92 protein-coding genes and 1 riboswitch (1 of these 93 running past the window's edge) are annotated in these 105645 nt (G+C 68.0%); of the genes, 65 read left to right on the top strand and 27 right to left on the bottom strand.

Translation table 11 applies throughout. The features are described 5' to 3' along the window. Positions 1 to 71: 71 nt before the first annotated feature. The 6 genes from KRR55_RS14275 to KRR55_RS14250 all read right to left on the bottom strand — a co-directional run bounded on the left by KRR55_RS14275 (position 72) and on the right by KRR55_RS14250 (position 9057). Positions 72 to 608 (bottom strand): DinB family protein, encoded by a 537-nt coding sequence (locus KRR55_RS14275; protein WP_217389768.1) that lies wholly within the window; start codon positions 606 to 608, stop codon positions 72 to 74. A 142-nt stretch (positions 609 to 750) separates the two neighbouring features. Continuing rightward, entirely contained in the window at positions 751 to 2523 is a 1773-nt protein-coding gene (locus KRR55_RS14270; RefSeq protein WP_217389767.1) for an acetyl/propionyl/methylcrotonyl-CoA carboxylase subunit alpha, read from the bottom strand. 129 nt (positions 2524 to 2652) lie between these two features. Further along, a complete protein-coding gene (locus tag KRR55_RS14265) occupies positions 2653 to 3294 on the bottom strand; it encodes a Maf family protein (RefSeq protein ID WP_254456245.1) in 642 nt (213 codons plus the stop codon). Between the two features lie 71 nt (positions 3295 to 3365). Continuing rightward, complete coding sequence (locus tag KRR55_RS14260; RefSeq protein WP_217389765.1) at positions 3366 to 6830, bottom strand: MMPL family transporter; 3465 nt, start codon at positions 6828 to 6830, stop codon at positions 3366 to 3368. Between the two features lie 6 nt (positions 6831 to 6836). Beyond that, on the bottom strand, positions 6837 to 7496 hold the full coding sequence (locus KRR55_RS14255; RefSeq protein ID WP_217389764.1) for a TetR/AcrR family transcriptional regulator: 660 nt from the start codon (positions 7494 to 7496) through the stop codon (positions 6837 to 6839). A 154-nt stretch (positions 7497 to 7650) separates the two neighbouring features. Further along, entirely contained in the window at positions 7651 to 9057 is a 1407-nt protein-coding gene (locus KRR55_RS14250) for a dicarboxylate/amino acid:cation symporter (protein ID WP_217389763.1), read from the bottom strand. Between the two features lie 231 nt (positions 9058 to 9288). Here KRR55_RS14250 and KRR55_RS14245 point away from each other — a divergent pair, with 231 nt between their 5' ends. After that, positions 9289 to 11862 carry a response regulator transcription factor gene (locus tag KRR55_RS14245; RefSeq protein ID WP_217389762.1) on the top strand — a complete coding sequence of 858 codons (2574 nt, stop codon included), beginning with the start codon at positions 9289 to 9291 and terminating at the stop codon, positions 11860 to 11862. 460 nt (positions 11863 to 12322) lie between these two features. On the opposite strand, the gene KRR55_RS14240 is transcribed toward KRR55_RS14245, so the two are convergent. The 3 genes from KRR55_RS14240 to KRR55_RS14230 form a co-directional block, all read right to left on the bottom strand. Continuing rightward, positions 12323 to 13990: a DUF885 domain-containing protein gene (locus KRR55_RS14240; RefSeq protein ID WP_217389761.1), complete on the bottom strand. Its 1668-nt coding sequence runs from the start codon at positions 13988 to 13990 to the stop codon at positions 12323 to 12325. A 163-nt stretch (positions 13991 to 14153) separates the two neighbouring features. Next, positions 14154 to 14390 (bottom strand): acyl-CoA carboxylase epsilon subunit, encoded by a 237-nt coding sequence (locus KRR55_RS14235; RefSeq protein ID WP_217389760.1) that lies wholly within the window; start codon positions 14388 to 14390, stop codon positions 14154 to 14156. After that, positions 14387 to 16000: an acyl-CoA carboxylase subunit beta gene (locus tag KRR55_RS14230; protein WP_217389759.1), complete on the bottom strand. Its 1614-nt coding sequence runs from the start codon at positions 15998 to 16000 to the stop codon at positions 14387 to 14389. The genes KRR55_RS14235 and KRR55_RS14230 overlap by 4 nt, the downstream gene beginning before the upstream one ends. 195 nt (positions 16001 to 16195) lie before the next feature. Here KRR55_RS14230 and KRR55_RS14225 point away from each other — a divergent pair, with 195 nt between their 5' ends. The 7 genes from KRR55_RS14225 to KRR55_RS14195 all read left to right on the top strand — a co-directional run bounded on the left by KRR55_RS14225 (position 16196) and on the right by KRR55_RS14195 (position 24757). After that, a complete protein-coding gene (locus KRR55_RS14225; RefSeq protein ID WP_217389758.1) occupies positions 16196 to 17056 on the top strand; it encodes an SDR family oxidoreductase in 861 nt (286 codons plus the stop codon). Between the two features lie 42 nt (positions 17057 to 17098). Next, positions 17099 to 18046, top strand: a complete 948-nt coding sequence (locus tag KRR55_RS14220) for a biotin--[acetyl-CoA-carboxylase] ligase (RefSeq protein ID WP_217389757.1) — start codon at positions 17099 to 17101, stop codon at positions 18044 to 18046. 155 nt (positions 18047 to 18201) lie between these two features. Next, complete coding sequence (locus KRR55_RS14215; protein ID WP_217389756.1) at positions 18202 to 18810, top strand: hypothetical protein; 609 nt, start codon at positions 18202 to 18204, stop codon at positions 18808 to 18810. Continuing rightward, a complete protein-coding gene (locus KRR55_RS14210) occupies positions 18803 to 20086 on the top strand; it encodes an adenylate/guanylate cyclase domain-containing protein (protein WP_217389755.1) in 1284 nt (427 codons plus the stop codon). Before KRR55_RS14215 ends, KRR55_RS14210 begins: the two co-directional genes overlap by 8 nt. After that, a complete protein-coding gene (locus KRR55_RS14205; protein WP_217389754.1) occupies positions 20087 to 21208 on the top strand; it encodes a PP2C family protein-serine/threonine phosphatase in 1122 nt (373 codons plus the stop codon). Positions 21209 to 21294: 86 nt separating this feature from the next. Then, positions 21295 to 23652: an NAD-dependent DNA ligase LigA gene (ligA, locus tag KRR55_RS14200; protein ID WP_217389753.1), complete on the top strand. Its 2358-nt coding sequence runs from the start codon at positions 21295 to 21297 to the stop codon at positions 23650 to 23652. Between the two features lie 100 nt (positions 23653 to 23752). Beyond that, positions 23753 to 24757, top strand: a complete 1005-nt coding sequence (locus tag KRR55_RS14195; RefSeq protein ID WP_217389752.1) for an inositol monophosphatase family protein — start codon at positions 23753 to 23755, stop codon at positions 24755 to 24757. A gap of 114 nt (positions 24758 to 24871) precedes the next feature. Here KRR55_RS14195 and KRR55_RS14190 read toward each other — a convergent pair whose 3' ends face one another. Further along, complete coding sequence (locus KRR55_RS14190; protein WP_217389751.1) at positions 24872 to 25660, bottom strand: glucosamine-6-phosphate deaminase; 789 nt, start codon at positions 25658 to 25660, stop codon at positions 24872 to 24874. Between the two features lie 280 nt (positions 25661 to 25940). Between KRR55_RS14190 and KRR55_RS14185 the strand changes: the two genes are divergently transcribed. From KRR55_RS14185 to gatB, 5 genes are all read left to right on the top strand, one after another. Further along, positions 25941 to 26465 (top strand): GNAT family N-acetyltransferase, encoded by a 525-nt coding sequence (locus tag KRR55_RS14185; protein WP_217389750.1) that lies wholly within the window; start codon positions 25941 to 25943, stop codon positions 26463 to 26465. Positions 26466 to 26723: 258 nt separating this feature from the next. Continuing rightward, on the top strand, positions 26724 to 27311 hold the full coding sequence (locus KRR55_RS14180; RefSeq protein ID WP_217389749.1) for a maltokinase N-terminal cap-like domain-containing protein: 588 nt from the start codon (positions 26724 to 26726) through the stop codon (positions 27309 to 27311). 131 nt (positions 27312 to 27442) lie between these two features. Continuing rightward, positions 27443 to 27739 carry an Asp-tRNA(Asn)/Glu-tRNA(Gln) amidotransferase subunit GatC gene (gene gatC, locus KRR55_RS14175; protein WP_217389748.1) on the top strand — a complete coding sequence of 99 codons (297 nt, stop codon included), beginning with the start codon at positions 27443 to 27445 and terminating at the stop codon, positions 27737 to 27739. A gap of 3 nt (positions 27740 to 27742) precedes the next feature. Beyond that, on the top strand, positions 27743 to 29290 hold the full coding sequence (gene gatA, locus KRR55_RS14170) for an Asp-tRNA(Asn)/Glu-tRNA(Gln) amidotransferase subunit GatA (RefSeq protein ID WP_217389747.1): 1548 nt from the start codon (positions 27743 to 27745) through the stop codon (positions 29288 to 29290). A 1-nt stretch (position 29291) separates the two neighbouring features. Beyond that, positions 29292 to 30806 carry an Asp-tRNA(Asn)/Glu-tRNA(Gln) amidotransferase subunit GatB gene (gatB, locus tag KRR55_RS14165; protein WP_217389746.1) on the top strand — a complete coding sequence of 505 codons (1515 nt, stop codon included), beginning with the start codon at positions 29292 to 29294 and terminating at the stop codon, positions 30804 to 30806. A gap of 108 nt (positions 30807 to 30914) precedes the next feature. On the opposite strand, the gene KRR55_RS14160 is transcribed toward gatB, so the two are convergent. After that, positions 30915 to 32687: an HNH endonuclease signature motif containing protein gene (locus tag KRR55_RS14160; RefSeq protein ID WP_217389745.1), complete on the bottom strand. Its 1773-nt coding sequence runs from the start codon at positions 32685 to 32687 to the stop codon at positions 30915 to 30917. A gap of 118 nt (positions 32688 to 32805) precedes the next feature. On the opposite strand from KRR55_RS14160, the gene KRR55_RS14155 reads away from it, so the two are divergent. The 10 genes from KRR55_RS14155 to KRR55_RS14110 all read left to right on the top strand — a co-directional run bounded on the left by KRR55_RS14155 (position 32806) and on the right by KRR55_RS14110 (position 43110). Further along, complete coding sequence (locus KRR55_RS14155; RefSeq protein WP_217389744.1) at positions 32806 to 33219, top strand: ArsR/SmtB family transcription factor; 414 nt, start codon at positions 32806 to 32808, stop codon at positions 33217 to 33219. Further along, the gene (locus KRR55_RS14150; RefSeq protein WP_217389743.1) at positions 33216 to 33611 is read left to right on the top strand and encodes a VOC family protein; all 396 of its coding nucleotides are present in this window, start codon (positions 33216 to 33218) and stop codon (positions 33609 to 33611) included. The genes KRR55_RS14155 and KRR55_RS14150 overlap by 4 nt, the downstream gene beginning before the upstream one ends. Beyond that, positions 33608 to 34528, top strand: coding sequence for an aminoglycoside phosphotransferase family protein (locus KRR55_RS14145; RefSeq protein ID WP_217389742.1), 921 nt, complete (start codon positions 33608 to 33610; stop codon positions 34526 to 34528). Before KRR55_RS14150 ends, KRR55_RS14145 begins: the two co-directional genes overlap by 4 nt. Before the next feature lie 183 nt (positions 34529 to 34711). Next, on the top strand, positions 34712 to 35941 hold the full coding sequence (locus KRR55_RS14140; protein WP_217389741.1) for an ROK family protein: 1230 nt from the start codon (positions 34712 to 34714) through the stop codon (positions 35939 to 35941). A gap of 193 nt (positions 35942 to 36134) precedes the next feature. Then, complete coding sequence (locus KRR55_RS14135) at positions 36135 to 37727, top strand: peptide ABC transporter substrate-binding protein (RefSeq protein WP_217389740.1); 1593 nt, start codon at positions 36135 to 36137, stop codon at positions 37725 to 37727. A 109-nt stretch (positions 37728 to 37836) separates the two neighbouring features. Further along, positions 37837 to 38760: an ABC transporter permease gene (locus tag KRR55_RS14130; protein ID WP_217389739.1), complete on the top strand. Its 924-nt coding sequence runs from the start codon at positions 37837 to 37839 to the stop codon at positions 38758 to 38760. Further along, positions 38757 to 39731 (top strand): ABC transporter permease, encoded by a 975-nt coding sequence (locus KRR55_RS14125; RefSeq protein WP_217389738.1) that lies wholly within the window; start codon positions 38757 to 38759, stop codon positions 39729 to 39731. Before KRR55_RS14130 ends, KRR55_RS14125 begins: the two co-directional genes overlap by 4 nt. Continuing rightward, positions 39732 to 40763, top strand: a complete 1032-nt coding sequence (locus KRR55_RS14120) for an ABC transporter ATP-binding protein (RefSeq protein WP_336245125.1) — start codon at positions 39732 to 39734, stop codon at positions 40761 to 40763. After that, complete coding sequence (locus KRR55_RS14115) at positions 40750 to 41796, top strand: ABC transporter ATP-binding protein (RefSeq protein WP_336245124.1); 1047 nt, start codon at positions 40750 to 40752, stop codon at positions 41794 to 41796. Before KRR55_RS14120 ends, KRR55_RS14115 begins: the two co-directional genes overlap by 14 nt. 135 nt (positions 41797 to 41931) lie before the next feature. After that, complete coding sequence (locus KRR55_RS14110; protein WP_217389737.1) at positions 41932 to 43110, top strand: Gfo/Idh/MocA family protein; 1179 nt, start codon at positions 41932 to 41934, stop codon at positions 43108 to 43110. A gap of 78 nt (positions 43111 to 43188) precedes the next feature. Here KRR55_RS14110 and KRR55_RS14105 read toward each other — a convergent pair whose 3' ends face one another. Then, positions 43189 to 44103, bottom strand: a complete 915-nt coding sequence (locus KRR55_RS14105) for a LysR family transcriptional regulator (RefSeq protein WP_217389736.1) — start codon at positions 44101 to 44103, stop codon at positions 43189 to 43191. Positions 44104 to 44233: 130 nt separating this feature from the next. On the opposite strand from KRR55_RS14105, the gene tdh reads away from it, so the two are divergent. Together tdh and KRR55_RS14095 are read left to right on the top strand one after the other, a co-directional pair. Continuing rightward, positions 44234 to 45280, top strand: coding sequence for an L-threonine 3-dehydrogenase (gene tdh / locus KRR55_RS14100; protein WP_217389735.1), 1047 nt, complete (start codon positions 44234 to 44236; stop codon positions 45278 to 45280). Positions 45281 to 45330: 50 nt separating this feature from the next. Further along, positions 45331 to 46530 (top strand): glycine C-acetyltransferase, encoded by a 1200-nt coding sequence (locus KRR55_RS14095; RefSeq protein ID WP_217389734.1) that lies wholly within the window; start codon positions 45331 to 45333, stop codon positions 46528 to 46530. A 130-nt stretch (positions 46531 to 46660) separates the two neighbouring features. On the opposite strand, the gene KRR55_RS14090 is transcribed toward KRR55_RS14095, so the two are convergent. Continuing rightward, positions 46661 to 47434: an SDR family NAD(P)-dependent oxidoreductase gene (locus KRR55_RS14090; RefSeq protein WP_217389733.1), complete on the bottom strand. Its 774-nt coding sequence runs from the start codon at positions 47432 to 47434 to the stop codon at positions 46661 to 46663. Between the two features lie 228 nt (positions 47435 to 47662). On the opposite strand from KRR55_RS14090, the gene KRR55_RS14085 reads away from it, so the two are divergent. From KRR55_RS14085 to KRR55_RS14070, 4 genes are all read left to right on the top strand, one after another. Continuing rightward, positions 47663 to 49003, top strand: coding sequence for an MFS transporter (locus KRR55_RS14085; protein WP_217389732.1), 1341 nt, complete (start codon positions 47663 to 47665; stop codon positions 49001 to 49003). Between the two features lie 92 nt (positions 49004 to 49095). Continuing rightward, on the top strand, positions 49096 to 49926 hold the full coding sequence (locus tag KRR55_RS14080) for a transketolase (RefSeq protein ID WP_254456236.1): 831 nt from the start codon (positions 49096 to 49098) through the stop codon (positions 49924 to 49926). After that, complete coding sequence (locus KRR55_RS14075) at positions 49923 to 50915, top strand: transketolase family protein (RefSeq protein WP_217389730.1); 993 nt, start codon at positions 49923 to 49925, stop codon at positions 50913 to 50915. The genes KRR55_RS14080 and KRR55_RS14075 overlap by 4 nt, the downstream gene beginning before the upstream one ends. Before the next feature lie 105 nt (positions 50916 to 51020). Continuing rightward, the gene (locus tag KRR55_RS14070) at positions 51021 to 51683 is read left to right on the top strand and encodes a GntR family transcriptional regulator (protein ID WP_217389729.1); all 663 of its coding nucleotides are present in this window, start codon (positions 51021 to 51023) and stop codon (positions 51681 to 51683) included. A 175-nt stretch (positions 51684 to 51858) separates the two neighbouring features. Here KRR55_RS14070 and KRR55_RS14065 read toward each other — a convergent pair whose 3' ends face one another. Further along, positions 51859 to 53274: a glycerophosphodiester phosphodiesterase family protein gene (locus KRR55_RS14065; protein WP_217389728.1), complete on the bottom strand. Its 1416-nt coding sequence runs from the start codon at positions 53272 to 53274 to the stop codon at positions 51859 to 51861. Between the two features lie 276 nt (positions 53275 to 53550). Between KRR55_RS14065 and KRR55_RS14060 the strand changes: the two genes are divergently transcribed. The 5 genes from KRR55_RS14060 to KRR55_RS14040 all read left to right on the top strand — a co-directional run bounded on the left by KRR55_RS14060 (position 53551) and on the right by KRR55_RS14040 (position 59603). Then, positions 53551 to 54630: an extracellular solute-binding protein gene (locus KRR55_RS14060; RefSeq protein ID WP_217389727.1), complete on the top strand. Its 1080-nt coding sequence runs from the start codon at positions 53551 to 53553 to the stop codon at positions 54628 to 54630. A 63-nt stretch (positions 54631 to 54693) separates the two neighbouring features. Continuing rightward, positions 54694 to 55821 (top strand): ABC transporter ATP-binding protein, encoded by a 1128-nt coding sequence (locus KRR55_RS14055; RefSeq protein ID WP_217389726.1) that lies wholly within the window; start codon positions 54694 to 54696, stop codon positions 55819 to 55821. Continuing rightward, positions 55818 to 57596 carry an ABC transporter permease gene (locus KRR55_RS14050; RefSeq protein WP_217389725.1) on the top strand — a complete coding sequence of 593 codons (1779 nt, stop codon included), beginning with the start codon at positions 55818 to 55820 and terminating at the stop codon, positions 57594 to 57596. The genes KRR55_RS14055 and KRR55_RS14050 overlap by 4 nt, the downstream gene beginning before the upstream one ends. A gap of 1 nt (position 57597) precedes the next feature. Then, positions 57598 to 58485, top strand: a complete 888-nt coding sequence (locus KRR55_RS14045) for a glycerophosphodiester phosphodiesterase family protein (protein WP_217389724.1) — start codon at positions 57598 to 57600, stop codon at positions 58483 to 58485. A 38-nt stretch (positions 58486 to 58523) separates the two neighbouring features. Next, on the top strand, positions 58524 to 59603 hold the full coding sequence (locus tag KRR55_RS14040; protein WP_217389723.1) for a LacI family DNA-binding transcriptional regulator: 1080 nt from the start codon (positions 58524 to 58526) through the stop codon (positions 59601 to 59603). 125 nt (positions 59604 to 59728) lie between these two features. Here the strand turns inward: KRR55_RS14040 and KRR55_RS14035 are convergent, their stop codons facing one another. Beyond that, complete coding sequence (locus KRR55_RS14035) at positions 59729 to 59989, bottom strand: GlsB/YeaQ/YmgE family stress response membrane protein (RefSeq protein ID WP_217389722.1); 261 nt, start codon at positions 59987 to 59989, stop codon at positions 59729 to 59731. A 274-nt stretch (positions 59990 to 60263) separates the two neighbouring features. On the opposite strand from KRR55_RS14035, the gene KRR55_RS14030 reads away from it, so the two are divergent. Then, positions 60264 to 61505, top strand: a complete 1242-nt coding sequence (locus tag KRR55_RS14030) for a serine hydrolase domain-containing protein (RefSeq protein ID WP_217389721.1) — start codon at positions 60264 to 60266, stop codon at positions 61503 to 61505. 46 nt (positions 61506 to 61551) lie between these two features. On the opposite strand, the gene KRR55_RS14025 is transcribed toward KRR55_RS14030, so the two are convergent. Beyond that, a complete protein-coding gene (locus tag KRR55_RS14025; RefSeq protein WP_217389720.1) occupies positions 61552 to 62934 on the bottom strand; it encodes an NAD(P)-binding protein in 1383 nt (460 codons plus the stop codon). A 292-nt stretch (positions 62935 to 63226) separates the two neighbouring features. Between KRR55_RS14025 and KRR55_RS14020 the strand changes: the two genes are divergently transcribed. The 5 genes from KRR55_RS14020 to KRR55_RS14000 all read left to right on the top strand — a co-directional run bounded on the left by KRR55_RS14020 (position 63227) and on the right by KRR55_RS14000 (position 67238). After that, positions 63227 to 63451, top strand: coding sequence for a helix-turn-helix domain-containing protein (locus tag KRR55_RS14020; protein ID WP_217389719.1), 225 nt, complete (start codon positions 63227 to 63229; stop codon positions 63449 to 63451). Positions 63452 to 63650: 199 nt separating this feature from the next. Beyond that, a complete protein-coding gene (locus KRR55_RS14015) occupies positions 63651 to 64493 on the top strand; it encodes an alpha/beta fold hydrolase (RefSeq protein ID WP_217389718.1) in 843 nt (280 codons plus the stop codon). A gap of 207 nt (positions 64494 to 64700) precedes the next feature. Further along, complete coding sequence (locus KRR55_RS14010) at positions 64701 to 65234, top strand: ferritin (protein ID WP_217389717.1); 534 nt, start codon at positions 64701 to 64703, stop codon at positions 65232 to 65234. A gap of 261 nt (positions 65235 to 65495) precedes the next feature. Next, a complete protein-coding gene (locus KRR55_RS14005; protein WP_217389716.1) occupies positions 65496 to 66677 on the top strand; it encodes a TerC family protein in 1182 nt (393 codons plus the stop codon). Positions 66678 to 66737: 60 nt separating this feature from the next. Continuing rightward, positions 66738 to 67238 (top strand): universal stress protein, encoded by a 501-nt coding sequence (locus KRR55_RS14000; RefSeq protein WP_217389715.1) that lies wholly within the window; start codon positions 66738 to 66740, stop codon positions 67236 to 67238. 56 nt (positions 67239 to 67294) lie between these two features. Here KRR55_RS14000 and KRR55_RS13995 read toward each other — a convergent pair whose 3' ends face one another. The 3 genes from KRR55_RS13995 to KRR55_RS13985 form a co-directional block, all read right to left on the bottom strand. Further along, positions 67295 to 70045, bottom strand: a complete 2751-nt coding sequence (locus KRR55_RS13995; RefSeq protein WP_217389714.1) for an aminotransferase class I/II-fold pyridoxal phosphate-dependent enzyme — start codon at positions 70043 to 70045, stop codon at positions 67295 to 67297. A gap of 49 nt (positions 70046 to 70094) precedes the next feature. Beyond that, positions 70095 to 71375, bottom strand: a complete 1281-nt coding sequence (locus tag KRR55_RS13990; protein WP_254456205.1) for a serine hydrolase domain-containing protein — start codon at positions 71373 to 71375, stop codon at positions 70095 to 70097. A 125-nt stretch (positions 71376 to 71500) separates the two neighbouring features. After that, the gene (locus tag KRR55_RS13985; RefSeq protein ID WP_254456204.1) at positions 71501 to 73288 is read right to left on the bottom strand and encodes a biotin carboxylase; all 1788 of its coding nucleotides are present in this window, start codon (positions 73286 to 73288) and stop codon (positions 71501 to 71503) included. Here KRR55_RS13985 and KRR55_RS13980 point away from each other — a divergent pair. Continuing rightward, positions 73266 to 74111, top strand: a complete 846-nt coding sequence (locus KRR55_RS13980) for a hypothetical protein (RefSeq protein WP_217389713.1) — start codon at positions 73266 to 73268, stop codon at positions 74109 to 74111. The genes KRR55_RS13985 and KRR55_RS13980 overlap by 23 nt on opposite strands. 869 nt (positions 74112 to 74980) lie before the next feature. Here KRR55_RS13980 and KRR55_RS13975 read toward each other — a convergent pair. Next, positions 74981 to 75508, bottom strand: coding sequence for a peroxiredoxin (locus KRR55_RS13975; protein ID WP_217389712.1), 528 nt, complete (start codon positions 75506 to 75508; stop codon positions 74981 to 74983). Between the two features lie 269 nt (positions 75509 to 75777). Here KRR55_RS13975 and KRR55_RS13970 point away from each other — a divergent pair, with 269 nt between their 5' ends. Genes KRR55_RS13970 through KRR55_RS13960 form a run of 3 tightly spaced genes read left to right on the top strand, consistent with a single transcriptional unit; the run spans position 75778 to position 79795 of the window. Next, complete coding sequence (locus KRR55_RS13970; RefSeq protein WP_217389711.1) at positions 75778 to 76770, top strand: pyridoxal-phosphate dependent enzyme; 993 nt, start codon at positions 75778 to 75780, stop codon at positions 76768 to 76770. Then, positions 76767 to 78389: an FAD/NAD(P)-binding protein gene (locus KRR55_RS13965; RefSeq protein WP_217389710.1), complete on the top strand. Its 1623-nt coding sequence runs from the start codon at positions 76767 to 76769 to the stop codon at positions 78387 to 78389. The genes KRR55_RS13970 and KRR55_RS13965 overlap by 4 nt, the downstream gene beginning before the upstream one ends. Further along, complete coding sequence (locus KRR55_RS13960; protein ID WP_217389709.1) at positions 78386 to 79795, top strand: alanine racemase; 1410 nt, start codon at positions 78386 to 78388, stop codon at positions 79793 to 79795. The genes KRR55_RS13965 and KRR55_RS13960 overlap by 4 nt, the downstream gene beginning before the upstream one ends. A gap of 19 nt (positions 79796 to 79814) precedes the next feature. On the opposite strand, the gene KRR55_RS13955 is transcribed toward KRR55_RS13960, so the two are convergent. Then, positions 79815 to 80198, bottom strand: a complete 384-nt coding sequence (locus KRR55_RS13955; protein ID WP_217389708.1) for a hypothetical protein — start codon at positions 80196 to 80198, stop codon at positions 79815 to 79817. Positions 80199 to 80461: 263 nt separating this feature from the next. On the opposite strand from KRR55_RS13955, the gene KRR55_RS13950 reads away from it, so the two are divergent. After that, positions 80462 to 80728 carry a hypothetical protein gene (locus KRR55_RS13950; protein ID WP_217389707.1) on the top strand — a complete coding sequence of 89 codons (267 nt, stop codon included), beginning with the start codon at positions 80462 to 80464 and terminating at the stop codon, positions 80726 to 80728. A gap of 32 nt (positions 80729 to 80760) precedes the next feature. Here the strand turns inward: KRR55_RS13950 and KRR55_RS13945 are convergent, their stop codons facing one another. The 4 genes from KRR55_RS13945 to hutH form a co-directional block, all read right to left on the bottom strand. Continuing rightward, entirely contained in the window at positions 80761 to 81366 is a 606-nt protein-coding gene (locus tag KRR55_RS13945) for a HutD/Ves family protein (protein WP_254456203.1), read from the bottom strand. Between the two features lie 56 nt (positions 81367 to 81422). Next, on the bottom strand, positions 81423 to 82079 hold the full coding sequence (locus KRR55_RS13940; RefSeq protein WP_217389706.1) for a LysE family translocator: 657 nt from the start codon (positions 82077 to 82079) through the stop codon (positions 81423 to 81425). Positions 82080 to 82253: 174 nt separating this feature from the next. Next, on the bottom strand, positions 82254 to 82904 hold the full coding sequence (locus KRR55_RS13935; RefSeq protein ID WP_336245123.1) for a HutD/Ves family protein: 651 nt from the start codon (positions 82902 to 82904) through the stop codon (positions 82254 to 82256). Then, positions 82904 to 84466: a histidine ammonia-lyase gene (gene hutH / locus KRR55_RS13930; protein WP_217389705.1), complete on the bottom strand. Its 1563-nt coding sequence runs from the start codon at positions 84464 to 84466 to the stop codon at positions 82904 to 82906. The genes KRR55_RS13935 and hutH overlap by 1 nt, the downstream gene beginning before the upstream one ends. Before the next feature lie 213 nt (positions 84467 to 84679). Here hutH and KRR55_RS13925 point away from each other — a divergent pair, with 213 nt between their 5' ends. The 16 genes from KRR55_RS13925 (at position 84680) to KRR55_RS13850 (ending at position 101725) form a co-directional block, all read left to right on the top strand. Beyond that, positions 84680 to 85366 (top strand): IclR family transcriptional regulator, encoded by a 687-nt coding sequence (locus KRR55_RS13925; protein ID WP_217389704.1) that lies wholly within the window; start codon positions 84680 to 84682, stop codon positions 85364 to 85366. 105 nt (positions 85367 to 85471) lie between these two features. Then, positions 85472 to 87151, top strand: a complete 1680-nt coding sequence (gene hutU, locus KRR55_RS13920) for a urocanate hydratase (RefSeq protein ID WP_217389703.1) — start codon at positions 85472 to 85474, stop codon at positions 87149 to 87151. Positions 87152 to 87185: 34 nt separating this feature from the next. Continuing rightward, positions 87186 to 88529 carry a YjiH family protein gene (locus KRR55_RS13915; RefSeq protein ID WP_217389702.1) on the top strand — a complete coding sequence of 448 codons (1344 nt, stop codon included), beginning with the start codon at positions 87186 to 87188 and terminating at the stop codon, positions 88527 to 88529. Between the two features lie 5 nt (positions 88530 to 88534). Continuing rightward, positions 88535 to 89818, top strand: a complete 1284-nt coding sequence (locus KRR55_RS13910) for an allantoate amidohydrolase (RefSeq protein ID WP_217389701.1) — start codon at positions 88535 to 88537, stop codon at positions 89816 to 89818. Then, positions 89815 to 91074, top strand: coding sequence for a formimidoylglutamate deiminase (locus KRR55_RS13905; protein ID WP_217389700.1), 1260 nt, complete (start codon positions 89815 to 89817; stop codon positions 91072 to 91074). Before KRR55_RS13910 ends, KRR55_RS13905 begins: the two co-directional genes overlap by 4 nt. After that, a complete protein-coding gene (hutI, locus tag KRR55_RS13900; protein WP_217389699.1) occupies positions 91071 to 92270 on the top strand; it encodes an imidazolonepropionase in 1200 nt (399 codons plus the stop codon). Before KRR55_RS13905 ends, hutI begins: the two co-directional genes overlap by 4 nt. Positions 92271 to 92315: 45 nt before the next feature. After that, complete coding sequence (gene tpx, locus KRR55_RS13895) at positions 92316 to 92816, top strand: thiol peroxidase (protein WP_217389698.1); 501 nt, start codon at positions 92316 to 92318, stop codon at positions 92814 to 92816. A gap of 295 nt (positions 92817 to 93111) precedes the next feature. Beyond that, positions 93112 to 93990 carry an SIS domain-containing protein gene (locus KRR55_RS13890; RefSeq protein ID WP_217389784.1) on the top strand — a complete coding sequence of 293 codons (879 nt, stop codon included), beginning with the start codon at positions 93112 to 93114 and terminating at the stop codon, positions 93988 to 93990. A 26-nt stretch (positions 93991 to 94016) separates the two neighbouring features. Continuing rightward, positions 94017 to 94946 (top strand): ROK family protein, encoded by a 930-nt coding sequence (locus tag KRR55_RS13885; protein WP_217389697.1) that lies wholly within the window; start codon positions 94017 to 94019, stop codon positions 94944 to 94946. Further along, a complete protein-coding gene (locus KRR55_RS13880) occupies positions 94943 to 95878 on the top strand; it encodes a 1-phosphofructokinase family hexose kinase (RefSeq protein ID WP_217389696.1) in 936 nt (311 codons plus the stop codon). Before KRR55_RS13885 ends, KRR55_RS13880 begins: the two co-directional genes overlap by 4 nt. A gap of 50 nt (positions 95879 to 95928) precedes the next feature. Beyond that, positions 95929 to 96771 carry a class II fructose-bisphosphate aldolase gene (locus KRR55_RS13875; protein ID WP_217389695.1) on the top strand — a complete coding sequence of 281 codons (843 nt, stop codon included), beginning with the start codon at positions 95929 to 95931 and terminating at the stop codon, positions 96769 to 96771. A 79-nt stretch (positions 96772 to 96850) separates the two neighbouring features. Then, positions 96851 to 97273, top strand: coding sequence for an alternative ribosome rescue aminoacyl-tRNA hydrolase ArfB (gene arfB, locus KRR55_RS13870; protein WP_217389694.1), 423 nt, complete (start codon positions 96851 to 96853; stop codon positions 97271 to 97273). A 299-nt stretch (positions 97274 to 97572) separates the two neighbouring features. Further along, the gene (locus tag KRR55_RS13865; RefSeq protein ID WP_217389693.1) at positions 97573 to 98835 is read left to right on the top strand and encodes an extracellular solute-binding protein; all 1263 of its coding nucleotides are present in this window, start codon (positions 97573 to 97575) and stop codon (positions 98833 to 98835) included. Positions 98836 to 98942: 107 nt separating this feature from the next. Next, complete coding sequence (locus tag KRR55_RS13860; protein WP_217389692.1) at positions 98943 to 99866, top strand: carbohydrate ABC transporter permease; 924 nt, start codon at positions 98943 to 98945, stop codon at positions 99864 to 99866. 7 nt (positions 99867 to 99873) lie between these two features. Next, complete coding sequence (locus tag KRR55_RS13855; protein WP_217389691.1) at positions 99874 to 100731, top strand: carbohydrate ABC transporter permease; 858 nt, start codon at positions 99874 to 99876, stop codon at positions 100729 to 100731. 187 nt (positions 100732 to 100918) lie between these two features. Next, positions 100919 to 101725 carry a DeoR/GlpR family DNA-binding transcription regulator gene (locus KRR55_RS13850; protein WP_217389690.1) on the top strand — a complete coding sequence of 269 codons (807 nt, stop codon included), beginning with the start codon at positions 100919 to 100921 and terminating at the stop codon, positions 101723 to 101725. On the opposite strand, the gene KRR55_RS13845 is transcribed toward KRR55_RS13850, so the two are convergent. Next, complete coding sequence (locus KRR55_RS13845) at positions 101722 to 102564, bottom strand: phosphotransferase family protein (protein WP_217389689.1); 843 nt, start codon at positions 102562 to 102564, stop codon at positions 101722 to 101724. The genes KRR55_RS13850 and KRR55_RS13845 overlap by 4 nt on opposite strands. A 63-nt stretch (positions 102565 to 102627) precedes the next feature. Between KRR55_RS13845 and KRR55_RS13840 the strand changes: the two genes are divergently transcribed. The 3 genes from KRR55_RS13840 (at position 102628) to KRR55_RS13830 (ending at position 104226) form a co-directional block, all read left to right on the top strand. Continuing rightward, positions 102628 to 103440, top strand: a complete 813-nt coding sequence (locus KRR55_RS13840; protein ID WP_217389688.1) for a CPBP family intramembrane glutamic endopeptidase — start codon at positions 102628 to 102630, stop codon at positions 103438 to 103440. An 81-nt stretch (positions 103441 to 103521) separates the two neighbouring features. Next, positions 103522 to 103869 (top strand): 6TM ABC transporter family protein, encoded by a 348-nt coding sequence (locus tag KRR55_RS13835; protein ID WP_217389687.1) that lies wholly within the window; start codon positions 103522 to 103524, stop codon positions 103867 to 103869. Between the two features lie 81 nt (positions 103870 to 103950). Next, the gene (locus KRR55_RS13830; protein WP_217389686.1) at positions 103951 to 104226 is read left to right on the top strand and encodes a hypothetical protein; all 276 of its coding nucleotides are present in this window, start codon (positions 103951 to 103953) and stop codon (positions 104224 to 104226) included. 67 nt (positions 104227 to 104293) lie between these two features. Here KRR55_RS13830 and KRR55_RS13825 read toward each other — a convergent pair whose 3' ends face one another. Continuing rightward, entirely contained in the window at positions 104294 to 104938 is a 645-nt protein-coding gene (locus KRR55_RS13825) for a VOC family protein (protein ID WP_217389685.1), read from the bottom strand. A 167-nt stretch (positions 104939 to 105105) separates the two neighbouring features. Further along, a riboswitch (SAM riboswitch) is annotated at positions 105106 to 105221 on the top strand. Between the two features lie 74 nt (positions 105222 to 105295). On the opposite strand from KRR55_RS13825, the gene KRR55_RS13820 reads away from it, so the two are divergent. After that, positions 105296 to 105645, top strand: partial view of a bifunctional o-acetylhomoserine/o-acetylserine sulfhydrylase gene (locus KRR55_RS13820; protein WP_217389684.1) — the start only. 994 nt of this gene lie beyond the right edge of the window; only the first 350 of its 1344 coding nucleotides appear in the window; its start codon is at positions 105296 to 105298; the stop codon falls past the right edge of the window.

Raw genomic sequence — 105645 nt, 5'->3', positions numbered from 1 at the left:
CCTTCGGGGAGGCGGGCGCCCGGTGCGTTGGGGGAACCGACGCCACCCGGGGGCCGGATGCCCGTGCGGCGCTATTCGCCGACCTGGCCGTCGATGCACTCGCGCAGCAGGTCCGCATGCCCGTTGTGCCGGGAATACTCCTCGATCAGGTGGGTCAGGATCCAGCGCACCGAGACCGTCCCGTGGCGCCCGGCCGCCACCGATCGTTCCAGGGGCCCGTCACCCAGGACGGCGTCGGAAAATGCCGTCTCGTTTTTCCAGGCGGCGAAGGACTGCTGCACGATCCGGGCGTCGGGTTCCGGGAAGTCGAAATCGGTGTCGGCCCCGTCGGCGCGCCAGTACAGCGGCGGGGCCCGGTGGCCCGCCAGCGAGGAGCGGACCCAGAACCGTTCCACATCGGACAGGTGCCGCACCAGCCCCAGCAGCGAGAGGCCGGAGGGCGGCACGGCACGGGCACCCAGCGCCGCCGGCGGGAGCCCGGCGCACTTCAGCTCCAGGGTGTGGCGCTGGTATCGCAGGAACCCCGTCAAGGTCTCCCGCTCGCTGCCGCATGGTGGCGGATCGGTGCGCGGGTCGGCGGAGTGCGGGGCAAGCATTTCAGGAGCCATGGGAACCAGCCTAGGGCCCGCACCCGCGCCACGGGAGCCGCCACGGCGCAGGCGGCGGGGAGAGGGCGGCAACGGCAAGGGGCGGCACCGGCCTTCGGGAAGAAGACGGGTGCCGCCCCGGCGGTGCGGTGGTGGTGCGGTGTTACTCGCCGATGGAGGCCAGCACGGTGCCGGCCGACACCGTGTCGCCCGGGACGGCGCTGAGCCCGGAAACCACGCCGTCGCAGTGCGCGGTCAGCGGCTGTTCCATCTTCATGGCCTCCAGGACCAGGATCAGGTCGCCCTCGGCCACGGTGTCCCCGTCGGCCACGGCCACCTTGACGATGGTGCCCTGCATGGGGGAGACCAGGTCGGCGCCCGAGTTGCCGGCGGTCGCGGCGCCGCGGGAGCCCGCGGCGCGCTTCTTCTTCCGCGTCTTGCCGTTGGAAGAGGAGGACATGGTGCCCATGGAGGCGGGCAGCACGACCTCCAGGCGCTTGCCGCCGACCTCGACGGTGATGGCGTTGCGTCCGTCGTCCTCGCCCGGGGTGCCGGCCGTGGACGGGTCCCAGGCGGGGATCTCGTTTGCGAACTCGGTCTCGATCCAGCGGGTGTGGACCGAGAACGGGCCGGATTCCGGGACGAACGCCGCATCGGCCATGACGGCGCGGTGGAAGGGAAGCACCGTGGGCATGCCCTCGATGCGGAATTCCTCCAGGGCGCGGCGCGACCGGGCCGCCGCCTGGGCGCGGGTGGAGCCGGTGACGATGAGCTTGGCGATCATCGAGTCGAAGTTCCCCGAGACGGTTTCCCCCGCCTCGACGCCCGAGTCGATGCGCACGCCCGGCCCGGTGGGCAGGTTCATGGAGGTGATGGTGCCCGGCGCCGGCATGAAGCCGCGCCCGGCGTCCTCGCCGTTGATGCGGAACTCGAAGGAGTGGCCGCGGGGCGCGGGGTCGGTGTAGCCCAGCTCCTCGCCGCGGGCCAGCCGGAACTGTTCGGCCACCAGGTCGATGCCCGTGACCTCCTCGGAGATCGTGTGCTCGACCTGCAGGCGGGTGTTGACCTCCAGGAAGGAGATCACCCCGTCCTGGCCCACGAGGAACTCGCAGGTGCCGGCACCCACGTACCCGGCCTCGCGCATGATGGCCTTGGACGCCTCGTAGAGGCGCGTGTTCTGCTCCTCGGTCAGGAACGGCGCGGGGGCCTCCTCGACTAGCTTCTGGTTGCGGCGTTGCAGCGAGCAGTCGCGGGTGGAAACCACCACGACGTTGCCGTGCACGTCGGCCAGGCACTGGGTTTCCACGTGGCGCGGGGCATCCAGGAAGCGTTCGACGAAGCACTCGCCGCGGCCGAAGGCTGCAACCGCCTCGCGGACGGCGGACTCGTAGAGTTCGGGGATTTCCTCGCGGTTGCGCACGACCTTGATGCCGCGCCCGCCGCCGCCGTAGGCGGCCTTGATGGCCAGCGGCAGGCCGTGGGCATCGGCGAAGGCCAGCACCTCGTCGGTGGATGCGACGGGGTCCTTGGTGCCCGGCACCAGCGGGGCACCGACCTTCTCGGCCAGGTGGCGGGCCTGGACCTTGTCGCCCAGCTGCTCGATGGCCGCCGGGGGAGGGCCGATCCAGGTCAGTCCGGCATCGATCACGGCCTGGGCGAACCCGGCGTTCTCGGCCAGGAAGCCGTAGCCGGGGTGCACGGCGTCGGCGCCGGAGCGCTTGGCGACCTCGAGGATCTTGGTGATGTCCAGGTAGGATTCCGCGGCCGTGGAACCGCCCAGCGAGTAGGCCTCGTCGGCCAGCCTCGAATGCAGTGCATCGCGGTCGGGCTCGGCGTACACGGCAACCGATCCGATGCCCTCATCGCGGGCGGCGCGGATGATGCGTACGGCGATTTCTCCGCGATTGGCGATGAGAACCTTCGTCAACTGACTCATGGCAGGGGTTATCTCCTTAAATATGCTCTTGTGGAGCCTACCCGCGTTTGTGGGATGTGTACCCCCAAAACCCCCTGTGTCGGGAGTAGGTCGTGATTTCTTTGTGGGAAACCTACAATCGGTGGCGGACTACGCCCACACGTCGGAGATCGACAGCCCGGTCTCCGCCAGCAGCTCGCGCAGCGTGGAGACGTTAAGCCCGATGACGTTCTGCGGGTTGCCCTCGATGCCGCGGATGAACGCCGCCCCGCGGCCGTCGATGGTGAACGCCCCGGCACAGGGCAGCGGCTCGCCGGTGGCGACGTAGGCGGCGATCTCCTCGGCCGTGACCTTCTCGAAGTTCACGGTGGTGGAGGAGACGGCGCCGATGGTGGCCCCGGATCCGCCGTCCCCGTCCTCCTCGGAACGGTTGTCGATCAGCCAGTGCCCCGTGTGCAGGATCCCCGACTTCCCGCCCATCGCCTCCCAGCGTTCCGTGGCGGCCTCGGCGGTGTACGGCTTGCCGTAGGCCACGGATTCGAATTCGAAGACCGAGTCGCAGCCCAGCACCACCGCGCCGTCGGCCTCCTGGGTCGCCGCGACGTCCTCGGCCTTGGACTTGGCCAGCAGCAAGGCGGTGTCGGCCGGGCCCAGTTCGCCGAAGCGCTCAACGGCCCGGGCCAGGACCGCGTCCTCGTCCACGGTGGAGACCTGGACGGCGAAGTCGATGCCGGCGTCGGCGAGCACCTTGGCCCGGCCCGGGGAAGCCGAGGCAAGCACCAGCAGCGGCAGCTCCTCGGGGTTCTCGACCTCCCCGCGCGGATCGGTGGCGGCGGCAGTATCGGAAGTGTTCGCGTTTTCGCTCATGCATCAACCGTATCCCGGGCCGGCGGCGCCTGGGTGCCGCGCTCCGTGCCGGGGCCTTCGCCGTGCGCCGCGGCCAGCGCGGCGATCTTCGAGCCCTCCACGTCCACGTCCGGCAGGATCCGATCCAGCCAGCGCGGGATGTACCAGGCGCGGTGGCCCAGCAGGTGCATGATCGCCGGGGTCAGCGTCATCCGCACGATGAACGCGTCGAAGAGCACGCCGATGGCCAGCGAGAACCCGATCGCCCGGATCATCGTCAGGTGCGAGAACACGAACCCGGCGAACACGCTGGTCATGATCAGCGCCGCGGCGGTGACCACCGGGGCCGCGTGGGCGAAGCCGGAGCGCACCGCGGCGCGGGCCGGCTGCCCGTGGGCGAAGGACTCGCGCATCCCGGCGACCAGGAACACCTGGTAGTCCATGGCCAGCCCGAAGAGGATGCCGGTGAGCAGGATCGGCAGGAAGCTCATGATCGGACCCGGCACGTTCACGTCGAACACCTCGCCGAGCCAGCCGAATTGGTAGACAGCGACGGTCGCGCCGAACGCGGCGGCCAGCGAGAGCAGGAAGCCCGCGGTGGCCAGCAGCGGAACGACGACCGAGCGGAAGACCAGCAACAGCAGGATCAGCGAGAGCCCCACGACGATGCCGATGTACGGCGGCAGCGCCTCGGCGAGCTTCTCGGAGACGTCCACCTGCGCCGCGACCTGCCCGGTGACCGCGATGTGCGCACCGGTGGCCTCCCGGATCCCGGGCGCGGCGTCGCGCAGCCCGTGCACCAGCGCCTCGGTCTGCGCGCTGGCCGGGCCCTCGGTGGGGATCACCTGGATCGCGCCGAGGTTCCGCGACTCGTTGACCGCCACCGGGATCGCCGCGACGACGCCGGGGATCTGGCGCACGGCGTCGGCCACGTCGAGGTTCGCGGCATCCGCCCCGCGCTCATCCAGCCCGGCCGGCAGGTCCGCGAGCACCAGCAGCGGCCCGTTGTACCCGGCCCCGAAGGCGTCGCTCATCTGCTCGTACGCCTTGTAGGCGCCCGAGTCCACCGGTTCGGCGCTGCCGTCGGGCAGCGCGGTGCGCAATTGCAGCGCGGGCAGGGCGACTACGGCCAGCAGGGCGATGGACGCGATCGCGGCGATCCACGGGCGGCGGGTCACCAGCGCGCCCCAGCCGCGGTTGCCCGCGTCGTTGGAAGGCGCCAGGGCGTCCGCGTCGGCGGATCCGGCGCGTGCCCAGGCCCGTTTGGAGACCAGGCGGGTCCCGATGACCCCCAGCAGCGCCGGGGTCAGCGTGATCGCGATGAGCACCGCCACCAGCACCGTGAACGCGGCGGAGGCGCCCAGCACGGTGAGGAAGGGCAGCCCCGGGACCGCGAGCGCGGACAGGGCGATGACCACGGTCAGCCCGGCGAAGACCACGGCGTTGCCGCTGGTGCCCGTGGCCCGGGCGATGGATTCGCCCAGCGGGACGCCTTCGAGCAGCTGGCGGCGGTGCCGGTGCACGATGAACAGCGAATAGTCGATGCCCACCGCCAGACCCAGCATCAGCGCCAGGGCCGGGGTGATGGAGGCCATCTCGATCACGGAGGACAGGGCCAGGGTTCCGCCCACCCCGGCTCCCACGCCGAGCACCGCCATCAGCAGCGGCAGCCCGGCGGCCACCAGCGTGCCGAGCATGATCAGCAGCACCGCCGCCGCCACGGCCAGGCCGATGATCTCGGCGGCCCCGAAGATGGAGGACAGGTCCTGCAGGATCTCCTTGGAGAAGAGCACCTCGACGCCCGCGGCCTCGGGCCCGGCGGCGATGGACTGGATGTCGGCGCGCTCGGCCGTGCTCAGCGAGTCGGTCGCCCCGACGAAGGTCACGTGGGCCACCGCGGTGGAGCCATCGGTGGAGACGAAGCGCATGCCCTCCGATGCCCCGGCCCGGCGTTCGGCGAAGGCCAGCTCGGCGCGCCCGGCGGCCAGGTCCCTGGCGCCCTGCTCGAGCTTTTCCTCGGCCGCGGGCAGGGCAGCCGTCTTTTCGTCCACCGTCTTTTGCCCGGCGACCAGCTTGGCCTGGTTCTCCTCGATTTCCTGCTGGCCGGCCGCCAGCTTGGCGGCGTTCGCGTCGAGCTCCGCCTGCCCGGCACGCAATTGCGCCTTGCCCGTGGAGATCTTCTCCGCTGCGGCCTGGACCTTGGCGCGATTCACTGCCAGTTCCCTAGCTCCGGCATCGAGCTGTTTCTTCGCGGCCGGAAGCTTCCCGGCCCCGGCCTCCAGCTCCGCCTCCTTCGCCGCCAGCGTCTTTTCCCCGGCGGCCAGTTCCCTGGCCCCGGCATCGAGTCGGGCCTTGGCCGCGTCGAGTGCCTTGAGTCCCGCGGTTGCATCGGCAATGTCCCGCAGGTTCTTTTCCACCCCGGCCTTGGAGTCGGCCGCCGATTCCCGCTGGGCCTGAAGGTCCTTGAGCTTCGCCGCAAGTACCGAGAGTTCCTGCCGGGCGGCCTGCTTCTGCGCGTCGGTGGTCGCGTTGGCGAGATCCTGCTTGGCCTGGCCGGCCAACGTGTTGACCTGGGCGATGCCGGCGTCCAGGTCCCGGAGTGCGGCGTCCACCCGGGCCAGCCCGGCGGTGGCCTGTTGTTTGCCCGTGGCCAGCTGCTTTTCGATCGTCGCCCGGGACTGTCCGCCCAGGATCTTCTTCATGCCTGCGTCGAACTGCCCCCTGCCGTCGGCTAGTTCCCTGGCCGCGGAATCAAGTTTCGCCGCTCCGGCAGCCAGGGCCTTTCGGCCCTCGGCAATCTTCGCGACACCGGCCTGGTATTCGCGGTTTCCCGCGTCCCACTCGGCCTGTCCCGCCGCAAGCCGCGCCTGGCCGTCCTTCAGGGCGGCGGAGCCGTCGGCAAGTTCCCCGGCCGCGGCATCCAGTTTCGCCTGCCCGGCGGCCAGGGACGTGCGGCCCTGGGCCATCTGCTTCTTGGCATCGCCCAGCTGCACGCGCCCGGAGTCGAGCTCCGCCTGCGCGTCGGCCAGCGCGGCCCTGCCCTCCTCGAGCTGCTTGGTGCCATCGGCCAGCTGCCTGGCGGCGTCCTCGAGCTTGGCCTGGCCCTCGGTGAGCTGCGGCTTGGCCTCATCGAGCTGTGCCTGGAGCTCGAAGGGCCTTGCGACCTCGGTGATCGGGGACTGGGCGGCGAGTTCGCCAAGCGAGGACTCGATGGCCCGGTGCTGGGCGGAGGTGAGCTCACGGCCGTCCGCGGAACGGAAGACGATGGATCCGGTGCCGCCGGCCAGCTCGGGCATCTCGACCTTCATCCGGTCCAGCGTGCGCTGGGTTTCGGTGCCGGGGATGGTGAAGGTGTTCGACAGCTTGCCCATGAAGGCGCCGGCGCACAGCCCGATGGCCAACAGCAGGACGGCCCAGATGCCGACGACTGCCCAGCGCCGGCGGTAGGCCATCGCGCCGAGTCGATAGAGGAAGGAAGCCATGGTGTCTTAGGCCTTTCGGGGGTGCGGTGCGCGCCGTTGGAGGGAGGGGAAGCCGTCGCGCAACTGGGCCACGGCCTCGGCGAGGGTGGCGCGCAGCAGCGCGGTGCGCCGGGGGTCCGCGGCATCCGGGGACTCGCCCAGCTCGCGGGACCAGGCGGCGAAGGCGGCCTTGCCGGCGCCGATGACGCTCTGGGCAAGGACGGAGGCGGCCAAGGGCGTGCCGTGCGGGGCGCGGGCGGTGATGATCTCGGTGAGCGCCTCGGCGCAGTCGTTCCAGGCCTCGAGCTGCATGCGCGCCATCTGCGGGTGCGCGGAGGCATGGAGGTAAAGGTTCGCGATGGGCTCCAGCAGGGCCGGGTCGACGAGGGATTCCACCGCCGTCACCGCCGCGGAGAGCAGGTCGATGGCGGGATCCAGCTCATCGAGCACTCCCACCGCGTTCTCCAGCAGCAGCCTGTTCGGCTCGTTGAGGGCGGCCTCGATCGACGGGAAGTAGTTGAAGAAGGTCCGGCGGGAGATGCCGGCGGCATCGGCCACGGATTCGGCGGTCAGCGCCGCGTAGCCGGCCGTTTCCAGCTGGGCGAGGGCTGCATGCACGATGGCGGTCCGGGTGGCGGCCTTGTTCATTTCGCGCCGCGAGGGCGGCTGCGCGGGGGATTCGATCACTCTTTCTACACTACGTGCAAACTTGCGTGCCGTGCAATTTTTTGGGAGCGGGGACCGACGCCAAGGGGCGGGCCGCTTCCGCCCGGGGGTGCAGTGCATCCCCGGGCGAAAACGACCCGCCCCGTGTTGGTGTGACTACCGCAAGGCGGCGTGGCTAGCCGACGGGCGTCTGTGCCGTGTCCCGTGCCGTGGCCTCGGTGGAATCCGTGGCCGCCTTGAACTCGTCGTTGAACGGATCGCCGAGGCGCGGTGCGTTGTACAGCTCCTCGTCCAGGATGCCTTCGCGCTTGGCGACGATGGCCGGCACTAGGGCCTGCCCGGCGACATTGACAGCGGTGCGGCCCATGTCAAGGATCGGGTCGACGGCCAGGATCAGTCCGACGCCTTCCAGCGGCAGGCCCATGGTGGACAGCGTCAAGGTCAGCATGACCACGGCGCCGGTGGTTCCGGCGGTGGCGGCCGAGCCCAGCACCGAGACCATGGCGATCAGCAGGTAGTCGGTCAGTCCCAGGTCGATGCCGTAGAACTGGGCGACGAAGATGGCGGAGATCGCCGGGTAGATGGCGGCGCAGCCGTCCATCTTGGTGGTGGCGCCCAGCGGCACGGCGAAGGAGGCGTAGCCCGAGGGCACGCCGAGGTTGCGCTCGGTGACGCGCTGGGTCAGCGGAAGGGTGCCGATGGAGGATCGGGAGACGAAGGCCAGCTGCACGGCGGGCCAGACTCCGGAGAAGTACTGCTTGATGCTCAGGCCGTGGGCGCGGACCAGCACCGGGTAGAGGCCGAAGATCACCAGCGCCAGGCCGATGTAGATCGCGATGGTGAACTTGCCCAGTGCGCCGATGGTGTCCCAGCCGTAGGTGGCCACGGCGTTGCCGATCAGGCCCACGGTGCCAAGCGGTGCCAGGCGGATGATCCACCAGAGGACCTTTTGGATCACGGCCAGGGTAGCGGCGGAGAAGTCCAGGAACGGCTTGGCCGCCTCGCCGACCTTGAGTGCCGCGATGCCCACGGTGATCGCGATGACAAGCACCTGGAGGACGTTGAAGCTCAGTGCGGTGCTGATGTCCCCGCTTTCGGAGACCTTGTTTGTGGCACCCAGGCCCAGGAAGTTCGAGGGGATGATCCCGATCAGGAACGCCCACCAGTCACCGGTGCGTCCGTCGTATTCGGGAGGGGCGCTTTGTCCGGTTCCGGCTCCCGGGCGCAGCACGGTGCCCAGCACCATGCCGATGACCACGGAGATGGCCGAGGTGATGGCAAACCACAGGATCGTCTGCCAGGCCAGTCGCGCCGCGTTGGTGACCTTGGCCAGGTTGGCGATCGAGGCAACGACGGCGAAGAAGATCAGCGGGATGACCGCCGCCTTGAGCAGCGAGATGTAGCTGTTGCCGAGGGTTTCCAGCGTGACACCCAGACCGGTCTTGGTGTCCGCGGTGTGGCCTGTGTACTTGGCCAGCAGGCCAAGGCCCAGGCCCAGGGCCAGGGCGACGATGATTTGGGGGCCGAAGGCGGTGGCCCAGGCCGGGATGCGCCTCTTAGGCGTGGTGTTGGAGGTAGTCACGCTACGAAGTTAGGCGGTGCTCCATAGCAAAGGATAGCCAGCATTGAGGAATGTTACGCAAAATCCGCCCGGAATGCTTTATTGGGCAATTTTTGTGACGCGTTACATATGCGCCCGTCCCGGTGTTAAGATGAGCTTTCAACCAATGGATATTTATGTTATTGGTTTGCGTCCGAAGCGCTGAACTCCGGGCGCCCAGGTCGGCACAAATGGGGAAGGGGGGCTGGGTGCATGAAGTGGGGAAATGTCGACGACACCCTGCCCCGCCCGCGCCTTGATCTGTTGCTCAACCAGGCGGTCGCGTCCTCCGTGGTCATCGCCAGGGCGCCGCGCGGCTCGGGAAAGCGCACCGCGATTCGCGGCTGGCTGTCCCGGCGTGATCCCCTGGCCATCAACTGGACCTGGATCGAGTGCGACGATTCTGCCGGTTCGTTGGAAGAGGCCCTGGCCCGGACCTATGCAACGGCCGACGACCCCGAATCGCACCTCGTCGCGCTCGTTGGCTACACGCGGCGGCACGACAAGGAGCTCCTGCGGTTGGTGCAGGACACTGCGCGCCGGCATCCACACCGACGCCTGGTCATCGTTACGCGCGACTATCTGGAGATGGAACGCCATCGCACGCTGCTGCCCATCGGCATCTCGGTGCTTCCGCCCCACGAATTCCGCTTCACCGCCGGTGAGGCCGCCGACTACCTCCGGGGGACGGCGCTCGCCGACTTCGCCGGGCAACTGACCGACGAGCTGTGCGGCACTGCGCAATTGTTGCGCATGGCAAAGCTCCGCGCCCAAACCATGCAACCGCCCCGGCGACCGGACCTCGTGCCGAGTCCCGGGCAGTCGGCCTCACCCCTGGATCCGCCCTCGCCCACGCTGCTGGAACTTGACCCCGCGGCCAAGGCATTTCTGGCCTCCGTGCACGGCGCGGTGGACCGCGATGTGAAATTGATGCTCGAAAGCGAGGACCTGGAGCCCGGGCAGCTTGATTTCCTGGCACTGATCTCGGTGCCCACCACGGTCCCCGCCGCACTGCTTCCGCTCCTGGCCTTCCGGTATTCGGAGGGATGGCTCCGGGACCTGGAGGGCCGCGGACTGGTGTATCGCTCCTCGCAGAATCCCGACGAGGAGTACTGCCTGCACCCCGTGCTGCGCCGGGTGCTGAAGCGTTCATACCTGGAACCAGATCCGGAACAGTTGGCCGACCTGCACCGGATCTGTGCACGGTACGAGACCGCCCAGGGGTCGGCGTTCCGCGCCCTGCGCCACGCGCTGGAGGCTCCCGATTACCAGTTGGCCTCCGATGTCCTGCGCATGCATGCCGACGAGTACCTCGAGGGTGAACTGGGCACCCGCGGAGCCGTGTTGCTCGATGACCTGCCGCTGACGGTCCTGGCCCGTTTTCCGCTGCTGGCCATCTGCCTGGCGATCGCCTACAGCGCCACCGGAAAATTCAAGCTAAAGACCCTGGAGCTGCTGGCACTGGCCGCCGCCGGCGCACGCACCGTGGGACGCAAGGCCCCGCCGCCGAACCGACTGATCATGATCACGGTCGAATCCGTGGCGATGAGATTGAGCGGTGCCGGGGAGGCCTCGGTGCGCTCGGCCCGCAGCGGCATCGCTCTGTACCGGGAGATGTCGCCGGGCCAGCGCGACGGGATCGGCCCCTTCGAGGGACCCCTGCTCATCCAGCTTGCCCTGAACCTGCACGCCGGCGGGGTCAACGACGAGGCCCTAATCGCGACGGAGCTCGGAGTGTCGGCCGACCAGCGCCACAACCGCGTCGACAACGACCACTACGCAGCCACCGTCCAGGCCTACCTGTATGCCCTGAACGGGGACGTCCACAAGGCCTCCGGCATGCTGGCCGAATCGTTGCCAGAGCACTGGTCAAACCCCGCCACCAACGCCTATTTCGCCACCCCCTACCGCGCGACAGCTTTCCTGTGCGCGATGGACGAGCAGCGATTCGATGACGCCGCGCGCTGGGTGGAGCTGCTGCGCATCGACCAGCACAGCAACGAATTCTGGCCGTCGATCCGGTTGGCTGAGGCGCTGCTCGCGGTGATCCGCGGGGAGACGACTGCCTCGCTGGTCAGGATGCAGGGCTATCTGGTGCGGGAGCGCGAGCAGCCCGTCGTGCAGAGGGCCGGCAGGCAAATGCTGGCCTCGGCCGCGTGCTTGCTGAACCTCGCAGTGGGTGACGCGTCCCAGGCATTCAAGGCCGCGACGAAGTCGCCGGACGGAACCTCCCGTTTGATGCTGCAGGCGGGAGTGAGGCTTGCCCAGGGCGATGCCGCCGAAGTGCTGAGGATGTGCACGGCCTTGGGCACGCCGGTGCAACCCCGCGCGCGCTTCGAGCAGGCGGTGCTTGTGCTGGCCGCAACGCTGCAACAAAGCAATGTGGCGGCCGTTGGCGGCGCGCTTCGCAGGGTGGCCGCGCTGAGCGAGGAGTACGGACTGGGGCTGGCTCTGAACCTGCTGCCCGCCCCGGATTTGGAACGCATACTGTCTGCCGCCAGGGATATGCGCATCAGGCTCAAGATCGATCCGAACGCCGTCTCGAACATGCCCGGCGGGCTGGGGCGTGCGGTGCTTAGCTCGCGCGAATTGGCGGTTTTGGGTGAGTTGGTGTCCACCGGAAGCGCCTCGCTCATTGCCGAACGGCAATTTGTCTCGGTCAACACCGTCAAGAGCCAATTGCGCAGCATCTACCGCAAGCTGGGCGTCTCCGATCGCGCCTCCGCGCTGGACGCTGCGCGCGTGCAGGGACTGGTCCCGAGCAGGGACAGCGAAGCCGTCGAATAGGTCAGACCAGAACGGGGCAGCGGCCGCGGAAAATGCCTTGCGCGAGAGCTGGGCCGAGGTGCGGGGGTCGGGCTTCCACCAAACTAGACTCGGAAAGTAATCCCGTTGGCACTGATGCAGCCCCCAAGCAATGCATCCATGCCATACTGCGAACTTTCCGGCGATAAACGCTTTTGTACGCGAAGTGGAGTTTCTCGGTTGCCCGTGGTGTGGTCACTTCGACGTGATTCGCAGTAACAAGACCCACTATGACAGTTGGTTCGTTGCGATATCAGGGATGTAGGCCGGATTCACCCTTGCGTTCACCCTCATTCGAACTCAAATGGATAAAAGCGGCGGGACGCCGCAGGGGCTGCGGCCAAAAGCCTGCTCTAGACCAGGCGTCCTTCGCATGCCGGGGACCGGGTATGCCCGCAGGCAACCCGGCCCCCGCCCACGCGGGCACCGGTTTCGCGCCAAGCTAGCCGAGCAGTGCCCGACGCAGGGTATCGAGACCCACCGATCCGACGCCCAAGGCCTGGGTGTGGAACTCCTTCAGGTCGAATTCGGTCCCGGCCCGGGTCTCGCGCTCGGCGCGGATCTGCTCCCACAGTCGCTGTCCGACCTTGTACGCCGGTGCCTGGCCCGGCCAGCCCAGGTAGCGGGTGAACTCGAATTCCAGCTGGCCGGCCGAGATGTCCAGGTTCCTTTTCAGGAACGAGAAGCCGCTTTCGCTGTCCCAGGTCCCCGAACCCCACGCCTCGGGGATTGGCAGTTCCAGGTGCACGCCGATGTCGAAGACGACGCGGGCCGCGCGCATGCGCTGGGCATCGAGCATGCCCAGGTAGTCGCCCGGATCGGCCAGGAAACCGAGGTCCAGCATCAGGCGCTCGGCATACAGCGCCCAGCCTTCGCCGTGGCCCGAAACCCAGCAGGCGTGGCGTCGCCAGTCGTTGAGGGTGTCGCGGGCGAGCACCGCGGTGGCCACCTGCAGATGGTGGCCGGGAACGCCTTCGTGGTAGACGGTGGTCAGCTCGGACCAGGTGGTGAACTGGTCTTCGCCCTCCGGCACCGACCACCACATGCGGCCCGGGCGGCTGAAGTCCTCCGACGGCCCGGTGTAGTAGATGCCGCCTTCCTGGGTGGGGGCGATCATGCACTGGATCCGGTCCATGGGAGAGGGGATCTCGAAGTGGGTTCCGGCCAACGCAACGATGGCGGCGTCGGATTTTTCCTGCATCCACCGCTGCAAGGCGTCGGTGCCCGACAACTTCCGGGTCTCATCCCGGTTCAGGATTTCCTTGGCTTCGGCGATGCTGGCGCCGGCGGAAATCTGCCCGGAGACGCGCTCCTGCTCGGCGATGATGTTCGCCAGCTCTTTCACTCCCCACGCATAGGTTTCCTCCAGGTCCACCGCGGCGCCCAGGAAGCGGCGGGACATCAGCGCGTAGTAGTCCCGCCCCACGGAGTCCTTCTCGGGGGCAATCGGGAGCAGCTCATCCTCGAGCACTGTGGCCAGGCGAAGGTAGGCCGCGTTGGCGACGGCGGCTCCGGCGCCCAGCCGCTCGGCGAGCTCCGGGGCGACCTTGGCGCCCGCAGCGGCGAGGCCATCGAAGAATCCGCCGTCCTTGGCGTACTCGCGCCCCTGGGTGATGACGATCCGCACTTGCCGTGCGGCAGCGACCAGGCCGCGGGCCGCAGAATCGCGCAGCGAGGCGATGTACCCGTCCATGGCGGCCGGCAGGTTGTGCATCCGGTCCGCGATGAAGGCGAAGTCGGCGGCCGTTTCCTGCGGCATCAGGTCGAAGATGGCGCGAATTTCCTGGGCGGGGGAGGCGATGTTGTTCAGCTCGGTCCGGTGTGTTTCCGCGATCTCGATTTCCAGTCCGAGGCGTTCGTTCATCGCGTCGAGGGTGATCCGGTCGACCTCGTCCACCGGGGCCAGCGGTGCGAGCTTGGCCAGCGTCTCGCGCGCCGCCGCGGTCTGGGCGGCGACGCCCGCGGGGGAGTAGTCGGAGTATGCGGCCTCGTTGCCGGGCAGGCCGAGCTCCGTGGCGAATTCTGGGACAAGTTCAAGCAGGCGCGCGAAGTACTCGTTGGCGACGGCGTCGATGGCGCTGCTTGTGCGCACGGCTGTGGTGTTGGTCATGGCACCAGCCTAAGCGCTTCTGAAAGCGTTGTTGAAGATTTTTGCCGGAAAACTTTTTGCAGCGCGGGACGCGAAAGGCCGGGGCGCCCGCGGGAAGAAACCATCCCGCGGGCGCCCCGGCCGATGCCACCTGCCGCGGTCTGCGGCGGTGAAGGGCGTCTTGCTAGTGCCGGCCGACCTTCCAGGGCAGCGGTGACGCGCTCAGGGCACGGCGTCGGCGGATCTTGCCGCGGCGCAGCTCGGTGCCGGTCGGGGCGGCCGCTGGCGAATCCTGTCCCGCGAGCGCGGACACGACCGCGGCCAGGGCTGCGACTTCCTCGGCGGTGGGATTCCCGCGGGTGATGGACAGCGCCGTCGCCGGGGACTCCATGACGGCCTGCATGCTCTGGTCGCCGGTCACAGCGGGATGTTCCCGTGCTTCTTGGCCGGCAGCGAGGCGTGCTTGTCGCGCGTGGCGCGCAGCCCGCGCACGATCTGCAGGCGGGTGTCCGAGGGGGCGACGACCGCGTCGATGTAGCCAAGCTCGGCGGCTTGGTACGGGTTGAGCAGCTCGGCCTCGTAGCCCTCGATGATCTCGGTGCGGCGTGCCTCCACGTCCCCGCCCTCGGCGGCCACCGCCGCCAGGTCGCGGCGGTAGAGGATGTTCACCGCTCCCTGGGCGCCCATGACGCCGATCTGCGCCGTCGGCCAGGCCAGGTTGACGTCCGCGCCGAGCTTCTTGGAACCCATCACGATGTACGCTCCGCCGTAGGCCTTGCGGGTGATCACTGTCAGCTTGGGCACCGTGGCCTCGGCGTAGGCGTAGAGCAGCTTGGCGCCGCGGCGGATGATGCCCTGGAACTCCTGGTCCTTGCCCGGCAGGAAGCCCGGCACGTCGACCAGGGTGAGGATCGGGATGTTGAAGGCGTCGCAGTGGCGCACGAAGCGGGCGGCCTTCTCGGAGGCGGCGATGTCAAGGGTGCCGGCGAACTGCATCGGCTGGTTCGCCACGATGCCGATGGTGGCGCCCTCGACGCGGGCATAGCCGATCATGACATTGGGTGCGTAGAGCGACTGCATCTCCAGGAAAATGCCGTCGTCCACGATGTGCTCGATGACCTTGCGCATGTCGTAGGGCTGGTTGGCCGAGTCCGGGATCAGCGTGTCCAGCTCGAGGTCCGCGGCGGTGAGCTCCAGCTCCTCGTCGAACTCCACGGCCGGGGCCTCGGAGATGTTGTTCGACGGCAGGAATTCGAGCAGTTCCTTGCAGAACTCGATCGCATCGGATTCGTCGGTGGCCAGGTAGGTGGCGGTGCCCGTGGTGGCGTTGTGCTGGCGCGCCCCGCCCAGGGTCTCCATGTCGACCTCTTCGCCGGTGACGGTCTTGATCACGTCGGGGCCGGTGATGAACATGTGGCTGGTCTTGTCGACCATGATCACGTAGTCGGTCAAGGCGGGGGAGTAGGCGGCGCCGCCGGCGCTCGGGCCCATGATCAGCGAGATCTGCGGGATGACGCCGGAGGCGTGGACGTTGTTGCGGAAGATGTCGGCGAACATCGCCAGCGAGGCGACGCCCTCCTGGATGCGGGCGCCGCCGCCGTCGAGGATGCCGATGACGGGGCAGCCGTTGCGCAGCGCAAATTCCTGCACCTTGACGATCTTCTCGCCATTGACCTGGGAGAGCGAGCCGCCGTAGACAGTGAAGTCCTGGGAGTAGACCGCCACCTGGCGCCCGTCCACGGTGCCGTAGCCGGAGACCAGGCCGTCGCCCAGCGGGCGCTTCTTGTCCATGCCGAAGGCCGAGGTGCGGTGCACCGCAAGCGCGTCGAACTCGACGAACGAGCCCTCGTCGAGCAGCATCTCGATGCGCTCGCGGGCGGTGTGCTTGCCGCGTGCGTGCTGCTTCTCGATGGCCTCGGCGCCCGAGGGGGCCTGGGCGAGGGCTTCGCGGCGACGGAACTCGGCGATCTTTCCTGCCGTGGTCGACAGGTCGATCGAATCCGTGGCGTCGGCGATGCGGCTCTGGGTCATCCCATGGCTCCCTTGAAGTAGATAATTAGTAGGAAAGGCACAACAACAATGCCACCTTGGCCAGTCTAGTGAGGCCTTGTGCCGAATAATGTGTAGGAAAGCTACAAAATCGTGTCGTGTTGGGGGCCAAGTCGTCCATAAAACAAGTTACTGGCGAGTAGCTTTTGTGGCGGGGCTTCACGTAATGTGGCTCACATGAGTGAATCGATCCGCGACGCCATCGCCCCCCATGCCAAGCCCCTGAAGGGGAAGACCATCCTGATGAGCGGAGGCAGCCGCGGCATCGGGCTCGCCATCGCACTGCGGGCCGCGGCCGACGGCGCCAACGTGGCAATCATGGCCAAGACCGCCACCGAGCAGGCGAATCTCGCCGGGACCGTGTTCACGGCGGCGGAGGAAATCACGGCCGCCGGCGGCCAGGGGCTGGCCATCGTGGGGGACGTGCGCAACGACGGGGACGTGCTCGGCGCCGTGGCCAGCACCGTCGAGCGCTTCGGCGGGATCGACGTGGTGGTCAACAACGCCTCGGCCATCGACCTGTCCGCGACCCCGGACGTCTCGATGAAGAAGTACGACCTGATGATGGACATCAATGTCCGCGGCACCTTCCTGCTCTCCAAGTCCGCGCTGCCGCACCTGCGGGCCAGCGACAACGGGCACATCCTCACGCTCTCGCCCCCGCTGAACCTGGAGCCGAAGTGGGCCGGTGCCCACCTGGCCTACACCATGGCCAAGTACGGGATGAGCATGACGACCCTCGGGCTGGCCGAGGAACTGCGCGGCGCCGGCATCGGGGTGAACTCGCTGTGGCCCGCGACGCTGATCGACACCGCGGCCATCCGCAACATGCCCGGGGGAGAGCGCATGGTCAAGGCCGCGCGCTCGGCGCGCATCGTCGCCGACGCGGCCCACGCCGTCCTCACGTCCGACGCGCGGGCCTGCAGCGGAAACTTCTTCACCGACGAGGCCGTGCTGGCCGCGGCCGGCGTCACCGACTTCTCTGGCTACTCCATGGGGGCTGCCGAATCCGACCTGGTCCCGGACATCTTCCTCTAAACCCGGAGTTCGTTGGTGGCGGGAATCGATAGTCTTGGGGACATGAGCATTGAACCGAACCCCGGGCAGACCTCCACACCCGACGCTTCCATGGAGGGATCCGACGCCGGGCGCGCGCCGCTGGATGCCGCCGCGCTGCGTCGCGTGATGGCGGAGCTGGGTGCAGGCGAGCTGTGGATCAGCGAGCGGACCGGGTCGACGAACGACGACCTGGCCGCGCGCGCCCAGAAGGCCCCGCTGGGAAACCTGAGCGTGGAGACCACCGAGCACCAGGTGGCCGGGCACGGGCGCTTGGGGCGTGGCTGGCAGACGCCGGCGCGCAGCGCGCTGGCCACCAGCATCTACTTCCGCCCGGCCCCGGGGTTCGACCAGTCGGGGCTGGCCTGGCTGTCGATGCTCTGCGCCGCAGCCATGGTGCAGACGCTGCGGGAGGACGCGGGTCTGGCTGCGGGCCTGAAGTGGCCCAACGACGTGGTCGCCGGCGGAAAGAAGGTCTGCGGGGTGCTGGCGCAACTGGTCATGACGCCCCAGGGACCGGTGGTCATTGTTGGTGCCGGCCTCAACGTGAGCATGACGGCCGGCGAACTTCCGGTGGACACCGCCGCGAGCCTGGCTACCTTGGGCGCCGGCACCCTTGACCGCACGGTGCTGCTGGGCGGCTACCTGCGCCGGGTGGTGCACCTCTTCCGGACCTTTGAGCAGGCAGGCGGCAGCGCGGCGGCACGGACCGGGTATGCGCCGGTGGCGGGGGAGGGGACCGGAATCGAGGTTCTGGCGCCGGCAACGCTGCGCGAGCTGGTGCGCTCGGTCATGGTGACGATCGGGCACGAGGTCGACGCGCACCTGCCCAACGGCACGGTGCTGCGCGGCACCGCCATCGACCTGGACGCCGAAGGGTCCTTGAGTGTGCGCGAGGCGGGCGGGAAGGTCCACAGCGTGCTGGCCGGGGACGTCTTCCACCTGCGGCGCAGCGACGGCTCCTACGCCTAGCAATCCGCCGCGGGGCGCCGATGAAGCGGAGCCCATGAATGGCACATCACGCAAGGAACCGCGGTTCCGCACCCAAAACGTGGGCGCACTGGCTCTACCATTGAAGGAGCAAGACCGGCACGCACAACCGGTGTGTGGGTTGAAGGAGCCGGGACGTGAAGTTGACATTGGAGAAGCGCGAGCGAGTCATCGTCAAGACCCGCGCGCACCGACGGGTGCTCCGGGGCCCGTTCCTTCGCTTCCTGTTCCTGTTGGCGGGCAGCTGCTACCTGCTGGGCCTGCTGTTGCGCACCGACCTGCCGCCGTGGGTGGTCGAGGCCCGGCCGCTGCTGGCGGCGCTGCTTGCCGTGGTCTCCGGCGTCCTGCTGGTCATCTGGTGCCTGCGGCCCTGGATCCGCTGGGCCAACAGCTACATCTACCTGACCAGCGAGCGCATCGTCACCAAGCGCGGCCGCCGGGCCACCGGGCAACATTCGATCGGGTTGTACGCAATCCACGATATTGTTGCGGTGGTAAGGCCCAACGCGCCGGAGACCGCCCCCGGGACGCTGTCCGTCGTATTGGCCGAGCAACGCTTCAACATCCCGCACGTCCCCGCCGTGGCCCGCATGCGGGATTACTGCATCGGGGCCATCACGGCCCTTCCGAACTTCCCGCGGGTTGATGGTGTAAACATGGAAGAACGCGTTGACGGGGATCCGCCAACGAGGCCACTGAACGAATCGCACCAGCAGCAACAAAGAGAATGGACTGAGCATGAGTGAGCGGTCGCCGGCGACGGGAACCCAACCCGTCGCGCCCACCGCTGCCCGCGACGCGGCACGTGCCCAGGCCCTTCGCCACCCTTCCGATGCAGTGGACGTCCCGGCATCCGAGGCCAACGGCGCGCAGCATCCGGATGCGGCGCAGGCCGTGGAACTGGAGCCCGCGCTCGCGGACCCGCTGGGTGATCTGGTCGAGGCCATGAAGCGCCCCGAACAGGTCGACCGGACCACCCCGGGGCCCGCGCGGGACGCGATCCGCGACCTGGAGCGGCGCCTGCTGGGGGCTGACCGCACCATGCGCCGCCGAGAAATGGCCGCGGGGGCGGGGGTCTCGCTGCTCTCCGCCCGCAAGATCTGGCGCGCCCTCGGATTCCCGAATCTGGGCGACGAGGAAGTCTTCTTCACCACCGTCGACCAGGAGGCGCTGAAGTCGATCCTGGACATGGTCCGCGAGGGGACCCTGACCGAGGAAACCGCGATCTCGTTGACCCGCTCGGTCGGCCAGATGACCGACCGCATGGTGGTCTGGCAGGTCGAGGCGCTGGTCGAGGACATGGTGCAGAACCAGAAGATGAGCGACCCCGAGGCCCGCCGGAACCTGGTGAACCTGCTGCCGGAGATCATCGAGCCGCTCGAGGACCTGCTGGTCTACTCCTGGCGCCGGCAGTTGAACGCCGCGGTGCACCGGCTGGTGCTGCGCGCCGAGACCGGCCTGGCGGCCTCCGCCGAGGGCCGGGACGGCTCCGAGGACGACGCCCCGCTGCCGCTGGCACGCGCCGTCGGCTTCGCCGACCTGGTCTCCTACACCTCGCTCTCGCGCCGGATGAACGAGCGCACGCTGGCCCAGCTGGTGCAGCGCTTCGAATCCAAGTGCGCGGAGATCATCTCCATCGGTGGCGGCCGGCTGGTCAAGACCATCGGCGACGAGGTGCTCTTCGTGGCCGAGACCCCGCAGGCGGGCGCGCAGATCTCCCTGGCCATGTCCCGGGAATTCGCCGCCGATGAGCTGCTGCCCAACACGCGCGTTGCCGTGGTCTGGGGCCGCGTCCTCTCCCGCCTGGGCGACATCTACGGGCCGACGGTCAACCTTGCCGCCCGGCTGACCTCGCTGGCGGAGCCCGGCACCGTGCTGACCGACGAGCTCACCGCCTCCACCCTGGCCGGGGACGACAGGTTCGTGCTCGAGCCCCAGGAAGTCACAGCCATCCGCGGCTTCGGGGACCTGACCCCGGTGCGGCTGGCCCCGGGCACCGGATCGGGACTGGTGCTGGACTAGATGGACTTCGGATTCGGGCAGGTGCGTGCCGCGGCGGCAACCGACATCGGGCTGCGCCGCGCCGTCAACGAGGACAGCGTGCTGGACGCCGGAACCGTGTTCGCCGTGGCCGACGGCATGGGCGGGCACGAGGCCGGGGACCTGGCCTCCCGGTTGGGCATCGAGACGCTTAACGAGATCGCCGCCGGATCCCCGGACCCCGCGGATCCGGACCGGGTCCCCGCGGACACCGCGGAAAACCTGGCGTCGCTGCCGCACGCCCGGGACGTGCTTGCCCTGGTGACCCAGGCCGATGCCCGGATCCGCCGGGCCACCGGCGCCCGCGGCGGCACCACCCTGTGTGCCCTTGCCCTGGTCCGCGTCGAGGACGAGGGCGGGGCCTGGCCCGGGGACCCTGCCGGCCCGCCGCCGACGGCGCAGATGCCCACCGTGCCCAGGGCGGGATCGACCGAGGCGCTGCACCTGCCGCTGCCCGGCCTCGGTGTGCCGCGCTACCTGGACAGCATCCGTGAATCGGGCGACGTGGACCAGTCCGCCGAACACCCGGCCGAGGCCGAACCCACCACCGATGTGCTGCCGCGCGCGCAGGCCCGGGCGGTGCCGGCCGCGCCGGCCGGTGCAACGGCGATGACCGTCGCCGGAACCTCCTCGAAGGTCACCCCGATCCCCGGAGCCGGCGCCGTGGATGCCGGCGCGGAGGAGACCCCCGTGCGGCTGATGCTGCTGAACGTCGGGGATTCACGCGGCTACCGGCTGCGCGAGGGCGTGCTGACCCAGCTGACCCGCGACCACTCCGCGGTCCAGGAACTCATCGACGCCGGCATCATCACCGAGGCCGAGGCGCGCATCCACCCGCAGCGCAACCTGATCACCCGGGCGCTGGGTGCCGGCGGAAACTCGGTGCCCGACACCCAATTCCACCTGCCGCGCCCCGGGGACCGCTACCTGCTGTGCACCGACGGGCTCACCGGCGAGGTCGAGCACGCGGCCATGGAGGAGATCCTCGCCCGGACCCCCGACCGCACCGAGGCGGTGGGCCGGCTCATCGACGCCGCCCTGGCCAGCGGCGGGCGGGACAACATCTCGGTGGTCATCATCGATATCGAGGGCCCCGGCGCGTAGGCGGGCGCACCGTCGCCGCGACGCGCCACACGCGCACCGTGCCCGGACACCAACTCGGGGGTGTTCTGGGGCAAAATGGAGGGGTGATGCCCCAAGAGCCGACCCCGCAGCCCGTCAAGAACCAGCCCGTTGCCGACCGTCCGTCCCAGGACACCGAGACCCTGGCCGAGGCGCTCGACGCCGAGGCGGTGATTCCCGACGAGGCCCTGCGCGCCGAGTACCAGCAGCTCATCGACGAGGTGCGCAAGCACCGCGCCGCGTACTACAACGAGGACGCGCCGCTGATTTCCGACGCCGAGTTCGACGTGCTCTACTCCCGGCTGGAACTCCTGGAGGCGCAGCACCCGGCCATCGTCGCCAACGACTCGCCGACGCAGGAGGTCGGCGGCGAGGTCTCCGCGGCCTTCGCCGAGGTCGTGCACCTTTCCCGGATGTACTCCCTGGAGGACGTGTTCTCCCTCGAGGAGGTCACCTCCTGGGGCGAAAAGACCATGGCCAACGCCGCGCTGCGCGCGTCGGGCCACGAACTCAAGTGGCTCTGCGAGGTCAAGATCGACGGCCTGGCGGTGAACCTGCTCTACCGCAACGGCAAGCTGGTGCGCGCCGCCACCCGCGGGGACGGCACCACCGGCGAGGACGTCACGCACAACGTGCTGACCATCAAGACGATTCCCACGCAGCTGGCCGGGGACAGCTGGCCGGAGGAGGTCGAGGTACGCGGGGAGATCTTCATCCCCTCGGCCGACTTCGCCGCCTACAACGAGGCGCTCATCGAATCCGGCAAGGCCCCGCTGGCCAACCCGCGCAACGCCGCGGCCGGCTCCATCCGGCAGAAGGACCCGGCGGAGACCGCCAAGCGCCCGCTGCAGATGTTCGTCCACGGCTTCGGCGTCCGCGCGGGCCTCACCGCAGCCACCCAGTCCGAGGCCTATGCGCTCATGGCCTCCTGGGGGCTGCCGGTATCCCCGTACTCGCGCGTCGTCGACACCCTCGACGAGGTGCTGGCCTTCATCGCGGAGAACGGGGAGCACCGCCACGACCTGCTGCACGAGATCGACGGCATCGTGGTGAAGACCGACTCCTTCGAGATCCAGCGCAACCTGGGCTTCACCTCGCGCGTCCCGCGCTGGGCCGTGGCCTACAAGTACCCGCCCGAGGAGGTCAACACCAAGTTGATCGACATCCGGGTGCAGGTGGGCCGAACCGGGCGAGTGACTCCCTACGCGGTGATGGAACCGGTGCTGGTCGCCGGGTCCACCGTCAGCTTTGCGACGCTGCACAACAAGGACGTGGTCAAGGCCAAGGGCGTGCTCATCGGGGACACCGTGATCCTGCGCAAGGCCGGAGACGTGATCCCCGAGATCGTCGGGCCCGTGCTGCCGCTGCGGACGGGCAACGAGGCGAACCTGCGCGAATTCGTGATGCCCACGCACTGTCCGTCCTGCGGGACGGCGCTGGCCCCGGCCAAGGAGGGGGACGTGGACATCCGCTGCCCCAACGCCGAATCCTGCCCCGTGCAGCTCACCGAACGCGTCGCCCACCTGGGCGGGCGCGGCGCGTTCGACATCGAGGCGCTGGGCTACGAGGCGGCGCAGGCGCTGACCATCGGACCCGGCGGGGACCCGGAACAAAACGGCGGGGCCATTGTCCCGGCCGGCCCCGGCCCGCTGCGCAACGAGGCAGCGATCTTCGATCTGGCCGCCGGCAACCCGGATCCCGCGCTGCGCGAGACCCTGGCCGACGTGCAGGTGTGGCGGGAGATCCGCTCCAAGGGCGCTGGCACCGGAAAATTCCAGCTGGTCCCGTACTTCTACTCCAAGGCCACCGCCAAGAAGCCGTCGGCGCCGACAGTGACCACCAAGAAGCTGTTCGACGAGCTGGAAAAGGCCAAGACCAGGCCCCTGTGGCGGGTGCTGGTCGGACTGTCCATCCGGCACGTGGGCCCCACCGCCTCCCGCTCGCTGGCAACCCGCTACGGGTCGATGGACAAGATCATCGAGGCGCTGGAGGCCGAGGGCGCCCGCGAGGCCCTGGCCGAGGTCGACGGCGTCGGCGCGATCATCGCCGACGCGCTGATCGAGTGGTTCTCCGTGGACTGGCACCGGGACATCATTGCGGCCTGGAAGGCGGCGGGGGTGTTGATGGAGGACGAGCAGGACGAGTCGATCACCCGGCACCTGGAGGGGATGAGCATCGTGGTCACCGGCTCGCTGCCGACCTACAGCCGCGACGCGGCCAAGGAAGCGATCATCATCCGCGGCGGCAAGGCCGCCGGGTCGGTCTCCAAGAACACCGCCTACGTGGTGGCCGGCGAGGCCGCCGGCTCCAAGCTGGACAAGGCGCTCGCGCTGGGCATCCAGGTGCTCGACGAGGAAGGCTTCAAGCTGCTGCTCGACGGCGGGCCCGAGGCCGTTGAGGGCCTGCCCAACCCCGAAGCGCAGTGAACGCCGGGCGGCGGCCGGATGCCCCGGATCCGGGAAACCGCCGCCCCCTCCAGCACCCGGCGCCCAACCCGCCGGTCCCCGTCCTTCCAAGGAGCACCAGATGAGCACGAGCCCCAAGCACCTGCACCCGAGCACCGCCGAGGCCGCCTCGACCGGCCCGGTGCCCGCCGGCGATTCGGCGCTGCGCCGCCGGCTGCTGGCCGTGGCCCGCGAGGCGGCGGCCGCCGGCGCCGCAGTGCTCGCCGAACGCGGCCGCGGCAGGGTTGATGCGGACACCAAGTCCGCCGCCGGGGACTGGGTCACCGACTTCGACAGGCGCGCGGAGATCGCGGTGCGCGACGTGATCGCCGCCGCCCGCCCCAACGACGCGATCACCGGCGAGGAGTACGGGCGCACGGTGCCGGAAAACCCCTCGGGCTACCGCTGGTCGATCGACCCGCTGGACGGCACCGCCAACTTCGTGCGCGGCATCGTGTACTACTGCACCTCGGTGGCCGTCTTCGGACCGCTCGACGACGCGCCCGCCGCGCCCGCCGCCGCACCGGAGGCCGGGGGCCATTCGCTGGCCGCCGACGGGGCCGCAATGGACGCCGGCACCCACGCGTGGCTGGCCGCCGCGATCAACGCCCCGGCCCTGGGCGCCGAGTACTACGCCGCGGCCGGGGACGGCGCCTGGCTGGTCGATGCGCTGCAGCTGGCCGGGCCCGGGTCCCGGCGCGACGGCAGCCCGGCCCGCGCGCAGCGGCTGCACGGCGGCGACAGGGACGAAGCAGGCAAGCTGCTGGCCACCGGCTTCGGCTACGATGCGGACCGCCGCCAGTTCCAGGTCGGCGCGCTGCTGGGGCTGATGCCCGGCTTCGCGAACGTGCGCCGCATCGGGTCCGCCGCGCTGGACTTGTGCCTGGTGGCCGACGGCACGCTCGACGCCTATGCGGAGTACGGCACCCAGGAGTTCGACTGGGCGGCCGGCGCGCTGATCGCGGCCGAGGCCGGGCTGCCGGTGCTGCGCCCGCGCGCCAACCCCGGATGGCAGGCCGCCGGCCATCTGGACTTCGACGCGCTGCCCGCGGAGGAACCCGCGGCCGAACTGCCCGCCGGGAAGTAACGGGACCTCGTGCCCGGGATTCCCCGGGAATGTGCAGGCCCGCCGCCCGCGGCTGAACCACGCGGGCGGCGGGCCTCGTCGTCGGCCCCCGCCAGCGGGCGGAAGCCGGAGCGGCTAGATGCCGAACTGCAGGCCGGCGGCCGAATCGTCGTAGTAGGCGCGGTTCCGCAGCCCGGCCGCCGCCGCCTCGTCGAGCACCACCACGGCGTCCGGGTGCAGCTGCAGCACCGATGCGGGGCAGGCAGCCGACAGCGGTCCCTCGACGGCGGCGGCAATCGCGGCGGCCTTCCGGCTGCCGGTGGCCACCAGCACCATGCGGCGGGAATCGAGGATGGTGCCCAGCCCCTGGGTCACCGAGTGGGTGGGGACTGCGTCAAGCCCGTCGAAGAAGCGGGCGTTGTCCATGCGGGTCTGTGCGGAGAGGCGCTTGATGCGGGTGCGGCTGCGCAGCGAGGACCCCGGTTCGTTGAAGCCGATGTGGCCGTTGGTGCCGATCCCCAGGATCTGCACGTCGATGCGCGCATCGACGATGGCGGCGTCGTAGGCGGCGGCCTGTGCCCGGATCCGTTCCTCGGAATCCCCGTGGCCGTCGGGCGTGTGGAGCCGGGACTCGGGCAGCCCGATGACGTTGCACAGCTCGGTGACCAGGGTCTGGCGGTAGGACTGCTCGTGCGTGCCCTCGAGGCCGACATATTCATCCAGCGCGAAGGCGGTGGTCTTGCCGAAGTCGGCATCGCCGCGCCCGACGGCCCGGGCCAGCTCGGCGTAGAGTCCCAGCGGGGTGGACCCGGTGGCTACGCCCAGGACCGGATCCCCCGTGACACGGGTGCGCAGCCCATCGATCACCGCCTTGGCAGCGAACCTGGCGGCCTCTTCGGCGTTGGCGGCGATCAAAACTTCCATCGGTGTTCCTTTGCGGTGGTGCGGGCGGGCCGCGGCGGGGCCACGGCATCAGGACAGCTTAACCCTCCGGCGGGAGGGACCCCTAAACCGCTTGCGGGTGCATCCGGGCGCGGCGGGGGCGCCGGTTGCGGTGCCCGAAACGCCGCGGGCGCAGGCACCGGGGCCGGACGATGACCGGGAGCGGCCCGGAGCGGGAGGCCCCGCAGGTTCCGCTCCACAGGTGGTGAGGTTGGCAACACGGGACGGGTGCGCGCCGCACCGGCTGGCACACTTGAAGGTGATGACTACAGCAACCCTCGCCCCCGCCAGCACCGTGTTGATCCGCCCGGCCACCGAAGCCGACTACCGGCACATCGCGCGGATCACCGTGGATTCCTACCTGCACGCCGGGCACTTCGCGGACCCGGAGCACGAGTACCTGCAGTTCGTCCAGCAGGTCGCGGCGCGCCATGCGGTCTCCGAGATCCTGGTGGCCGAGCGCGACGGCGCGGTCATCGGGTCTGTCACGCTGGTGCGCGCGGGCACCGAATACGCGGACATCGCCCGGGACGGCGAGCTGGAATTCCGGATGCTGGTGGTGGACCCCGCCGTGCAGCGTTCGGGCGCCGGCCGCGCCCTGCTCAACGCCGTGGTTGCCCGGGCCCGCGAGCTCGAGGACGTGCACACCGTCTCGCTGACCACCGGAGGCCACTGGGTTGGCGCCCGCGCTCTCTATGAGGCCGACGGCTTCGTGCATGCCCCCGAGCGTGACTGGTACGTCCCGAACACCGAAATCGTGTTGGTGGTCTACACCCTCGCGCTCTAGCGTTCCCCGCTTTCGGGCCTCCCCGCCTGCACCAGCCCGCAGGCCGGCGCAAAGCGAAGGGGTGATTGGCCGGGTCCAGGCTCCCGCACCGCGAATTGTTTCGCGGCGCGGGAGCCTGCTGCGTGTGGCCCATGACGTGGTTTTCGGTGGCCCACATGGGCCGATTGGATATGGTGGGTGTCAGGTCCGGGGTGCCGCCGCTGGTGCGGACGGGATTCCGGGCCGCTTCCATCCGTCGACGTCGTGCAGGAGAGCATCATGAGCGAGATTTTTGCCACCACCATGGTTCCCACCAAGAAGGAGCTCATCGGTGCGTGGCTGCCGCTCCAGCCGTGGTTCGCCGGTGACCGGGAGCCGGTGCTGGAAACCGTCGGCGGCTTCCGGCTCGATGACCCCGCCGGCGAGGTCGGCATGGAGTTCATCATCGTCACGGACACCGCATCGCCGGAGCCCGTGACCTATCACGTGCCGCTGTCCTATCGCGGGGCCCCGCTGCCCGGCGGCGAGTCCTTCCTGCTGGGCACCAGCGAACACGGCGTGCTGGGAAAGCGCTGGATCTACGACGGGGAAGGGGACCTGGTGTGGCAGGCACAGGTGCGGGCCCTGCTGGCGGGTGACGTGGAGGCGCAGCACCAGAACATTTCCCACACCCTTGAGCCGCTGGTCGGGGTGCATCCTGCGGCCCCGGAACCCGGCGCCGGCGCCCGGCACGGGGACCGGGAAATTGCGGTGATCCGTCGCCCGGTTGCCGGGGCGTCGGGCGCGTCGGGCGCCGCCGCGTGGATCGGGTCTCCGTGGAGCGCCGCCGGGCAGGCCGTCAGCGGGGCCGTCATCGAATTTTCCTAGGTTGCTGGTGCCCGGACCCCGGGGGCGACCGGGGTCCGGATGGCCTTGGCGGGGGCCTGCCGGAAGCGATCCGCGAGGGCCGGGCGTACTAGACTAGGGGGGAAACCCCATCCGCCCACCTAGGGAGATACATGTCTGCCATCAGCCGTGAGGACGTTGCGCATTTGGCGCAGCTGGCCCACATCGAGATGAGCGATGCCGAGCTGGACAAAATGACCGGCGAACTCGGTGTCATTGTCGATTCAATCGCGTCGGTCTCAGAGGCCGCCTCGGCCGATATCCCGGCCACCACGCACCCCATTGCCCTGTCGAACGTGTTCCGCGAGGACGTCGTGGGAACGACGCTCACCGCCGAGGAAGCGCTGATGAACGCACCTGACTCCGTCGACACCCGCTTCAAGGTGCCGGCCATTTTGGATGGAGAGTAATTCATGAACGAGATTATTCACCTTTCCGCCACCGAGCTCGCAGCCAAGCTGCGCGCCGGCGAAATCACCTCCGTCGCGGCCGTCCAGGCACACCTGGACCGCATTGCCGAGGTTGACGGCGGGGAGCGCGGCGTCAACGCCTTCCTGCACGTGAACACCGAAGAGGCCCTTGCGGTTGCCGCCGAGGTCGACGCGATCCGCGCCGCCGGCGGAGCCGACGCGCAGGCGCTGCACCCGTTCGCCGGCGTGCCGATCGCCATCAAGGACCTCATCGTCACCAAGGGCCAGCCGACCACCGCGGCCTCGAAGATGCTTGAAGGCTGGATGAGCCCGTACGACGCGACCGTGATCGAAAAGATCCGCGCCGCGAAGCTGCCGATGCTCGGCAAGACCAACCTGGACGAGTTCGCGATGGGTTCCTCCACCGAGCACTCCGCCTACGGCCCGACCCGCAACCCGTGGGACCTGGACCGGATCCCCGGAGGCTCCGGCGGCGGTTCCGCCGCGGCCGTGGCCGCCTTCGAGGCGCCGCTGGCCCTGGGCACCGACACCGGCGGCTCGATCCGCCAGCCCGGCGCCGTCACCGGCACCGTCGGCGTGAAGCCGACCTACGGCGGGGTCTCGCGCTACGGCGCCATCGCCATGGCCTCCTCGCTGGACCAGATCGGCCCGGTCACCCGGACCGTGCTTGACTCCGCGTACCTGCACGAGCTGATCGGCGGGCACGACGCCGCCGACTCCACCTCGCTGAACGAGCCGGTGCCGGCACTCATCGCCGCCGCCGAGCAGGGCGCCTCCGGCGACATGACCGGGGTGCGCGTGGGCGTCATCAAGGAGCTGCAGGGCGAGGGCTACGAGGCCGGAGTCCAGGCCCGCTTCGACGAGTCGCTCGAGGCGCTGCGCGCCGCGGGTGCCGAGATCGTCGAGGTTTCCTGCCCGAACTTCAAGTACGCGCTGGGCGCCTACTACCTGATCATGCCCTCGGAGGTCTCCTCCAACCTGGCGAAGTTCGACGGCGTGCGCTTTGGCACCCGCGTGCTGCCCGCGGAGGGACCGCTGACCATCGAACGCGTCATGGGTGCCACCCGTGCCGCCGGCTTCGGCGACGAGGTCAAGCGCCGCATCATCCTGGGCACCTACGCGCTTTCCGCCGGGTACTACGACGCCTACTACGGCTCGGCGCAGAAGGTCCGCACGCTGATCCAGCGCGACTTCGACGCCGCGTTCGCGCAGGCCGACGTGCTGATCTCCCCGACGTCCCCGACCGTCGCCTTCGAGCTGGGCTCCAAGACCGACGACCCGCTGGCGATGTACCTCAACGACGTTGCCACCATCCCGGCGAACATGGCCGGCATCCCGGGCATCACCGTTCCCGGTGGCCTGTCCGAGGGCCTGCCGGTAGGCATCCAGTTCCTGGCACCTGCCCGCGAGGACGCCCGCCTGTACCGTGCCGGTGCGGCACTTGAAAAACTGCTGGAAGACAAGTGGGGTGGCCGGTTGATCGACCAGGCCCCCGAGCTGTCCGCCGCCACCACTGGAGGGGTTTCCTAACATGGCTTCGTACACCGATGAACTGGTCGACTTCGACGTCGCACTGGAAAAATACGACCCGGTACTGGGCTTCGAGGTCCACGTCGAGCTGAACACCAAGACGAAGATGTTCTCCTCGGCGCCGAACGTGTTCGGCGATGTGCCCAACACCAACGTGACCCCGGTCTGCCTGGGCCTGCCCGGCGTGCTGCCGGTGGTCAACAAGACCGCCGTGGAATACGCGATCATGATAGGCCTGGCGCTGAACTGCAAGATCGCCGAGCGTTGTGGTTTCGCGCGGAAGAACTACTTCTACCCGGACACCCCGAAGAACTTCCAGACCTCCCAGTACGACGACCCGATCGCCTACGACGGCTGGCTGGACATCGAGCTGTCCGACGGCGAGGTCTTCCGCGTGGAGATCGAGCGCGCGCACATGGAGGAGGACGCCGGAAAGCTCACCCACATGGGCGGGGCCACCGGCCGCATCCAGGGCGCGGACTACTCGCTGGTGGACTACAACCGCTCCGGCGTCCCGCTGGTCGAGATCGTCACCAAGACCATCGAGGGTGCCGGCAAGCGCGCCCCCGAACTGGCCAAGGCCTACGTCGCGGCGATCCGCGAGATCGTCAAGGCGCTGGATGTCTCCGACGCGAAGATGGAACGCGGCAACGTGCGTTGCGACGCCAACGTCTCGCTGATGCTCAAGGGTGCCGAGAAGTTCGGCACGCGCACCGAGACCAAGAACGTGAACTCGCTGCGTGCGGTCGAGCACGCGGTGCGCTTCGAGATCGAGCGCCACGCGGCGGTGCTGAACTCGGGTGCGGCCATCGTGCAGGAAACCCGCCACTGGCACGAGGACACCCGCACCACGACCTCGGGCCGCCCGAAGTCCGACGCGGACGACTACCGCTACTTCCCGGAGCCGGACCTGGTTCCCGTCGTCACCACCCCCGAGTGGATCGAGGAGCTGCGCGCCCGCCTGCCCGAGCCGCCGGCCGAGCGCCGCAAGCGCCTCCAGGCCGACTGGGGCTACTCGGATGCCGAGTTCCGCGACGTCGTCAACGCCGGTGTCACCGAGGCAATCGAGGAAACCATTGCAGCGGGAACGACCGCCGCGGTGGCACGCAAGTGGTGGATGGGCGAGATTGCACGCCTGGCCAAGAACGCCGACAAGGACGTCACCGACATGGGCGTCGAACCTGCAACGATCGTTGAGCTGAACTCGCTGATCGAGGGCAAGAAGATCAACGACAAGATCGCCCGCCAGGTGCTCGAGTTCGTGGTCGCCGGCGAGGGAACCCCGTCCCAGATCGTCGAGAAGCGGTCGCTGGCCGTGGTGAACGACGATTCGGCACTGGGTGCCGCAATCGATGCCGCCATGGAGGCCATGCCCGACGTGGTCGCCAAGGTCAAGGGCGGCAAGCTGCAGGCCATCGGCGCCCTGATGGGGCCGGTCATGAAGGCCACCCGCGGACAGGCCGACGCCGGCCGCGTGCGCGAATTGGTGCTGGAGAAGCTGGGCATCGAGGGCTAGTTCCCCGCTTGCCGCTTCAGGCGAAGTCGAGCCCCGGTCACCCACAGTGTGGGGGCCGGGGCTCGACTTCGTTTAACCGTGGTCCCTGCCAGGCACCGCGATCCGGGCTCAGAACAGCGGCGGGGTGTTGGGTGATTGTCGCCAGTAGGTGCTGCGCCGGGGTTTCTGTTCCGGGTCAAGGTACGTGGGCAGGATGACGGAGAACAGGCCGTCGGCATCGCGGATCACGGTGAGCTGTCCCGTGTGCCTGGCATGGTGGTGCCCGGAACACAATGGCCGCCCGTCATTGATCCTGGTTGTTCCTCCCTTGGCCCATTCGTCGTCATGGTCGATCTCGCAATGCTCCGGTGGCACAGTGCACCCGGGGAAGATGCACCCGCCGTAGATGGCGAGGATTGCCTTGCGCATGTAGTCGGGGAAGTAACGCTGCTCGGTGCCCAGATCCAGGATCCGGCCTTCCCCGTTCATCGTGATGGGGATCGCCCCGCCAATGCACAGGGCATGCCGGAGTTCGGCCGGGGTGCATTTCTGCCCGTGCAGCGTGAGACCGGATTGCGCCGCCCTGCCCTCGAGCTCGTCCAGCGTCGTGATGATGAATATTTCAGGTGAGGGAAGTCCCGCGGTCTTGGTTCCGTTGGTTGGTCTGCCGTTGGTCTTGATCAGGTTCATCAGGCCCTGGAGATGCCGCTGCGGCGGGGTGAGGCCGTCGGAGCCATATTCGGTGTTGTTCATGGCTTCGAGGATGTTGGCCTCCGTCGGCAACGGATCCAGGGTGAGCTTGCTGGCTTCGGCGGGGTCGGTCAGCGGGAGGCCGGTCGCGGGATCGAGAAGGAAGTCGGGGAAGTCCGGGAGCGAAGGTGCAGTGCCGGGTTGCGTGCGGCTTCCGTCCTTGGGGGTGGCTGCGGCTGTTTCGTTGGAACCGTTGGAACCGTTGGAGGCGTCGGCGCCGTACCATGCGTTGCTTGCCTGCTGGGCAAGTGCGTCGCGGTTTCCCGCCTTGGTGCGAGGGTTGTCCATTTGGGCAAAGAGCGCTAGCAGGGCCTCGGCGTCGGCCGCCCGGACGCGCAGCAGGAACTCGGCGATCCCGGCGTTGGTGCCGCGGTAGAACGCGCCGAGCTTGGCGCGCAGCACTTCCTCGGAAGGTTCCTTGACGCCCCCGGCGAGCGAGACCCCGATGGTGCCGAACAATTTGTTGGTGGTGCGGGGGTCTTCCTCCCGGACGGAGTCGGCGACCTGGGCCTCAAGCCGGGAGGCAAGTTCCTCGGGATTCGGGTATTGCTTGATCTCCGGCTGCAACCGCTCAAGTTTCCTGGCGGCCTCGGCAAGCTGCTGGGGCGAGGCCTTGCCGCCCGCGAGCGCCTCGGCCAGCAACGGGAATTTCGGGGGCTGCTCGATGCCGTGGACATCGGTGTGCGGGAAGAGCCGGGAGGCGGCCCGCACACGGTCCCGGGCCTCGATGAAGCCGATGCGGAAGGAGTGCTGCAGGAACTCGGTGGTGTCCTTGAAGGTGGGCCGTCCCTTGGGCGGCGTGGCGGGCGCTTCGGGAAGGGCCATGTCTCCGTCGATGTAGGCGTCGGGATCCGCGAGGCAGCGATTGATCCCGAGCAGCGTGTCCTCGGGCAGTTCGTTGACCAGGGTGCGCTGAGCCAGGTCGGTGGCCGAGAGCTGGGCAAAGCCGGTGGCGCGGTGGGCGCGTTCGACCAGCTGGACGAAGTAGGCGGCGTCCGCAGGCGAGTTCGTGTGCCGGGGGATGCGCGGTCCCAGCTCCTCGAGCCCCCGAACCAGGGCGGTGTAGGCGCGCAGCTCATCGTCCGGGGTCACTGGGTACCTCGGATCCTCGCGGTCCCCCGCGAGCAGGGCGATGGCTGCTGCCGTGGTCATGGTCCAAGCATGCGCCGCCGCACACGGTTGCGGGGCTCGGTGCGCGGGGATGTGGACAACGCGGATGGAACAGGCGGTGGCTCTTGACAGGCAAGCGTGGGCTTGCCTTAATGGTGGTGTGGAAGAGCTGTTGAAGGCGCTGGCGGACCCGACCCGGGCGGTGATCCTGGACGAGCTGGTGGAGCGCACCGGGCAGACGCTCTTTGAGATCTGCAACCGGTTGTCCTCGCGGCACGGCATCAACCCGAGCCGGCAGGCGATTTCGCAGCACCTGGCGGTGCTTGAGTCGGCGGGGCTGGTGCGCAGCGAGCGCTCGGGCCGCTTCAAGTTCCACTACGTGGACACCGCGCCGTTGCGCCGGATCGCCGAGCGCTGGCCGGAGGCGGGCCGGCAGGACACGGCCGCGTCAACGGCTGCGCCGGAGGCCGGGCGGCCGTCCACCGCGAATGAAACCGAAGCCATGGGCGGCACCGCCGGCCCGGGCGCGCCGCGCACGGGCACTTCGCCATCGTCGGAAGGGAAGAAACCATGAGGATCAATCTTGCCAGCGTGCTGGTCAGCGACCAGGCCAAGGCGCTGGAGTTCTACACGGCCACGCTGGGGTTCGTGAAGAAGACCGAGGTCCCGATGGGCGAGTTCTCCTGGCTGACCGTCGTCTCGCCGGAGGACCCCGACGGGGTTGAGCTGGTGCTGGAGCCGGCCAGCCACCCGGCCGTGAAGCCGTTCCGCGACGCGCTGGTGGCCGACGGGATCCCGTTCACCTCCTTCGCGGTCGCCGACGTGCAGGCCGAGTACGACCGGCTGGTGGGCCTGGGCGTCGAGTTCACCCAGCCGCCGACGGCCATGGGGCCGGTGACCACCGCAGTGTTCGACGACACCTGCGGGAACCTGATCCAGATCGCGGCGATGAACGAGGAGGCGTGAGCCGCACGCCCCGGCCCGCGGCCGACGTGCGCGTGGATCCGGAGCTGGTCCGCGCGCTGGTCCGCGGGCAGTTCCCCCAGCTGGCGGGGCTGGAGGTCAGGTTCGCCGACGACGGCTGGGACAACGCGATCTACCGGCTGGGACCCGATCTTGCCGTGCGCCTGCCGCGCCGGGACCTGGCCCATGCGCTGCTGCTCAACGAGATCCGCTGGCTGCCGTTCTTGGCGCCCCGCTTGCCGCTGCAGGTGCCCGTCCCGCTGCATCGGGGCAAGCCGGGGGAGGGCTACCCGTACCACTGGGTGGTCGTGCCCTGGCTGTCCGGGCGCAGCGCGGCGACGGTGCCGGCGCAGGTCCGCGACGACTACGCCCCGGCGCTGGCCGCGTTCTTCCGGGCACTGCATGTGCCGGCCCCGGCCGATGCCCCGCGCAATGCGGTGCGCGGGGTGCCGCTGCGGGAGCGGGACGAGGCCGTGAGGTCGCGCCTCCAGGCGGTGCCCGCCCCGGAACGCGGGGCACTGCTGTCCATCTGGGAACAGGGGCTCGCCGCGGATGGGCACGTCGGTGCGCGCCTGTGGCTGCACGGGGATCCGCACCCGCACAACATGCTCGTGCGTGACGAGGCTGCCGGCGGCGAAGGCCGACCGGCGGAGCGGCTCGGTGCGGTGATCGACTTCGGGGACCTGACCGCGGGGGACCCGGCCAGCGACCTGGCGGTGGCGTGGCTGCACTTCACGCCGCGGGGACGCGCGGAATTCCGGGAACGGCTCGAGGGCCACCGGCTGTATTCGCCCGGAACGTGGATCCGCGCCCGGGCGTGGGCGGCGAACTACGCGGCGCTGATGTCCGGGCTGCCGCAGGACGATCCGCTGCACGGGGTCGGCGCCCACGGGATCGACCATCTGCTTTCCGATTCCTAGGCGGGCCGGGTTCCGCAGGTGACCTCGGGGTTCACGATGCGCGGAAAATTCGGATTCGGCGGATTCGCTGGGTAAGGTCGGAAAACCGGTGCCGTGGATTGCCGGCGCGGTTCCGGCCGTGTTGGCGGCCCATCCGTGCCGGCCCAGCGGCCCGGGCGGGCGAGAAATGGAAAGCGTGGCTCTATGGAACACCTCGAACGGGACCCTGCCGGAGGCCCGCGCAACGGCCGCGGCCATCGCGGCGACGACCTGCGCCGGCTGAACACCGCGGCCGTCATGAAGCACGTGTTCGGCCACCCCGGCCTGTCCCGCTCCGAGATCGCGGCCCAGCTGGGGCTCAGTGCCGCATCTGTCACCAACATCGCCTCGGCCCTGCTGGAGGCGGGGCTGCTGCTGGCCCTGCCCTCCTCCGCCGGCGGGCAGGGGCGCCCGCGGATCCCGCTGGAGATCAACGCCAAGAACCCCCTGGTGCTGGGCATCCACCTGGGCCCGCGGACCTCGGGGGTGGTGTTGATGGGGCTTGACGGCCTGGAGCAGGCCTCCGTGTTGGTGCCGCACGCCGGCAAGGGGGCCGGGGAGTCGATCGACCTGGTGGTTGCGGCGGCCGAGGTCCTGGTGGACGGCCACGCCCGCGGCAGGCAGCTGCTGGGGACCGGCATCGCCACCGGCGGCATCGTGGACAGGCCCGCCGGGGTGATCATCGACAACCCCGGGGCGGGCTGGCACGACGTGCACGTGATGGAGCTGCTGCGCGGCCGCCTGCCGGCCCCGGTCATCCTCGAGAACAACGCGCGTGCGGCGGCCCAGTCGGAGCTGCTGTACGGCCACGGGCGGCAGTCCAACGACTTCGTCCTGATGGTCATCACCGCCGACATCGGTTCGGTGATGGTCGACGACGGCCGGATCCGCGCGGGGTTCAGCCAGACGGCCGGGCAGATCGCGCACCTGCGCGTCAGCGACCGGCAGGTTCCGTGTCCCTGCGGCAAGACCGGGTGCCTGGCGGTGATGGGATCCGACGACGCGGTGACAGCGGAGGCCCGGCGCCGGGGCCTGGGGCAGGTGCAGCACATCGAACACGTACTGGAGCTGGCCCTGGCCGGAAACGAGGCGGCGATTTCCGTGCTTGAACAGCGCAACCGCTATGTGGGCCGGGCCGCGAGCCAGCTCATCGACATCCACGATCCGGAACTGCTGGTGGTCGCGGGAACCCCGGCCGAGACGCCGGCGGTCTTCGCCTCCCTGCTGGCCGAGGTGTCCCGCACCGCACACGCGGGGGCCGGTGCCGCGGGCCGGGTCGTGCTGTCCTCCGACCACGTTTTCTCCCTCTCGCTGTTTGCCGCCTCGACCATGGTCGATGCGATCCTCGCCGACCCCCTGGGGCATGCGGTTCCCGAGGTCCTGCCGGCGACCTAGCCGAATGCCGCCGAACCTCGCCGGCAGAGGCCGCACCGCGGGAAGCGCGGCCGGATTTGTTGACATGCGTCGCTTCGTCTGGTTTATTTTAGAGCGTGAAATAAGTGGTGAGGCTAATCACACCCTGTGGTTGCCTGGCCAACACCGTCGCGCACGGCGGAGTAACACGGGTCATTCGTACACGAGGAGCATCATGTCGAAGAAGAAGTTGATTGCCGTCGCAGCGGCGTCCGCAGCGTTCATGCTGGCGGCCAGCGGTTGTTCGGTCGGGGCGGAGGCCGGAGGGGCGGCCGGTGGCGAGAAGCGCCTCTCGTTCCAGCTGGCCGAGCCAACGTCGCTGGTCCCGCACGAGTCCCCGGGAAGCCAGGTCGCCATGGCGACCTGCGCGAACCTCATGGAGGTGAACGTCGAGACGCAGGAGCTGGAGCCGCTGGCCGCCAAGTCGGTCACGAGCGAGGATGCCACCACCTGGAACATCGAGCTGCAGGAGGGGTGGACCTTCCAGGACGGCTCGCCGGTGACCGCCGACTCGTTCGCCAAGGCCTGGGCCAAGACCGCCACGGGCTCGAACGCCTGGCAGGGCAACGGCAGCTTCGTTTCCTTCAAGGGGTACAAGGAACTGAACCCCACCGACGGCTCCAAGCCGACGACCAAGACGCTCTCGGGCGTGAAGGTCATCGATGGGAACAACCTCGAGGTCACCCTCAACGCGGCCAACGCGGACTTCCCGAAGGTGCTTTCCACCTCGCCGCTGTGCCCGCTTCCGGAGGCCGCCTTCAGCGACCCGAAGGCCTACGAGGAGAACCCGGTCTCCAACGGCCCGTACAAGTTCGTCTCCTGGAACCACAACCAGGAAGTCGTCCTGGAAAAGTGGGACGGCTTCAAGGGCGCAGCCGGCTTCTCCGGCGGGGCGGACAGGCTCGTCGGGCAGATCTACACCGCGGTGGATGCGGCGTACACCGACATGACCGCCAACAACCTGGACATGATCCGCAACGTGCCGGCGACCATGGTCTCCAAGGCCAAGAGCCAGCTCGGCGAGGAATCCCTCTACGAGGTCAAGACCGGTTCCAAGCAGTACACGCTGCAGATCCCCGAATACGTCAAGGGCCTGGAGGACCCGGACCTGCGCCGGGCCATCTCCATGTCGATCGACCGCGAGGCCATCGCCGCCTCGCTGCTGCAGGGCTACGCCGCCGCATCCGATTCCCTTGTCCCGCCGTCGCTGGATTCCTACAAGGCAGGCTCCTGCGAATCGTGCACCTTTGACGCCGCCGGCGCCAAGGACCTGCTGAAGAAGGCCGGCGGATTCGACGGCACCTTCATCATCGAGCACAACTCGACCTCCGACGCGCAGCTGGTCCAGGCCATCTCCAAGCAGATCCAGGACAACCTGGGCATCAAGGTCCAGCTCAAGCCGATGCTGGGCACCGAACTCGAGGCCCGCCGCAACAACCAGAAGCTTGAAGGCGCCGTCTTCGGCCTCTGGGGCTGGTCGTACAAGAGCTCGGACCAGTACCTGAGCCAGTACGAGACCGGGGGAGACGGCAACGTCACCACCGGCTACTCGAACGACGGCGTCGACAAGCTGCTGCGCGCGGCCCGCGGCGAACAGGACGAGGCCAAGGCCGCAACCCTGTACGCACAGGCGGAGGCCGTGGTCATGAAGGACATGCCCGCGATCCCGCTGTTCATCCCGACCGACTTCGGCCTGCACACCAAGTGCGCCGTGATGAACGACGCCCAGGGCGACCTGCAGTTCTACCGCGCCGGATACGGCTGCTGACCCAGGCACGACACTTGCACGGGTGCCGGAGCGCGCTGGCCGAACACCGGCACGCTCCGGCACCCGTGCGGATGCCGCCCCGCACCGGGCGGCGAAAGGAAGCAGTTGCATGCTTGGCTACACCATACGAAGAATCCTGCAGATGGTCCCGGTGGTCATCGGCGCCACCTTCATCATCTACGCACTCACGTTCCTGATGCCCGGGGACCCGGTGGCGGCGCTGACCGGTTCGCGTCCGCTGCCCGAATCGACCGTCGCGCAGATCCGGCTGGCCTACCACCTCGATGACCCGTTCCTGGTCCAGTACGGCAACTACATGCTGGGCCTGGTCCAGGGCAACTTCGGCATCGACTTCTTCGGCCGCCCCGTGCTGGGCCTGATCCTGGAACGGCTGCCGGTGACCTTTGCCCTGGCGATGACCGCCTGGGCGCTGAAAATGGTCATCGGGCTGGCGATCGGCGTCTACGGCGGACTGCGCAACGGACAGGCCGGGGACCACTTCGCCCTGGTCTTCACCGTGATCTTCCTGGGCATCCCCGGCTTCGTCATCGCGCTGGGCGCGCAGACGGTCTTCGGCGTCCAGCTGGGCTGGGTCGATCCGGCCGGCATCCGCGCCGGATGGCCGCTGGCCTTCATCCTTCCGGCCCTGGTCATGGCCATCGAGGCCTCCGCCGGGCTGGCGCGGCTGACCCGCACCTCCCTGGTGGACGTGCTGCGGGCCGAGTACCTGCGCACCGCACGGGCCAAGGGCCTCTCGCCGCGCCGGGTCATCTGGGGACACGCGCTGCGCAACGCGATGATCCCGGTGGTCACCTACCTGGGCCTGTCCCTGGCCGGCATGCTCGGCGGGGCGGTGATCATCGAGGCGATCTTCAACATCCCCGGCATCGGCGGCCTGATGGTCGCCGCCATCAACAACAAGGAGGGCACCGTCGTGGTGGGCATCGCCACGATGCTCGTGCTGGTCTACCTCCTTTTCAACCTGTTCGTGGACCTGCTCTACGGCATCATTGACCCGAGGGTGCGGATATGAGCCAGAACACCGAAACCAACCAGGCCACGGAGCCCGTCGCGGATCCGTTGGCCCCGACCAACCCGATCACCGCCCCGGCTGGAATAGGCGTCCCGGCGCCGGCCGCCGGCCTTGCCCGCCGCCGGCCGGCGACGAAGAGGAGCCGCGGGCCGGTGTGGCTCAAGCCGCGCTTCCTGATCTCGGGCTCGATCGTTGCGGTGATGCTGCTGATGGCAGCCTTCCCGCAGCTCTTTGCCGGGTTCGGCTCTGACCCCACGGCGAATTGCGACATCCTCAAGACCAACCAGCCGCCCAGCGCCGAGCACCTTTTCGGCGTCGACATCCAGGGCTGCGACTACTACACCAACGTGGTCTACGGGGCGCGGGCCTCGATCCTGGTGGGCATCGTGGTCACCGCGATCTCCTTCGTGATCTCCGCGATCCTCGGCTCGCTGGCCGGCTTCTTCGGCGGCTGGGTCGACACGATCATTTCCCGCGCCTGCGACATGGCCTTCGGCCTGCCGTTCATCCTGGCCGCAATTGTGGTGCTGCAGCTCTTTTCGCAGCGCACCGTCTGGACCGTGATCTTCGCCCTGGCGCTGTTCTCCTGGCCCGGCGGGGTGCGGTTCATGCGCTCCTCGGTGATGGAGGTGCGCAACCGCGAATACGTCCAGGCCTCCCGGCTGCTGGGTGCCTCGAACGGGCGGATCATCGCCAAGCACATCATCCCGAACTCGCTGACCCCGTTGCTGGTGCTCCAGACCCTGGGCATCGGCGGGGTGATCTCCGCCGAGGCCGGCCTGACCTTCATCGGCATCGGGCTCACCCCTCCCTCGGTGTCCTGGGGCCTGCAGCTTGCGGCGGCGCGCGAGTACATCTCCGCGGCCCCGCACCTGCTGGTCTTCCCGGCGATTTTCCTGACCATCACCGTGCTGGGTTTCGTGCTCTTTGGCGAGGCCATGCGCGATGAGTTCGATCCGAAAGGCAAGTAAGTGAGCACCACGAACCCGCAGAACCGCGCCGGGGAGCCGGCGGACGAGGTGTTGCTGCGCGTGCGGGACCTTGAGGTCGAATTCAACACCTCCAAGGGCGTCGCCACGGCAGTGAACGGCATGAACTTCGAGGTCAGGCGCGGGCAGGCGCTGGGCATCCTGGGCGAGTCCGGGTCGGGCAAGTCGGTCACCGCCCGGGCCATCATGGGCATCCTGGACATGCCCCCGGCGCACATCCCGCGCGGCGAGATCCTGCTGGAGGGCGAGGACCTGCTCACCATCACCCCCAGGCGCCACCGCCAACTGGTCGGTTCCCGGGTCTCGATGGTCTTCCAGGACGCGCTGACCGCGCTGAACCCGGTCCACCCGGTGGGCCGGCAGATCGGCGAGCTCTACCGCGTGCACCGCGGGTACTCCCGCCGGGACGCCAAGGCAGCGGCCATCAAGATGATGGACAAGGTGAGGATCCCCGCCGCGGCCTCGCGGGTGAACGACTACCCGCACCAGTTCTCCGGCGGCATGCGCCAGCGCATCGTCATCGCCATGGCGCTGGCCCTAGACCCGGTGCTGCTGATCGCCGACGAACCGACCACCGCGCTGGATGTCACCGTCCAGGCGCAGATCCTCGAGCTGCTCAAGGAACAGCAGGAGGAGCGGAACATGGGGCTGATCCTGATCACCCACGACATATCCGTGGTCAGGGAGGTCACCGACCAGGTCGCCGTCATGTATGCCGGCCGCATCGTGGAGCACGGTCCCACCGCCGAGGTGCTCTCGCGACCCGGCCACCCGTACTCCAGGGGCCTGGCCGCCTCGATCGCCGGGGAGGAGCTCAAGGGCCACCGGCTGCCGGCGATCCCCGGCACGCCGCCTGACCTGTTGAACCTGCCCGTCGGCTGCAGCTTTGCCAACCGCTGCCCCTTCGGCACCGCGGAATGCCTCACGGCCATCCCCGCACTGGAATCAATCGACGAGGCACGGCACAGCGCCTGCTTCCAGACCCGGGAGGTCCTGGCCCATGCCCACGCCTAGCACCAGTACGCAGATCGCGGCGGGAACCGGGACGATGCCGGCGGGCGCCCCGCTGATGGAAATGCGCGCGGTGAAGCAGCACTATGCGGTGCACCGCCACCTGCCGATCGGCCCGCGCAAGTTCGTCAAGGCCCTGGACGGTGTGGACCTTTCGGTGAACGCGGGGGAGACCCTGGGCGTGATCGGGGAGTCCGGCTGCGGCAAGTCCACCTTGGCCAGGGTGATGGCCGGGCTGGAGAAGCCGACGGAGGGCCGGGTGTATTTCCGCGGCCAGGACATCAACGACCTGCGGGGAGATGAGAAGCGCGAAATGCGCCGCAACATCCAGCTGATCTTCCAGGACCCGTACTCCTCGCTGAACCCGCGCATGACGGTGGAAGAGCTGGTCGCAGAACCCTTCGAGATCCACCCGGAGGTGGCCCCGAAGGCCGGACGCCGGGCGAAGATCAAGGAGCTGCTGGAACTGGTGGGGCTGAACCCGAACCACGCGGACCGGTACCCGCACAACTTCTCCGGCGGGCAGCAGCAACGCATCGGCATCGCCCGCGGCATCGCGCTGAACCCCCAGATGCTCATCTGCGACGAGCCGGTATCCGCGCTGGATGTCTCGGTGCGCGCCCAGGTGGTGAACCTGCTCGATGACCTGCAGGGGGAACTGGGCCTGAGCTACCTGTTCATCGCCCACGACCTGCAGATCGTGCGGCACATCGCGGACCGGGTGGCCACCATGTACCTGGGACGCGTGGTCGAGCTGGGCAGCTATGCAGATGTCTACGATCGCACCGGGCAGCCCTACACCCGGGCCCTGCTGTCGGCCGCCCCCGAGCTGCGCAAGAACGACGGCACCGACAGGGAGCGGATCGTGCTGCAGGGGGACCCGCCCTCGCCCATCGACCCGCCGGCGGGCTGCAGGTTCCACACCCGCTGCCCCATGGCCCAGGCGATCTGTGCGCAGCGGGAACCGGAGCTCATCCGGATCAGCGACACCCACGTCTCCCGGTGCCACTTCGCGCTGGATGTCTCAGCCGGCTAGCGCCACCCCCGCCCCGGGTCTTCCGCGCCTCCCAACGCGGAAGAACCGCAAGCCCCCCCAACCGCCCCGGCCGCGTGTCCACCACGACGTGCCGCCGCAGGCGCCCAAATGTTTTAGTCACTAAGGAGTAATTTCGTGGATCTCAAAGTAGGTGTCGTCGGCTTCGGCCTGCGCTCCGGCCTGTACAAGCACGCCCACCGCCCCGGCCAGGGCTCGGTGGTGGCCATGGTGTGCGACACCTCCGAGCGCGGCCGCGCCGACGCCGCGGCCAAGCTGCCCGGGGCCATCATCACCGCGGACCTGGACGAGTTGCTGGGGGCGGGCCTGGACGCGGTGCTGGTGCTGACCCCCGACAACCAGCACGCGCTCGTCGCCCGGCGCACCCTGGAGGCGGGCATCCCGACGTTCTGCGAAAAGCCGCTGGATGTCACCCTGGAGGCCGTCGACGGCCTGCTGGAAACTGCCTTCCGCACCGGAACCCGGCTCTACGTCGGGCACAACATGCGCCACATGCCGGTGATCCGCCAGATGCGCGGGATCATCGAATCCGGTGCCATCGGCACGGTCAAGGCCGTGTGGTGCCGCCACTTCGTGGGCAACGGCGGGGACTACTACTTCAAGGACTGGCACGCCGAGCGCAGGAACACCACGAGCCTGCTGCTGCAAAAGGGCGCCCACGACATCGACGTGATCCACTGGCTGGCCGGCGGCTACACCGAGTCGGTCTCCGCGGTCGGCGACCTGGCCGTCTATGGTGACGTCGCCTCGCGCCGGGACAACACCGACCGGCGCATGGGGGACTGGTTCTCGCTGGAGAACTGGCCGCCGGCGGCCCAGCGGGACCTGAACCCGGTCATCGACGTGGAAGACATTTCCATGATGCAGATGCGGCTGGACAACGGCGTGCTGGCCTCCTACCAGCAGTGCCACTTCACTCCCGACTACTGGCGGAACTACACCGTCATCGGCACCGCCGGGCGCCTGGAAAACTTTGGCGACGACGCCGGCGACACCATCAAGGTGTGGAACACCCGCAGCCAGGACGGCTACGTGGCGGCGGACCTCGAGGTGGAGATCGAGGCTGCGGACGGCGGGCACGGCGGCGCGGATCCGCGCCTGATCGCCGAGTTCCTGCGCTTCGCCGCGCAGGGCGGGCCGACCGAGACCTCGCCGGTTGCGGCCCGTGCCGCAGTTGCCGCCGGCGTGCTGGCCACCGAGTCGCTGCGCACCGACGGATCGGCCAGGCAGGTCCCGGCGCTCAGCGGGGAAGTGCTGGCGTACTTCGCCGCCAACCAGGAACGCGTGAACGCGTAGCCCTGCCGGCGGCAGGAAAGGCACACCTCGGCCGGGGGATTCCGCGGAGGTGCGCCTTCCCTGTGCCGGTGCTGCCGGCTACCCGTGTTCGCCGCTGAGCCCGGCCATGGCCTCGCCCATGGCGGCCGCCACCAGCTGCACGCTGCGCCGGTGCATCGATTCTGGCCGCGCCAGCAGGTCGATGCGCCGCCGGTTGGCGATGCCCTCCAGCGGCCGGAGCACCACGGAGGTGCCCAGCGCCGATCCGGCGGTGTAGCGCGGGATGACACCCAGCACATCCCCGGAGGCAACCAGTGCGGCCACGGTGGCGTAGTCGTTGATGCGGTGGATGACCCGCGGCGCATCCCCGGACACCGCGCTGATGGCCTTGAGCACGTCTGCGGGGGAGTAGCCCTCGCGGCTGACCACCCAGCGCTCGCCGGCCAGGTCCCCCGGGCGCAGTGCCGCCCGGGAGGCGAGCCGGTGGTGGGAGGGCAGCGCGATGTCCAGCGGTTCGTGCGCAAGGGCGGAAACCACCACCTTGTCCGCCGGCCAGGGCGGGGAGTAGTCCATGCGGTGGGCCAGCACCAGGTCGTAGCGGGCTGTCAGCGCCGGGAAGTCCTGCTGGGCGACGTCCTCGTCGAAGAACTGCGGCACCGGGGCCCCGGGGGCATCGAGCTTGGCCAGCAGCGGGCCGAAGAGTGCCTGCCCCACGGAGTGGAACCCTGCCACGGTCACCGGAGCGGCGGGGCTCTCCTGGAACTCGCCGATCGCCGCGCGGGCGGCGGCCAGCGAGGAAATCACCGAGGCCCCGGCGGCGGCCAGCACCTCCCCGGCCTCGGTGAGCACCAGGTTCCGTCCCTCCTTGCGGGTCAGCGGCACGTGGATGTTGCGCTGCAGCAGGGCCAGCTGCTGCGAGACCGCCGAGGGGGTGACATAGAGGGCGCTGGCCACGGCCTTGACCGAGCCGAGGTCGCCGAGTTCGCGCAGGATCTGCAGCTGGTGGACTTCCATGTAGTCAATCCTAAATCGTTGATTGAGAAACCTGCGTATCTTCTAAGGTATCCACCGCGGGTGCGAGATGCCAGACTGGAGTCGACTCGTCCATGAACGCGCTCGGACCGGCGCAAGTGAGGAAACACCGATGAAGGCACTGTACAAGTCCGGACCCCACGCCGGATTCGAGCTCGTGGACCGCCCCGAACCCGCCACCGGGTTCCACGACGTGAAGATCCGCGTGATGACGGCCGGCATCTGCGGCACCGACCTGCACATCCAGGCCTACGACGACGCCGCCAAGGCCATGATCAAGGCGCCGATGATCCCGGGCCACGAATTCTACGGCGAGGTCGTGGAGGTCGGGTCCGACGTCCACACCGTGAAGGTCGGGGACCGGGTCTCCGGCGAGGGCCACGTGGTCTGCGGCATGTGCCGCAACTGCCGCGCCGGACGCCGCCAGATGTGCATCAACACCGTCTCGGTGGGCGTGCAGCGCGACGGCGCCTTCGCCGAATTCGTCGTCATCCCCGAGGCCAACGTCTGGGTGCACCGCGACCCCTCGATCACCCCGGAGCTCGGGGCGATCTTCGACCCGTTCGGCAATGCAGTGCACACCGCGCTGTCCTTCCCGCTGGTCGGCGAGGACGTGCTGATCACCGGTGCCGGGCCCATCGGGCTGATGGCCGTCGCCGTTGCCCGCCACGCGGGCGCACGCAAGATCGCCATCACCGACGTGTCGCCCGAGCGCCTGGAACTGGCCCGCGGCATGGGCGTGGACCTGGCGATCGACGTCTCCAAGACCCGCATCAAGGACGCCCAGCGCGAGCTCGGGATGGTCGAGGGCTTCGACTTCGGCATGGAAATGTCGGGCCACCCCACGGCCCTGCCGGAGATGATCGAGAACATGAACCACGGCGGGCACATCTCCATGCTGGGCCTGCCCTCCAGCTCCATCGACATCGACTGGGGCAAGGTCGTCACCCACATGCTCACGCTCAAGGGCATCTACGGCCGCGAGATGTTCGAGACCTGGTACGCCATGAGCGCGATGCTCACCTCCAACCCGGTGCTGCGTGAGCGCATCTCCTCGGTGGTCACCGACTACCTGCCGGCCACCGAATGGGAAAAGGGCTTCGAGGCCGCCCGCTCCGGCCACGGCGGCAAGGTCGTCCTCGACTGGACCGTCTTCTAAACTCTCCCCAAGCCTCTTCCACCTTCCGACGCGACTTCCAGGAGAAGCACATGTACACCACCATGAAAGACGAGCTGGCAGCCGAACTGGCGCAGCTGCGCACCGACGGCCTGTTCAAGTCCGAACGCCACATCGACTCCGCCCAGTCCGCCCGCATCTCCGCCGGCGAGCTCGGCTCCGCGGCCAGGCCGGTCGTGAACTTCTGCGCCAACAACTACCTGGGCCTGGCCGACGACGAGCGCATCATCACCGCCGCCAAGGACGCCATGGATTCCCGCGGCTTCGGCATGGCCTCGGTCCGCTTCATCTGCGGCACCCAGGACCTGCACCTGGAACTGGAGGCAGCGGTCTCCCAGTTCCTGGGCACCGAGGACACCATCCTGTTCTCCAGCTGCTTCGACGCCAACGGGGGCGTCTTCGAGTCGCTCTTCGGCGCGGGCGACGCCATCATCTCCGACGCGCTGAACCACGCCTCGATCATCGACGGCATCCGCCTGTCCAAGGCGGCGCGCTTCCGCTATGCGAACCAGGACATGGCGGACCTGGAAACCCAGCTGCAGGCAGCCGCCGCAATGAACGACGGCAAGGGCGCCCGCCGCACCATCATCGTCACCGACGGCGTCTTCTCCATGGACGGCTACCTGGCGCCGCTGGCGGAGATCTGCGACCTGGCCGACAAGTACGACGCCCTGGTCATGGTCGATGACTCCCACGCCGTGGGCTTCATGGGCGCCACCGGCGCCGGCACCCCCGAGCACGCGGGCGTCTCGGACCGCGTGGACATCTACACCGGCACCTTCGGCAAGGCCCTGGGCGGGGCCTCGGGCGGCTACGTCTCGGGCCGCGGGGAGATCGTGGCGATGCTGCGTCAGAAGGCGCGCCCCTACCTGTTCTCCAACTCGCTGGCCCCTGCCATCGTCGCGGCAACCCTCAAGGCGCTGGAACTGGTCGAGGGCTCGGGCGAGCTGCGCGAGAAGCTCTTCGCCAACGCCGCGCTCTTCCGCCGCCGCATGACCGAGGAAGGCTTCGAGCTGCTCGAGGGCGAGCACGCCATCATCCCGGTGATGTTCGGCGATGCCGTCAAGGCCGCGGAGGTTGCCGGCAAGATGCTGGACCACGGCGTCTTCGTCACCGCCTTCAGCTTCCCGGTGGTGCCCAAGGGCGCCGCGCGCATCCGCGTCCAGCTTTCGGCGGCCCACTCGGCCGAGGACATCGAGACCTGCGTGCAGGCGTTCGTCGCCAGCCGCTAGAGGCAAAGCAAAGGATCGCCTGCACTCCCTTATTGGGGGAGTGCAGGCGATCCTTTTGTTTGCGGGCCATGGCAGTCCCGGGCGATGCCTCGGGTGCCTCGCCGCCGACGGCTTCCAGGCGCGACCCGCGTTAGTGCAGGTGGCTGCCGCCATTGATGTCCAGGGTTCCTCCCGTGAGGTAGGAAGCATCCTCGCTGGAGAGGAAGGTGATGACCGCTGCGACCTCCTCGGTGGTGGCGGTGCGCCCCAGCGGGATGTCACGAGCGATGGCGGCCTCGGTCTCGGGCGTCGAACCGACCCGGATGTTGGTGTCGACGGCGCCCGGTGTGACCGCGTTGACCGTCACTCCGCTGTCCTCGAGTTCGCGGGCCAACGCCTTGGTGAACCCGAGGATCGCCGCCTTGGCCGCGGAGTAGGGGACCTTGCCGAAAACGCCGCCACCGCGCTGTGCCGAAACGGAGGACATGTTCACGATGCGTCCCCATCCGTTCTCAAGCATGTCCGGAAGAAACGCCTTGGTGGCGAGGTAGGTCCCGGTGGCGTTGACGGCCATGACCTTGTCCCAGAGTTCGCGCGTGGTCTCCAGGAAGGGAACGGGGGACGTGATTCCGGCGATGTTGGCAAGTGCTCCCACCGGTGGCAGGTTGCCTGAAGCCACCTCTTCGCGCACCGCGTGATATGCAGCCGCCACGGAGGCCTCGTCCGCCACGTCAACGGCGTAGCCGAACGCTGCCACATCGTGTGTGGATCCGATTTCAGCGGCGACCTTTGCGGACTTTTCGCCATCCAGGTCGAGAACGACAACGGCCCAGCCGAGGCGGGCGTACCGATCGGCGACGGCCATGCCGATGCCCTGGGGCGATGCGGCGCCGGTGATGACAGCGGTGCGGGGTGTATTGCTCATGGTGCGCTCCTTCGTGGGCCGCGGCGGTGCCGCCTCTGGCCAGATGTTCCGATGTGACTGCCAACACCATATTCCCGTTGACTGTCAACAGTCAACCATAAAAATGAGTCAACGGTTGACTGTTGACAATGGCCGGTGGCGTGCATCACAGTAGAGGGCGTAACCTGTTGACTGTTGACACTGGTGGTCCCAAAGGCGGAACCGCCGGTTTGTCCGAAAGGTAAAGACATGACGAACCAAAACCTTGCGATGCGTGGGCACGTCCACGGCACCAAGGACGCCAAGCGCGTCGCCGTTGGCTCAAGCGTCGGGGCAGTGATCGAGACCTATGACTTCATCGGCTTCGGCACCGCTGCCGCGCTCTATTTCGGAACGGCGTTCTTCCCCGGAGCCGATTCGGTGACCGGGACGCTGGCCGCCTTTGCCACCTTGGGGGTGGGCTTCGCTGCCCGCCCGCTGGGGGGAATTCTCGGCGGACACCTCGGCGACAAGATGGGCCGCAAGCCCGTGCTCGTCGCCTCGCTGATCCTCATGGGTCTGGCAACGTTCGTCATCGGGTTGCTGCCGACCTACGAACAAGTTGGCATCGTGGCCCCCGTGTTGCTGGTGTTGGTGCGAATCATCCAGGGCCTGGCCTTCGGTGCCGAGTGGGGCGGGGCGATCCTGATGAGCTACGAGCATGCCCCGTGGAAAAAGAAGGGCAAATACACCGGAATCGTCCAGGCCGGCTTCCCGATCGGCCTGTTGCTGGCCAACGTGGTGTTCCTCTACAGCGTCAACCTCGGCGGAGACTGGGCCTGGCGCGTCCCCTTCCTGGCCAGCATCGTGCTGGTTGCCGTCGGGCTGGTCATCCGCTCGAAGGTCCCGGAATCCCCGGTGTTCGACGAGGTCAAGAGCTCGGGTCAGATCGTCCGAAACCCAATCGCCAAGGTCATCCGCGAGGACTGGCGCAACATCGTGCGCGGCATTGGCCTGCGCATTGCCGAGACGGCAGGCTACGCCGTGTCGATCACCTACATGATTTCCTACCTCCACACCAGCGAGCTGGCCGACAAATCCCAGACCCTGGTCGCCCTGTGTGTCGCCTCCGCCATCGGCATCTTTGCCACGATGGCGTGGGGTTCCCTGACGGACAAGATCGGCCGCCGGCCAGCCTACATTGCTTCGACTGCCTTCGCAGTGCTTTTTGGAATTCCGATGTTCCTCCTTGTGAACACCGGCTTGTTCGTCTTGATTGTTGCGACCGTCGTGATTTCCTACGCCGTTTGCCAGAATTCGCTGGCCGGGGCGCAGGGTGCCTGGTTCCCCGAGCTCTTCCAAGCGAATACGCGCTCCTCCGGGGCTTCACTTGCCTACCAGATCTCGGCGATGGTTTCCGGCTTCACACCCTTCGTCACCACCCTGCTGTTCATCAGCTTCGGCTGGATGGGTCCGGCACTGCTTTTCAGCTTCTACGGAGCCATAGGACTGTGGGCGGCACTCGCCACCCGCGAGACCTGGGGCCCGGCCGAGCGCAAGTTCGCCACCGAAGCCGAGAATTCGCCCGCGGCCAACAACGTGCACGCATGAACCGGGGCACTCCAGCAACCAAAGGACCAGCAACGATGACCACCACAACACTCACCGCCACCGCGGGGACCGGCGCGGCCGAGCGCCACCGCATGGTCGAGGACTTCGCCTACCGGATGCGGCACCACGCCCTCAACATGGGGGAAGTGCAGGGGCAGGGATACGTCGGTCAGGCCCTGGGCGCCGCCGACATGTTCGCCGCGGTCTATGCCGACCAGCTTGTCTACCGGCCCGAGGACCCTGACTGGGACGGGCGCGACCGGTTCCTGCTGTCCACCGGGCACTACGCCATCGGACACTACGCGGCCCTGGCGCAGGCCGGCATCGTCCCGATCGAGGAACTCGAGACGTACGGATCGGACGACTCGCGGCTACCCATGTCGGGGATGGCCACCTACACCCCGGGCATGGAGATCTCCGGGGGATCGCTCGGACACGGGCTGCCGATCGCCATCGGCACGGCATTGGGCCTGCGGCACCAGGGATCCACATCCCGGGTCATCAACTTCATGTCCGACGGCGAGCTCGACGAGGGGTCCACCTGGGAGGCCGCCATGGGCGCCCACCACCACGGACTGGGGAACCTCACCGTCTTGGTGGACATCAATGCGCTCCAGGCCGACGGCAAGACCGACACCGTCCTGCGAACCGAACCGGTGGCCGACAAGTGGGCCGCCAACGGCTGGCACGTCCAGCGCGTGGACGGCAACGATGTCGGCCAGCTCCTGGCGGCATTCGACGCCGTCGCGAAAGAGGCAGAACCCGACGCCCGGCCATCGGTCATCCTGTGCGACACCCGCGTTGGCCGCGGCGTCCCGCTGCTGGAGGAACGGGAAAAGGCGCACTTCATGCGCATCGACGAACATGAATGGAAAATCTGCCGCGAGCAACTCACCGCGGGACACGAAGGAGCAACCAAATGACCACGACCCCCGTGAAGGCCCGTCTGAAAACATCGGCCATGATTGCTTCCTTTGCAGACCCCGGCCAGAAAACTGCGCCCGCCCCATTCGGGCATGCCCTGGTGAGGGCGGCAGAGGAAAACCCGGCGATCGTCGGACTCACGGCCGACCTGGGCAAGTACACCGACATGCACATCTTCGCCAAGGCATTTCCCGAGCGGTTCTTCCAGATGGGCATGGCCGAACAGCTTCTCCTGGGCGCGGCCGCCGGCATGGCCCAGACCGGCCTCGTGCCGTTCGCCTCCACCTATTCGGTTTTTGCCGCCCGTCGCGCCTACGACTTCCTTTGTCTGGACGCCGCCGAGCCGAACCTCAATGTCAACGTGGTCGGCGGCCTGCCCGGTCTCACCACCGGCTACGGTCCCAGCCACCAGGCCACCGAGGACATGGCGATCTTCCGCGGCATGCCCAACCTGACCATCGTTGACCCGTGCGACTCCCTGGACATTGAACAGGCCGTGCCGCAGCTCGCGGCGAGTGGCGGTCCCACCTACCTGCGGCTGCTGCGAGGCAACGTGCCGACGGTTCTTGACGAATACGACTACACCTTTGAACTGGGCAAGGCGAAGGTCCTGCGCGGCGGTGCCGACGTCGTCTTCGTCTCCAGCGGATTGATGACCATGAGGGCGCTGGCTGCCGCCAAGGAACTGGCAAAGCACCACGTCGATGTCGCGGTCGTCCACGCCCCGACGATCAAGCCGTTCGACAGCGAAACCGTGTTGCGCGAACTGAACACCGACAGGCTGGCGGTGACCTTGGAGAACCATTCGGTCGTCGGCGGGTTGTTCGAAACCGTGGCCTCCGCGGTGGTGCACTCGGGCATCAACAAGCGCGTGGTTCCCATCGCCCTGCCGGACGAATTCCTGCATGCCGGCGCCCTGCCCACGCTGCATGAGCGCTATGGACTTTCGGTTGCGCGGATCGTGGAGAAGGTCTTGGGCGAACTCTAGGCAGGGCTCCGGGCCCCTCATGCCGCGGATGACGCATGAGGGGCTAGGATCGGAGGATAACGTGTAGATGTTGACCGTTGACAAGACCAGAGGAAGCAGGAAACCATGGGCGTGGAAGCAGTGTCCTTGCTGGGGCTCGAAAAGACCAGCCTGAGGCAGCAGGCGCTCACTGCCCTGCGCCGGGCGATCACCACCGGGGAGATCCCACCGGGCAAGCACCTGGTGGAAACCGAGCTCTCCGAGATGCTCAACATCAGCCGGGGCACGCTGCGAGAGGCGTTGCGTCAGCTCCAGCAGGAAGGCCTGGTCTCCGCCGGGGCGCGGGGCAGGCTCTCCGTGCGAAACCTCGACGCCAAGGAGATCCGGGACATCTTCGCCGTGCGGGCGGCACTGGAGACCCTCGCCGCACAGCAGCTTTGCACCCTTGAAGACCGGAGCGACGCAGTCGCGCAGTTGCAGGCCTCGCTGAAGCACATGGGGGCCGAAGCCGGACACGGGATAGAGCGCGGGATCGAAGCCGACCTCGAATTCCATCGTGTCCTGTGCCGGCTCACAGGCAACGAGCCCCTGTTGCACTCATGGGAACAACTCGAGGGCAGCATCCGTATGTCGATCATGTGGGGCGGCACCGAGCGCGGCATCAAGAACATGAACGTGAAGCGGCATGCAGAGATTGTCGATGCCATAGCCTCAGCCGACGCCGGGCTTGCGGCCACGGTCATCAAGGAGCACATGGACTCCGCTGCCAATGTGCTGGTCACGACCTAGGAACGCAGCACGTTGCGAAACCGGATCAGTCCCCACGTGGACGGGAACAGGTCCGACACGACATTGGTTGGTCGGGAAAGGCGGCGTCCAACGGGATCATCCCGGTGGACGCCGCCTTATCCCGTGGTCGGCCTAGGCATGGTTCCCGGCGCTTGTCCTAACCGGGCCCCGGGCGTCACCCGATGGCGCGGTCAAACTGGATGTAGTCGAGGGAAACGTAATCCGGTGCCGTGAAGTGCAGGCTGAAGCGGTGGGTTCCGCGTTCAAGGTAGCGCTGGTCCCATTCCTGGCGTTCGAAGTTCCGGTTGTGCGTCGTGTTCTTGATGGCGACCGGTTCCTCCCGGGAGGATCCCCAGTCCAGCGCGACGGTGCCGGCGGGTTCGACGTCGGAGGAAACGCGTCCTGAAACGGTGTAGAGGCCCGGCGTGGTGATGTCGACTTCGTAGGTCAACCATTCGCCGTCGCGGATGTACTGGAGGATGTTGGCGCCATCCAAGTTGCAGGCGTCGACGCTCTCGGTCGGGCGCAGGGTCCGCTCGAGGCACTTGTTCTCGTCGGTTTCGCCGTAGTTGTCGGCTCCGCTGAGGAAGTCCTCGGCCTGGACGCGGACGGTGTTGGTCCCCGGCTGCCGGTCCCACAGCTTGAGGGCTCCGCCATCGCGCCAGTAGTCGAGGGTCTCCACGTTGTCCGTCTGGATCATCGTGGCGCGGTAGTTGGTGACGAGGTTGTCCCAGCCGAGCGCGGGATCCTGCCGGAGTGCGGCTTCGTCGGTGTTCCCCGCCGCCAGCGAGTTCCACATGGAGTTGACCCACACGCGGCTCTGGCCGGCCAGCTTTTCCAGGTAGGCGGGCTGGGCCTGGGCATCGGAGACGGAATCGAAGACGACCTCCACCGCCACGGGCTGCCGGCCTTCGAAGGCGAAGGCTTGCCCGGCCGTGGCGTCGTTCACGATGTGCATGTACTGGATCCTGCCGTCGCGGGCCATGAATTCCTCGGCTGCGTCGACGGTGGGGCTGCCCTTGAAGATGCCGTGGTCAACGGTCCCGGTCGCCTCGAGGACCGGCAGGATCTGTTCGCGGTAGTCCCAGCCCTTGTCCAGGTTCACCATGGCCCGGTTCTTCACCACGGCCATGGCCTCCTCGAGGGTCGGCACGGTGTGGCTGGTGACGGCGGCCGCCTTGCTGCCCAGGCCCTCGCGCAGGTGCAACTGCTTGATCTCGGCCAGGGTCATTTCGTCCACGCGGCCCTTGCCGTCCGTGGTGCGCTCCACGGTCGTGTCATGCATCAGGACCGGCACGCCGTCGCTGGTCAGGCGTACGTCGATCTCCACGATCTCGGCCCCGTCCTGGATGGCCAGGTCGATGGCTGCGAGGGAATTCTCCGGGGCTTCGCGCCACTGGCCACGGTGGGCGGCCACCAGCAGCTTGGCGGACGGCGAATGGTTCGCCAGTTCGTTCTTGATTTGCCCGAAGGACAGGTTGGTGTCCGATCCCGCGCCGGGGGAGGATGCTGCAAGAGCCGGTGCGGCGAGGCCCAACCCGAGGGGCGCCAACAAGAGGCAAGCGGTTGCGGTCAGAGTGCGGTGATTCATCGGAATCGCTCCTATGAGGTGCGGAGCGGAGAGAAGTCGATCCCAGCCTAGCGACAGGTGACGGAGGCAATAGTCCTTTCGGCACGCTGTTCATTTCCGGTTCACCCAATATTGACCGCCCGGTTGAACACTGCCTGCACACTGGGTAATGAACGCGCGTTCATTCGGATGCATCCCACAAATAGTATGGTGCGGAGAAAAGTCAGCTCATGAATGATCGCGCGTTCATTCCAACTGTGCATACATCCATCGAGCCCAAGAAGTCGGAGCAACCCCATGAATGTTCGACCATTCACCAAACACCGCATCCTCACCGCGGCGTCCGCCCTGGTCGCCGGATCGATCCTGCTGACCGCCTGCGCCCCGGGGTCCGACTCGGCCTCGGCGGGGGAAAACAGTGACACCCTGGTGGTCTACAGCAACTCCGTCTCAGACGGACGCGGCGACTGGCTGAAGGCCCGGGCCGCCGAGGCCGGCTTCGACGTGGAGCTGGTCGACCTCGGCGGCGGCGATGTCATGAACCGACTCAGCGCCGAGAAGAACAACCCGATCGCCGACGTGACCTTCGGGATGAACAACGTGTACTTCGAGAAGCTCAAGGCCCAGGACGTGCTCGAGCCCTACACCCCGGCCTGGTCCGGCGAGGTCGACGCCGCGATGGGCGATGAAGAGGGCAAGACGTTCTGGCCGATCGTCCGCGAGCCGATCATGCTGGTCGTCAACGATGCCGCGTACAAGCCGGCCGACGCACCGAAGGACTGGACCGAGCTCTGGACCAAGGACGAGTTCAAGGGCCGCTACGAGGTGCCGCTGGCTTCGACAGGAGCAACCACGCAGATGGTCTACGCCGGCATCCTGGCCCGCTACGCCGATCCGAAGGGCGAGCTCGGCATCAGCCAGGAGGGCTGGGACCAGATGGCTGCCTACTTCGAACACGGCAACACCGCGGTCAAGGGCGAGGACCTGTACGCACGGATGAAGGCCGGCACGGTCGACGCCGGCCAGATGTGGCTGGCTGGCAAGAACAGCCGCGAGGCCGAGTACGGCCTCAAGACCACGGCAGTCCAGCCGGAAATCGGCGTGCCGTTCTCCGTCCAGCATGTGGCAATGGTCAAGGGCACCGACCAGGCCGCTGAAGCGCAGGACTTCATCGACTGGTTCGGCAGCGCCAAGGTCCAGACAGACTGGTCCAACGAGTTCTTCACCGCGCCGACCAACACCAAGGCCGTCGCGAACGCGGACCAGCAGGCCATCGCCCAGACCGACGCCTTCACCCCGCAGGACATCGACTGGGCGCTGGTTGCCGAAAACATCGACGCCTGGGTCGAAAAGATCGAACTCGAGTACCGGAAGTAGGAAGGTCCCGCAATCGGGGTGCCCGGGGGAACCCCGGGCACTTCAGAGGACAGGGCAAACGCCATGATCACCTATGAAAACATCGACGTCGTTTTCGACGATTTCCACGCGCTTCCCGAATTCAACCTGAAAATCGAGGAAGGCGAGTTCTTCACCCTCCTCGGCCCCTCCGGCTGCGGCAAGTCCACCGCCCTGCGCACCCTGGCCGGGTTCATCGACCCCACCGCGGGAGATGTCCACATCGACGGCAAGCGCGTCACCCACCTGCCCAGCCAGCGCCGCCAGATCGGCATGGTCTTCCAGAACTATGCGCTGTTCCCCACCATGACGGTCCGCGAGAACATCGGCTTCGGCCTGAAGGTTTCGGGTGTGTCCAAGGCAGAGACCGCGCGGCGCGTGGACGAGATCGCCGCGTCGGTGGATCTGGACGGCAATCAGCTGGGCAAGGGCGTGACCGAACTGTCCGGCGGCCAGCAGCAGCGCGTCGCCATCGCCCGCGCCCTGGTGCTGCGGCCCAAGATCCTGCTGCTCGACGAGCCGCTGTCCAACCTGGATGCCAAGCTGCGCCACCAGTTGCGCGGCCAGCTGAAGGAGTTGCAGGAGCAGTTCGGCATCACCACCGTCTACGTCACCCACGACCAGGACGAGGCGCTGACCATGAGCACGCGGATCGCCGTGATGAACAAGGGCCGGATCGAGCAGGTGGGAACCCCGCAGGAGGTCTACATGCGCTCGGCCACCGAGTTTGTCTGCAACTTCATCGGCGACGTGAACCGGCTTGCCGCCGGAACCGTTGCCGCCCTCGCCGGCCACGCGCGCGAGAATGCAGAAGCGGGCGCACTTGACGCCCGCTCGCCGTCGTACCTCCGCGTGGAGAAGGTGGGGCTGCACACCCCGGACGACGTCGTCCGTGGGAACGGCACGCGGCTCATGCTGCCGGGCACCGTGCTCTCGCGCCAGTACCACGGGGTCTACAGCAGCTACCGGGTCCAGTTGGCAGGACGCGACCAGGGAGTGGTCAAGGGCATGCTCCAAGAAACCGGGCACCCCGGCTTCGCGGCGGGCGACCCGGTTCTCGTGGGCATCGATCCGGCGGACGTGCTGCAGTACGGGGATGCGGGGGCCGAAACCGAAGAGGCCGCGGCGCAACGGACAGCGAGCGCGCCATTGGTCGCGGAGGCTTCCCGATGAGCACCTCGGTGCGCAAGATGTTGCGCTCCCCGCTGTTCATCGTGGTGGCCGCCGTGCTGCTGTGGTTCTCGGCGGCCTTCCTGGTGTGGCCGAACCTGCGGCTGCTGGGCGAGGTCTTCGCACCGGACGGGAAGCCGAGCTTCCGCGCCCTCGAGAGGCTGGGTTCCTCGCAGCGTGCCATGGACTCGCTGCGCAACAGCTTCGTCCTGGCCATGGTGCTGTCGGTGACGGTCAACCTGGTCGGCGTCTTCATCGTGCTGGCCACCCGGTACTTCGACATCAGGGGAGCCCGCTTCCTCTACCTGGGCTATGCGACCACGCTCATCTACGGCGGCATCGTCCAGGTTGCAGGCTACAAGATCATCTACGGCGAGCAGGGCTTCGTGACCAACCTGCTGGCCGGCGCATTCCCGGAAATGGACCGGGCCTGGTTCACCGGCATGGCGGCCGTGGTGTTCGTGATGACCGTCGCCGGCACCGGCAACCACCTGCTGTTCATGACCAATGCGCTGGCACGCGTCGACTTCCAGACGATCGAGGCGGCCAGGATGATGGGCGCCTCCACGTGGCGGGTGCTGCTCACCATCGTGCTGCCGACCATCCGCCCGATGCTCTACGCCATCACCATCCTGACCTTCCTGGGCGGGCTCGGCGCGCTGGCCGCGCCGCAGGTGCTGGGCGGCACCGAATTCCAGACCATCACGCCGATGATCCTGACCTTCGCCAACTCCCCGTCCTCGCGCGACCTGGCAGCCACGCTGGCCATCGTGCTCGGGATCTCCACCATTCTCCTGCTGGGCATCCTGAACCGGATGGAAAGGGGCGGCACCTACTTCGCCGTCTCCAAGGTCCCGGCGGCGCTGAAGAAGCAGCGGATCGAAAACCGGTGGGCCAACGCCGCGGTCCACGCGGCCGCCTACCTGCTGCTGGCCGTGTACGTGCTGCCCCCGCTGCTGATCGTGGTCTTCTCCTTCACCAGCGCCTCGGCGATCAGCTCCGGGACCCTGTCGTGGGAGAGCTTCACGCTGGCGAACTACGAATTGGTGTTCACCGACTACCAGGCGTTCTGGCCCTTCCTGGTCTCGATCGGCTACGGCGCCTTCGCCTCGCTCACGGTGGTCGCCGGCATGCTCTTCGTCGCACGCCTGCTGCAGAAGTACCGCAACAAGGTGAGCGCCGCCATCGAATTCGTGCTGCACATCCCGTGGATCCTTCCCTCGACGCTGATTGCCCTGGGGCTGGTCATCGCCTACGACCACGCCAGCTGGATCATGGGCAACGTGGTGCTGACCGGCACCGTGGCGCTGCTGGGCATCACCTACGTGATCCTGAAGATCCCGTTCACCCTGCGCATGCTCAAGGCGGCGTTCACCGGGGTCCCCGACCAGCTCGAGGAGGCCGCGGCGATCCTCGGCGCCGGACCGCTGACCACCTTCCGCCTGGTGCTGCTGCCCGTGGTCGCGCCGACCGCGGCGGCCATCGCCGCGCTCAACTTCAACAGCCTGCTCGACGACTACGACACCGCGGTGTTCGTCTCCCACCCGCTGTACCAGCCGCTGGGCATCGTCATCAAGAACGCCACCGCGGAGGACACGCTCAACGACGGCACCGCGCTGACCTTCGTCTACACCGTGCTGCTGATGCTGATCACCGCGACCACCATGTGGCTGGTCTACGGCCGGCCCTCCGCCGGAGGCCGCAGGAAACGGGCGATGGCCGCGCCGCCGGCGGACTCCACGGCCGAACCCGCAAATCCACGAAACCAGAGGAACTGACATGTTTGGACAGGGCACCTACGCAGCGATCAACGAACCGCTCAATTCGGCCTTCGCCCGGGGTGGTCCGCTGGTTGCCGTGCACCGCGGCACCGGGCTGGGCAGCATCGCGGAGAACACGGGTCCGGCCGTCGCCGCGGCCCTGGCCCAGGGGGCGGACATGGTGGAGATCGACGTGGTGGAATCCACCGACGGGGACTTCTTCCTGTTCCACGACGGCTACGAGGCGATGCACTTCGGCATTGCCGAGAACATCCGCACGCTGTCCACGGCGCAGATCCTGGAGCTTGCCTACAAGTGGTGCTCGCACCCCGGGGAGCCCCTGCGGGTGGCCGGGGTGGAGGAAGTGCTCCGCGCCCACCCGCGGACGCTGTTCAACGTGGACCGCTCCTGGGGTTCCTGGCCGCGGTTGCTGCCGTTCCTGGACCGGCTGCCGGAACCGGGCAGGTTGCTGTTCAAGTCGCCCGTGGAGGCGGAACTGCTGGACACGCTCGCCGCGCACCCCGTGAAGTACCCCTACGCGCCGATCGTCAGGTCACACAGCGAGGTGCTCCAGGTGCTGGCGACCGAAGGCATCAACACCGTCGGCATGGAGTTGATCGCCCCGGACCCCGACCACGAGTTCGCCGAGCCCGGCTACATCCACTGGCTGCACGGACGGGGACTCTTCGCCCTGCTGAACGCGATCAACCTGAGCAACCGGGTCCCGCTCTTCGCCGGCTTCGATGACGAGACCTCCGTGCTGGGAGCCCCGGACGAGGGCTGGGGCCGGCTGATGTCCCTTGGCGCGGACGTGATCCAGACCGACTGGCCGTCCCTGCTGGTTCCCTACCGCGACCGGCGCCGGGAGCAATCGGCCCGGAACGCCGGGGGAATGGCCGTAGGATGAGGATTGGACCTAGTGAAGCAGCGGAAAGGGAGCTGAGCATGCCCGGTTTGCCCAAGGCCCCGATGACCGGGCAATCCCGTTCCCGCCCGGTCCCGGAGGTTCCGCGCGAGGGCCTGAAGGTCCGGATGGAAGACGTGGCGCGGGCCGCCAATGTCTCGCGTGCGACCGTCTCCCGGGTGCTGGTGGGCTACCCGCCGGTTTCCCCCCAAACGCGCGAGCAGGTCTTCAAGGCGGTGCGCGAGCTGGGGTACGTGCCCAACGCCATGGCGCAGGGGCTTTCCAAGCGCAAGTCCGACCTGGTCGGACTGCTGCTGCGGGACCCCCGGAATCCGGCGTATGGACAGCTGCACTCCCTGGTGCAGGAAGCGGTGAGCAACCACGGGCTGGAACTCATCACCGCCGTGCCGCACTGGCAGGAAGGCGCCGAAGACGAACTCGCCGCCCTGCGCCGCATGCTCGGCCTGCGCGTCGGCGGGCTGCTGGTCTCCACCGGCGTGATCAAGGCCGTCGACCTGGAGCCCTTCCTGGACAGCGTGCCGGTGGTGTCGGTGGGCCGGGTCGAGGAGCACCCCCGGATCCACGGGGTGTCCTACGACGAGGACGTCCACGGCGCGACGCTGGCCAACCGGGTCGCCTCCGCCGGCCACCGGTCCGTGGCAGTGTTGGTTCCCTCCGCCCGGGTCTCCACCGCGGAGAACCGCCGCGGCAGCTCCATGGCCGTCCATCTGGAGGGCCGCGGCATCACGGTCCACCGGATCGTGAGCGACGCCTTTGGCCGGCCGGAGGCGGGCATCGGCCGCATCCTGGAACTGGCACGCGAGGGGGCGGCAACCGCCGCGATGTTCCCGAACGACAACCGCGCGATGATCTTCCTGCGTGCGGCCAAGGCGGTCGGGCTGGATGCCCCCGGAGACATTTCGGTCACCGGGTGCGACGGCATCATCCCGGGCCTTGACCTGATCGGGTTGACCACCCTGCGCATCCCGGTGGAACGGGTGGCCCAACGCGGTGTCGAGGTCCTGGAAGGCCTGATGGGCGCCCGGGCCGGGACCGAGGTCCGCCACGAAAAGTTCGCCGGCGAGTTCGTGCCCGGAACAACGCTGGGCCCCGTCGCGTAGGCGAAACCGGATCGGCACGGAAATTCAGGTCCTTGCAGATTCCGGGGCGGACGACGGAGGCACCTGCATTGACAAGCCAATCCAGGTGCCTCGCTCATTCCTCGTCCGGGGCCGGCCCCGGTGGGTCATCGAACCGAGTTGCGGCGAGAAGCCAGGCTTTCTGCCGTGCCGATCAGGAGGACCGCGGCGACGACGGCGACAATGAATCCGATGACATTGAGCTCAAAGATGTTGCCGGTGCCCAGCAGGTTGGCAACCACCCCGCCGATGACGGACCCGGCAAGTCCCAGCAGCAGGGTGACGAGCAGGCTCAGGTTCTGCTTGCCGGGCTTGATGAGCCGTGCAAGGGCCCCGATGACGAGTCCTGCGACGATGAATCCGATCATGTTTCCGGCCTTTTCTCTAGGTTGTGGGTGCAGCACGGTGGCGGCTTCACCACTTTCGACCCTAGGGCATGCCTCGACTCCGCGCGGCCAACCATGCGGGAGGAACGACGGAGTAATTCCGACGGGTGCATCAATGGCGGGAAATGACAAGGACCTGTTCCCCGGCCGGAAGGGCTGCCGACGCGAAAACACGGCATGAATGGTCTGCGGTTCCGTGAATACCCGATGGTAGGGTCCCAATCAACAAACGGTGTAGCAACGGAAGGCGACTCTCATGGACGGCACAAACCCGGATCTCCCCACCCCTGCGGTGGACATGAACACGTGGAGGTCCCCGGAGAACCTGCGTTGGTCCTTCCAGCACATGGCCGACATCCTGCCCACCGCGAAAATCTCCCGGGGGAGTGGCCCGGTGGCGCCGCTTCCGGCAGCACACCGCGACCTGGATTCGGTCACGCTGCCCCCGGCCTACGCCGGGGAGCTGCCCATGAGCGTCGGCTCGGTGATGGCCACGACTGACACCGACGGGTGGATGCTCCTGCACCGCGGGCAGGTGCTCACCGAGCAGTACTTCGGCGAGATGGCGACGCCGACCCAGCACCTGTTGATGTCGATGAGCAAGTCATTGGTGGGCGCGGTGGCGGGCGCGCTGTGCGACGCAGGAAAGCTTGACCCTGAGGGGCAGCTGACCGACTACCTGCCGGAACTGGCCGAAACCGGATACGCCGGCGCGACGGTGCGCCAGCTTTTGGACATGCGCTCCGGCATTGACTACTCCGAGAACTACCTGGACCCGGCCGCCGGGGTGCGGAAAATGGAGGAGGCCATTGGCTGGGCCGCCTCCAAGGCTCCCGGACCCACCGGCATGTACCCGTTCCTGCGGACCCTGGAGCGCAAGACCGCCCACGGCGGCGTCTTCGAGTACCGTTCCTGCGAGACCGACATGCTGGGATGGATCTGCGAGGTCGCTTCGGGCGCCACCATGGACGTGCTGCTGTCGGACCTGGTGTGGGGCAAGATCGGAGCGGAATCGGACGCCGCCATGGGTGTCGACCAGTTCGGCACCGGGGTCTTCGACGGCGGAATCAACGCAACGCTGCGCGACATGGCCCGCTTCGGTTCGCTGTTCCTCAATGACGGTCTTTCCCTGACCGGTGAACGGGTGCTCTCCAGCGAGTGGATCGAGCAGACCCTGGCCGGTGCCCCGGATTCCCGCGATGCCTTCGCCGACAGCCCGGGGGACAACATGATGCCCGGCGGGATGTACCGGAACCAGATGTGGTTCCCCTACGAGGGCAACGACGTGGTGCTGTGCCTGGGCATCCACGGGCAGATGGTCTACATCAACCGCACCGCCGAGGTGGTGGCGGTCAAGCTGTCCACCTGGCCGACGCCGCAGGATCCCGCCAGGCTCTTTCCCGTCCTGCGCGCCTTCGACGCGATTTCCGCCGCGCTGGTGGTGGAGGTCGAGACCGCGTCCGCCCCGGTGCTTCAGGAACCCGAGCCGGTTTCGTAGCCGGACCGGGAAAGCGCCGTCACCAGGGTTCCGAAGGCATTGACCGTCAGATCGACGCGCCCACCAGCTCGGCCAACCTCGCGATTCCCGAGGGGCCCCGGGTCTTGAGCCGACCGAGCGCGTCCTGCAGCGCCGGGGACCTGCCGTCCCCGGGCGGGACGCGGGCCGGGTTCAGAGCCACGGTATCGGCCCAGGCCTTGATGTCGGGCGCGGAAGCGAAAGATGCCACCGCGCGGGTGCCAAGCACCTGCATGTTCGCCCAGCCCGCCAGCGAGTTCGGATACGGGGTCGGCGGGCAGAGCCGGTTCTTCTCCGCGTCATCGTCGCGGGTCGCTTCCACGTAGCCGGCCAGGGCCGCCCCGAAGCACGGGAACCCGGCCCGGATCGGCTGCAACGTGATCTCCCGTGGTCCCCAGATCGGGATCGTCGGCGGGTAGCGCAGGCCGGAGGCCGCACAGTGGACGACGAGCGCGTCCCGCTCGATCGGGACCGACCCCTCCTGGAGGGCGATGCGCCCCCGTTCCACCATCCGGATATGTCCCAGCCGCACCACGTGCTCGATGGTGCGCAGCTTCTCCAGCTCCCAGTGCGCAAGGGTCGGCGTCTTGGCCATCGTCGGGAAGACCGACCCGTCGATGCGGATCATCACGCCCGCGTCCTCGAGCCGCAGGAAGAGGTCCTCCAGCGAGGTGGCGCCCGCGGCGGCCTCCATGGTGTCCGCGGCCATGCCCAGGAACACCGCCGGATCAGGCTGGACGACCGCCCGGTTGAGCATCCAGGGATCGCGCGGCCGCACCCAGCAGATCGCTGCCTGATCCACGCCGTGGGCCAGGAGCCAGATGCAGGCGTCGGTGGCCGTCTTGCCCGATCCCACGATCACGTACTGGCTCGGCGCGTCGATGATGTGGGCGAGGCTGTTGACCGGAACCACGCGGACGCCGGACTCGATTCCGAAGTGCGGCGGCGTCACCGAGGGGATATCGGGGGCGAGGTAGCGGGCGTCGACGAGCCGGCATCGCGGCGGGAACTCGAACCGCCGGCCGGAGACATGCGAAACGACCTGCCGGTCCCCGACGTACTCGCAGTTGTTGAAGAACTCGACCTTCCCGGAGCCCAGCATCCTGTCGGCGAGGACATGTGCGTAGTAGGCGCAGATCTCGGAGACGTCGGCCCGCTCGTGGAGCCCGGCCTCAGGACCGTGCTGCTGCACCCGGCGATCGCCCAGCAACGTCGAGGCCACCCCATAGAAGGCGGAGGCCTGGTGCAGCCGGGCGAACGGATAGGCGTCGAGCCAGTGCCCGCCCGCGCCGTGGCGCCGGTCGACAAGGGCGACGCGCACGTCGGCGTGGTCGATCAGTGCATCGGCGAACGCCATGCCCATGGCGCCGGCCCCGACCACGAGGTAGTCGGCCTGCACAAGGTGCGTCATGGAGCAATTGAAGCACCGCGGCGCAGCAGTATCCATAGCGGCGGCGTGCGCCGATGGTGCGACGCCAAACGGATGCACGGGACGGCCGGAACGGGCAGGAGCCGGGGATGCCGCCGAAGACGTGCGGGCCCGCATCTGGCGGGGAGAACTCCGTGCCCCAATTGCAATGTCGTTTCCATGGCGCTGCCAAGGCCATGTGCCTACCATGGGAACAACGTTGCACAAGGGGTTGAAGCGGTGCACGTTGTCAGCTGTTTCATCTGGGGATGAAGACACTTCGATTGGGGACGAAATGGTGGATTTGAAGGGATTTGAGGACGCACACTACCTGACGGTGGCCGAGGTCGCGTTGGCGATGCGGGTCTCCAAGATGACCGTTTACAGGCTGGTGCATGCCGGGGAGCTGCCGGCCGTGCGATTTGGGCGCTCCTACCGCGTTCCGGCCCAGGCGGTGAAGGAATACCTGATCGCCGAGCAACACTCGGCGGCTCCGGGCCACCGGACCGCGAGCGATTGAGGGGAGACGCCGGGCAGGCGATCCCGCCGGGCCGGGGGGACCGGCGGGATCGCATCACCGGCGCCCGGAAGAGGTGCTCCGGCGGAGTGCTTCGATGCCCCGCGTCTATCGATGCTTGTAATGGGAACTGCGTTTCTCTAGCGTGAGTGGGAGATCGGGATAGCGATCGCACGCACCACCGAACGAAAGGCAATCCTCCATGGGCTTCATCAACGTGGGAACCGAAAACAGCACCTCGATCGACCTGTATTACGAAGACCAGGGCGAAGGCCAGCCGGTGGTGCTGATCCACGGCTACCCGCTCAACGGACATAGCTGGGAGCGCCAGACCCGTGTCCTGCTCGAGGCGGGCCACCGCGTCATCACCTATGACCGGCGGGGATTCGGCCAATCAAGCAAGGTCGGCACGGGCTATGACTACGAGACCTTCGCGGCGGACCTGAACACGGTGCTCGAGACCCTGGACCTGAACGATGCGATCCTGGTGGGCTTCTCCATGGGCACCGGAGAACTGGCCCGCTACGTGTCGAGGTTCGGACACCGGCGCGTAGCGAAGCTTGCCTTCCTGGCCTCGCTTGAGCCCTTCCTGGTGCAGCGGGAGGACAACCCCGAGGGCGTGCCGCAGGACGTCTTCGACGGCATCATCGACCAGGCGCGCGGCGACAGGTTCGCCTGGTTCACGAACTTCTTCTCCAACTTCTACAACCTCGATGACAATTTGGGGTCGCGAATCAGCCAGGAGGTCGTCACCGCGAACTGGAACACCGCCGTCGCCAGTGCGCCGGTCGCCGCCTACGCCGTCGTCTCCTCCTGGATCGAGGACTTCCGCGACGACGTCGCGGCCGTGGGTGCCAGCGGCAAGCCTGCGCTCATCCTGCACGGAACGGCCGACAACATCCTGCCGATCGACGCCACGGCGCGCCGGTTCCGCCAACTGCTGCCCGACGCCGACTACGTGGAAATCGACGGGGCGCCGCACGGGCTGCTGTGGACCCATGCCTCCGAGGTCAATGAGGCGCTGCTGGCCTTCGTGGGAAAGTAGGCCAACGGCCCGCTCCGGCCGCGCTCCGGGAAGGCCCCGGGCCGGGGGAATCCGCGGGACACGACCGTTTCATCTGCAGGCGCACCCCGGGGCCTTGACTCGGGGAATGGGGGCGGGGGACGCTCGATACAGGTCCTCCGCCATCCCGGCCCGGCCGGTCTCGGCGCCCCAGGTCCGCACCCGTGCACACCGATGAAGGAGAGCATCATGAGCCACCATTTCAACGAGCTGCTGACCCGCCAGCTGGGCAACGAGTTTGCGGCCTCCCAGCAGTACATCGCCATTGCCACGTGGTTCGACGGGCAGGACCTGCCCCAGCTGGCCAAGCACTTCTACCGCCAGTCGCTGGAGGAGAGAAACCACGCCATGATGATGGTCCAGTACATGCTGGACCGCGGCATCAAGTTCGCCATTCCCGGGATCGGCGAGGTCCGCAACGACTTCGGATCGGCCGAGGAGCCGCTCAAGCTGGCGCTCGCCCAGGAACTCGAGGTCACCGAAAGCATCAAGAACCTGTTCGCCGCGGCACGGGCGGAAAACGACCCGCTGGGCGAGCAATTCATGCTCTGGTTCCTCAAGGAGCAGGTCGAGGAGGTTGCCTCGATGTCCACGCTGCTGAATGTCGCGGAGAGGGCGAGCAACCTCTTCGAGCTCGAGACCTTCCTGGCCCGAGAGACGGTTGGCGACGCCGGACAGGCCGCGGGAACAGGATCCCCGGATGCCGCCGGGGGAACGTTGTAGGCAGCCTCCACGTCCCGTGGCTTCGGCACGGGCGCGGATGCCCAGGGCGCCCGGGCCAGGAGGATCCGATCGGGCCCCCTACGCTCCAGGGGTTATCAAACGCCCTAGCGGGGTGCTAGTTTCGTGCCAAGGACTTTGCTCGGTTGCCCATGATCGAGGATGCCGGACGCGGCCCGGCCCGGGGCGCGTTCGGCCACGGGAAAGGACAGCGCCGAGCAATTTGCCGGGCCCGTTGCCGTCTCCGTCCGAAAGCAGGGACTCATGAGCGTTTCACCCCTCATCTGGGGCATCACCGTCGTCGTCATTCTTGCCCTGCTCGCCTTCGACTACTTCTTCCACATCCGCAAGGCCCACGTGCCCACGCTCAAGGAAGCCTCGATCTGGTCGTCGGTCTATGTGGGGATTGCCGTGCTGTTCGGCATCCTGGTCCTGGTCTTCGGCGGGTCCACGATGGGGTCGGAGTACTTCGCCGGCTACATCACGGAAAAGGCGCTGTCAGTCGACAATCTCTTCGTCTTCCTCATCATCATCGCGAGCTTCCGGGTTCCCCGCGAAGACCAGCAAAAGGTGCTCCTGTTCGGCATCGTGTTCTCGCTGGTCGCCCGGACCGGGTTCATATTCCTCGGTGCGGCGCTGATCAATTCCTTCGCCTGGGTGTTCTACCTCTTCGGCCTGATCCTGCTGCTCACCGCCGGCAACCTGCTCAAGCCGGGGGACCACGCGACGGACCAGTCGGACAACTTCATCATGCGCCTTGCCAAGAGGTTCCTGCACACGACCGACCACTTCGACGGTGACAAGCTGTTCACCATGCACCACGGCAAGCGGGCGCTGACCCCCATGCTGCTGGTCATGGTGTCGATCGGCGGCACCGACATCCTGTTCGCGCTTGACTCCATTCCCGCGATCTTCGGCCTGACGCAGAACGTGTACATCGTCTTCACCGCCACCGCCTTTTCGCTGATGGGGCTGCGCCAGCTGTACTTCCTGCTCGATGGCCTGCTGGACCGCCTCATCTACCTCTCCTACGGGCTGGCCGCGATCCTGGCGTTCATCGGCGTCAAGCTGGTGCTCCACGCGCTGCACGAGAACAACCTGCCCTTCATCAACGACGGCGAACCCGTCCCGGTCATCGAGATCACCACGGGACTGTCCCTGGGCTTCATCATCGGCGTGCTGCTGGTGACAGTGGTTGTCTCGCTGCTGAGCAAGGCCGGCAAGGCGCAGACCGCCATCAATTCCGCCCGCAGGCATGCGGTGAACTACATCGACCTCGGCTACACCGCAGACCCGGCCGAACGCGAGCGGGTCTACCGGCTGCTGAGGCAGGAGGAGGCCCAGATCCTGGCCATGGAGCCGAAGTACCGCAACAAGGCCAAGGACGTCGACAAGATCCGCGAACAGGTGGCCGAGGCGCACCGGCTGCACGACGAATACACCTAGCGCCGGGCGCTGTACCCGGCCAGCAACCACCAACCACCGACGACCCCAGGAGAAGCGGCCATGAGCACCGAAGGAACATCCAACGTCCCGAACCCCGCAGCCAACGCCGCGCCGGAACCCGCGCCGGCGGGCAGCATCGTCGTGGGCCACGACGGATCCAAGGGCGCGCAGGACGCGCTGTCCATGGCCCTGGAACTGGCCCGGGAGCTGTCCGCCCCCGTCGTGGTGTCGCGGGCGTGGTCAATCGCGACGGCACCGCGCCCTGCGGGGTGGGAATTCGGGTACGTCCCGGCGATGGGCGAGTTCACCGCCGCGGTGCGCGAGGAGCTGGAGCGCGACGCCCGCGAGGTCGCCGAAAAGTTCCCCACGGTCCCGATCACCTACGAACCCGTCCATGCGCCGCCGGCCAAGAGCCTCATCGCGATCTCGCACGAGGCCCGGATGCTGGTGGTGGGAACCCGCGGGCGCGGCGGCCTGGCGGGGATGCTGCTGGGCTCGGTGAGCGAGCAGTGCGTGCGGCACGCGGTCTGCCCGGTGCTGGTGGTGCGGCCGGCCGGCTGAGCCGGGTTCCGCGTGGGGCAACGGCCGCCCGGCCGATGCCCCACGCGGATTGGCCCCTAGGCCCCGGCGGCGAGGGCCGGGACCTCGTTGATGACCCGGAAGCCCACTTCCGGGTCGAAGCCGTGGATCTCGCGGGTGTCCAGCGCCGCCATGAAGGAGAGGATCTCCTTGGTGAAGACCTGGCCGGGCACCAGGATCGGGAATCCCGGCGGGTAGGGAGTGACGAACCCGGCGGACACCACTTCCTCGCCGGCGCACACGCGCGCGAACAGCTCCGGCGGCATCAGGTAGTCGCAGGCCTGGTTCTGGTACGTGGTGAAGTACGCCGTGCGGATGTCCCCGTCCACGGTGTCGTCTGCGCTGCGGTACCTGTCGGCAAAGCGGCTGAAGTCCGGCAGCGGGGGCGGGGAGGCGACCAGTTCGGCGACCCTCTTCTCGCGCGCGGCCAACGCCCGCGGGCTCATGTCCGCCCGCTCGCGCTCGAAGTGCTCGGCGAGCTTGACCAGCACGTCGATGAGGTAGGCCACCGCGCTGCGCGAGGTGCCGATGTTCGTCATGAACAGCACGGTGTTCCGGCTGGTCTTGTTGACCTGGACCCCGTACATGTCCATCAGGTACTTGTGCTTGAACGTGTCCCCGTCCACCCCGGTGTTGCCGATGTGAAGGGTCAGCCGGCTCGGGTCCATCACGAATTCGTCGGTGCGCCAGGCCTCGTCCATGGCCGCGATCCCGTCGCGCAGGGGCATCGGACGCCGGGTCTCGCGGAATTCCTCCGGGATGAGGTCGACGGTGGTCAGCACCCGGAAGTACTTCTTGAGCAGGGGGTGGCGCGCCACCATCTGCGCGACCGACTGGGCCAGGTAGGCCTGCCGTTGCACCAGCTCGTAGCCCTCCAGCTCCGCCTGGCGCCGGCCGATGTCCAGCGAGGCGAGGATCTGGTAGTTCGGCGAGGTCGAGGTGTGGGTCATGTAGGCGGCCTTGAACGTCACCTCGTTGAGGTGGCTGAAGTCCTGGTCGAAGACGTGGATCATGGAGCCCTGGCGCAGCGCGGTCAGCGTCTTGTGCGTTGACTGCGTGGCGTACACGCGCAGCCGGGCCGTCTCCGGGTCCGGCAGCAACCGGTTTTCCAGCCAGACGGAGTCCTCCGCCGGCTCCCCGGTCTCGGGGTCGAAGAGCAGTGCCCGCTGGGCCTTGGCCCGCGCAACGTACGCGGGGTCCCTGAAGTTGTCCTCAAGCGTTGCCGCCGCGGCCATGGCGGTGCGCCTGCGGTAGATGGGGTGGAACCCGGCAAAGGCGAACCATGCCTCGTCCCAGAGGAAAACCAGGTCCGGCTTGATGGCCAGGCACTCCTCCATCACGCGTTCGACGTCGTAGACGATGCCGTCGAAGGTGCAGTTGGTCAGCGTGAGCATCTTGACCTCGTGCAGGCGCCCGGCGCGGCGGTAGTCAAGCAGGATCGATTTCAGCGTCTTCAACGGCACCGCCCCGTAGAACGCGTATTCGTTCAGCGGGTAGGCGTCCACGTAGGCGACCTGCGCCCCGGCGAGCATCAGCGCGTAGTGGTGGGACTTGTGGCAGTTGCGGTCGGCGATGACCACGTCTCCCGGGGCCAGGATCGACTGGTGCACGATCTTGTTGGCGGTGGAGGTGCCGTTGGTGACGAAGTAGGAGCGCCGGGCACCGAACGCGCGGGCGGCGAGGACCTGGGCGTCGCGGATGGTGCTGCGCGGGTCCAGCAGCGAGTCAAGTCCGCCGGAGGTGGCGGAGGTTTCGGCATGGAGCAGGTTCAGGCCGTAGAACTCGCCCATGTCCTTGATCCACCGGGAGTTGACCACCGAACCGCCGCGGGAAACGGGCAGCGCGTGGAAGACCGCGGCGGGCTTGCGGCTGTGCTCCTGCACGGCGTCGAAGAACGGGGTTTCGTAGCGCTCGGCGACCCCGCGCAGCAGCGACAGGTGCAGCTCCATCGACTCCTCGCGGCGGAAGAGCCTGGCGAAGCGGCGGTTCGCGGAACCGGCGAGGTCCTCGATGGACACGTCGGCAACCAGGTACAGGTCCAGTTCCGGGCGCAGCTTCTTGAGCATGTCGGCCAGTTTCAGGATGCGTTGCTTGGGCGGGATGGCGGACACCCCGGGATCGACGAAGCCGTCAAGGAACCTGCGCAGGTCGTCGCCCGGCCGGTGCCGGGCCGAGACGCCGAATCCCGGGCGCAGGATGCAGGCCTGGATGGTGGGGTTCAGCAGCACCGCGATGAGGGCGTCCTCGAGGGAGGGCACCACGTTGATCTGGTACGTGAAGGCGTCCGAGTCCCGGCGCTGGACGGCCATCTCTGCAATGAGTTCCTCGCGCACCGTCTCGGAGACGTCGTCCACGACCAGCACCTCGAAGCGCGGACGGCGGTCGGCGACGGCCGGCACCGGCTGGTCAACCGGCTGGGCGTCGGGAGCCGGATCCTCCGGGGTTTCGTCGAGCTCGTGCCTGAAACGCGTGAACCCGCGGGTCACGATCTCGATCAGGGTCAGCGCCGTGGCGTAGTCGCCCTCCTCGATCCGTGCCCGCAGCTCAAGCACGTGCGCCTTGCCCGGCACCGCCCAGTAGGTTTCCACGGCCTCAAGCACGCGCAGCTGTCGCTTGACCTCGGCCAGCAGGCCCTTCTCCACGGCATGGGAATCCGGGCCGGAATTGGAGAGGGAGGGCAGTTGCTTGGTCGCGTAGCCAAGGTACTCCCAGGCGTCGGTGCGCAGCCGCCATACGCTGGAAGGTGTTGCATATTGTTCGTTGTCGATGATCGACGATGGCGCTTTCACTTCTGTTCCAATCCTAGGGTGTGCCCGTCACGGGCGTCACAAATCAAGCTCAAGACTTCGCGTTTCCGACCACGGGATGCGATTTGGTCCGCGGGGGCAGGGTGAACAGCGGCAGGAACTCCTGGCGCGGGGCCGGGGGAGCGGTGCCCAGTTGGGCGGCAATCGCGTCGAAGGCGCGCAGCGTGGGGAAGAGCTTGGAGGCGTCCTGCGGGAGCGGCCAGCTGGAGAGCTTGACCCCCACCACCTGGGCGGGGCGGTTGATGTAGACCATCTGCCCGTGGATGCCAAGGCACAGCAGCACGTCGTTGCCCTCGTAGGGGAACCACATCTGGTTCCGGTACATCCCGCCGGGCATGCGGTTGTCTCCCGGGCTGTTGGCAAAGGCCTCGCGGGAATCGGGTGCGCCGGACAGTGTCTGTTCGATCCATTCGCGCGAGAGCACGCGCGCACCGCCCAGGGAGAGCCCGTCGTTCAGGAAGAGCGAACCGAAGCGGGCCATGTCGCGCAGCGTGGCGTTGATCCCGCCGTCGAACATGCCGGTGCCGTACTGGTCGACCCCGATCACGGCGTCGAACTCGGCACCGATCTTGCCCCACAACAGGTGGGACATCAGCGTGGGCATGGTCGAACCGGAGACCGCCTCGCAGATCCAGCCCAGCATGTCGGTCTCGCAGGAACGGTATTCGAAGGGCCCGCCGTGCTCGGTCTTCTGCCGCAGCGTGGTCAAATACGGGTACATGCCGGTGGGGCCGGGGAAGGCCGGGGGAGCCCAGCCGATGGCCTCCTCCAGCATCCGCACCTCGGCGCGCGGGTCGAGGTAGTCCTCGGAGAACGCGATGCCCGAGCGCATGTCCAGCAGCTGGCGCACCGTGGCCCCTGCGTAGCCGGAGTCGGCAAGCGTGGGCACGTATTCGGTCAGCTGCGCCTCGGGGTCCAGCAGGCCGGCGTCGCACAGCGACCCGGCGACGGCGCCGACCAACGACTTGCTCACCGACATCAGCAGGTGCTCGGTGTCCGCTGCCATCTCGCCGAAGTACTGCTCGGTGAGCACCGACCCGCGGTGCAGCAGCATCCAGCCGTCGGTGTCGGTCGAGCCCATGACCGAGCCAACGGTCATCGGCGCTTCCTCGGGGCCCGCCGGGGGCAGCGCGATCGAGTCCAGGTCGCGGTGGGCGGCGGGCAGCTTGGCCGCCGGTCCCCGCCCCCGCGATATCACCGCGGTGGGCAGGAAATCGGCCATGTGCTGGAAGGACCAGCGAAGGTTTTGCGGCAGTTGCCAATTCTGCATGTCCACCCCGGATGGGTGGTAATCAAGGTTCGTGCCGTCCAACGACTGTTTCCTTCCATGGCTGCACCATCGCAGCAATTCGATGCCGCCCAGGGGCGGCGTTGATGTTGCTGCAACGGTGCAGCCTTCGGGTGCTGCATGGATTGCAGCACCGGTTTAGAGCGGGACTACCACTGGGTTTTCACGCCGATCCCGGCGGTGGCGTCGAGGGTTGCCTCCACGCCCACCGGCAGGCCGGCAAATCCGGCCCTGATGGAGTCGATGAAGTGCTTGGCCCGGATGGTCAGCTTGGTCGACCCGCTGCGCTCCAGCTGCAGGCGGCCCTTGGTGACCAGAATGCCGAGGTCCGCGCCCTTCCAGCGGTAGTCGCCCGGTCCGTAGATGCGCAGGAAGAACGCCTCCGACTCGTTCTGCAGCATGTGCCAGTCCATGGCCGGGCGGCTGAAGACCAGGGCGCCGTTGGCGTCCAGGACGTACTGGCCGGTGGCCGGGGTGGCGGTGAGTAGCTCGACGGTCTCGGAAGTTTCCTTGATGATCATCTGGCTCCACACGTCGGCGCCCGAGAGTGCCTCCCAGCGCGCGTTGATCTCGTCGATGTCCAGGTCGAATTCCACGTCCATGTACTCGAGCAGGTGGAAGAGGAACAGCGGCACGTCGGCGTAGGCGCCGGCCGTCACGTTGGTGATGGCCGATGCCCCCGAGATGCGCGGGTTCAGCTCGCCGAGGTAGACCTCGTCGGTGTCGGTGTCTACGAGCACGTCGACCTCGAAGAAGCCGCGGTAGCCCTCCGTGGACAGGCGGTCGCCCATGCGCTTGACCAGGTCGGTGGCCCGTGCGCGCTGCGTGTCGGTGAGCACGTCAGGGTGCATTTCATTGCCGCACCAGCCGCCCTGGTACGGGGTCAGGTCGCCGTGGCCGGCCAGCTCGGTGAGGAACGGGCCCACCAGGGTGCCGGAGCGCGTGAGCACTGCCTCGACGGCCACCGGCAGGTTGTTGATGCGGCGCATCACCTTGATGTCCTCGCCGATGATCTCGTCGCTGTGCTTGTCCCAGTCGGCTTCGTTGTTGATGAAGAACGTCGTCTTGCCCGAGTCGCCGTAGGGAGTCTGGACCACCAGTTCGTCCCCGAGCCCGGCCTTGTCGGCCGCCGCGCGCAGGGCGGACCAGTCCGAACCCTTGGTCAGGACGTTGGGCACCGAAGGCACCCCGGCCTCGTTGCCCAGCTGCGTGGTGACGATCTTGGAATCCAGGCGCGAGCGCAGCTCGGCCGAAGGCAGGATCAGGTCGTAGCCCAGCTCGTCGCAGATCTGCTCGGTTTCCTCGTCGAAGAAGACCATGGCGACCTTCGGACGCACGCCGGGGCGCAGGTCCTTGGTCATCCGGGCGCGGACCTCGGCGTTGAGCAGCAGCCAGTTGTTGATTTCCTCGCCGGAGCCGAACTCGCGGTAGGGCTTGTGCACCGGGGTGAAGACCCGCGGGTGGGCGCCGTCCCAGGCGTCATAGTAGCTGATGTAGGTGAAGTTCCGGACCCAGCGGTCCAGGCCCAGCAGGTTGAACGGGGTGGCGCCGATGAAGAAGACCGGCACGTCGTTGGTGCGGAAGAAGTGGCGGACCTCGGAGATGTTCCGCACGGTGTGCAGGACGGTTTCCTGGGGCATCGTGGAGGCGAAGGCCGCGTCGGTGCCGACTGTTGCCTCGGGTGCCTCGGGACCGGACGGGGTGGCGCGCGGCATCGGGTCGGCCGCCGGGGCAACTGCCGGTGCGGCGGCGCTGGATGCCGGCTTGTCCGTGGCCGCGTCCTTGGCTGCCGGGGTCGTCTTCGTTGCCGGGACGGTCGCGGTGGCGGTTGCGCCGGCGGACCCTGCCGTGGTGGCGGGCTTCGCAGCGGCGTTGCCGGCGAGCGTGGCGGCCGGCAGCGGGTCGGATGCCTTGGTGGACGGGACGGAAGTTGCCAAGGGCTTGTCCCTGGCCCGGACGGGCTTCTGGGCTTCGGCGGTCTTGGGCGCGGCGTCGGCAGTCTTCACGGCCGGAGCCGGTGCCGAAGCGGTTGACGTGGCCACGGGCTTGGTAGCCGTGGTCTTTTCCGCGACCGCGGACTTGGCTGCAGCGGGGGTGGTCTTTGGGTCCACCGCGGCGGCCTTTGCTGTCGCGGTCGCGGTCGTTGCCGTGCCGCCGGTCTTGGTCGCGGCGTCGGTCGTCTTTTCGCCGGGGGTCTGGGTGGCCGTGGCCGGCTTTGCGGCTGTTGCAGGCTTGGTCGCGCTGGTGGCAGGAGTCGAGGTCGCTGTGGTCGCGGTGGTTCGGGAAGTCGTGGCCTCGGGTGTCTTCGCAGCCGTCGTGGCGGCGGTGCCCGGGGTGGTTGTTGCCGTCGCGGATTTGCTCACGGTGGCCTTCGCGGCGCTTGCTGTCTTGGCCGCGGGGGTGGTTCGGGACGACGCGGCGGCTGGCTTTTCGGTCGCGGTCTTGGTTGGCTTTGCGGCGGTCGCCTGGGTGGTCGGGGCGGTGCGGCCCGCGGTCTTTGCGGGTGCGGCCTTTGCCGTGGCAGTCGCGGACTTCACCGGCTTCGCGGCAGCTGCCGGTGCGGACGGAATGGTGGCGGCTGTGGCAGATGCAGACTTTGATGCGGTTGGCTCCGCCGTGGCGGACTTCGCGGCAACTGCCCGGGTGCCCCGGACAGCAGTGGCTGCCTGCTTGGAGCCGGCTGCGATTTTTGCCGCGGCGGCGTTTTTATCAACCGAGCTTTTGTCTGACGTCGGTTTTTCCACCACCTTGTTGAGCTGACTCGGCTGGCCGATCTTCTTACCGGTCTTGTTCGCGTGTGCGGTCATTGTCCAACTCCTTTCATCGGGGAGATAGCCGAATCCTGCGGGGACGGGCGGTACCGGCTGCAGGCCCCCTGGATTTCGTGTCACCACGAAGTGCCTTGGAAGCCTGCATCGAAAGTGGTCGCCGCCCTCCCCACGGTCGGATCGCGGCGCATGCCGCTGCTCGACCAAACGGGATTCTTCATTTCCATCTGCTGGTCAAGCAAACGTAGAGGCGACAAGTGAACGCCGCATAAACGGCAGGTGTGCGTGCCGTGCGGCACGTCGACAGTGATATGGGAAAGCGCTCCTGAGATGGGGGTTAGGCGTCCGGCCGGAGCCCATGGGAAGGCGAAGGGAATGGGAGTGGGGCCTATGCGATTGGGATTTCCGGATCAGGGGTCCACATGCTGTGATGTGGGTTACCGAAGAGTTTATTTTTAGGCGTTCTTGCGGCGCCGTGCCCCCTCGTTTCCAGGGCCCCGGGTAGCGCGGGCGGGATTGAAGATGAATTTTTAGTGGGGGCTGAAAGATTTCCGAATGTTACCTGTGACATATTTTTTGGAAGGTCCCCGGGGGCGTGGTGTCGGCAGGAACTCGCCGGGAATGGTTGCGTTTCGGAACGATTATTCAGGCAGGTGGCTATATTAGCCGGGGCGTCAGGAGATCATCGCCGCTCGACGGAGACCCTGAAGGTGGATCGCGCGCACCAGGAAGCAGGCCGTTGCAGATGGTTTCGTCGGGTTCCCCGCATCCATCCGGGGTCGTCGTCGCTGGGGCGCTTCGGGAACCCGCACCACGGGCCGTACCGCTTCGATCGAGTCGGTTTCCGCGGCCTTGGGTCCCCTAGCCTTCTTCCTGGAGCCGGGCGAGGAGAAGCAGGGGATGTGCGGCCGCGTCGGTGATGCCAACATAGGCAAGGATGATCTCGCCGTCCGAAACGACCAGCGTGCTGCGTACATGGAGCTTCCCGCCGTCAAAGTCGAAGGTCGGCAATCCCAACTCGGCCGCGAGGACGAACCCGGGATCCGAGAGCAGCGGGTAGGGCAGGTGCAGGCGCCCCGCGGCCTCGCGCTGGTAGTCGGTGTCCTGGCTGGAAAGTCCGTAGATGCCGAAGCCGATGGCTGCAAAGTCCGCGGCAAGATCGGGGAACTCGCACGATTCGGACGTGCAACCCTTGGCTCCGGGCACCATCGACCATTCGGGCGGCTCGATGCGGTCCGGCCGCCCCGTGCGCGGGTAGATGAACAACACGAACGACCCCGAGGCGAAGTCCTCCGGCGACATCGTCATGCCCGTGGTCGCCGGGAGCGAGACCTCGGGGAAGCGTCGCCCGACCAGGTGGTCTCCGGTGGGTTCCGCGCGCATGTGCATGCCCTGAGTTTCCCATGTCGGACAGGTGTTTCGGCAAGCCTCCGGGGAAAGGAGTTTTTCGGTTTTGGTCTGGTCAGAACCAACACCCGCTCCTAGACTGGCCACAGTTGCAACCCGCTGCCGCGGGTTTGTCCACCCGATAACCCGTGTGACGTCGGCGTTCCCCACGCCGAGGCGAAGCGCGGGCCATTCATGGCTCCGGCCCGGTCACCACCGTTCCAGGGCCGCCGGGCCGGATGCCGCTGTCCAACCAGATGCGAGGAACGAACATGACCCACGTTGGAACGCTCGACCCCTTCAGCACCCCGACGGTGAAGCTGGAACGGCTCTTCGGCAGGCCGGAGATCGAGGTCTTCGCGAAGCTGGACCTCCTCCAGCTCTCGGGAAGCACCAAGGAACGCACCGCCAGCAGCCTCATTGGGTCGCTCATGGCCTCCGGCAGGCTCGAGCCCGGGGGCCTGATCGTGGAATCGACCTCCGGGAACCTCGGCATCGCGCTGGCCAGGCAATCCGGGGTCCGCGGGATCGGGTTCGTGGCGGTTGTCGACGAGAACGCCAACCGCTCGGCGCTTGAGCTCATGCGCGCGTACGGGGCGAGGATCGAGCTGGTGCGGACCCCCGTCGATGGAAACAAGCTGGCCGCCCGGCGCCAAAGGGTCCAAGAGCTGCTGGGCGAGAATCCCGGGGCCGTGACCACCAACCAATACGGATCGCCGGACAACCCGGATGCGCATTTCACCACGACGATGCCCGAGTTCATGGATGCGGTGGACGGGCGGCTGGACATGCTGTTCGTGGCAACCAGCACCACAGGCACCCTCCTGGGCTGCCAACGGTACCTGCGCCTACACCACCCGGAGACCAAGCTGGTCGCGGTGGATGCGGTTGGATCGGTGTTGTTCGGCGGGGAAGAGGGCGTTCGGCGCTTCCCCGGGTTGGGTGCGGGCATCGTCCCGGAACTGGCCCTGCAGGCCGACCCCGACGTCGTGTGCCGGATCGACGAAATCGACATGGTCAGGGGCTGCCGCATGTTGGCCAGGCGCGAGGGGATCCTGGCGGGGGCCTCGACGGGCGCCATCGTGGCGGCGATGGGGCGGGACCTGCCGGGAATCGAGGAAGGCACGCGCATCGGATTCCTGGTCCACGATTCGGGGGTCCCCTACCTGCACACGGTCTATGACGACGACTGGGTCCGCAGCAACCTTGGCTCCGAACCGGAGCCGGACACCGTTGCCGAGGTGCTGGGCGCCAGCCCCCGATGACGCGCGTGGCGTTCATCGGGGGAGGGCCCAAGTGCCTGTTTGCCCTGCTCGAGCTCCGGGACAGGTGTCCCGACGCGGCGGCCGAAGGGCTGGCCATCGATGTTTTCGACCCCTGTCCGCCCGGTGCCGGGAGGGTCTGGCAGGAGGGCCAGCCCACGGCGTTGCGACTCAATGTGTCCGCGGGCATCCTCGACGCGGGGCCTTCGGCGGGACCGGAGACCTTCGCGCAATGGGTGGCACGGGTCGAGCCGCGGTACCGCGGGGAGCGCTACCCGCCCCGGGTCGTGGTCGGCAGGTACCTGGCCGAGCAGTTCCGGCACCTCGCCGGGACGGCGGCCTTCGGCCTGACCCACGTCCCGGCCCTGGTCACGGGCGTGGAGCGTGCCGGGGCGCAATGGGAGGTCTTTAGCGATGCCGGGTCGGGGTTGTACGACGAGGTGGTGCTCGCGACCGGACATGGGATGGCCTTGGATGCGCCGGGGCAACCGCTCGCCTCGGCCCGCAACGGCGGCCCGCTGATCGGGGAGTACCCGGCACTGGGCGAGGAAGGCATCCCGGTAGGCAGCCGGGTCCTCATCCGGGGCGCAGCCCTGACCGCCTACGATGCCGTCCTGCTGCTGACCGAGGGCCGCGGCGGACGGTGGACCGAGTCCGCGGGCCCCGAATCCGGGACGCCCTGGCTGCGCTACATCCCCGGTGGCCGGGAACCGTCCGGGATCACCCTGGCCTCCCGGAGCACCCTGCCCATGGTTCCCAAGCCCGATGAGGTGCCGGAAGACATCCGCAGGTGCATCGACGGGCACCGACAACGGGTCCTTGACTGGGGCCGCGAAATCGCCTGCCTCCCGGCGGGCACCGGCGCCGCATACACCGGCCTGTTCAGGATCCTGCTGTCCTGCGCCCTCGACTGCGCGGAACGGTGCGGCTCGCCGGTCACGCCTCTGGATCTGTGGCGCACGGCCCTGACCGGGCGCACGGGAGAGGGGCAGGGCACCGAATCCGCCGCGGAAAACATCCGGCGCAGCATCAGAGCGAACCACCTGCAGGCGCCGCCCACCGCCCAATGGCTGTGGGCCCGGGTGTGGTCGGGCCTGTATCCCGAGGTGGTGCGGGCAGTTTCGCGGGTGCGCTGGCTGCCCGCGCAAGCCAAGCTGTTCCACCGCGTGTCCGGGCAGTTGGAGCGCATGGCCTTCGGTCCTCCCGAGGGGACGGCGCTGAAGCTGCTGGCGCTCTTCGACTGCGGCCTGCTGGATCAGGGCCCGTTCCCGCCGCGGCCGCCGCGGGACACGGTGCTGCTTGACGCCGTCACCCCGCCCGCCGGCGTGCTGGACTCCGCGGCGCCGGGCGGCCGGGCCATGTCCCCTGTCATCGCCGGCCTGCTCGCCGCCGGCGAGGTGCTGGTGCGCGAGGGGGAACGCGGGCTGCTGACCGATGCCGACGGAACCTGCATCGACGCAAACGGCAACCGGAACGAATCCCTGGCCGCGCTCGGCCGTCCCACCGAGGGCCCCACGCTGGGCCATGACACCCTGAACCGCACGCTGCATCCCGAACCCCGCAGCTGGGCCCGGCGCATCGTGCGACAACGACTGCCCCAACACCTTGGAGAACGATCATGAAACCCCTGATGCACGGCACCGCACCGCTGACCGCGCGCCTTGAACCCTGGATGGAGCGGGTGGTCGCTGACGCGGCACAGTGCCGGGAATTGATCGACACGTTCGGATCCCCGGTCAATCTCCACGATTTCTCCTCCCTGGGCCGCAACGTCGAGGAACTGCGTTCGGCCGCGGCCCGGCACTCGGTGGATTTCCAGGTGTACCTGGCGCGCAAGGCCAACAAGACCATCGGCGCCATCGACGCCGCGGTGGACGCGGGGTGCGGGATCGACGTGGCCAGCTTCCACGAACTCGACCAGTGCCTGCGCCGCGGCGTGGACCCGGAACTGATCATTGTCACGGCCGCCGTCAAGTCGCCGGCGCTGCTCAGGCTGGCCCTGGAAAACGGCGTGGTGGTGAGCCTGGACAACCGGGACGAGGCCGAAGACCTGCGGGAAGTTGCCGAGTCCTGCGGGGTGCGTGCCCGCGTCGCCCTGCGCCTGGCCACCGAGAACGCCCTGGTGCCGCCAACACGCTTTGGCCTGCGGGCAGCGGAATGGCTCGAATTCCTGGCCGGGCCGCCGGATCCCTCCCGGCTTCGGATCGTCGGGATCCACTTCCACCTCAACGGGTACAGCGCCGAACATCGGGCACTTGCTCTGGCGGAGTCGGTGGAGCTGGTCGACGCCTTGGTGGATTTGGGACATGCGCCCGGCTTCATCGACATGGGCGGGGGCATCCCGATGTCCTATGTGGACAGCGCCGCCCAATGGGCCGGCTTTTGGGAGGCGCTCGCCGGGCAACCGGCCGGCTCGGGGCAAATCACCTGGAAATCCGATTCCCTCGGGGCCGTCGGGAAGAAGCCGAGCAAGGACGTCTATCCCTACCACCAGAGCCCGGTCCGCGGGCAATGGCTGGATACGGTCCTTGCCGTCGAACCGGCCGGGGCCGGGAGCATCGCGGAGCTGCTGGCCGGCCGAAACCTCCAGTTGCGCTGCGAACCCGGGCGTTCCCTGCTGGACGGGTGCGGCATGACGCTTGCAGCTGTCGCGTTCGGGAAGGAGCGCAGCGACGGCGTGCCGTTGCTGGGGCTGCACATGAACAGGACGCAGTGCCGATCGACCTCGGCGGATTTCCTGCTCGACCCGATCCTCATCCACGCGGCACGGCCGCGGCGCGCGCGCGAACCGTTCAGCGGTTTCCTGGTGGGTGCCTACTGCATCGAGGAGGAGCTGATCCTGCGCCGGCGGTTCGAGTTCCCGCAAGGTGCAGCCCCGAACGATGTCATCGCTTTTCCCAACACCGCCGGCTATCTCATGCACATCGTGGAGAGCGCCTCCCACCAGTTGCCGCTGGCCCTCAACGTGTTCCGGGACGGGGAGGCCTGGGTGCAAGACGAGATCGAGGACCGGGTCCTGCAGGCCTGAAGGGTGGGCCGACGGCGCGTCAGCGGATGTCCACGTCGTGCTGCATGGCGGTTTTCCGTTGCCGGCGCCAGTGAACCAACTTGGAAACCAGGAACGTGGCCACGGTGGCGACGACACCGAGGATCCCGCCGATCCATGACCCGATGACCAGGGCCACGCCTCGAAGGTCGAGCCCCCGGCCCTCGGAGAGTCCCGGAACGTAGGGCGGCGGAAACACGGCGTCCACGACCAGGCCCGCAAAGCACCCATAGGCGATCGATCCGATGCATCCCAGGAACATGTACCAGTCCAGGGCCCTGGCACCGCGGCGCAGATGCACGAAGACGCCGATGGCCACCAGCGGCATCGCTGCTCCGAGGCAAAGCCCACAGAAGGCGACAAGCTCGTAGTCGTTGTAGTCCATGGGTGCCCGTACCCGTCCCGTGTCGGCGATGAAGCGGCAAGTCTATCGGGTGCGTACCGACGCGGTCCGGTGGATTCGGGGGAACGGGGGGTGCTTCGATGCCGGTTGTCTGGGCTGCCGGGCACATGTCGTCCGTCTCCCGGCCGGGCCGCAACCAGCAGGAGTGTGGCGAAAGCGTGGGCACCGCCCGCGGCGGCGGGTAATGAACCCAGCCGTGCGTAGTGGAGACTGGGGGATACACGTTCACGAAAGATAGGCAATACATGATCAATCTCCAGCAGGACACCGACGGCAACGTCCGGATGAGCCGGCACTTCCCCGCGAAGCTCGCCATCTCCATCGCGTTCACCGACGGGACGCAGGAAGAAGTCACCGGGAGCCGGATGAACGAAATCTATGACGCGGCCCTGGCCGAATTCCGGCTGCAGAACAAGATGGATGCGAAGGGCTTCAAGCGCACTCCGGCCAAGGCCATCCACCGCAAGAACGCGGTGGGGTTCGTGCCGGTCAAGCCCGGCCTGAACCAGTAGCCGAGGACTCCAACAGCCCTCGGCCCAAGCCGCTACGGCAGGTCGAGGGACACCACGGCCATGAAGCCGCGGCCGCTGATGCGCGGGGAGTCTTCCTCCCCGCCGATCACGGTGTCGCGCAGCGCAAGTGTTTCTTCCGATTCCCCGCGCAGCATGGTGGCCTTGCCCTGCAGCATCACGCCGAATTGGGCTCCGAAGAGGTGCTGTTCGCGCTTTTTGGAGAGTTCCACGATGCGCACGTTGCCGCGCACGGCACCGGTGCGCGTGATCAAGTTCAGCGCCAGCACGTCTCCCGTGGGCAGGGCGGCGGCGACGGCGCTGTCGCCGGAGAACCTCAACGGGCGCAGGGCTTCCACCGCATGGGCCGCACCGTCGATGGTGAGTTCGAGCAGCTCGCCGGCGATCACCGTCAGCGTCCGGTCAAGGCCGTCGTAGCGCGTGAAGTCCCCGGCCGCTTCGATGGAGGCCACGCTCAGGCGCCAATCCCACGCGTTGCCTTCGGCGGGCAACAGGGTCGCATCGGGTCCCAGCTTTCCGGCGGCGATTTCCCGGACTTCCCCGTGGGCCCATTTCCGCTTGGTGGAGTCGGCCAGGTGCAAGATGGTTCCGGCTGCCAGCATCCGGTTAGTCGTCGTCATGAAAAGAAGTCTAGTGGGCGCCCAGTCGTATCGGGTCCGGGCGGCGGTCGGTGCTGCTAGGTGAACGCCCCGAGCAGCACCACGATGCCCATGATGGCCAGTGCCCCGGAGGAGACCCGTTCGAGCCAGATGCCCACCGTCGGGCTCTTGAACCATGCCATGGCCCGGGCTGCGATCGCGGTCAGCACCATCAGGTACGCGAAGCCCATGGCCGCGAAGATTGCTCCCAGGATCAACGCCGAACCCAGCATGTTCGATCCGGCAGGGATGAACGGTGGCATCAACGCCAGGAACAGCAGCCCCAGCTTCGGGTTCAGCGCGGCAGAAAGGGCCCCTGCCCTCGCCGACTGCACCAACGTGAATTCGGTTTCGGCCGCGGCCACTTTCCTGGTCGTGGTGCGCGCCGTCGCGGCTGACGCGCCGGCAAGGAAGCGCGCCTTGATCAGCGATCCGAGGCCAAGGTAGAGCAGGTAGGCGCCGCCGACGATCGCGATGCCCTGGTGGATGGCCGGGTAGGTCTGCAGGAGCGCTGCAACACCCAGGCCGGCCAGGGCCGCCCAGCCCATGATTGAGACCATCATGCCAAGAGCCGCTGCGACCCCGTTGCGCGGACGGTTCAGGGCGTAGCGCAGCAGCAGGAAGGTGTCGGGCCCGGGGGCCAGCACCACGACAAGGGCAACCCCGGCGAAGCCCAGGAGAGAGGAAGACGGCATGGAAACCATTATCTGGGGCAGCTGCCCGGGCACGCCAATTTGATGTGGCAGTCAAGCAGCGGCTTCGGTCGGGGACGGCGCGCGCATGTCCGCTGCGGCGACGGCGCCTGTTAGCGGACACGACGCCCCCGACCCGGGCCTGCGCTCCGCCGAGCGTGCCTGTGAGGAATTCACCTACCCATGCTCAAGCGAAACCACGGCCACGAAGCCGCCGCCGGTGATGGCCGGCGTCGATTCCCCGCCGCCAACGATCGTGTCGTAGCGCTCCAGGTCCTGGACGTGTTGCCCGCCCACCTGCAGCGTGGCCGCGCCCTGGAGTAGGACGCCGAGCCGGCCTCTGGTCAGTTGCAGCGGGTGCCCCGGTGACAGTTCCACGAGTCGAACATGCCCGCTTACCGTTCCGGTGCGGGCGATCAGGTTGAAGTCCCTGATCGGCCCCTCGGGCAGCGTCGCACTCGTGGCGGCCCCGCCGTCGAAACCAAGCGGGCGGTACCGTTCCAGCCGCCGCTCGGTCCCGTCGATGCGCAGCACCATGGACTCGCCCTCGATCACGGTCAGGATCCGCCACATCCCGGCAAAGGCGGAGAAGTCCCCGGGGGTCTGGACATCTGCAATGCTCAGCCGCCAGTCCCAGTCCTCTCCGGTGCTTGCCTCCGGGTTTCCGGAGCGGTCCAGCCGACCCGAAGCGATCTGCCGGGTCACCCCGCCGCCATTGCGCCACGGGGCGGGCCGAATCCCCGAGTAGGCGATGACGGTGCCGGGTGACAGGTCCTGCCTCTGCGCGGTGCCCGGCATCCGGCCGGGGTCGGAGGGGGAACCGGACACTATGCCAGCCGGGCTTCGAGCACCGAGTTGGCGGCATCCAGCAGCGAGCCGTCCGCCACCATCTGGAAGACGGCCTCGATCTCGGGGGAAAGGAACCTGTCGGTTCCCGGGCCCTCGACGCGGGTGCGGATCTGCCGGCGCACCGCGGTGATGACCGGGGAGGACTTGGAGGAGTCCAGGCCGCCGTCGCGCATGTCCAGGGCGCGGGCGCTGGTGAGCAGCTCGATGGCCAGCACGCGGGCCAGCCCGTCGATTCCCTTGCGCAGCTTCAGCCCCGCGTGCCAGCCCATCGACACGTGGTCTTCCTGCATGGCGGAGGACGGGATCGAGTCCACCGACGCCGGGACGGCCAGGCGCTTGAGCTCGGAGACGATGCCGGCCGCGGTGTACTGGGCGATCATGTGGCCCGAGTCCACCCCGGGGTCGTCGGCCAGGAACGCGTTCAGTCCGTGGTTGCGTGCCTTGTCCAGGAACCTGTCGGTGCGGCGTTCGGAGATGGAAGCGAGGTCGGCCACGGCGATGGCCAGGAAGTCCAGCACGTAGCCGACGGGGGCGCCGTGGAAGTTGCCGTTGGACTCGACCCGGCCATCGAGGGTGACCACCGGGTTGTCGATCGCCGAGGCCAGCTCGAGGGCGGCCACGGATTCGGCGTGCGCCAGGGTCGCGCGCACCGCGCCGTGCACCTGCGGGGCGCAGCGCAGCGAATAGGCGTCCTGGACCCGGGTGAACTTGTGGGCGCCGGACTTTTGCTCCTCGATCAGGGGCGAGCCGGCCAGGACGCCGCGCATGTTGGCGGCCGAGTCGCGCTGGCCCGGGTGCGGGCGCAGTGCGTGCAGGTCCTGCGCGAAGACGGCATCGGTGCCCAGCAGCCCCTCGATGCTCATGGCTGCCGACAGGTCGGCGATGCTGACCAGCGCATGGAGGTCGGCCGCGGCCAGGAGCAGCATGCCGAGCATCCCGTCGGTGCCGTTGACCAGTGCGAGCCCCTCCTTTTCGGCCAGGACCACCGGGGCGATGCCCGCGGCGGCAAGTGCCTCGGAGGCGTCCATGGCGGTGCCCGCGGCGTCGCGGACCGGGCCCTCGCCCATCAACGCCAGGGCGGCGTGGGACAACGGGGCCAGGTCCCCGGAACAGCCCAGGGAGCCGTACTCGCCGATGACCGGGGTGATTCCCGCGTTGAGGATTTCGGCGTAGGTGGTGGCAACGATCGGGCGGACGCCGGTGCGGCCGGTGGCCAGGGTTGAAATGCGGTTGAGCATCAGCGCGCGGACCACCTCGCGCGGCACCTCGGCGCCGGAGGAAGCCGCGTGCGAACGTATCAGCGAGCGCTGCAGCTGGGCGCGCAGCTCGATCGGAATCTGCTTGGTGGCCAGTGCCCCGAAGCCGGTGGACACTCCGTAGTGCGGGACGGTGTCGCTGACCAGTGCGTCGATCACGGCGCGCGAGGACTCGATGGCGGCAAGTGCGTCGGCGCCCAGTTCCACCTGCGCACCGTGGCGTGCCACTGCGACGACGTCCTGTGGCTTCAACGCGCCGGTCGAGATGGTGATGCTGGCATTCATGGGTTCTTCCTTCTGACAGGTGGGTTTTCCGTGGTGTCGTGTGAGCCGGATCTCGCAAACACTTGCCAAGGGATGAAATTAGCGTTTCAATAAGTGAAACGCATCACGTGGCTCCGGGGCAAGCCCCCAGGGGTTTGAATTTTGTCCCAGGGCGCCAAAAGGCACCCAAAGACAGGCGTTCCCGAGACCGAAACACCCCGATGGAGGAATACCGTGGCAGAACCGGCAACCCGAACCGTGGAACGAGCCCTGCAATTGCTCGGCGCCGTCTGCGATGCAGGGGCGGTGTCGTTGGCAGAAGTCTCCCGCGAGACGGAACTCTCGGCCTCCACGGCCCTGCGGCTGCTGCGCACCCTGGAAAACAGCGGCTTTGTGCGCAAGGACGCGGACGGGGAATACCGGCCCGGCCTGCGCCTGGTGCAGCTCGGCGCCCAGGCCCTGAGCCACGAGTCGCTGATCCACCTGGCCGCACCGGCCCTGCAGCGACTGGTCGACGCGACAGGCGAATCCGCCTACCTTTCGGTGCGCGGACACCAGGGCACGGGCAGCGACCACGCCGTGTACCTGGCCATCGCCGAGGGAACCCACTCGGTGCGCCACGCCTCCTGGGTGGGTCGCAGCGTCCCCCTGGAGGGATCCAGCCTGGGAGTCGTGTTCGCCGGAAAGACCCCGGACGCCGGTTACGTGGTCTCCGACAAGGGCGTCGAGGTCGACGTCACGGCCATCGCCGCCCCCTTGCGGCAGCTCGGGGCAACCGGAGCCGCGGACGACGGCGGACCCGTGGCCGCGATATCCGTCGTTGCCCCCAGCTACCGGATGAACCCGGCAGAGGTCGAGCGCATCGGCCAACTGGTCGCCGCCGAGGCCCGGGCGCTGCTGGGCCTGGCCGTCGGCAGCTAGCCCGGCGCCCGCGCCGGCCGCGCCTCGATTCCCCACGACAACCCACGTTGCACCGCCCGAACGGGCACCACCAGATCAAGAACCACCGACAAGGAGAACCATCCGATGAGCTTCACCCAGCACGATCCGTCCCGCGTCATCCGCGCCCCGCGCGGCACCAAGCTGACCGCCAAGTCCTGGGCCACCGAGGCCCCGCTGCGCATGCTGATGAACAACCTCGACCCGGAGGTCGCCGAGCGCCCCGAGGACCTGGTCGTCTACGGCGGCACCGGACGTGCCGCCCGTTCCTGGGAGGCCTACGACGCGATCATCAAGACGCTGACGGACCTGGAAGAGGACGAAACGCTGCTGATCCAGTCCGGCAAGCCGGTCGGCGTCTTCCGCACCAACAAGTGGGCCCCGCGGGTGCTGATCGCCAACTCCAACCTGGTGGGGGACTGGGCCACCTGGCCCGAGTTCCGCAAGCTGGAGGCCGAGGGCCTGATGATGTACGGGCAGATGACCGCCGGGTCCTGGATCTACATCGGCACCCAGGGCATCCTGCAGGGAACCTATGAGACCTTCGCCGCCATTGGCGCCAAGCGCTTCGGCGGCACGCTGGCCAACACCCTGACCCTGACCGGCGGCTGCGGCGGCATGGGCGGGGCCCAGCCGTTGGCGGTCACCCTCAACGGCGGCGCCTGCCTGATTGTCGACGTGTCCGAGGAGCGGCTGCGCCGCCGGGCCTCCAAGCGCTACCTCGACGAGGTCGAGCTGGACCTGGACACCGCCCTGGCCAAGGTCACCGCCGCGAAGAACGAGGGCCGGGGGCTCTCGGTGGGCTACGTCGGCAACGCCGCCGAGGTCTTCCCCGAGCTGCTGCGCCGCCAGAAGGCCGGCGAGGTCGCCTTCGACATCGTCACCGACCAGACCTCGGCGCACGACCCGCTTTCCTACCTGCCGGTGGAGTACACCCTGGAGCAGTGGGACTCCGAGGCCAAGTCCGATCCGGAGGGCTTCACCAAGAAGGCCCAGGCGTCCATGGCTCGCCACGTGGAGGCGATGGTCGGCTTCCAGGACATCGGCGCCGAGGTCTTCGACTACGGCAACTCCATCCGCGACGAGGCCCGCCAGGGCGGCTACGACCGGGCGTTCGAGTTCCCGGGCTTCGTCCCGGCCTACATCCGCCCGCTCTTCTGCGAGGGCCTTGGCCCGTTCCGCTGGGTGGCGCTCTCCGGGGACCCGGAGGACATCCGCGTCACCGACGAGGCGCTCAAGGAGCTCTTCCCGGAAAACGGGCACCTGCACCGCTGGCTGGATGCCGCCGCCGAACACGTGGAATTCGAGGGCCTTCCGGCGCGCATCTGCTGGCTGGGCTACGGCGACCGCGCCAAGGCCGGCGTGCTGTTCAACAAGCTGGTCGCCGAGGGCAAGGTCTCCGCGCCGATCGTGATCGGCCGCGACCACCTTGACTCCGGCTCCGTGGCATCCCCGTACCGCGAGACCGAATCCATGAAGGACGGCTCGGACGCCATCGCCGACTGGCCGCTGCTCAACGCCCTGACCGCCACCAGCTCCGGTGCCACCTGGGTCTCCATCCACCACGGCGGCGGGGTCGGCATCGGCCGCTCCATCCACGCCGGACAGGTCTCCGTCGCCGACGGCTCCGAGCTGGCCGCGGCCAAGCTGGAGGCGCTGCTGACCAACGACCCGGGCATGGGCGTGATCCGCCACGTGGATGCCGGCTACGAACGCGCCATCGAGGTCGCCCAGGAGCGCGGCGTGCGCATCCCGATGGCCCAATAGAATTCCCCCTCCCACTCGAAAAAGGACAACTCCCATGTCTGGAACGAACAACACCGAGCTCGATGTCCAGCGCACCTCCGCGCAGCCGCGGGGCAAGTGGCGATTCTTCGTCTACAGCCTCATCGGCGTCTTCATGTTCTTCATCCCGATCACCATCGGCGGGAAGGAGACGATCCCGCTGGACCACCTGGTCGGCTGGATCATCGCGGGGCTCGGCGACGCGGTGCGCTTCGTGGCCCTGGGGCTCATCCTTGCCGGGACGATCTACCCCTTCGCCTCCGGGCGGTGGCGCGAGTCGGGCATCAAGAAGGTGTTCGCGTTCCTGAACATCATCGGCCTGGCCACCGGCACCATGCTGGTGTTCAACGCGGGGCCGGCACTGCTCTTCGAACCGGATCTGGGACCCTTCCTCTTCGACAAGCTCGTGATCCCCGTGGGCATGATCGTTCCGGTCGGGGCCATCTTCCTGGCGCTGCTGGTGGGCTACGGGCTGATGGAGTTCGTCGGCGTGCTGGTCCAGCGCGTGATGCGCCCGATCTGGCGCACCCCGGGCCGCTCGGCCGTCGACGCCGTCGCCTCCTTCGTGGGCAGCTACTCGCTGGGCCTGCTGATCACCGACCGGATGTACCAGTCCGGGCGCTACACCGCCCGGGAGTCGGCGATCATCGCCACGGGCTTCTCCACCGTCTCGGTCACCTTCATGGTGATCGTGGCTAAGACGCTGGACATCATGCACCTGTGGCTGCCCTACTTCTTCCTCTCCTTCGGCGTCACCTTCCTGGTCACCGCCATCTGCGTGCGGCTTCCCCCGCTCAGCCGCATCAAGGACGACTACTACCCGCAGGCCGTCGCCTCCCCGGAGGAGAAGGTCACCACCCGCCGGCTGGCCACCGCGTGGAACGAGGCCATGGGGATGCTCGAGTCCGCGCCCTCGCTGGGGCGCAACATCTGGGTGAACTTCCGCGACGGGCTGCTCATGGCCATGGCGATCCTGCCCTCGATCCTCTCGGTCGGGCTGATCGGGCTGCTGCTGGCCCGCTTCACCCCGATCTTTGACTGGCTGGGCTACATCTTCGTGCCGATCACCTGGGCCGTGGGACTGCCCGACCCGGTGCTGGCAGCCAAGGCCTCCGCCGTGGGCATCGCCGAGATGTTCCTGCCCGCCACCGTGGTCGCCGGACACCCCTCCGAGCACCTGCGCCTGGTCATCGGGGTCGTCTGCGTCTCGGCGATCATCTTCTTCTCCGCCGTGGTGCCGTGCATCCTGGCAACCCGGATACCGTTGAAGGTCTGGCACCTGGTCGTCATCTGGGCCCAGCGCGTCGCCCTGACCCTGCTCATCGCCAGCCCCGTTGCCTACCTCATGGTCGGCAGATAGGAATCATGAACTTGCCTACCAACACCGTCAACTCGCTGCTTGCGGCCATTGCCGACACCGGACGCGACGCCACGCGCGGGGGCTACTCGCGCCCCGTGTACTCGGACGCGGAGATCACCCTGCGCGAGTGGTTCACCGCGGAGGCCGGGGCCCGCGGCCTCGAGGTCTCAACCGATGCCAACGGCATCATCTGGGCCTGGTGGGATACGCCCGGTTCCGCCAGGGATGCGGCATCGCGCCGCGGCGCCCTGGTCACCGGATCCCACCTGGACTCGGTGCCCGGGGGCGGCGCCTTCGACGGCCCGCTGGGCGTGGCCAGCGCGCTGGCGGCCTTCGACGTGCTGGCGGCGCGCGAGGCCTCCGGCTCGCTGCAACGCAACAGGGCACTGGCCCTGGCGGTCTTCCCGGAGGAGGAGGGCTCGCGCTTCGGGGTTGCCTGCCTGGGCTCGCGGCTGCTCACCGGCGCCATCGACCCGGCCAGGGCGCTGAACCTGCGCGATGCGGCGGGAAACACCTTCGCCGACGTGGCGGCGGCCAACGGCCTTGACCCCGCACGCATGGGCAGGGACGAGGCGGCGCTGGCCAGCATCGGCGACTTCATCGAGCTGCACGTGGAGCAGGGCCGCGGACTGAACACCGAGGAACACACCGACGCCGCCGGCCGCGGGCCGGCCGTGGCGATCGGCAACTCCATCCTGGGCCACGGACGCTGGCGGCTGAGCTTTGCCGGGCAGGGCAACCACGCCGGCACCACGCTCATGGTGGACAGGGCGGATCCCATGGTCGCCGCCGCGGCGCTGGTGGTGAAGGTCCGCGAGGTCGCCCGCGCCCAGGCCGACGCCCGGGCCACCGTGGGCAGGCTCGAACCGGTCCCCGGCGGGACCAACGTGATTGCCTCGCGGGTGGACCTCTGGCTCGATGTGCGCCACCCCGACGATGCGGTCACCGCGATGCTGGTGGAGAAGATCCACGGCCAGGCCCAAAGGATCGCCGCCTTCGAGGGATGCACGGTGGTGCTCACCGAGGAGTCCCTCTCCGGAACGGTGAACTTCGACCCGGCCCTGACCCGGGCGCTGGAAAAATCGGTGCACCGGCTCATCCCCAACGCGCCCCTGCTGCCCACCGGCGCCGGACACGATGCTGGCGTGTTGGCAGCGGAGGTTCCCTCCGGCATGATCTACGTGCGCAACCCCTCGGGCATCAGCCACTCGCCGGAGGAATACGTGGAGCACGACGACGCCGCCGCGGGTGTCGCGGCGCTCGCCGACGTGCTGGAGGACCTGCTGTGAGCCCGCAGGGGACCGCGTCGCCGAACGCGGTGCGGGTGCCGGCGCCGGTGAACGCGCACTCCCATGCCTTCCACCGGATCCTGCGCGGGCGCACCCACGAGGGCGCAGACGGAGGAGCCGGGGACTTCTGGACCTGGCGCGAGCACATGTACGCCGCGGCCCAGACACTGGGCCCCGCGGCATACCAGCAGCTTGCCACCGCGGTCTTCGCGGAGATGGTGGCCGCCGGGTACAGCGCCGTGGGGGAGTTCCACTACCTGCACCACCGGATCGACGGGACACCCTATGGGGCCCGGGGTTCTGACGGGGAGCCGCACGCCATGGAACTGGCCCTGGGCCGGGCGGCCCTGGCGGCGGGCATCCGCCTGGTGCTGCTGGACACCTGCTACCTCCGGGGCGGGCTGGCCGCGGACGGGTCGGTGCTGGAACTCGATGAAACCCAGGCCCGCTTCAGCGACGGCACCGTGGAGGGCTGGCTTCGGCGCCACGGGCAACTGGGCGCCGCGCTGGCGGAGCTGGATGCCGGTGCGGGACTGCTCAGCCTCGGCGCCGCGGTGCACTCGGTGCGCGCGGTCGCCCCCGCGGACCTGGCGGCGATCGCCGCACGGCTGGATCCCGCGCTGCCCCTGCACGTGCACCTCTCCGAGCAGCCCGCGGAAAACGACGCCTGCCACAACGCCTACGGAACCAGCCCCACGGGATTGCTCAAGGAGGCGGGCCTGCTCGGCCCACGGCTATCGGCGGTGCACGCCACGCACCTGAGCGATACCGACATCGCGGCACTGGGCCGCGGGAAGGCCGGCATCGTCATGTGCCCCACCACCGAGGCCGACCTCGGCGACGGGATCGGGCCCGCCCGGGAACTTGCCGACGCCGGCGCCCACATTTGCCTGGGCAGCGACCAGCACGCGGTGCTCGATCCCTACCTCGAGCAGCGCGCCCTTGAACATGCCGAGCGCCTGCGCAGCGGCAAGCGCGGACGGTTCTCGCCCACGGAGCTCTCCGCCGCCGCCCGCGAGGGCGGGCTGCGCTCCCTGGGGCTGGGGGACAACGACGACTTCCTGCTGGTGCGCACCGATTCGGTGCGCACCGCCGGCTCGCGATCCGGCCAGCTCCCGCTCACCGCCACGGCGGCCGACATCGCCGAGGTCCACATCAACGGGCAGCTTGTCGCCCGCGACGGCATCCACACCCGGCTGGGCGACCCGGCCAAGCTGTACACCGCCTTCTTCACCGAGAACCCGGAGTTTTCATGAGCACCACGCTGATCACCAATCTGTCCGAGGCCTTCACGGCCGATGCCGAGCTCCGTGTCGTCAAGGACGCGGCAATCCTCATTGACGGGGACAAGATCGCCTGGATCGGGCCCGCGACCGAGGCCCCGCGGGCAGGGAAGACCATCGACGCCGGCCACCGGGCGGCGCTGCCGGGCTGGGTGGATTCACACAGCCACCTGGTCTTCGCCGGGGACCGCAGCGCCGAGTTCGTGGCGCGCATGGCCGGGCAGGATTATGCGGCCGGCGGCATCGCCGTCACCACCGCGGCGACGCGGGCGGCCAGCGACTACGACCTCACCCGCCTGGTCATGGGGCGTGCCGCCGAGGCGCTGGCAGGGGGAACCACCTATCTGGAGACCAAGACCGGATACGGATTGGGCGTGGAAGAGGAAGCGCGGCATGCCCGCATCGCCTCGACGGTCGTGGATAAGGTGACGTTCCTCGGGGCCCACCTGGTGCCCGCGGGCATGGACGCCCAGGAGTACACGGACCTGGTCTGCGGGGAAATGCTCGAACGCGTGGCCCCCTACGTGCAGTTTGCCGACGTCTTCTGCGAGCGAGGGGCCTTCAACGAGGCGCAGTCCCGCCAGGTCCTCACCGCGGCGCGGGATGCCGGCCTGGGGCTGCGCGTCCACGGCAACCAGCTGGGCCCCGGTCCCGGGGTGCAACTGGCAGTGGAGTTCGGTGCCGCCAGCGTTGACCACGTGAACTACCTAGATGAAGCGGATGTGACGGCGCTCGCCGGTTCCTGGAAGGACTGGGATGCGGCCAGGCGAACGGGCGTTCCGGGGACGGTGGCGACCTGCCTGCCGGCCTGCGACCTTTCAACCCGCCAGCCCCTGGCACCTGGCCGGGAACTGCTGGACGCCGGGGTGCAAATCGCCCTGGCCTCGAATTGCAACCCCGGGACCTCCTACACCTCATCCATGGCGTTTTGCGTGGCCACGGCCGTATTGCAGATGCACCTGAGCATCGAGGAGGCCATTGTCGCGGCCACCTACGGGGGAGCGCTCGCGCTGGGCGTGCAGGAGGCCGTGGGGTCCCTGGAGGTCGGAAAACGGGCGGACATCCAGCTGCTCAACGCCCCCTCGGTGGCGCACCTGGCCTACCGGCCGGGCATGAACCTGACCGGTCCGGTATTCCGTGCGGGGGTGCTGGCGGCGGGACGCCTCTAGCGAACCACTTCGTGAGGGAGGGCACCTTCGTGATAAACAAGGAGCATGGCTATTACTGCACTCAAAGGTTCCCCCGTCCAGATCATTGGCGAGCTGCCCGCCGTTGGCGAAACCGCTCCTGACTTCACGCTCACCGGCGCCGACCTCGGCGATGTCACCAGCACCGAGCTGCGCGGCAAGCGCGTCGTGCTGAATATCTTCCCGTCCATCGACACCGGCGTCTGCGCTTCCTCGGTCCGCCGCTTCAACGAGCTGGCCTCGGGACTCGAGAACACCGCCGTCGTCTGCGCCTCGGCCGACCTGCCGTTCGCGCTGGGCCGTTTCTGCGGTGCCGAGGGCATCGAAAACGTCGTTCCGACCTCTACCTTCCGCTCCGACTTCGGCGCCGAATTCGGCCTCACCCTGGGCGACGGCCCGATGCAGGGCCTGCTGGCCCGCGCGATCGTCGTCCTGGACGAGAACGGCGCCGTCCTGCACACCGAGGTCGTCCCGGAAATCACGACCGAGCCGAACTACGACGCAGCCATCGCGGCACTGTCCAACTAACGCCTAGGCCGAGGGGGCCGGCGCCGGATCCAGGATTTTCTTGGGTCCGGCGCCGGCCCCCTTTCGTTTTCCGGCTCGTTGCCGGCGCGAACACCCCGGGGCCGGTGGCGCGGGTTCCAAGCGTGACGGGGCATGAAACGAGCCCCGTCGCTTAAGACTTTTTGTGATCGGTAGACAAGTCAAACGATCATAAGCAATCATAGTAGGGAAGAGCTTGCCATTCCCGGGCACCTTCACGGGCACCGGGTCACAGAAGGAGACTGTCTTGAGCGACACCAGCCAGCTTGGCCACCACATGGACGCCGAACTCACCTCGCAGCCCGAGATGTGGGAACGTGCAATCGCCCAGTCCAAGGCAGAGAGCCTGCTGCCGGCCGACGGCAAGCGCGTGGCCGTCGTGGGCTGCGGCACCTCCTGGTTCATGGCCCAGGCCTACGCCGCCGCACGCGAATCCGCCGGCAAGGGCGTCACCGATGCCTTCGCCGCCTCCGAGGCCTTCATCGCCACCCGCGACTACGACGTGCTGGTGGCCATCACCCGCTCGGGCACCACCTCCGAGGTCCTGGAACTGCTGGCGGAGCTTGACGGATCCATCCCGACCGTCGCGGTCATCGGCGACATCACCTCCCCGATCGTGTCCAAGGTCGACGCCGTGGTCCAGCTGCCGTACGCGGACGAGGAATCGGTGGTGCAGACCCGCTTTGCCACCACCGCACTGGCCTACCTGCTCACCAGCGTCGGCGTGGACCTCACCGACGCCGTAGCCGAGGCCCGGGTTGCCGTCGCCGCACAGACCCCGGCGGAACTGATCGACGCCGAGCAATTCACCTTCCTGGGCCGCGGCTGGAGCGTCGGGCTGGCCCACGAGGCGGCGCTGAAGATGCGCGAGGCCGTGCAGGGCTGGACCGAGTCCTACCCCGCCATGGACTACCGCCACGGCCCCATCGCCATCGCCGCACCCAACCGCGTCACCTGGATGCTCGGCGAGGAGCCCGAGGGACTGGCCGGGGACATGGTGCGCACCGGCGCCCTGTACATCAACAACGACGTGCACCCGCTGGCCGAGCTGGCCCGCATCCACCGTGTCACGCTGGACCGAGCCCGCGCCCGGGGCATGAACCCGGATGCCCCGCGCAACCTGACGCGCTCGGTCATCCTCTCCGACGAGGCCTAGGCAAGCGACCGGGAGTCCCTGACACCATGAACCCTCCATACCTGCTCTTCGATGTCGGAGGCACCGACATCAAGGCTGCGCTCTGCGACGACGCGGGAAACCTGCTGGGCATTCGCCGGGTCCCCACCCGGCGCGACACCGCGCAGCCCGCGGAAACGCTGATCGAGCAGCTCCACGGGCTGGGGAGCGACGTGATGGCGGAGGCGCCCGCTCTCCGCCCCGCGGCAGTCGGGCTGCTGGTGTGCGGGCTCGTCGACGAGCAGCGCGGGCGCGGGCTGTTCTCCGCAAACCTCGGGTGGCGCGATGCCCCCCTTCGCGACATGGCTGCCCGGGCCTTCGGCCTCCCGGTCGGCTTCGGCCACGACGTGGCGATGGCCGGCGCCGCGGAACTCGAATTCGGGGCAGGTGCCGCGCTGGGAAGCAAGGTCCGCAACGCGGTTATGCTGGTCATCGGGACCGGCGTTGCCGCAGCGCTTTTCGTCGACGGGCGCCCGGTCTCGGCCGGCGGATATGCTGGCGAACTCGGCCACGCGGCGGTGCCGGGCGGGCTCGATTGCCCCTGCGGCGCCCACGGCTGCCTGGAAACCCTCGGATCGGCCGGTGCCATCGCCAGGCGCTACGCGCAGGCGACCGGCACCCAGGTGCGCGGCGCCCGCGAGGTGCTCGAGGCCATGGCCGCCGGGGACCCTACGGCGGCAAGGATCTGGGACGAGGCCGTGCAGGCCATCGCCTTTTCCATCGCCCAGCTCAGCGCCTCCATCGCCCCCGAGGCTGTCATCATCGGCGGCGGGCTGGCCCAGGCCGGGGAGGCGCTGCTGGAACCGCTGCGCCACTCGGTCCGCAGCAGGCTCTCCTACCATCGGGAACCGCTCATCGTCCCGGCCCAGCTCGGCGAGGATGCGGGCCTGCGCGGCGCCTTCCTGAAAGCCGCCGAGGCGCTTGGCGCGAAGCCATGATCCTGACGATCACACCGAACCCCGCCGTCGATGAGACCTACGGCCTCGAGGTCATGGACGTGGGCGGGACCAACCGCGTCGATGCCCCGATGCGCCGGGCCGGCGGCAAGGGACTGAACGTGGCCCGGGTGGCCCACTCCCAGGGCTGCGAGGTCATTGCGCTGGCTCCGGTGGGCGGGGCCAACGGGCGGGTGTTCACCCGGGAACTGGAATCCGCCGGGGTCGGGCACGCACTGATCCCCGTCGCGGCCGAGACCCGGCGAAGTTTCGCCGTGGTCGAGCACGCAACGGGTCGCACCACGGTATTCAACGAACGCGGAGGGGCGCTGGGCACGCACGAATGGGACGCCGTCCGCGCGCGGATCCTCGCGCAGCTGGACCGCGGGGCAACGGTCCTGGTGGCCTCCGGGTCATTGCCCCAGGGGGCGGACGAGGATTTCTATCCGTGGTGCGTGCGGGAAGCGGCACGCCGCGGCATCCCCAGCATCATCGACACCTCCGGCCCCGCATTGCTGGCCGCTGCCCGCGCCGGGGCCACGGTGCTCAAGCCCAACCACCACGAGCTGGCCGAGACCACCGGCACCGATTCGCTGGCGGCGGGTGCCGCGATGCTCTTGGCTGCCGGGGCCGGGCATGTCTATGCGAGCGCCGGAGCGGCGGGCCTCTTCCACTTTGCCGCCGCAACCCCCGGGCAATGGGCATCCGCCCGCCTGCCCGAGCCCCTGTCGGGCAATCCCACCGGCGCCGGGGACTCGGTGGTCGCCGCCGTCGCGGTGGGCCTGCACCGGCGCGAGGACCACGACTCGGTGATCCTTCCCCGCGCGGCGGCCTGGGCCGCCTCCGCGGTGCTGATGCCGACGGCGGGGGAGCTGCATCCCTCGCACCCGGACCTTGCCCGCGCACTCATCCTTGATTCCTCCACGGAGCGCTAGCCGCACCTGCGGCACGCCCCCTCCACACCACTTGAAAGGACGCATCCACGGTGCCCCTGGTCAATACCGCAGAAATCATGAACGCCGCCCGTAGCGCCAACATCGGCCAGGGTGCCTTCAACGTCATCCACCTGGAAAGCGCCGAGGCGCTGATCCGGGGCGCCGAGCTGGCGCAAACCCCGGTGATCCTGCAGATCTCCGAAAATTGCGTCGCCTACCACGGGGGCCTGGAGCCGGTGTCCCTGGCAACCCTCGCCGCCGCCCGAAACGCGGCGGTTCCCGTGGCCGTGCACCTGGACCACGCGGAATCGGAAGATCTCGCCCGCGCGGCGGTGGACCTGGGCTTCGGCTCGATCATGTTTGACGGGGCACACCTGGAGTACGACGACAACGTCGCCGCCACCAGGCGAGTGGCCGAGTACGCTCACGCCGCCGGGGTCTACGTCGAGGCGGAGCTGGGCAAGGTCGGCGGCAAGGACGGCGCCCACGCACCGGGTGTGCGCACGGATCCCGTGGAGGCGGCGTCTTTCGTGGGTGCCACCGGCGTGGACGCCCTGGCCGTGGCGGTGGGATCCTCCCACGCCATGCTCGATCGATCCGCGGCGCTGGATATCGAGCTGATCGGACGGATCCGCGCCGCACTGGATGTTCCGCTGGTGCTTCACGGATCCTCGGGGGTCAGCGACGAGAACATCGTGGCTGCCATCGAGGCGGGCATGACCAAGATCAATGTCTCCACGCACCTGAACGGCTTCTTCACCCGTGCCATTCGCCAGTACCTCGAGGAAAACCCCGAGGTGGTCGATTCGCGCAAGTACCTGGCACGCGGCCGGGAGGCCATGGCCGCCGAAACCGCGCGCCTGCTGCGCCTTTTCGCCGGGCGGCGCCCCTAGGAATCCGTCCCGGTGATGCAACGGGTGCCGCCGCTCCCGGCGGCCCGGGCCCCGGGCCGCATCGTGCAACACTTAATGCATGGATCTGTTGGTGTCGCCCGAGCTCACGATTCCCGCGGCGGAATTGGGCTGGCGGTTCTCGCGCTCCTCCGGGCCCGGGGGCCAGCACGTCAACACGTCGGACAGCCGGGTAGAACTCTTCTGGAACATCGCCGAATCGCTGGCGCTCACCGAGGACCAGCGCACGATGTTGCTCACCCGCCTCGGGCGTCGCCTCGTTTCAGGGGTGATCACGGTGACCGCCTCGGAGCAGCGTTCCCAACTTCGGAATCGCGAAACCGCCCTGCGCAAGCTCGCCGAGCTGGTGGCCGCCGGCCTCGCCCCGGAGCCCGCGAGCCGGCGCGCAACAAAACCGACCAGGGGTTCGAAGAAACGGCGCCTCGCCGCAAAGAGCCGGCGTTCGGAAACGAAAAGGCAGCGGCAGCGCCCCTCCGCCGAGTAGTTCGCGCTTTCGAGTACCCCGTCCCGCAGTCTTCCCGCCACGGCACCCCATACCCTGTTTCGCGCTCGGGCATGCGCCCAAAAATCCCCGGGTGACAAGGCTTTACCCGCACCTTCCCGGCCAACGTGGAAATTTCCCGGGATTGGACTCCCGACCACTTGACGGCGTGTCCGTGGTCACAGCATAATCGAGGGAAGGTGTGCTTTATTGATCGTTCTAATTGCAAATAAAGCACATAACATCACTCTTGTCGTTGTGAAGTGACAAACGATCACATCGACCACCTGGAACGAGGACCGATGAAAAAGCGCACTCTCCGAGGAACATTCATTGCCGGCGCTGCGGCCGCCGCGCTGCTGCTGACCTCTTGCGGATTCGGCGGGGGCACCACCGACGGCGGCGAGTCCGGCGCCCCCGGCAGCGTCACCACCCTGGACATGCTGGTTCCCAGCTATTCCACCGGAACCAAGGCCCTGTGGGAGGGCGTGATCAAGGACTTCGAGGCTGCCAACTCGGACGTGAAGATCAACCTTGAGATCCAGTCCTGGGAAAACCTGGAAAGCGTGCTGAAGACGAAGGTCCAGGGCAACAAGGCACCCGACATCTACAACGGCGGCGCCTTCGCCGAATTCGCCGCCGAGGGACTGCTGGCCCCGGCCACCGACATCGCCTCCGAGGCGACCGTGGCCGACTTCCAGCCCTCGTTTGCCGACAACGAAAAGCTCGAAGGAACCCAGTACGGCCTGCCGCTGATTGCCTCGGCCCGCGCCCTGTTCTACAACAAGACGCTGATGGAGGAGGCCGGGATCTCCGCGGTCCCCAAGACCTGGGACGAACTCCACGACGCAGCCATGGCCGTGAGCGAGAAGACCAAGGCCGACGGCTACGGCATGCCGCTGGGCAGCGAAGAAGCGCAGGGCGAATCGATGATCTGGTTCGCCGGCAACGGCGGCAACTTCGGCGACACCGCCAGCATTGCCGTGGACACCCCGGCCAACGTCGAGGCCACCGAGTACATGCAGAAGATGATCAAGGACGGGGCCACGCAAAAGAACCCGGGGGCCACCCAGCGCACCCCGATGCTCAACACCTTCGTCCAGGGCAAGCTGGGTTTCGCCTATGGGCTGCCGCAGACCGTTGGCCAGATCGAGAAGGAGAACCCCGACCTTGAGTACGGCATCGCGCCGGTGGCCACCAAGTCCGGTGCCCCGGCAACCCTCGGCGTCGCCGACCGCCTGATGTCGTTCAAGAACGACGGGTCCAAGACCGCGGCCGTCAAGAAGTTCATGGACTACTTCTTCGCCGCCGACGTCTACACCGATTGGGTGTCCACCGAGGGCTTCCTGCCGACCACCAAGTCCGGCTCCGAGAAGCTGGCGGGCGACGAGACGCTCAAGCCGTTCCTGGACATGTTGCCCAATGCGGTGTTCTACCCGACCACCAACCCTGCATGGAACGCCACCGATGGCGCGTTCAAGTCGTTGATGGGGCAGATCGACACGGGCAAGAGCGCTGCGGAGGTCCTGAAGGAAATCCAGGCCAAGGCCGACGCGGCCAGCTAGCTGCACCGCTCCCGGCCGAGACGGACGGGGCTCACCTCCACCATGGGAGCCCCGTCCGCGGTTGAGGCCAACCAATTTCCGTCCCCGTAACGCAGGAGACCCCCGCCATGAGCGTCGCAACCGCCCCGAAGCGCAGATCCGCGCGCACCTCCGCCAGGGAAGGCGGGTCGTTCCTCTCGGCGCTGCCCTGGATCGGGCCGGCCCTCCTGCTGATCCTGGCCATCGTGGTGTTCCCGGCCGGATACATGATCTACAACTCCACCCGGAAGATCTCGCAGGTCGGCACCGACCTCGAGGGCGTGGGATTCGCGAACTTCTCCAAGGTCTTCGCCGACCCGGCGCTGCCGCGCATCCTGCTGAACACCGTGGTCTGGGTGGTGGTCGTGGTGGCAATCACCGTGGTGATTTCGCTGGCGCTGGCGCAGTTCCTGAACAAGCCCTTCCCCGGGCGGACCCTGGTGCGCATGGCAGTCATCGTCCCGTGGGCGGCGTCGGTGGTCATGACCACCACCGTGTTCTACTACGCGGCGGATCCCAACTACGGGATCTTCAACAAGTTCCTCACCGACATCGGCGTCCTGGACGAGGGCTACGGGTTCACCAAGAACGCCGTCCCGGCCATGGCGGTGGCCATCGTGGTTGCGATCTTCGTGTCGATTCCGTTCACCACCTACACGCTCCTGGCCGGCCTGCAGGCGATCCCCAACGAGACGTTGGAGGCCGCCCGCATGGACGGGGCGAATCGCTGGGGAACCTACATTTTCGTGATCCTGCCGCAGCTGCGCGGGGCGCTGGCGGTTGCCGTGCTGATCAACATCATCAACGTGTTCAACAACCTGCCGATCCTGAAGATCATCACCGGTTCCATTCCCGGCTACAGCGCGGACACCTTGATGACCTACATCTTCAAGGTGCTGCAATTCGACCGCCGGCTGGACATCTCCTCGGCGCTCTCGGTGGTGAACTTCGCGATCGTGCTGGTGATTGTCGCGATCTACGTCAAGACGGTCAAGCCCATGAGGGAGGTCTAGGAATCCCATGTCGATCCTGATCACCGAGGACCGTGCGTCCCGCCGAACCGTCATTTGGCGCATGGTTGTGGGCTTGCTGGTTGCCGTCGCGTTCCTGATTCCCTACGGGATCATGTTCTTTGGGTCGCTCAAGACCCAGGCCGAAATCCTTGCCATCCCGCCAAGCTACATGCCGCGGGAAGGGGCGCAGTGGTCGAACTACCTGACCATGTGGGACACCCCCGAAACACCGGTGGCCTTCAACCTCATCTCCACCATCGTCATCTCCCTCTCGGCCACCTTGCTGGTGCTGCTGGTGGCCACCCCGGCCGCCTACTACACCGCCCGCTTCAAGTTCCCGGGCAAGATGGTCTTCATGTTCCTGGTGATCGTCACCCAGATGCTGCAGCCGGCGGTGCTGACCGCGGGCCTGTTCAAGCAGATGCTCGCCATGAATCTCTACGACACCTGGCTGGCCATGATCCTGATCAACGCCGCCTTCAACCTGGCCTTCGCCGTGTGGATCATGCATTCGTTCTTTGCCTCCGTTCCCAAGGAGGTCGACGAGGCCGCCCAGATCGACGGGGCCGGAAAGCTCCGGGTGCTCTTCCGTATCAACCTGCCGCTGGTCTGGCCGGGCATCGTGACCGCGGTGATCTTCACCTTCGTCTCCTGCTGGAACGAATTCGCCGCCTCCCTGGTCATCCTCTCCACCGCGGAGAACCAGCCGCTGTCGGTGGCGCTGACCAGGTTCGTGGGACAGTATTCCACCGCCTGGCAATATGTCTTCGGCGTCTCGATCGTGGCCATCATCCCGGTGATTGTCCTGTTCATGCTCATTGAGAAGCGGCTGATCGGCGGCCTTGCCGCCGGAGCTGTAAAGTAGGATCCCGTGCCCGCGGCGCCGTTCGCCAAAACCCTGGTGACCTCGCCTTCCGCGGAACATCGGAACCGAATGCGGTGACGGCCGGCCCGGCGAACGGGCCGGGCCCCAGCAGCACGCGGCCCCCGCAGCAGAGAACTGTCGGTTGATTCCCCCCCAACCGGCCACACGACGACAGACGGGTGAAAAGGTGAAACGCGAAGAACGCCTCAACGCCATCCTCGAGATGCTTTCCCGCTTCGGGAAGATCGAGGTCGAGGACATCGTGCGCAGGCTCGAGGTCTCGCCCGCCACCGCACGCCGGGACCTGGACTCGTTGGCTGCCTCCTCGCTGCTCTCGCGCACCCACGGGGGAGCGGTGTCCAACACCGTGGCCTACGACCTGCCGGTTCGCTACCAAAAGGAAGACGCGGCGGTGCAGAAGCACGCCATCGCGGTGCTCGCGGCCTCCATGGTCACCCAGGACATGGTGGTGGGCCTGTCGGGCGGCACGACGTCCAGCGCCATTGCCACGCAACTGGGGATGCGCCGCGAGCTGGTCAACGATTCCGGGCGGACCACGTTCACCGTGGTCACCAACGCCGTCAACATCGCCTCGATGCTGGCGGTGCGCACGCACGTGAAGGTGATGGTCACCGGGGGAGTGCTGAACCCGCGGTCCTACGAGCTGGTCGGTCCCTTTGCGGAGCAATCCCTGGAGAAGGTCACCCTGGACGTTGCCTTCGTGGGCATCAACGGGCTGGAGGCGCACATCGGTCCAACGGTCTCGGACGAGTTCGAGGCTTCCATCAACGACTTGATGATCCGCCGGGCGCGCCGCAGCTACCTGGTGTGCGACTCCTCTAAGATCGGGCACAGCGCCTTTGCAACGCTGGCCAGGTCGACCTTCAGCGCGCTGATCACCGATGACGGGATCACCGCCGAGCAGCAGCGCGAATTGGTGGAGTCGGGCATTCCCGTCATTGTTGCCGACCCACGGCCGGGCGCGCCGCGCTAGCCGCGGGTGGCGGCGGCAGCGGCCACGAGGCGCGGGCCGATCTTCCCGATCAGTGCACCAAGGTCCCGGCCCGGATCCAATGAAGCGTCGTAGACGCTCTCCAGTGCCATGGCACCCAGCCAAATTCGGGCGCGCCAGGCCACCTCGGGGCTCGGGGCAATGGCCTCGGCGAAGTCGGTGCCGTGCCAGAGACAGAGATATGCGGTGTTCAGCGCAGGGTCCCATGCCGCGGCCAGGTCCCAGTCCAGGATGCCGAGCAGATTGCCATCGCGCCAGCGCATGTTGTGCCCCGCGAGGTCCCCGTGGACCAGCGAAGGCGCCACTGCCCCGAAGGCGGGGATGGTGTCCAGGACCTGCCGCGCGGCTCCGGCCAACTCCAGCGGCAAGGCGCACAAGGTCGCGTCGATCTTCGGCGCGGTCCACGGTCCCCGGAACGAATACGGCTCGGCCAGCAGTCCGTCAAGCGGCCGCAGGTCCACGGCCGCCAGTTCCTCGAGCACGGAGCGCAGGCGTGGTGCGTCACCGGTGTGCGGCGGGTGCGCCGCACCCGGGATGTAGCGCTGGATGACCGCGGAGAAATCATCGCCGTGCCAGACCGGGCCCAGTGCTGTGGGCAGCTGGAAACTGAAGAGGCCCGACAGCGCCTGGATCAGGTCCACGCGCCGCTGCAGCCGGGCGGACGACTCGGCGGTGCGACCCATGCGCATCACCGCCTGGTCCTCGGCCACCAGCACCAGGTGGAACTGGCCGCCTTCGTCCACGTGCGCGGACTTCCAGTCCGGTCCGGGATATAGGGCATTCGCCAGCTCGTATTCGCGGGGCAGCGCATCTCGTCTCACCCCTCCATCCTTGCAGGCCAACGGGTGTGCGGATACACAGGATCAACACGTAGGATCGACGTCATGATCTCAGAAGCGCAGGGGAACACCGCATCCAGCGCAGCGTTGGAAAGCACGGTGGCGGAAGCCGGGACGCGCCGCGGATTGAAGATCGAGCTGCTCATCGTCCTGGGCTTGTCCCTGGGCCAATCGGGCATTTACGCGATCGTGAACCTCATCGACAAGATGACCCGTGCGCCCCTGGGCTCGCAGACCACTTCGCTGAACAATTCGCTGAACCAGCGCCAGTACTTCGACCTGACCTACCAGCTGCTCGACATCTTCTTCGGCCTGGTGCCGGTGATGCTGGTGTTGTACCTGCTCTGGAGGATTCCCGGGGGCAGCCCCTTTGCCCGGCTCGGCTTTGACTTGGCGCGGCCGGTTCGGGACCTGGGCTGGGGAACCGGCCTGTTTCTGGCCATGGGCGTCGGAACGCTTGGTGTCTACGCGGCGGGCCGTGCCCTCGGGCTGACCACGATCATCGTGCCGGCGGCGCTGGACGACTATTGGTGGACGGTCCCCGTGCTGGTCTTCTCCGCGATCCGCCACGGCATCCTGGAAGAGGTGATCGTGGTCGGCTACCTCTTCGAGAGACTCGGGCGCCTGGGCTGGGGCAAGTGGCAAATCATCCTTGCCTGCGCCGTGCTGCGGGGCAGCTACCACCTGTATCAGGGGATCGGTCCCTTCATCGGGAACGTCGCGATGGGCGTGGTCTTTGGCTACGTGTACTCGAGGAAGGGCAGGGTCATGCCGCTGGTGATCGCCCATGCATTGTTGGATATTGCCGGGTTCGTAGGTTACGCGCTGGTCGGCACGGCCATCGGTCTTGGTTCATAAAACACGGTTTGATCACTTTGTTCGTGAACACTTGTGCTTTGGGGGCACGTTGCTAGGCTCAAGGAAACCAGACCACCGGGAATGCGCACCGAATTCCGGCGCCGGGGCCTGGACCCGTCAACCAAGGAGCAGGATATGCCCCGGGCCCTGAGCTCACAGAAAATGTTCCGTGTTGGTCTGGTGTTGGGTATTCTTGGAGCCCTTTTCTACATCATCGTTTCACCGCTCCTGAACTGGCTGATCAACCTCGGCGGCCTCAATTACCCGCTCACGGGCCTGGTGGGTGGGCTGGCCGCCGTGATCCAGCAAGGCACCTTCTTTGGCGGGCTGTTCCTGCTGGCCGGATCCTTCGTGGTTCGCTCAGCGGAAGAGGCCGTCGCCTCCGTGAGAAGCGCGACGTGGCCGGAGTCAGGACTGCCGCGGGATTAGCCACCGGAACCACGGCCGGGAAATGTCGGCCGGTGGCAGGTGGCCAGAAGCGGAAAACCCCAGGAAAGTCGAGAAGCAGCGATGCCCCAACTCTTGAGTTCGAAAACCATGCTCCGACTCGGCCTCGTCCTCGCCTTGGTTGGTGCGGGCACGGCCGTGATCGGAAATCCGATCTGGAAGTGGTACTACGAAACCATGTTGCCGGGTGAGGAACTGGTCTTCGGGATGGAAGTCCGACTTCAGCAGGCATTGCTGGTGGGCGGCCTGTTCATGGCCATCGGATCCATCATGGTGAAGCACTTCGAAATCCTGAAGGACGATCTGCAGGCTGCTGCCGGCGGAACCGACCGGAAATGAGGCAAGGTGGGGCTAGCCGGATCATCCGGCCAACCCCACCTTGATCGTGGTTCCCCGCGCTGCGTGGTTACAGCGTGATTTGTCCCTTGGGCGTTTCGAAGGTCACCGAAAGGATTCCCGGTGTCCCGTTGGGAGCCTGCCAATCGACGGCAACCTCGCCAACGGGCAACTGCTCGGGCTGTCCGAGCCAGTCGGCAACGCGTTCGCTGGAGCCGGCAATGCTGATCGAGGAGATCTTGCCAACCGGTTCCAGTGCCTTTGACGGGTGAAGCTCCTCGGTTCCGTCGTCCCAGCGCAACAGGTAAGGAACCTGCGGATCGGCGATCAGGCCGTTGATGCCGATCTGGCGCCAGGTCAGTTCCTGCCCATCCGGGAATTTGCGGTTTCCCGGAACCGAGCCCCGGCCCAGGCGCTCTTCCGCCGGAGCCAAGTCGTCAACCGCGACGCACCAGCCCATCCAGCCGCCACCGAGTTCGGAGCGGGCGCGAACGGCCTGGCCAAACGGCGCCTTGTCCGACGACGGGTGGTTCAAGACTTCGACAACTTCCAGGTACTGGCCATTCTTCAGCGGGAAGATGACATTGCGCGTACCAAAACGTGGGTGTACACCGCCCTTTACAGATTCGAGTCCAAGGGCCTCGCCGATCCGAGCGGCAGTTGCCGCGAGGCCGTCGGGTCCACAAGCGTAAGTTACATGGTCCAACCTCATCATGTGCCTATCATGGCACTTTGTGATCTGGCTCTCGACTTAGGATTGCCTAACTTGCTTTGTGGTTGCTTGGTTCAAACGGCTGCGGGGTAGTGCGGTTGCCCTTCGGCTCGTCACAATTTGAGACGTGGTTGCGAACATATGAAGCGCTGGGCCAGACTTAATGCCAAGGTCATGAGTTTCAGCAGAAGGCCCCGGCTTGCTGAACGGCAACCCTCCGCCGCGGTGGGGTGCCCCGGGTGAAGACCAGGCCCTGCGTCAAAAAGACGTGGGACAAGCGCGGGATTGCCCCCAGCCAAGACACGGCCACAACCGGAGTCGGCTTCGGGCATACCCCTACGAATCCTTGAAGGGGAAGAGATGTCTAACAACTGGTCCTTTGAAACCCGTCAGATCCATGTGGGACAGGAGCCCGACGCCGCAACCGGCGCGCGCGCCCTGCCGATCTACCAAACCAGCTCGTTTGTGTTCCCGAGTGCCGAGAGCGCGGCCGCCCGCTTTGCCCTCGCCGAGCTGGAACCCATTTACACGCGAATCGGCAACCCGACGCAGGACGCCGTGGAGCAGCGCATTGCCAGCCTCGAAGGTGGCGTGGGGGCCCTGCTGCTTGCTTCGGGCCAGGCAGCGACGACCTTCGCCATCCTGAACCTCGCCGAGGCCGGCGACCACATCGTGGCCAGCCCCAGCCTGTATGGCGGGACGCAGAACCT

The organism is Paeniglutamicibacter quisquiliarum (assembly GCF_019084045.1).
Taxonomy (GTDB): Bacteria; Actinomycetota; Actinomycetes; order Actinomycetales; family Micrococcaceae; genus Paeniglutamicibacter; species Paeniglutamicibacter quisquiliarum.
Note: the sequence above shows the minus strand (reverse complement) of the source record. Positions and strands in the feature narration are given on the sequence as shown.

Bases quoted from the DNA above. Each gene is read 5' to 3' on its own strand.
- KRR55_RS14275 (WP_217389768.1), bottom strand. From the start codon at position 608: ATGGCTCCTGAAATGCTTGCCCCGCACTCCGCCGACCCGCGCACCGAT.
- KRR55_RS14270 (WP_217389767.1), bottom strand. From the start codon at position 2,523: ATGAGTCAGTTGACGAAGGTTCTCATCGCCAATCGCGGAGAAATCGCC.
- KRR55_RS14260 (WP_217389765.1), bottom strand. From the start codon at position 6,830: ATGGCTTCCTTCCTCTATCGACTCGGCGCGATGGCCTACCGCCGGCGC.
- KRR55_RS14245 (WP_217389762.1), top strand. From the start codon at position 9,289: ATGAAGTGGGGAAATGTCGACGACACCCTGCCCCGCCCGCGCCTTGAT.
- KRR55_RS14240 (WP_217389761.1), bottom strand. From the start codon at position 13,990: ATGACCAACACCACAGCCGTGCGCACAAGCAGCGCCATCGACGCCGTC.
- KRR55_RS14230 (WP_217389759.1), bottom strand. From the start codon at position 16,000: ATGACCCAGAGCCGCATCGCCGACGCCACGGATTCGATCGACCTGTCG.
- KRR55_RS14225 (WP_217389758.1), top strand. From the start codon at position 16,196: ATGAGTGAATCGATCCGCGACGCCATCGCCCCCCATGCCAAGCCCCTG.
- KRR55_RS14220 (WP_217389757.1), top strand. From the start codon at position 17,099: ATGAGCATTGAACCGAACCCCGGGCAGACCTCCACACCCGACGCTTCC.
- KRR55_RS14210 (WP_217389755.1), top strand. From the start codon at position 18,803: ATGAGTGAGCGGTCGCCGGCGACGGGAACCCAACCCGTCGCGCCCACC.
- KRR55_RS14205 (WP_217389754.1), top strand. From the start codon at position 20,087: ATGGACTTCGGATTCGGGCAGGTGCGTGCCGCGGCGGCAACCGACATC.
- ligA (WP_217389753.1), top strand. From the start codon at position 21,295: ATGCCCCAAGAGCCGACCCCGCAGCCCGTCAAGAACCAGCCCGTTGCC.
- KRR55_RS14195 (WP_217389752.1), top strand. From the start codon at position 23,753: ATGAGCACGAGCCCCAAGCACCTGCACCCGAGCACCGCCGAGGCCGCC.
- KRR55_RS14190 (WP_217389751.1), bottom strand. From the start codon at position 25,660: ATGGAAGTTTTGATCGCCGCCAACGCCGAAGAGGCCGCCAGGTTCGCT.
- KRR55_RS14185 (WP_217389750.1), top strand. From the start codon at position 25,941: ATGACTACAGCAACCCTCGCCCCCGCCAGCACCGTGTTGATCCGCCCG.
- KRR55_RS14180 (WP_217389749.1), top strand. From the start codon at position 26,724: ATGAGCGAGATTTTTGCCACCACCATGGTTCCCACCAAGAAGGAGCTC.
- gatC (WP_217389748.1), top strand. From the start codon at position 27,443: ATGTCTGCCATCAGCCGTGAGGACGTTGCGCATTTGGCGCAGCTGGCC.
- gatA (WP_217389747.1), top strand. From the start codon at position 27,743: ATGAACGAGATTATTCACCTTTCCGCCACCGAGCTCGCAGCCAAGCTG.
- gatB (WP_217389746.1), top strand. From the start codon at position 29,292: ATGGCTTCGTACACCGATGAACTGGTCGACTTCGACGTCGCACTGGAA.
- KRR55_RS14160 (WP_217389745.1), bottom strand. From the start codon at position 32,687: ATGACCACGGCAGCAGCCATCGCCCTGCTCGCGGGGGACCGCGAGGAT.
- KRR55_RS14150 (WP_217389743.1), top strand. From the start codon at position 33,216: ATGAGGATCAATCTTGCCAGCGTGCTGGTCAGCGACCAGGCCAAGGCG.
- KRR55_RS14140 (WP_217389741.1), top strand. From the start codon at position 34,712: ATGGAACACCTCGAACGGGACCCTGCCGGAGGCCCGCGCAACGGCCGC.
- KRR55_RS14135 (WP_217389740.1), top strand. From the start codon at position 36,135: ATGTCGAAGAAGAAGTTGATTGCCGTCGCAGCGGCGTCCGCAGCGTTC.
- KRR55_RS14130 (WP_217389739.1), top strand. From the start codon at position 37,837: ATGCTTGGCTACACCATACGAAGAATCCTGCAGATGGTCCCGGTGGTC.
- KRR55_RS14125 (WP_217389738.1), top strand. From the start codon at position 38,757: ATGAGCCAGAACACCGAAACCAACCAGGCCACGGAGCCCGTCGCGGAT.
- KRR55_RS14115 (WP_336245124.1), top strand. From the start codon at position 40,750: ATGCCCACGCCTAGCACCAGTACGCAGATCGCGGCGGGAACCGGGACG.
- KRR55_RS14105 (WP_217389736.1), bottom strand. From the start codon at position 44,103: ATGGAAGTCCACCAGCTGCAGATCCTGCGCGAACTCGGCGACCTCGGC.
- tdh (WP_217389735.1), top strand. From the start codon at position 44,234: ATGAAGGCACTGTACAAGTCCGGACCCCACGCCGGATTCGAGCTCGTG.
- KRR55_RS14095 (WP_217389734.1), top strand. From the start codon at position 45,331: ATGTACACCACCATGAAAGACGAGCTGGCAGCCGAACTGGCGCAGCTG.
- KRR55_RS14090 (WP_217389733.1), bottom strand. From the start codon at position 47,434: ATGAGCAATACACCCCGCACCGCTGTCATCACCGGCGCCGCATCGCCC.
- KRR55_RS14085 (WP_217389732.1), top strand. From the start codon at position 47,663: ATGACGAACCAAAACCTTGCGATGCGTGGGCACGTCCACGGCACCAAG.
- KRR55_RS14080 (WP_254456236.1), top strand. From the start codon at position 49,096: ATGGTCGAGGACTTCGCCTACCGGATGCGGCACCACGCCCTCAACATG.
- KRR55_RS14075 (WP_217389730.1), top strand. From the start codon at position 49,923: ATGACCACGACCCCCGTGAAGGCCCGTCTGAAAACATCGGCCATGATT.
- KRR55_RS14070 (WP_217389729.1), top strand. From the start codon at position 51,021: ATGGGCGTGGAAGCAGTGTCCTTGCTGGGGCTCGAAAAGACCAGCCTG.
- KRR55_RS14065 (WP_217389728.1), bottom strand. From the start codon at position 53,274: ATGAATCACCGCACTCTGACCGCAACCGCTTGCCTCTTGTTGGCGCCC.
- KRR55_RS14060 (WP_217389727.1), top strand. From the start codon at position 53,551: ATGAATGTTCGACCATTCACCAAACACCGCATCCTCACCGCGGCGTCC.
- KRR55_RS14055 (WP_217389726.1), top strand. From the start codon at position 54,694: ATGATCACCTATGAAAACATCGACGTCGTTTTCGACGATTTCCACGCG.
- KRR55_RS14050 (WP_217389725.1), top strand. From the start codon at position 55,818: ATGAGCACCTCGGTGCGCAAGATGTTGCGCTCCCCGCTGTTCATCGTG.
- KRR55_RS14045 (WP_217389724.1), top strand. From the start codon at position 57,598: ATGTTTGGACAGGGCACCTACGCAGCGATCAACGAACCGCTCAATTCG.
- KRR55_RS14040 (WP_217389723.1), top strand. From the start codon at position 58,524: ATGCCCGGTTTGCCCAAGGCCCCGATGACCGGGCAATCCCGTTCCCGC.
- KRR55_RS14035 (WP_217389722.1), bottom strand. From the start codon at position 59,989: ATGATCGGATTCATCGTCGCAGGACTCGTCATCGGGGCCCTTGCACGG.
- KRR55_RS14030 (WP_217389721.1), top strand. From the start codon at position 60,264: ATGGACGGCACAAACCCGGATCTCCCCACCCCTGCGGTGGACATGAAC.
- KRR55_RS14025 (WP_217389720.1), bottom strand. From the start codon at position 62,934: ATGACGCACCTTGTGCAGGCCGACTACCTCGTGGTCGGGGCCGGCGCC.
- KRR55_RS14020 (WP_217389719.1), top strand. From the start codon at position 63,227: ATGGTGGATTTGAAGGGATTTGAGGACGCACACTACCTGACGGTGGCC.
- KRR55_RS14015 (WP_217389718.1), top strand. From the start codon at position 63,651: ATGGGCTTCATCAACGTGGGAACCGAAAACAGCACCTCGATCGACCTG.
- KRR55_RS14010 (WP_217389717.1), top strand. From the start codon at position 64,701: ATGAGCCACCATTTCAACGAGCTGCTGACCCGCCAGCTGGGCAACGAG.
- KRR55_RS14005 (WP_217389716.1), top strand. From the start codon at position 65,496: ATGAGCGTTTCACCCCTCATCTGGGGCATCACCGTCGTCGTCATTCTT.
- KRR55_RS14000 (WP_217389715.1), top strand. From the start codon at position 66,738: ATGAGCACCGAAGGAACATCCAACGTCCCGAACCCCGCAGCCAACGCC.
- KRR55_RS13975 (WP_217389712.1), bottom strand. From the start codon at position 75,508: ATGCACATGCGCGCGGAACCCACCGGAGACCACCTGGTCGGGCGACGC.
- KRR55_RS13970 (WP_217389711.1), top strand. From the start codon at position 75,778: ATGACCCACGTTGGAACGCTCGACCCCTTCAGCACCCCGACGGTGAAG.
- KRR55_RS13965 (WP_217389710.1), top strand. From the start codon at position 76,767: ATGACGCGCGTGGCGTTCATCGGGGGAGGGCCCAAGTGCCTGTTTGCC.
- KRR55_RS13960 (WP_217389709.1), top strand. From the start codon at position 78,386: ATGAAACCCCTGATGCACGGCACCGCACCGCTGACCGCGCGCCTTGAA.
- KRR55_RS13955 (WP_217389708.1), bottom strand. From the start codon at position 80,198: ATGGACTACAACGACTACGAGCTTGTCGCCTTCTGTGGGCTTTGCCTC.
- KRR55_RS13950 (WP_217389707.1), top strand. From the start codon at position 80,462: ATGATCAATCTCCAGCAGGACACCGACGGCAACGTCCGGATGAGCCGG.
- KRR55_RS13945 (WP_254456203.1), bottom strand. From the start codon at position 81,366: ATGACGACGACTAACCGGATGCTGGCAGCCGGAACCATCTTGCACCTG.
- KRR55_RS13940 (WP_217389706.1), bottom strand. From the start codon at position 82,079: ATGCCGTCTTCCTCTCTCCTGGGCTTCGCCGGGGTTGCCCTTGTCGTG.
- hutH (WP_217389705.1), bottom strand. From the start codon at position 84,466: ATGAATGCCAGCATCACCATCTCGACCGGCGCGTTGAAGCCACAGGAC.
- hutU (WP_217389703.1), top strand. From the start codon at position 85,472: ATGAGCTTCACCCAGCACGATCCGTCCCGCGTCATCCGCGCCCCGCGC.
- KRR55_RS13915 (WP_217389702.1), top strand. From the start codon at position 87,186: ATGTCTGGAACGAACAACACCGAGCTCGATGTCCAGCGCACCTCCGCG.
- KRR55_RS13910 (WP_217389701.1), top strand. From the start codon at position 88,535: ATGAACTTGCCTACCAACACCGTCAACTCGCTGCTTGCGGCCATTGCC.
- hutI (WP_217389699.1), top strand. From the start codon at position 91,071: ATGAGCACCACGCTGATCACCAATCTGTCCGAGGCCTTCACGGCCGAT.
- tpx (WP_217389698.1), top strand. From the start codon at position 92,316: ATGGCTATTACTGCACTCAAAGGTTCCCCCGTCCAGATCATTGGCGAG.
- KRR55_RS13890 (WP_217389784.1), top strand. From the start codon at position 93,112: ATGGACGCCGAACTCACCTCGCAGCCCGAGATGTGGGAACGTGCAATC.
- KRR55_RS13885 (WP_217389697.1), top strand. From the start codon at position 94,017: ATGAACCCTCCATACCTGCTCTTCGATGTCGGAGGCACCGACATCAAG.
- KRR55_RS13880 (WP_217389696.1), top strand. From the start codon at position 94,943: ATGATCCTGACGATCACACCGAACCCCGCCGTCGATGAGACCTACGGC.
- arfB (WP_217389694.1), top strand. From the start codon at position 96,851: ATGGATCTGTTGGTGTCGCCCGAGCTCACGATTCCCGCGGCGGAATTG.
- KRR55_RS13865 (WP_217389693.1), top strand. From the start codon at position 97,573: ATGAAAAAGCGCACTCTCCGAGGAACATTCATTGCCGGCGCTGCGGCC.
- KRR55_RS13860 (WP_217389692.1), top strand. From the start codon at position 98,943: ATGAGCGTCGCAACCGCCCCGAAGCGCAGATCCGCGCGCACCTCCGCC.
- KRR55_RS13855 (WP_217389691.1), top strand. From the start codon at position 99,874: ATGTCGATCCTGATCACCGAGGACCGTGCGTCCCGCCGAACCGTCATT.
- KRR55_RS13840 (WP_217389688.1), top strand. From the start codon at position 102,628: ATGATCTCAGAAGCGCAGGGGAACACCGCATCCAGCGCAGCGTTGGAA.
- KRR55_RS13835 (WP_217389687.1), top strand. From the start codon at position 103,522: ATGCGCACCGAATTCCGGCGCCGGGGCCTGGACCCGTCAACCAAGGAG.
- KRR55_RS13830 (WP_217389686.1), top strand. From the start codon at position 103,951: ATGCCCCAACTCTTGAGTTCGAAAACCATGCTCCGACTCGGCCTCGTC.
- KRR55_RS13825 (WP_217389685.1), bottom strand. From the start codon at position 104,938: ATGATGAGGTTGGACCATGTAACTTACGCTTGTGGACCCGACGGCCTC.